This is a genomic window from Vampirovibrio chlorellavorus (assembly GCF_003149375.1).
GTDB lineage: Bacteria > Cyanobacteriota > Vampirovibrionia > Vampirovibrionales > Vampirovibrionaceae > Vampirovibrio > Vampirovibrio chlorellavorus_B.
Genome location: NZ_QFWH01000007.1, coordinates 1 through 113,251, shown reverse-complemented (window position 1 = coordinate 113,251; position 113,251 = coordinate 1). Strand labels below are relative to the sequence as shown.

Here is a 113,251-nt window from a genome sequence, read left to right as displayed (position 1 = left end):
GGTGGTGGAAAATTTCCGCACCGAAGACCGCTTTACCCAGCCTGCCTTACTCAAAAGCCATCAGGTGCTGAGCGGGATGAGCGTTATCATTCAGGGAGAAAATCCGGACAAACCTTTTGGGGTACTCGGTGTTCATTCCACAGAGATTCGCTCCTACACAGCCGACGACGTCATGTTTTTACAGGCGGTGGCCAACGTCATCGGGATTGCGGTAGAACGTAAGCAGACGGAGACCTTGCTCCAGACCTTGAATCTGGAGCTGGAGCAACGGGTGCGGGAGAGAACCCGGCAATTGGAAGCGGCCTCGCAGGTGGCGGAAGAGGCGAATCGCCTGAAAACCAAGGTCATGGCCTTTGTCTCTCATGACTTCAAGAACCCATTGGCGGCCATGGGGCGTTTTATCCAGATTCTGCGGGAAAATACCGGACACTTGAGTGTCCAGCAGCAGGAGATCATTGGGTATATCGGAGACGGGGTCACCCAGTTACAGAACATGGTGTCGGAAATTCTGGATAAGGCGCGTCTGGAAGAGGGTCGGCTCAGCCTCTCTCTGGAGGTGATTAACCTGTCGACGTTTATTGAGAATATGAAGCCTTTGGTGGCCTCACTGGCAATGCATAAGGACGTGCGGATTCATTACGAAATTCAGCCCGACATTGTGGACGTGGAGGCGGACACCCGGTTTTTAAGACAGATAATCCTGAATCTGGTCAGCAACGCCATCAAATACAACCAACCCAACGGGCATGTTTATCTGCGGGCAAAAGAGTGCGGAGATGCCCGATTTGTGGCCATCTCGGTTCAGGATACCGGGAAAGGCATTTCAGCGGAGCAAATTCCTCTGCTTTTCAATGAGTATTTCCGGGTGGGAACCCATACCCACAGCACGGTGGAAGGAACCGGACTGGGTCTGGCCTTTATCAAGAAACTGGTTGAACTCCATGGTGGGGATGTGGCGGTGCGTTCAGAACTGGAAAAAGGCTCCACATTCACCATTCTACTACCCAAGCGGGCTGGTCTGGCCTGGTCTGTGCTGCCTGACAACCGGGAAGCGCTGCTGAACGAGGCGGCGGTGCCACTGGTTGCAAACCCGGAAGCGGCTGTGGAGTCCTGAGCTTTTCTCGTAAAGGTTGGGGAAACTGCATTGAGGTAAGCCTTAGGGTGTGTGCGGCTTCTGGCCGGATAAATCAATGAGGTAGTCGAACGTTATTTTGTCCAGCGGCATGACCGATAGCCGGGATTGCCTGATGAGTGGCATCTCCGCCAAAGCCGGATTGGCTTTGATTTCGGCCAGCGAGATTTTGCGTTGCAATGCCTTGACCGGCTCCAGATCCACTACCACCCAATCCCCCTTGGGATTGTCCGTGGGGTCCGGGTAAAACTCCCGGCTGACTCGGGCGATTCCGGCCAGCGCCTTTTCGGTCACGCTGTGGTAAATCAGCACCTGATCCCCCTGTTTCATGGCTTTCATATTGTTGCGGGCCTGAAAATTACGCACCCCATCCCAGACCGTACGGCCGTCCCGCACCAGATCTTCAAAAGAAAACTCGCCCGGTTCGGTTTTCATCAGCCAGTAGCCCATTGGTTTGTCTCCCCTTTTTAAAAACTGTATTTTGAATTTTTAACACAAAGCCCACCGGCATTTCAGGGGCAAAATCGGCGATGCGAAGTGGGTCAGCCGTGGTATGATGCCTCTGTCGAGTAAAGATACCAGATTCGTGCCAAAGTTATTAACGCTTTGTTTTATCGCGGATGCCACCAATATCCATGTGCAACGGTGGTTGGGTTATTTTGTGGCTCACGGGCACCGGGTCTACTGCCTCAGCGATAAAGGAGGCGCCATTGACGGGGTGACCGTTCATGCCTTGCCCAACCGGGACAGCCTGATTGAGGCAGGCAGAGGCAAGGTCTCCAAAACGGCGGTTATCAAGGCCAGAGCCCGTAAAATCAGGGAACACCTCAAGGATATCCAACCGGATGTGCTGCATGCCATTTTTCTCTACCATCGGGGCTGGTCTGCGGCACTGGCGGGCTTTCATCCGATCGTCATCACCCTGTTGGGCTCCGATATTTACCTGCCGCAGCGCAATTACAGGCATCTGCCCCAACTGTGGCGCGATCATCTGGTCAACGCCCTGGCCATGCGGCAAAGCGATCTGGTCACGGCGGTCTCCTACGATTTGCACCAAACCGCTCAGCGCATGCTGCTGGGCCTGACCCCGGTGGAATTGATCCCCATTGGTACGGATGTGAACACGTTTCGTCCGGATGTGGAAACCACCGCCTTGCGGGAAAAGCTGGCCATCCCGGAAGAGGCCTTTGTGGTGCTGAGTCCCCGGCAGATGACCCCGCATTACAACCAGACCACCATCATTGAGAGCATTCCCAGAGTGCTGGAAGAGGTGCCCACTGCCCTTTTCATTATGAAGGACACCTTCTGCAACACCCCGGAACGTCAGGCCTATGTGCAGTCCTTAAAAACATTGGCCGATACGTTGGGCGTCAGTCAGGCCATTCGCTGGGTGGAAGAGGTGCCTTTTACCGAACTGCCCCAGTATTATGCCCTGTGCGACGTGGTGGTGTCCGTGCCCAGCACCGACGGCATGCCGGTAACCCTGTTTGAGGCCATGGCCTGTCAAAAGCCGGTTATCGTGGGGGATTTATCGTCTTACAACGAGGTCATTATTCATGGGCAAACCGGCTTAAGGGTGCCCATTCGCAACAGTCAGGTTCTGGCCCGTTCTATCATCAAAATTCATAAGAACCCGGCGCTGGCCAGCCGACTGGTGGAAGAGTCCCAGGTGATTCTACACCAGTACGGGATTTTCCAGGAGCAGATGATGCGGATGGAACGCTATTATTACGGTTTGGTCAATGGGGAACTCCAAAGGCCCGGCTACTTCCGAAAACTGCTTAGCCGCTGGATGTTTCAGTGGGTGGTTCAGCTGACTTGAGGATGGCGGGGCACAGCAACGGGTTTGATCAGGCCTGATGCGGAATGGATTGAGAATCAGGCCGGTTTCAGCTATGCTAAAGCCATCGTATCCCCCGCAATTCGTAAAAGGACTTTCCCCATGCAAGAGCTGGAACAAAGCACCAAAGATCGCCTGAAAAGCGAAATTGAAAAAGAGATCAGCGAAAACAAGATTATTTTTTACGGCAAGGGCACCAAAGATATGCCCATGTGCGGCTTCACCGTGGAAACCATCCAGTTCCTGAGCCAGTACGGCTACCCGTTTGAAGTGATTAACGTGCTGCACGATATGGAAAAGCGGGCTGTGCTGAGCGAGATGACCAACTGGCCCACTTTGCCCAAGGTGTTCATCAACGGCAAGTTCTACGGCGATACCGATATTTTGGGGCCCATGGCTGAAAATGGCGAATTGCAGGCCATTTTAAAAGAAGCCTTCCCGGAAGGACCTGCCGCTTAAGCCGGTTTTGACATGAGCGTGCTGTCCACCACTTGCACCCCGGCAGTGCAGACCGAAGCCGAGGTGACCCGCGGCCGGTTTGGAATTGCCCCGTTGTCGCAGTATGCCCTGTTTCAGTTTACCGGGCCCGATGCGATCCGGTTTCTGAATAACCGGCTCAGCAACGACGTGTCGGCCCTACAGCCCGGGCAGGGGCAGCGCAACGCCGTGCTGGATCGTCAAGGCAAAATTCAGGGTATTCTGGATCTGTACCGGATGGAAAATGCTCTCTGGCTGATGGTGGACAAGGCCGAAGCCGACAATGCCATTGCGCAGATTGAAAAATTTCACATTCTGGAAAATTTTCAATGCGCTGAGCAAACGGATTCATATGCCTTGTGGGCCATTCAGGGGCCGGGGAGCGCCGCTTTTCTGGAAACCCTGCTTCCATCTGATTCACGTCTGCCCCTGAATCCTTTTGACAGTCTGCCAGTCGAACTGCTGGGGGCGTCCGTTTTGCTTGTACGGCGGGCGTTTCTGGGGGATGACGGTTTTCTGTGCCGGGTGCCCCGGGAGCAGTCGGAGGCCTTTCAACAGGATTTAATGGCGGCCACTGGGCAGGCCGGGGGCACCTTGATCTCTGAAGCCTGCTGGGAGGCCTTGCGCATTGAGGCCGGACAGCCCCGTTTCGGTCAGGACTACCAGTTTAATACCCTGCTTCCCGAAACCGGACTGGAGCGAGAGGCGGTCAGCTACAGCAAGGGCTGTTACCTGGGGCAGGAGACCATTGCCCGGGTGAAAACCTATGGCATGCTGCAACAGGCCTTGGTCGGCCTGTTGTTTTCGCCGGATTTGACCACCGCACCGCCATCGGGCGCCGCTTGTCGCATTGATGATAACGGGGTGGGCACTCTGGCCAGTGTGGTTTACGCGCCTACTTTCAAGCGAGTCATCGCCATGGCTTACCTCGGTAAAAAGGAACGCATTCCGGGGAAACGCCTGTTACTGGAGATTGACGGGCAATCTTATACGGTGGAAGTATGCTTGCTGCCGTTTTATCACGCCCCACACAGCCAACCAGACGGTCAGGCGCTTTTGACACAGGGCTTATCACTGTTCTCGGAAGGGCAGGACGAGGCGGCCATCGCCAAGTTGCGTCAGGCGTTGACCGTACAACCGGATTTACTGGCCGCTTACGAGGCTCTGGGCGTCATCCTGTCTCGCCATGAGGAGTACGAGGAGGCCATTGCGCTGATGAATCAACTCTTGGCGCTGGATCCCGATCATGTGCTGGCCCACACCAATTTATCCATTTTCTATATGAAGCTGGGTGACAAGGACAAGGCCGAAGATGAGAAGGCCAAAGCCACCACGGCCGCATTTCGGGCCGCGCTGCGTCAGAAGTCCCCCAACGCTGCCCTGACGGTTGATCCGGAAGCGGAGCGGCTGAAAAAGGAACAGGCCCTTCAGGAACGCATCGCCATGTTTGAGGAGGCCCTCAAGTTCAACCCGGAAGACCCGTTGGGCAACTTCGGTCTGGGCTCCGCTTACCTGGAGCTGCAGCAGTACGCTCAGGCCATTGAGCCTTTCCAGAGGACACTGAAGGCCCAGCCCAAGCATTCGGTGGCTTACGCATCGCTGGGCAAATGTCTGGCTGCCACTGGCCAGACTGAGAAGGCCAGAGAGATTTTAGAGCAGGGCATTGAAGTGGCGGCGGCCAAGGGCGATTTGATGCCACTGAAAGCCATGCAGGCCCATCTGGAAACAATCACCAGCCAGCAGGCGGATTGAATCGCCCGTTGCTCCGGCCTTGTCGCCTTCCCGATCGGCAGCCTTTCCCCACAAATCCACGGAATGACTGCCGCTGAGGAGCTACGATTCCTGCGGCGTTTCTGTACTCGATGCGCTGGAGGGTGTGGACAACCCATCCACCAACCATCCCAAACAGGAAACAAAGTTGCCCCGCCCGTCCGGATTGACCAGCCCCTTGCGCACCAGATAATTCACCCGGGAGGAAATATCGGTGAGTTCAACCGCTTCAAAGCCATGACCGCTGGCCGGTTGCGTAATCTGATGATCCACGAGGTACTGCTTAATCTGTTCGGTGGAGGCCTGCCCGCCGTTGAACACAATGGCTCGAAACAGCTCGTAATTCAGGGAGTTCCGTTTCCGTAATACCTGATTGACTTGCTGAAAGGCCATATCCGGAATAAAGGTTCCGGCCTGCTGACGTCCCTGTGGCAAGTGGTAGGCCGGGGTGCGCTGCCAGCCGGTAAAAGGAGAGGGCAGGGCCTTGGGCGTGGCTGCCCCGTAACTCACGTAATTATCCAGTATTGTGTCGTTTTCTGGTGAGACTTTAGAATCACTATAGTTTTCCAGAATTGACTGCAAACTTAACTTCAGGGTAATCAGTTTTTGTTTTTCCAAACGCAACTGACGCAGTTTTTCCACCTGCTTTTCCAGCTTTTCAATTTGTGGGCCCAACCGCTCCAGCTCCTGTTCCGTTTCCTCCAACAGGCTTTCCAGTCGGTTGTGGCTGGATACTTTTGACTTGTTTTTGGAAGATTTTGTCGTCTTGGTGGTCATCGACATCAGAAATAAGTCCGCCTCTAGTCTTAACCAGTCTATTGTAAGTTATGACGTCATCTGCGGCAAGGCAAAAATTTTACTAAAGTACAATGATTGGACTTTATTTTGACGTCACAAATTATCAAGTTCTTTCAATGCTTTCAAGAGTGACAAATACAAAAAAAGCTATGCTTGTAGTAGGAAGTTGCCCTGAATTACAGTTGAACTTTTAGACGTTTCAAACCGGCCTGGGCGTAAAGATACTCGCTCTCAAAATCCTGTTCGCTTTGCTGGGCGGCATTCAGCGCGGCTAGATAATGGTTGTTAGCCTTGTGGGCTTGCATTAATTGCTCATAGGCAAAGGCCAGCTGATTTTCAACATTAATCCATTGCCGAAGCCGGATGTCCTCCGGCAACTGTGACATGATTTGCCGCCCCTGCGTAAAATGCCGCACCGCCTCCTGGTAACGCTCCTGCTCCAGTGCGATATCCCCCAACAGCAGATGCGGGTAGTAGAAGGCCGGATTGATACGTAAGGCGGTCTGGGCGTATTGGCGGGCGGTGGCCAGTTCTCCCAGGGCGTGATGGGTGCTAGCCAGTGCATTATAGGTCCATTCAAAACGGGGACACTCTTGCAGGGCCTTGAGATAAAAGTGTTTGGCCTCCTGATGGTTGTCCGTGTGAGACAGTATATTTCCCGCTTGCAGGTAATAGCGGGCCAGTGGCGTCAAATTTCCGGGATACTTCGGCATTTCCAGATTTTGAAACAGCGCGGTTTCCAAGGCCAAAGCCGGGCTTCCTCCCAGTTTTGTGGCCCGCTCAAGCTCCCGCTGGGCCAAATCCAGCATCAGCGCATGTTTAAATTCCCGGGCCAGCGCCAAATGAAATTCCGGCCGTTCCGGATGCTCCAGCGTGTCCTGCAAGGCTTCTAGCAGCGTTGGATTTTCGGTGGTTTGATGTTCATCTTCCACTTTTTGCAGCGCTTGCAAACTCGCCTTGGGCTTATTCTGTTTGTAGTAAATGAGGGCCAATTGAGCGTAGGCATGACTGGATAGCGAGGCCATGACTTTCTGCGACAACCAGTCGCTTTCAATGATGCGCACGGTGTCTTCATAGAAAAATTGGGCTGCCAAGGTTTTACCCATCATGTCAAACAAATCGGCCAGCAGTAGGCGGGGAATCGGGTTACCGGCTTCCTGCTGATTATGGATGGCCGTTTTGAGGGCCTGTTGGGCCTGAGTGAATTGCGCGGCGCTCTTAAAATCCATCAAGTTAACATTGCCACTGACCCAGGGCTCTTTCCATTGCGCTTCGGCATAGTGCTGGGGAAAGTACACAAAGAGGGCAAAGAAAGTGCAGCTGGCCATACCCCCAAAAAGCATCAGGGCGGATATGGCCACCAGTATCCATGGACCCAAACCCGGACGTTTCGATGATGATTTCACAGGAATCATAAGGCGCTCAAGAGGTTGCTACTTGTAGGGGGTATCGGGGCGGCGCCGCAAAACTTGAACACCCCTCCTGCGTTTGCAGGATAATAAAACCATCCCGCTTACAGTGGGGGGAAGCCGGGACAATTCTATGGGTACCCTGAAAAGCCTCCCCAGTTTTTGACGAGAAACGATAGTTTGCTATGACTTATGAACTGATTCAGACAGCCGATGGTTCGCTTTCCTGCCTGGATGTGGCGGTGGGGCAGTTGTGCCACAACCGGGCCGGCGCTTACACGGAGGCAGTCAACAACTACGTAATGCCCTCCGGGCTGTTGGATAAGGCCCAAAAGACCGGGGAAATCCGCATTCTGGATGCTTGCTACGGCATGGGCTACAATTCCTGGGCCCTCATCAACGAATTGTTGCGTCACCGGGCAGGGGTAGAAACACCCATGGGCCCTGTGGCCCTTTCCCCTGTAACACTCTCTATAGTAGCGGTGGAACAGTCCATTGAGATCATGCGATTTTTGCCTCAGGTTTTAGCACTTCCTTGCTTCGATGCCCTGAACCAAAATTTAACCCCGTCGGAACATAATATATATTATCGGACGTTGATGAACCAACTCGACACTAAGGGTCGGCCTACCGAACCAATGGTTGTAGAGGAGTACGATTTGGACGGCAATAAACGTTATGAGGTAGATCTGCTAGAACTTATGTCTCGTTCGCCATCCCCGTAGATTTTTGGTCTACCGTAGCGGCGGACTGCATGCTATCAGATTTACCGTAAGATTTGAATCCGCAGAATATAGGCGGCTTGATTTTCAGGCCTGAATTTTTGCCGCCCGAATTTAACGCACCCGGAGATTGCCGCAAAAGCCCCGGAAGCTTTTTGCTGCGCAATTTTCCAAAAAATAAGCGCCGCGCCGGTCTATATACTTTCTAGACCATCTAGACCCTTTGCAGGGGTTATTTAGAAGGTATAGATGGCTGATCGGCTACCCACTAGCTAGAAGCCGCTTCTAGAGATTCAGTCAGTATTGTGATTTTAAAAGGATTTTCGTCAATGACAAGCCGAAGAGCAAATGATACACTGGTTCCAGCACGGTACATAATCGATTTAGTCAACCGTGACAGGTCTTTTAAGGCTGCCACGTTGGTTCTCGATTTCGGGCCACAAGGCGCTTTCCGCCTCATCCAAAGCGCGGGAGGTGTTGACCGGATACCGCATATCAAGCGGGTTTGCGACTTTATTGTGTCGATATGGGAAAGCAGTCCCTGGTATTTCCGTACCAGCCAAACGGGCCAATATACCGACGATGAAGCCGCCTGCAAGAAACGGGCCGTGAATATGCTAATCTCAATGGCTCGTGATCCCCGCCGCCCGATACTGGAAAAATACGCGGGCGCTTCCTACTTCCGCAACCACGAAAACCGGTTGCGGGAAGTGGACAGAATCCGGGGTGAAATCGGCATCCGGGAGGCTCAGTAAATGTTTGCCGTTTATATGAACATCCGACAGCCCGGAATCAGCGAGCAATGGTTTCCCATCCGGGAATTTGAGAACAAATACATTGCTGAAGGCTGGGTAAACGGTGCAAACAATAATTACCGGGGCTATAACGCAATGTTGGGCATCCGTTTTGAAGTCCGGGAGGTGCCGTAATGTTCCAGGTGGTCATCAGTGCAATGGTAAAATCCGTACAATCGACCGGGAGTTTTGGCACTAAGGAGCAGGCCGAGGCTTGGATTAGGGCTGCAAAAACGGTATTACCGGAAGATGAGTTCTTCTTTGATGTTCAGGAGGTGCCGAGTGACTGATATTTACCGATGCCCTGAATGTCATACGGAGGTGTTCGCCAAAAGCCTTGCCGCATTTCGGTGCCCGGTATGCGGATATTCCGGAGGGAATCAGCTAACCCTTTTCCGACACGGCAAACCGAACGATGGCACAATCCAGAAATTGAGAGACTTTGACCCTGCCGAAGTAAGCCGAAACGCCCGCATCCACAGGGAAAAACAACGGTTTCCGTAATCACAATACACTTCTGCGGGGGGATATAAAAAGTCCCCCCTTTTCTTTTTTTTAAACTGATCCATAATGCAGGTGGTATTTGATTATGGAGTTTAAAAGTAATATGGTTTCCCGCATTGTTGCCGCCCTGGTTGTGGTCATGCTGTCCGGTTTCGCTTGGGCGGAAACCAGCCTAAAAAATGAAAATATGGTTTTACGTCAAGAGATTGCAGGCTTTCAAACAACTATTGAGCAAGCACAAAACCAGCTTCGAGAAATTCATGAATGTGAAGATAAATACGGGAAAAGCAATTCCAAGTGTCGTTCAGCCTTTGAAAAACTGGAACACATTTTGGTTCCTACCTGTAGCGATTGAATAGGGATATAAGATGCTTGGAATATTGGGACTTGTTACGGAAAGCTCCTGTTACGAAACTATCGGCAATGTTCAGCAAAGCTCTTACCAGTTGGCAGGAGTTGCTCTGGTTATAGGAATAATCATAGGTGCTTTTTTAAACTGGACAATATCACTCAATTCCCAGGTGCAGACTATGCAGGGAAATGACCGGCCAATCGGTTTACGGCAAAAATCACAGGCCCAAGAAGGCCCCTGAAATTGTTTTCAGGGCTTACGATACCTGAAACAAAAAAATGCCCGCATCCGGTAAACGGGGCGGGCAAAATATTTGGTATTTAAATTAAAGGTTTTAAAAGTACTGTAAATCATAACATAAAAGAAAAACCGGCCTGTGGAGGCCGGTATCGTTACATTGCCAGGGTAGGTTAGGAGTCGAACGGAAGCCGGATTCCTTGCTGTACAAATTCATCGTGCCGCACATTGTAAAAGCCAATCCGTTTTTTGGGCGGATTAGCAGCCTCCGTCACGGCATCATCCGCGCCTGCGTTGCTTTGGTCGTTTTTTTTTACAAATTGCCCTGTTTTGGGGTCTCGTGGCATACCGCATCACCTCCTTAATACTGAGTATAACTAATTCCGGTTTTTATCAGCCCACCGGATCCACTATTATTATCGGGGGTGCGGATGTACCCCCACCCAATGGCTTCAGGCCGAAGCGGTGTGGTATTGGTTTGGCCACGCCGCCCCATTAGCACCAGGGCGGCAATAATCAGGCCGACCCCAAGCCATTGTTTATCGACGTTTCGCATTGGCGGCATTGCCCCAGTTGAAAGCCAGAAAATCCACAACTTTCCTCACAAATATCATTGCAGCATCGTCGTGCTTGTTTGGTGTGAACGCAGCCACAGCGGAAGCGGTAGCAACAACGCTTGTAATGATATTGATAACCGCAGGCTCGAACGAAAAAAAATTAATACTCATAGTTTCCTTTCCAGTTCCTCAACTCGTTTTTCCACACGATCCAGGCGCCAAGCCAGCCATTTCAGATCGTTCTTAAGTACTACAACAGTAGCTAGTCCACAGGATAGGCCAGCACTCAAGCCAATCAGAACGTTTTGCCACCAAACCAGCATTACCGGTTCCAGTTGAACCAGCCGGAAATGGTCCCCAGTGTTTGCTGTTGCACTACAAAATTGTGGGTTAAAAAGCCCAAGGCGAAGATTGCCGCGTAAGTCAGATATTTGTCGTTCATTTGAGAGCCTTCTTTCCTTCTACAACCAGAAATAACACGCCACCAATGAGTAAAAGGGTTGTCAGGGTATCCAGGCGATCAAAAAAGCCGCCGTTTTGGCTGGCCTGGGTACCACCGCCGGGGTTGGTCATCCCGCCCACCGCCTGAGAGCCGGTTTGCAGGATGGAAAAGCCGCCAATGGCCGCAAGGCCGGGCACGATAAAAGGGACTAAAGCAGCCATTGTTTTTCTCCTCAGTTGTATCGAATAATGGAACCGGAAACATCCCCAGGGCCATAAGCAGGCGGCGCGGGAGCCGGTGCAAAAACGGGAATAGGGATAAAGGGCAAAGGCCTAGGCTTGGGTGCCGTTGGCACCGCAATGGAGCCCGCCTTGGGTAAAATAGACGCTTTTGCAGTGGTTTTAACAACAGGTTTTTGAGACCCACCTGGCGGAGGAAGAATCTCATTCCATTTGTCGCCGCCCCCGTAACTTCCATTATCAATGAAAGTAAATTGAGGCTTCCCAGCTGGCGATCCAGCTCTAAAACCAATATCAATATGGAGCGAACGATGATTTCTAACTGTAGGAATCCCAATATTGATACCCTGTACGCTTCTAGCAGCTCTCAATAAGGGTCCTGTAATATATTCAAAAGTAAGACTTCCGCCTAGGTCAGCAGCTTTTCCAGAAGTATGGAAACTACTTTTCTGTTGAATACGGATCCAGGAGTTAGCGGTAATTTTGCTTTTAGTGGAACGATCGCAAACAATATCCAAATAGCTAGCCAGTTTTGCCGAATTTTTCAGGGTTTCTAAGGCTACTTGCTTTGCTCTGGAGGCACCAACAGGCGCTAGAAGTGGCTCAATACAGTCTTTCCACTGATAATACCGGCTCATCTTGGCATAGCGAACGTGTGTGGCATATTTGCCTTGCTGGATTAAAGCGTAGGCCGTTTCGGGGTTCATAATGGAGCCAGGGGCAATGGTCACAGGCTTTCCTCCTGTATCGGCAGTGGTGGGCGGTAAAACGTTTTCAATGGCGTCCTGGACGGTATCCAAGGCGCCTTGGAAAAACCCGCCAAAATCCAGGGTGGGCAAGCTTGGTACCCGGATCTCTGGCACGGCAGGCACCGGGGAAGGGGCGGGGTTGGGTGTTCTAGGGGCAGGCGGGCCAGAGACCAAAACAGGGTTAAGGTAAAACCCACCCAGGCCACCCAACATAGAGAGGCCCAGCATCTGAGCAAGCGAAGGGGTTTTGAACACAGAATAAGCGGCAAAAAGACCGAACCCGGCCCCCGCCAATACGGGAACAGAGAGCAATTCCTCTGTGCTTGGTAAGTCGATCGGTTCATCAAGCAGGCTCATTGTCCACCGGCCTTCCCGAAGTATCCCAGGTTCCATTTTTCAGCAGAACATCCGCCCCGTGTTCAGGCGGTGCAGGAATTTCAATAGCGCCAGGTGGATACTCTGATTCGGGCGTATCCCAACCGCCCAGGTACTTTCCACTCTCATCAACAAAAAACTTCGTGGTCATGCGAAAGCCCTCACTACCAATCGCCAATTGCTATTGGTGATATCCGTACCTACACCGGTGCTTTTATTCAGTAACAAAAAAACAGTGGCATTTGAGCCATAACGGATATAAATATTCGTTGCATCAACAACGACTGAAAGCCCGCCATTGATACTATTTTCGCGCCTAACAGAATCAAGATCCACTTCATCCCCAATTGAATAATTGATATTTGCCGCATTGCAAACCAGAGTGAATCTTAATGATTTTGGCCGCTCTCCCAGGCCGTGAGCCAGCGTTAAAGCGCCGCCGGACGTAATGATTTGCTCCGGGCTTGTGTAAGTTTTTGAAAATACAGCTCTTGCGCCTGATCCTCTAATTCCCATTAGTTTTTCAGCTCCAACACTCTGGTATCAATTGTGCCAGATGGCGAAATACCGTAAATAGCCGCCCCTGAATCCAGTGCGATGGACGTTTGCGGCAACACAGGCCGTCCAGTGGCCGTTGTTACAGCAGCTCCACCAATGTACAAAGTTTTTACGGTATCGTTATTGAAAATCTCAACAGAATTTCGGGTTGCGTCCAGGGCCACAATAGCGGTCGCCCCTGTCCCCACGGACACGGCAGCCGGGTTATTCAGGGTATCGCCCGATTTTGTATTCAGGGTAGAACTGACGGTTAAACGGTTGTCAAAAATATCGCCCTCTGAAACGGCAATGGTAAAACTGGCAGCGGCCCCGGCCGTCTCCTGAAAAAACAGTTCTTCAAACCCATCGGGCAACTTGAAAGTCATCCCTGCGCGAATATTCGTGGTTTCGTTGGAATCCACCTGTAATTTTAGGGAGCCGCTCAGGGACAAAATCGCCAGGGACTTTCCGGCCAAAGGCACTTTCTGAATTTGATTGGCCGTCAACGTGCCGGTGTACTCTAAATATGCGATACCCATTAGAATTCCCCCTTAAAGACATATACAGCCGCCAATACGGCTAAACTCACCCAGATAAGCCGCTGATTGTTTTGAGCGGTTGAGGCCTGCGTCTCGTTCAATTGGGCCTGGGTATCCACTGCAACCTGTCCGGCACCGGCAGCCGTTTCCAGGGCCATTTGCGTGAGGTCTAAAAACCCCTGTAAAATCGTGCCAGCTTCAGGCGGCAATTGGGAAATGTTTATAGTACCTGTGGTGTTTGGCCCAATAGCAATCCCGGCATCAGTAGCCGCCACCCGTTGATCCTGTTGTTGGGTGGTGCTGGACGTGCTTGTCGTAGTATTCGACTTGCTAGAGCTTTTTGATCCGCCGCCTGACATTAAAAAACCTCTTTCATAACCAGGTATTCCCAATCCCGGCAACCGTATTGCCGTTTTAAGATTTCAGCCACGCCTTTTCGTGCAACAATGGCCCGAAATACCTTACAATCCTTATTCTTCGCCTCTTGATATAGATAATCGTGAATAGAGGGAAGGCTTTCCACAAATTGTCCGCCGCCGTGGATCACCACTAAATGTTTAGTGCGATCGTACATCTCTTCAATCCGGGTACATACAGTTGCTACGTGTTCATTTCCAGCGCTATTAAGCCTGTAAACATTCCACAATTGAACATTTCCAGAATTTATTTCAAACCAAAGATGATCCAGTTCGGAAGAAGTTAAGTATCCTTCCAAGTGTTGGGCATTTTTGGCGCTCCAACTGGATTTCTGGATATGAATTATCCCGTTTTCTTCTTGCGGAGCAATAGCCACGCTACACCTCCAATCACGAAAATGGGTAAAAGCTGTCCTAGTGTGGTTGAACCAGATGCACCGGTAGCCGTAGCACCGGAAGAATTGCCAGCCAATGAAAGCCCACCGCTCGCACTTTTGCCAAGTGAACCGCCATTTGCGCCCCCACCCACCACATTAAAATCACTTGCCCACGTGTATGACGGCTGAAATGATACGCCACCCTGATAGCTATCAGACTGCGCCGCACTGTAGGAAGGGGCTGGAGCGAACGCTGCACCTAACCCTTGCCCTAACCCCTGGGCGCTAGAGCCAATAGCCGCCAATGTCATTGGATCAACGCCCATTAGCTTTTCCCTTTTTTGTAAAAGTAATAAGCCGCCGCACCAATGGCAGCAATCCACAATAAAGAGCCCATTCCGGGCGCTGGATTTTGGGCGTTTTGAATTTCAAAGCGTTCCTGATCCAGTTGCGCATCATCTTTCAGGCCCCTAGGCGAAATGGCCGGAAAAGCAGGCTGGAATTGTGGCTGATTTCTGGGGTTACTTTGGAAGAATCCAGGCGGGGGCCAGGTCATAGGCAAGCTTTGAGGACTGTTAACGCGTGGAATCACGGGTAAGATGCTTTGAAAGCCGTAATCTAGTTGCGGATCGTATGGGGCAACTCCTGTTTGCTGTGCGTATCCAGTCAAAATCATAAAATCAGTCCTTCATTAAAGCGAAAAGTAGAACGCCGCCAATCAATAACAGAGGAAGCCAATCCGCACCCTGGTTATAGGCAGGTGGGTAGTATGGTATGGGCTGATAGATCGGGGAACGTTGGGCCGGAATGGTGTAATACTGCCCCGAATAGGGATCATACTGATACCCGTTCATGCTTTGATAGCCCAAAGACTGATTCCAGCCCTGAGCAAAGCCGGAAGTCAGGTTAACAAGAGTGTCTTCAACTGTGTCCAAAAACACGATAGCCCTCATTTCCAAACAGTGCCCACCCAAAGCAGGCGGGCACTGTTTCATCATCAATCAAGCAAGCGAAAGGGTATTCTAAGCGGCTACGATGGCCGGTAAGCCGAAAATCCGCTCAGTGACAACCCGGTGATTGCCTGGGGCAACCGTCCAGTTGGTTTTAAGTCGGATGTCTTGCACCTTGCGCCCATTGTTCCGAACCATCGGTAGATAGCCCAAAATCTCGTTTTGAAGGGCAAAATCAAGGTGGAAATAGCCAGTTTGCGGGTTCCGTCCGTGCCATTCTAAACGCTGTTGCTCTACTTTGGGCGGGATTTGGTTGTAGATCAGCACGTTGTCGATGGTCAGGGTGGTGTTCTTCAGGGTGCCAGCCCCTAAACCGATATGCGCCGCCAAGTAGGCAGTGCCGGGATCTCTGGGTAAGTCAGACAGGGTATAATCGCCGGTGCTTGCGAAGTTTGCCGTGGTGGGCAGAATGCGCAAATGGGTAGCCATCGGGCGATCTTCGTCTGTTTGTACCGCGTAAACCTCAATGCTGGCTACGTTGGTCAGAGTGCCGCAGACAAATTGGCACTGAATGGAGTCAACGCCCTTGGTGCCCCAAGCATATTGGGTCTTTTCACCTGGCAGGGTGAGAGCATTGGAACGCACCAGGTCGATCACGGTGATACCTGGCACGATGGCCGCGCCTTTTGAATCCCCGTAAAAGCCTTGCAGCATGTTCAATTCCGAGGTTTTGGCATCTATCACTAGGTCGCCATTAACCCGAATTCGGATATCGGTAACTTCCGCTTCCGCTTGGGCCTGGGTGACTTCCACGCCACCGGCTGTCAAAAAACGAAATCGAAAACCGTAATAGGTGCCAGCCGTCGGGATGGCAAAAAGACCGGTTCCGTTACTAGCGAGGCCTGAGGCGTTCCCTAAAAACGACTCATATTGAAGCGGGATCGCGGCTTCACCTTGCGCCCTGTAAATTCCTTGTGCCGGGTTCGCAGCCATAAGGCTTTTTCTCCTCTATCTCAAAACAAAAAAGGTCTAAAGCGTCCCCACGCCATAGCCCACAGTTACATAGTTGGCCATCTGTTGCAGTTGAGAGCCGAAGCGGCCAGTTCCCGCCGCGTGCAAAAATGCCCCAGTGCCCAGAATTGTCGCAAACACAATTGCCGCTGTTTTCAAGGTTTATCCCCCTAAAATTAAGCGGTAATGCGAAGCGCTTTAGCCAGGTACAAACCGGCTACGGTGCCCAAAGCACCAACCATAATGGTTTTCAGCATATCATTCCCCTTTTTTGGTACGAACAAGAAAAAATCTACTACTACACTCGTTAGGGTTCAGCTTATCATATTTTTTTAAAATTAAAACACTTTCATTTTAAAAGCTGGGGAATCACCAATTTTCACAATGCACACCCCCGGGGGCAAGCTAGGAGCCTCTAAAATCAGCCGGTCAACAAATTGGCCGTACAAAATTTGCGCATCATCCGGGCCTTGCTGGAAAAGAAACAGATTCGTACATTGTTCCCGAATCGTTTTGTCGATCATCTGTTGCCGCTGGGCAATGAAAAACGCTTGGTGCCCGTGGTGCCTGCTTTCCGAAGCTATACGCCACATGCCTTCATCGGATTTTTTACAGTACCGGCCCGCCTCATCGATGACCAGTTGGGCATCGGTAGAATTGAAAGCCAGTTTTAAAAATTCGGCATCATCCTTGGTAACGTGGTCGCAGTGCTTCCAGCCTGCATCCTGCACGTGCGGGGTCAGCACAAAAACCGGGGTATCATCCTCCGTGCTGGCGGCAATGGTCATCCGCTTCACAAGCGACGTTTTGCCGGATAATGTTTTACCCAACACCAAAGAATGACCAATCAACGTTAGGCCGCTGTACTGGCTTCCGCTTCCTGTCTGCTTTTCGGGGCTTGAGCCGTCGGGGTTGGAATCGGCGGTTTTCCCGCTCTTTTGTTTCGGAAGTTTTGCCATTGATAGCTAATCCACATCTTTAATTTTTCAAGCTTAGACAGGGTTTTAGGCTGCTGAAACCGGGGAAGCGCGTACAAACCATAGGCGCACATCAGGCCAGCCCAAGGGGGTAAATTTACTGTCCCCGTCGCCCTGAAATATTCCTCGGTCGCTTCCTGGAGCATTTGCACTTCATTGTGACCCGCTTCTTTCTCTGCCCTGGGCCGCCATTCATCCCCAAAAGTGGAAACGCCAATAGTCAGGAAGCAAGAAACCAGAATGGTAGAACACATTTTAATCTGTGCTTCACTCTGTGCGGCTACCACTGCCTGTTTTTCGTCCACAACTTCCTGAGGGCTTTTTAACTGTACGGCACTGAGTCGAGGCCGTCCAGGACGACATTTCAAATTTCCGTTGCGCGTTGTCACAGGCTCACCAGATGCCGTAGTTTCGTGCAATTCCGGATTGAATTTTCTGCGATATCTGTCTTGTAAATGGGAGTATTTTTCATCGACCGCATAGGCGGGCTGTTTTGGCTCAGGCTCTTTTTGCGCAGATATATAGTCCTGTGTGGCCGGTTTTTTTGATGAAAATAAAACCCCCAATGCTTCCGGGGTCATTTCCTGAATTTCAGGGGTATTCTGAACCTCTGGAGGCACACTTTCCACAACCGCTTGGACGGCTTCATCAGCCGCGATCTTTTCGTTTGCCATAACTACACTTTGTCACCTACAATATGCCTAGAGTTTTATAGTATCAGATTGCCGTAGTTTTTCGGCAAAGATACCGTAAATTTATATTTTCAATTTGGTATTTGAATACGGAGGTTTAGAGAGATGAGTTAAACATGCTTCCCGAAATTGTTAATTTTGCGGAAGAAATCTTATGCTTATTGCCGAATATTATGAATCTGTCCGGCTAGTATGGGATCAATGCTCGAAAATTGCAGGCAGTTGCCAGGAGTCTGGCTCCTGTTTTTATATGCACAAATTCGAGCATGATATATATTATCGGACGTTGATGAACCAGCTCGACACGAAGGGGGGCTCTACCAGTATTGCTCTGCCTGTAGTAGATAATTGCGCCATTCAATTCGAATTTCGGGTGCAAGATCTTCGGAAATGCCTCCCGGAAATTCAGGGTGATTTTGATGCAGTGTTTCACGATCCGTTTTCCCCGCAAAAAATGCCCGAACTATGGACGGTGGATCTGTTCCGGCACTATCAGACCCTGTTGCGGCACCGGCAGGGATTGGTACTGACCTACAGCACTGCGGCTGCCGTGCAAGGCGGTCTGCAGGAAGCCGGTTTTCAGGTACTAAAAACCAGAGGATTGGGTCAAAAGGCCGGGGCCACCCTGGCCCTCTGCGCCAATCTGGATGCGCAGCCATTTTTGGTCCACGCCATCAGCCCTGAGCCTTGGGAGCAACTGTATTTGCAAAGCCGGGCAGGTATTCCCTACCGTGATAAAGGGCTATCACACAGTCGGGATCAGATTCTGGCCACTCGCCTGCAGGAGCAGCAGCAATCCAGTCGGCCCAGTGGCGCTTCGGCCTTGAAACTGAAACCGGGATATGGTCATTCTGACCGCTAAGACAATGCGCATCTCTTGAACCTGATCGGGGGTGTTACTGCTTGCACTCAACTACTACAAGAGTAACTGGTTTTTGTGCTGTATGTTTTAAGTTTTGTTGTGTCATTTTTAAATGTTAAGTACAAACTAGCATAACTAAACAATAAGCATAACTTATTTTTTAGTGTCGAACGACTTAATTAAAACGTCAAAAAAACTGGATTACTCAAAAAATGCCTGAAAAACTTAAAAACAGCCTCCTTGCACCAGTCAGTTTTTAAGCGTGCAATCACGGAGATTATAGCCCCGAACTGAAGCAAGCGGTCATGCCTCTTTCTTGAAAGTGGAGATTTTCAGCTTAGCTAAATCCCACTTAGCACGATTGAGACCCATTTAGCACGCTTGCGACCCTTCAGCGCTGTCAGAAAGCCATAGCCCCGGGTCAGGCCTGCTGGCGACGCTGGAACTAAAAAGCGCTGGGGCGTGCGGGATACCCCCAACGTCCAGCGGGCGGGGGGTAAACCCCGAACCGGGTTTGTTGGGGCAGGTAGAGCGACGGGCGATTTTTCAGGGAGGAGGGGAAGTGGGCACATGTCTGCAGGGGGTGGCTGGTGGGCTGACTCACAGGCTTCTTGGAGGGGCGATGCCCCCAGAAACCCTCATTTTTGACGGATTTCAATCGTCCCTGCGCGTCTCGCTCCAGCTTGTTTTTGCCCAACAGCGGGCGAATGGTCCAGTCCTGAATTTTCAGCATCAGCTTGTCAAAAGGGTGGGCGATCAACGGTACCAGCCCGATGCCAATGCCCACGGGAATGGGCTTTTGGGCCAGCAGCCGAATCATTTTCTGCTCATCAAACTGAAAATCTTTCAAGCCCCGCATGGCGTCCAGATCCTGGGGCAACTCCGCCAGCAACTGCCCAAAAATGGGGATGCGCTTCAGTTTATCCGGATTTTTCTTCAACACCCATCGCTCAACCGGGCCCATTAGTCGGGCAATGCCTTGCCCCCGTTTGGACAAAAAGGGTTGCAGCTGTTGATTGGCCCAGGGCAGGCGCTTTCTGGCAAACTCTTTCAAAAAGGGGCTTTGCTGCACTTTTCGACCGTACCAGGTCTTGTCGGCGGTCATGTATTGGTCCACCCAGTGCGCGCCTTTCCCAATCAACATGGGGGGCACCAGCAAGGTGGCCACCGTGTGAAATACCCCCAAATCCAGCGCCTCGGCCCCTGTTTTTTTCGTCTTTTGCCATCGACTCAACTCGGGTGAGGCGTCATGGTATTTCTTGGGCAGCGTGGTGCCCATGTCGGCCAACACATAGAGCGATGAAACCCCATAGCCCAGCATCTTGCCCAGACCGCCCAGGTAAGGGCCCATAAATTCGCCCACCTCATCGGCGTAACCCAGATAGCGCAGGCTGGTGTCCCGCCAGATGGAGCGATCCTCATTTCCATGCCCGGATGCATGGGGCGGCGCGGAACCCATCGTCTTTTTCAATGGCTGCGGCTGACTGTGTCTGAAAATCCCGGGCCGGGCCGGGGCAGTTCCAACGCGTGGCTCCAGGGCATCGTTCTTGGGCGGGATGGGCAGAACAGTCATGTTGCAGGTCCATTTTGCAAGTCCATTTGGCAAGTTCCCTGGTTTAAGCCGTCGGGCTTAACCGGTTGCCGGGGTCAAATGGACATCCTGACTTAAAAGGGTATAACACAAGGGATTTGGGCCAGCAACGACCTTCCGGGATAGTAATCACTTTGAGCGAGCGGTGCTGGTTGGCTGTAGTGATTAAACCGCAACTGACCGTTTTGTTGACCACTCTGGATGGTCTCATTTCAGGCGGGTTGCTCCATAGTGGCCCAATCCAGATTGTCTTGATAGAGCGGAATGGTAAAGGACACTTCAAAAGCCCCTTCCTGATAGGTCAGTGCGATACTGCCAGCCATGGCCTCCACCAGTCCCCGGGTAATGAACAGGCCCAGCCCGCTGCCCCGGGTCGTGCGTACCAGACTGTCATCCAGCCGCTTGAACTTTTCAAACAGGCTGTTTAACTCGTCCAGATTCTCCATGGGCACCGGATCGCACTGGTTCACCACCCGAATTCGCAAACTGGGTGCGGCAGGGGGCGCGCCGGTCTCGCCCGGTTCCGCTTCCACCGATACCCGAATCGGGGTTTCCGGCAGCGAGTATTTGACGGCGTTATCCATCAGGTTCAGCAGGATTTGCTCCAGCCGATCGGGGTCCGCCAGCACCGAAGGAGCCTGTGCCTCCTCGGCGAACTGGACGACAATTTCCCGTTGCTCCTTGGCCTGAATGAACTGCACACAGTTATCCAGCAGCAGGGCCAAATCCACCCGATCGGGGTAAACCCGCAAGTTGGCGGTTTCCAGATCGGGGATGACCAGTAGATCTTCCACCAGCCGACTGAGGCGATCCGCTTGCTGGCGAATGGCCTTGATATGCTTCTGACGGGTTTCAACGTCCAGCGTGGCGTCATAACGACTCAGCCGGGACACATTGCCCTTGATGATGGTCAGGGGCGTTCGGAACTCGTGGCTGACCGTGTCAATCAAGGTGGACTTGAACTCGTCCATCTGGGCCAGCTTCTGGTTGGCCTCCTGAATGGTCTGCCAGGAATCGGCCGTTTTACGAGCCATGCGGTTAAATTCCAGGGTCAGGTACACAATCTCGTAGGGGGTAAAAAAGTTGCTTAGCAGGCGAATCCGGCGGAAGTAATTGCCATCGCCCATGGCCTTCACCCCTTTGATTAGTTGCCGGAAATTGCGGCTGATGCCCAGAATGTAAGGCAGTACCAGCAGCAACATCACCGCCAGACAGGCCAGCGCCAGCAACAGGGTTTGGGTGGAAGCCCGGTTGATGTACTTCAGTTTTACGTTATAGGGCGATTCGATAATCACCCCCCAGTTGATTTCAGGCATCTTGACGATGACCTTGGCCAGTTTCTGCGGGGCTTCATCGCCCTCCTCTCCGTCCTTTTGCCGGACGGCCTGCGGCTGGGAGGAGAATTCGTGGGTGACCCCCGGACTGATTTTGGCAAACTGCTCATAATCCTTGCCCTGAATGCGCTCCTGATGATCGGCCCCGGTGGGCCCGGCGATGATCACCCCGTTGCTATCAATGATGTAAAAGGCACCATACAGGGAGTTGTTGGAGCGAACCAGCTTTTCCAGATAGGGAAAGTTTTTTTGATGCACATAGTAGCCCCCTGGTTTGGGCAGTGGCATGACCGCCCGCAGGAAATAGGGGCTGTCCTGCGGGTTGCCGGTTTCAAAGTAGATCACCTCAAACGGCTGGAAGTGTAGGGGTGTGGGGCCCTGGGCGGAGGGGAGCAGGGCCTGCCCACTGCCCGGGTTCAGTTGTGACGGCAAGCGCAATTCCGGGCTGATGGACTGAAAGTCCCGGTAGGCGGCCTGTTGTTGCTGCCCCTGTGCGTTATACAGACCCACGGCATAAATATTGGCGTCCAGATCCATCACTTGCTGGGCCGAACGGGTAAAAGGCTGGTCCACGGACAGAGCCTGCGACACCAGACGGGCCAGCATGACCGTTTGTTGCTTTTGCCAGCTCATTTCCGTGTCAAAATCCTGATACAAGGCCCGGGCGGTATGTTCCGTAAAGCGGCCCATTTCCTTGCGCAGCGCTTTTTGATTGATGTTGTTGATCAGCAGCGTGGCCCCCAGCAGAGGGACGCTAACGATCAAGCCAAAGCAAATCAGAATTTGCTGATAAATTCTGAGTTTGGGCATATTGAAGCGAATCATGGAAAGCGGCTTTCAAAGGGTTGGGGAGGGGAGGCGGAGTGGCCTATGGGGTGGTGGCCGCTTCCACAAAGGGGTTTAACCGGTAGCCCACATTGGTCACGGTCTGCAGGTAAACCGGATGCTTGTGATCCCGTTCGATTTTCTGGCGGAGCCCACCGACATGAACCCGCAGCATACGCACGTCCTCATCGGCCTCATAGCCCCAAACTTCCTGCAGCAGGGTGGCGAGAGACACGGCTTCGCCCACGTGCTGCATCAGGCAGTACAGGATTTCAAACTCGGTGGGGGTCAGCTTGATGATCTGCCCCTTCAGCACCACCTCCAGCGAAGAGGGAATCAGGCGCATTTCTCCCGCTGACAGGACTTCATCCTTCTTAGGGGTATTCACTTCTTTGTTCAGGGTGCCGGTACGCCGAAACAGGGCCCGCATACGCACCATCAACTCCTGAAACTCAAAGGGCTTCACCAGATAATCATCGGCCCCGGCGTTAAAGCCCCGGATTTTATCCTCAATGGTCCCTTTGGCCGTTAGTAACACAATGGGGACACTGGCCGAACTCCGGGTGGCCCGGATGCGTTTGCACACTTCAAACCCATCCAGCTTGGGCATCATGACATCCAGCACAATCAGGTCATAGGTCTTGGCTTCCGCTTTTTTCAGGGCGGTGAGCCCGTCACTGGCGGAATCCACGTGAAAGCCCATCAGCTCCAGATCCAGGCGCAGCAGATCAATAATTTCCGGGTCGTCATCCACTACCAGAATATTCACCATGGCCAGCATCTCCGCAACAGTTTGTGTTTGTGAGTTTATTTTGTGAACCAGAGTCGGTGGTTGGCTGCAAACAGGCCACCCCGACGGATCACAGGATGCGACCCCTGAGCTTGGGGCGGCATATACCCGACCATTGTACCAAAAGAAGCCCAAATCCGGGAAAACGAGCCTCAAGCTCCGCTTGCCTACCTGTTTTACCAGACGGCAACGCCAATATTCTTGTAAACAGCCATAACATAAAGCGAAACAGGCACAACATTGATTCAAAATGCTTGCTCTCCTCAAACTACTTGCTTTCCAGGAGCTTTCGTCCTTAGCGCCTTTCTTTTTTTAAAGTTTTCTCCCAGAGCCTCGTTGGGTTGTTTATTTAAGGTCTAGCAAAAAAATCCGGTCAACAGGTTTCATGCAAACAAGTTCACACCACACTTGGGACATTTGGGGACAATCACGCATTATGGGCATGCAACCCGTTGTAATGAATCCGCAGGCACCCGTCTACACCAGTGGACGACCGACAGCCTGGCCCAATGCCGGGCCTAACGCTGCCCTGTACGGTCAGGGGCAACCGGCCATGGGCATGACCCAGCTCCCCGGTATGCCGCGTCCACCGTACTTGCAGAACACGGCTCCCATGACAGCTTCCGGAATAGCCTCCGGGGCAACGCCCGTCATGGATGACTTGCCCAGCCCGGATCAATTACTGCGTGGCCCTGTGCCCATGCGGACGACCACTTATGTGATTCCCAACGTTTTCGGCCCGGGCCCGGCAGAGCCTGCCTTGCCAGCACCTTGTCAGGCGGCCCCTTCCGTGTGCGCCCCGACCCGGCAAGCCTATCAAACGGCCAGCAGTTTTCCTGTCAATTCACTGGACCCTTCGGCGCCCGTACCACCGCCCTATTTACTAGCGCCCTGGCTGTATGGCCTGCACCCCAGTGCGGTTCAGCCAGCGGCACCGGCCAGCATGATGCCACAGCCCATGCAGCCGCAGCAACCCCCTGCCATGCCACCTCAGCAACCGCCGCCGCAAACCCCACCGGCTGCCGAAAACAAGGGCCCCAGCACACCGCTGGATGAGAGCGCCCTGAGCGATCACCAGATTCGCTCCCTGAACGAACGGCTGAACAGTGAAACCGAGGACACCCGGGCGGACGCGGCCATGGAACTCTTCAAAATCCTGGATCAGGACCCCAGCCTCTCGCATCGGGAGCCTTACAGCCGCTACGTGAACGCCTTTATGGAAAAAATCCTGAAAGATCCCAGCGCCGTGGTGCGATCCGCTGGAGAGCTGGCCTTGCAGACCGGGCGGGTTCAACAACCGTCGGAAGGGGTGATGTCCCTACTCAACGAGTTAAGCAACCGTCCCACCGGGCTCAGCGGAGAGTCGGGGATTATCTCCTCCCTGCTGGGGTCCATTCGCAACCAGACCCTGGGGCAAGGCTTTGATAAGACCCCCGGGGCCATGACCATTGATCCGGTCACCCGGGCCCGTTCGACTCCCACGCAGCCCCCCGCTGCGCCTACTGACGGGATGGCTCCGCAAGCGCCCGGGCCCGCATCAGCCCCCATGCCGCAAGCGCCTGTTCAACAGGCTCCCGGAATGGGGTATGGGCCCCCGCTCACCGGCAACGGCCAGCAATTGAATTATGTCAGCCCCAGCCCATCGTTCATGGGTCCAATGGGGCAGAACCCGGCACTTGGACAACGTTTGAACCTACAGGAGGGGTATCCCTAATGCCGACTACAAATGGAGTCAGTAATTCAGTAAACGCCATTGCCAGCAATGGCCTCGGTAAAACCCCGCTGGGTCTGTTCACCCTGGGGGCTCTCGGTTTTGCCGCATGGCGCATGCAGGATGCCTTTGTGGGCAGCAAGCAGGAAGTGGACCAGAAGATCTCCGGCCTCAAAACCACCAACGATTATGATTATGGATCGCATGTCTGGGGGCAATACTCGGGCAATCCGGGCATGGATCGGCTGGATCATAAATTTCAGGGCTTGCTGATATACGGCCCCCTGCGGCTGAAAGAGCATTGGCAGAGCTTTAAAATCAGGGTGGGAAACTTTTTTAGCAATGTGGTGGGACCCAACCTCTTGCCGCTGGGCGTTGGTTTGGCGGGCCTGTACGGCACCATCGGACACCAGACGATGAGCGGCTATGGCCGTAACATTGCCGACTGGTGGAACCGCAGCAACTTCTTTGACAGTACCGCCTGGAAAACCCTGAAAGGGGTGGGCGGCTCGCTGGGTAGCGGACTATGGACGGTCATCAAAAGCCCGGTCAAACTGATGTTCAAATCTCCCCAACACTTTGCGGTGGGTAGCGGCGTCGCCCTGATTGGCGCCTTCTTCCTGAAACGTTTTACGGACACGGTGAACGGCGATGCCCAGCGAGACTTTTTCAGAGATGATCTGTATTCTTCCCAGCACGATGTGCGGTAGTTGCACCGTCCAAGAAAAATACTAAAATCCCTTCCCCTCTTTTTCATGCCGTCTTTTTCCAATAAAAAGACCACTGATTCGAATGATTCAGTGGTCTTTATCAAACGGGTGATTCGAGAATTGCCTAGCTGAAGTTGGGGTTATAGCCCCGACGCTGCAACTCCAGTTTAATCTTGTCTAAACCAGCCTGTACAATACGAGAGGTGCGGGAGGGGGAGATGTTGTAGGTTTCCCCGATTTCACGCATTTTCATGTTCTTGAAGAAGCGGGCTTCAATAATCTGCTTTTCCCGTTCGGGCAGCTTGGAGATGGCTTCCCGAACCACTTTGGCCATTTCCTTCAGCTCGGAATTCTCTTCCGGGGTGTAAGCGTTGTCTTTAATCTCGTGCGGGTTGTCCGATTCCATCATGCTATCCACGGACAGAATGGCTCCGTAGACCGCTTCACGGGCCTTGCCCTTTTCCGCTTCAAAGCCCGCGCTGACTTCATCATCCTCGCCGCTCTCCCCGGAAGCGTCCTGGCTGGAGTCCATGCTTACCTGCTTCAGGGAGTACCACTTGTAGCGGTAGCGCAATTCGTTGCGGATGGCCCATTTAATGGCCGTGGAGAGGTAGGTGACGTTAAAATCCCGATCCGGATTGGAGGTTAACAGCACGTGAATGGCAATCGCCCCGATGTTGACCACTTCACTGAAATCAATCAGGTGGTTGGGAAGCCTGCTGTACTCTACCCGGGCTACGGTTTCGATCAAGTCAACGTAGTCGTTGACTGTCTTACGGGGTTTCTGAGGTGAGTCGGATGATGACTTGGACACCATTAACGCTTGTCGAGCCGCCATAATATTACTCCACATTAACATTCTACACTGAAGAAGGCCAAAAGAGGGAGCCTGTACCTCGAACTCTTTACCTTCAAACATCAAAGCGTTGCAGCCTTGAGTGATACCCATTCCAGTGATTCAAGTGACAAAATGCCTGTCCGGTGCGGTCAATCCCGTCTTTTTTAAGGGATTATCACCAGCCATTCATTTTAAAATCGAATTACCAGCCTCTGTTTACCCATGCCTTTACACGGTTTCGTCCTGAAAGTGCTTACACTCAGGTCGACCGATTCCAAACACACAGTCACTAAAGCCTTTGACCTCCACCTCAGGCTTCCCTTCCCGGATTCGGTTGATGTTCCCGGTTATGAGTCCGAGATTTTATCAACCCTCATTTAAATAAAAACACGGAATGATTCAGGATTGCCCCATTCATAAAAATTCGATCAAAAAAAGCGCCTGAACCCTGAAGCTCAGACGCTTTTTTGATTAAACCGATGAGTTAAGCCAGCAAATTCAGGCTCATGCCATTACCCATCGGAGGCATCATGCCAGGCTGAGGGAAGGGCATGCCGGGCTGGGGCGCGGGGAACGACATGCCGGGCTGGGGCTGTGCCTGTTGGCCCAACATTGCTTGCGGGGGCATGGCCGGGTTAAAGCCGGGAGTCAGCCTCGGTGCGGGCTGGGGTTGACCCATTATGGGCTGAGAAGGCATGGCGCCCGGTGCGCCAAAACTGGCCATGTCGGAAGCGGCAGGCGGGAAAGCCGACTGGGATTGAAAGGGCATTGGAAAGCCGGGTTGCGGAGTCATCTGAAGTTGCGGCGCTGCCGGGGAAAATTGCGGCGCGGCGGGGGGAAAGCCCTGTCCGGGCGCTGGCATCGGGAAACTGGGCGGAAAGGCCGGGGGGAAATTCATGCTCATAACGAGTCCTTTATGATTGACAGAACCAAAGTGCGCCCATGCTACCCCTCACACGGACGCAGGCAAAGGGTACGTTAGCGTTTCTTAATAATTGGAAGGGCTTCACACCTTTAAAAAGGCCTTGAGCTTTTCAAACTTCTTGGGTCCGATGCCTTTAACGTCCATCACCTGTTCCGGGGTGGCAAAGGGGCCATGGCTTTTTCGGTATTCGATGATGCGCAGGGCCATTTTGGGGCCAATGCCCGGCAAGCGTTGTAATTGGGCCAGACTGGCTGTGTTCAGGTTGGTGATCGGGGGATGGTCTGATTTTTTTGGATAGGCCTTGGCCCGGGCCTGCTTTTTTCGGGCGGGTTTGGCAGCGCTGACCGTGTCAGAAGCCGCGCCAGCTTCCGCCTCATTCTCGCCAAGGGCCGTCATTTCTGTCTCAACTTCTTCCCCTATTTCTGCCCCGGGGGCTGAGGTCTCATCGACAGGCTGGGCGTAAACGCCTGTAAAAGCGCTGGCCTGCAAGGGCTTCAATGTAATTTCCGCCCGGGGCTGGGGCCATAAAAGCGAGGCAATCATCCACAGCATCAGGCCCATCAAGCCCGGCAACACCATCAAGTACCAGTTTTGAGCCAGACGAGTGAAGGCCGTGGGAGCCCGCTCCGCACCGGGCCCGTCAAGGCTTCCATTCTCAGAGCCTATGACCGGCGCATCCACCGGAGATGACGAATCGGGACTATGCGTTGGCCAGGATTTGGTCATACAACCGCTTCAAATCGTCATCTTCCACCCGTTTTTGCTCATCAGCCAGTTGCTTGAACCGCTCAAAGAACTGGGGCATTTGGGCGTCCTGTACCGTCAATCCCAGCTTTTCCAGTCGAGACTTGACCGCCGCCCGACCGGAGCGGGGGCCCAGCGGCAGGTAGGATTCGCTCAGCCCAATCCACTCGGGCATCATAATCTCATACGTGGCGCGACCCTTTAAAAAGCCGTCCTGATGAATGCCGGATTCGTGGGCAAAGGCGTTGCGTCCGACAATGGCCTTGTTGAACTGCACCGGCATACTGGTCAACTCGGACACCATTTTGCTGGCCTCGGCAAAGTGAACCGACTCAATATCGGTGTAAGCGCCTTCAAAATATTCCGGACGAACCTTCAGCGCCATGACCACTTCCTCCATGGCGGCGTTACCAGCCCGTTCCCCAATGCCGTTAATGGTGCATTCCACCTGCCGGGCCCCGTTCTGAATCCCGGCGATGCTGTTGGCCGTGGCCAACCCCAGATCGTTGTGACAATGCACAGAGATAATGGCTTTATCAATGTTGGGCACGTTGGTCATAATGCCCTTGATCAGGCGGCCAAACTCATCCGGGATGGTGTAGCCCACCGTATCGGGAATGTTGACCGTTCTGGCCCCGGCGTCAATGACCGCTTCGATGATCTTGTACAGGTAAAACGGATCGGTCCGACCGGCGTCTTCCGCTGAAAACTCCACGTCTGGGCACTTGGCAGCGGCCAGCGCCACCATGTCCCGGGCGATGTTCAGAATTTCCTCACGGGTTTTCTTGAACTTGGCCTGAATATGAATATCACTGGTGCCAATAAAGGTGTGGATACGGGGTTTCTGGGCATGACGCACGGCGTCCCAGGTGGCTTCAATGTCCTGAGGGGTGGCCCGGCTCAGGCCGCAAATGGTGGGGCCCTGAATTTCGGTGGCGATTTGCTTGACCGACTCAAAATCGCCGGGGCTGCTGAAGGGAAAGCCCGCTTCAATGATGTCCACGTTCAGATCGGCCAGTTTACGGGCAATCAGCAGTTTCTCATGATTCTTAAGGGAGGCGCCCGGGCACTGCTCGCCATCCCGCAGGGTGGTATCAAAAATATAAACCTTGTTGTCCGGAGATTTGGACTGGGAAACTCGACGTTCAGCGCTCATGGTCTGGAAGATCCCTCTTTTAAAAACAGTATGCCCGCGTATAAAGCCAGACTTCAATGTTATGATAACAGAAAAGGTCAGGCACCAACAGGCGGGCTATCCCGCCCCGAACTCGCCCCAGTCTCTGTTCAACCCGCAAGGCCATCCGAAAAACTGAAGGGATATTTGCCCGTGATACACGCAGTCCGCTACCCACACCACCTCACCATGAAAACCGTTTTAGCCCATCGCAAGGTTCGCAGGTTGCTCTTACTGATATTGGGCGGCATACTGGGCTTCTTGGGTGGGTTGTCGGCGGGATCTGCCTGGGCCGAAACGCCCACTTTGCCCGACAACTTCAAGCTGAACGCCCAGGGGAAATGGGTGCTGCTGGACTTTTACGCCGATTACTGCGGCACCTGCCAGATGATGGCCCCCAAGCTAAAGGTCATGGAGAAAAAAACACGAAACCAGATCGTCTTTCATCACATCAACGTGGCCGATGACAGCAACCGCAAATACTGGGACGCCTTTCAGCTCAAGGGAACCCCCACTTACGTGCTTTACAACGCCGACGGTCAGGCGGTCTACAAAATGCAGGAGCTGATTACCCCCATTATTCTGGAAAAACAGTTGCTGCGGCATACCAACCAGCTGAAAGCCATTGAATTGCCCACCGACCTGGATATCCCCCGCCTTGGGGACACGGAGCTGCGGCCCCTGAATCAGTTGCTGCTATTATCCTTTGAAAGCGATCACTGTAAGCCCTGTCAGGAAATGCAGCCCTACCTGACGGGGTTTGAAATCAGCGGGAAGCCCAACCTGAACGTCATTCACCTGAACACCCAAAACGCCGCCACCCAAAAAATAATGAGCCAACTAAACATCAAAGGGGCCCCTGCCTACGCTGTACTGGATAACGCCCGGGTTTCCCCGGCCAATTTGGCCAATAACCGCCGAGGCGAATTATTTGTGCTGAACGGCCCTGCCCAACCCCGCCTGCTGTGGGAAGTCATTCGCATGTTTGGGCAATCCGGCGTTTAAAATCCGGTTAGCTTCTGTACGCAAAAGACTTATTGGGCAAAACAAAAGGCCGAATCACTTTGCAAGACCTGAGCCAATCGGGCTTGCAACAAAGCGCTTTCCTCAGCATTGGATACGGCAATGCACACCTGCTTCTGACGGGCCTGATGCCCGCTGAGGAGCCGCAAGCAGCTGATGGGCGTCTGGAGCTGTTTGGACAGCAGGGAAAGCACCGCCGTATTGGCTGCCCCGTCTTCCGGCGGGGCGGTTACTTTCAGCTTCAGCCAGACATCGCCCTCTCTGAAAGGCAGAATCTCATTGCGACGCCCCTTGGGGGTCACCTTGACCGGTACCATCAGGGTGTTTCCTTGTAACCGCAGCTGAATGGCCATTCCAAAGCAACGGTGCTAGCCTAGTAGTTGAAGCCGGACTTGCGCAAATGCACCATGGGGGCTTGCTCGTGGTTCAGGTAGGCCCCGTCAATCACTTCACCCAAAAACAGGTGATGCTCGCTCAGGGTACACTTGCCCACAAAGCGGCAATGCATGACGGCCACCGCCTCAGTCAGCACCAGGCCGTTTTCACTGATTTCGTGGGCCACGTCGTTAAATTGATCGGGAGAGTATCGGGAAAAGGCCTTCATCAGGTTCATATTCTCGTTGCTCAGCACGTTGACGCTGAAACGACCGGTTTCCTCAATCACCTTGTAAATTTCACGCTCCGGGTGGATGGCCACCGAAATCACGGGCGGTTCAAACCCGGCCTGAGCCACCCATGAACCCATCATGCCGATTTTCTGTTCCCCACGCTGGGCGGTAATAATAAACACGCCACTGGGAATCCGCCCAATGGCCTGACCAATGGCCTCTTTGTTCATCAGTTGTTCGCTCATGGGAAAATCTCCACCTCAAAACATCTTTAGCCTATACTTTAGCTGAAATTCCGGTGAAATAAAACGCTCTGGCTTGAACTATAATTGACCTTCAACATTTCATTCTCAACGGCAACATCTCAACTGATACAACTGAATCATTTTTTGGACCTGAGGAAGCGCTCGCCATGAAAACCCAACTGGACCCGACAGAACTGGCCCTGAAAGCCCCCGTGACCAAAGCCAATATCAATACCCACGTGTTTGTGTGTACGGGAACCTCCTGTAGCAAGAACAACAGTGAGGCCACCCTGGCCAAATTCTGGGAAGTGCTGGCGGAAAAAGGGTTACTTTACGGGAAACGGGGTTCCATGGAAGGCACGGTCATCGTCACCACCTGCGGATCGGTGGGCTTGTGCGCCATTGGCCCTGCCGTGCTGATTTATCCGGCTGGGGTGTGGTATTACAACGTGGAACCGGATGACGTGGAAGAGATTGTGGAGCATCACATTATCGGCGGCCACCACGTGGAACGCCTGTTGGCCATGCATTTTTAAGACGAACTCTGCCCCTACCGTGCCCTTTGTCATTCCCCAGGAAGCGGGAATCCAGGCAAAAACGGCCACTATGACCTTTTTATGGTTGATGTAAGTTTTTCATACTCTGAATTCAAAAAGCCTGAAGTCTCACTTCAGGCTTTTTTTAGCTTTTGATAGAGGCTGATTAACCTAGCGCTTGGTGGGCGGCTTTTTCAAGCTACGCTTGGCGGGCCTGCCACCCCGACGACGGTTTTTGGCCGCTTCCGACTGGGCCACAGCCACGGCGGTGCCCCCGGCGCTTTCATCCCCGTCAAACTCATCGTCGCCGTCCTCAAAGTCATCGACCTCATCCGTGTCGTCCAACAAGGAAGGGCGCATGGCCTCCTCGTCACCGCCGTCCGTCTCATCCAGCAGTTCGGAGTCCATCGGTAAAACGGGCAACTCTTCGATGATGTCAGCCACTTCAGCGCTAATTTCGCTGGGACGCTTGATGGCACGCCCCCGACGCGGCTTTTCAACCACTTCAACGGCCAGCTCGGCCTCTTCATCGTCCACAGCGTCAATCAAGGCGTCTACAGGCTCCGGCGCCTCTGTGCCTTCATCGGTGCCTTCTTCCGGCTCCACCTGACTTTCGGCCAAGTCGGAGACAATCTCGTCTCGCAAGGAGCGACCACGGCGGTTTCTGCCCTGGGCTGCCCCTGCCTTCAGGCGCTCATCGCTAGCCTCTTCAACCTCATCCACCGATTCTTCAGCGGCGTCATCGCCACTGTCATCGGTGCCCTCCTCGTCAAAATCAGCCGATTCTTCCAGATCCCGCCGTTGCAGGAAGGGCATATGGGCGGAATTCTCGATGGAATGCACCAGGGTCACGATATCGTTGGCCTTGGGGTTAATGCGGGTCAGTACGCTGTTGATGCCGTTGGGCATAAAGGACAACTTGGCCACCGCGGACAAACGCACCCCGGCCAGCTTGTTCAGCTTTTCCGTGAAATGCTCCAGCCAGCTTTCCTGCTCCACCTGCGGATTTTTCTTGTTGGCCAGATTGTTCAGCAGCACCGTGCCCGGTGTAATGGTGGATTGCGGGCCTTGCGACTCACCCTTCTTCTGAATGGCCACTTCCGCCAGATTGCCCAGGGCCACCCGGGCCTTGTCCTTTTTATTGCTGAGCGAGGCCGCCGGCTTGGGCAACTGCTGCAAGCGGTTGGGCTGACGGGTGGGCAATTTGCTGCGCCCTTGCTGATGACGGCCACCTCGGCCATCTCCTTCGCCGCCGTGCATCCAGCTGAATTCTTCCAGCGCGTGGCCAGTCCCCCCGCAGGAGTGGCAACGGCGAGTGAAAATCTCGCTTAAGGATTGCCCCTGACGGTGGCGGGTCATTTCCACCAGTCCCAAATCAGAAAGCTGGCCGATTTGCGGCTTGGATTTATCCGGGGCCAGTTCGTTCTCAAAGCTCTGCAGCACGGTCAACTGATTGGCCCGGGACTCCATATCGATAAAGTCCACGATGATCATCCCGCCGATGTTGCGCAGGCGCAGCTGACGGGCGATCTCCTTGCAGGCTTCCAGGTTGGTGAGCTTGATGGTTTCCGCCTGCGATTGCAGGCTGGTAAACTTGCCGGAGTTGACATCCACCACGGTCAAGGCCTCGGTGGGTTGAATGTACAGGTAACCGCCACTGGGCAGGGGAACCTTGGTGTTCAGGGCCAGCTTGATTTCCTTGTCCACGCCGGTGCCCACCAAAATGGGCTGATTGCCCTGATAGTGGGTCACTTTAACGCCCTTGTCCATGTTCCAGTTTTGCAAAAGCTGTTGGGCCCGCTGCTGACCGAAAGCGGTGTCCACCACAATCTCGGTAACGTCCTCGGTCACCGCTTCCCGGATGACCCGGTACAGCAAATCCTGATCCCGGTACAACAAAGTGGGCGGGCTGGCCGTGTCGGCCATGGAGACAATGTTCTGCCAGCGCTCCAGCAGGGTTTCAAAGTCCTCGGTGATGTCGGATTCCTTCTGGTTAGAGGCTTCCGTGCGAATGATCACCCCCACGCCCGGCGGCTTGATTAAGCTGACCACGGACTTCAAGCGGGAACGCTCGGCGGTTTCCACAATCTTACGGCTGATGCTGATGCCCTTGGATTCCGGCATCATAACCAGAAAACGGCCCGGCAGGCTGATGTTGGTGCTGACCCGGGGGCCCTTGTGCCCGGTGGGCTCTTTCATAATCTGCACCACCAGTTGCTGCTTGGGCTCCAGGCGATTTTTCAAATCCCCTTTGCCCGGTACGTCGCTGGAGTGCAAAAAGCCCATCTTGTCGCCGCCCACGTTTACAAAGGCCGCGTCAATACTGGGCAAAATGTTTTCCACCGTGGCCAGATACACATCCCCCAGCAGCATGTCGCCCCGGTGGATGATAAATTCCACGGCCCGATCGTCCTCCATTAAGGCGGCGATGTTGTCGTTCTCCGAAATGATAATCTTGCGTTTTGCCATCACTGAAATCCTTAAAATTTAAAAAACTTTTAATAGGTCTAGAAACTTTTATGAAAAATTTTGGATCTGCTTTCTGATTACTTGCCGGATTACCCGCTGCAAACCGTGGACAGCGCCGCTGGCTTGGGTTTGCTCTTGGTGTCCAGGACAATACAGCTTCGGGTCAATGACCACTGTACGTTCGGATTGATTAAATCCAGCACCCAGGAGGGTTTGACAGAACCGGGCCCAGCCTCTAGAGTCGGCTGCAAAGACAGAACATCGCTCTCTTCGATGTTCTGGCCACTTTGCGGCCGTGTGGATGGGCTAATTGAGTCATCATTTCCCGTTTCTACCCCGTTCGTCTGGTCGGCGTTCTCCGGCTGGGATGTTCCCGATTGGATTGGACGCGTGCCTTCGGGCTTTAGCCTGCGAAGGGTGAAGGAAACATCGCCGTTTCCGTCGACCTCAAGCGCTTCAAGGTATGGTACTAAATCTAAAACTTTTTTAGTGGTGCGTTTGCGATGTCCTGACTTTTGGCTCACCTCAACTTCGACTGGCAACGTTGATTGTGATTTCAGAAACGCAATGCGCTCACTCATATTAACCTGTGATTGCGGATCGGTGCAAGTCGTACCGGTGGAGTAACTTGCCCGATACTGCAGGGCTTCAATCCCCATATCGATGCTGGGCACTGAAAGCGGGAGCATGACTTCCTCAGTAATCTGGCTTTGCGGTGGTAAAAAGGCGTTCAGCCTTTCCCGAACGCCCGTGACCGGCGTCACCAGCTCAATATCAAGATACTCGGCCTCGGCCTGGGTGAATAACGGCAAGGCCGGGGAAAATCCGATTTTGGGGCGTGGGTTAAAGCCCTTACTGTAAGCCACCGGCAGTTTGCTACGGGCGATGGCCCGATACACCATACGCAACCAGTCCAGGTGCGAGATAAAGCGCAAATCGCCGAGTTTTTGAAGGGTTACACGCACCTTGCACACCGGATCTTTGCTGTTATTGGGCACTTCCGGCTCTCCCATGGCCTGATCCACGGAATTCTGGATGCGCTTCACGTTCTTGAACGTGGGCGTTTCAATGAACTTGGGCCAGGTGCTGTACGCCCCGCACACCCCGCACACGCTACAAGTCTCAAAGCAGGGGGTGGTACTGCTGGCCTGAGTGGCCTTCTTGTACTCTTCCTGCAACCAGGACTTGGTCAAGCCCACATCAATGGCGTCCCAGGGCAGGGCTTCATCCAGATCGCAGCAGCGATCCCGGGTGTAGGCCTCGTAATGAATGCCCTTTTCCGCTAGCGCTTCAAACCAGCGATCAAAGTTCCGCAAATCATCCCAGGCATCGAGATAGGCGCCCTTGCGATAGGCCGCCTCAATCACGTCGGCCAGTTCCGTTCCGGCCCGGGAAATGACCGCTTCCAGCTTGCTGATTTCCGGATCGGTAAAGTTCAACTTCACGCCCCTGAACGGCTTGAACTTCTCTTTCAGGTATTCAATCTTGTGATACAACTGCTCCATGGTGTCCTGCGGAAACCACTGAAAGGGCGTGTGCGGCTTGGGCACGAAGTTGGAGAGGGTCACGTTGATGTCCAGAAAATGTTTCATAGACAACCCCGGTTCCCGCTTGATGTCCAGGCAAGCCTGCTGCATCCGGCGGATCAAATCCACAATGCCATCCAGATCGTCGTGCGTTTCGGTCGGCAGGCCAATCATAAAGTACAGCTTGACCTTGTTCCACCCGGCCCGGTAAGCGGTGGTCACCGCGTTCATAATCTCGGCATCGCTCAGGTTCTTGTTAATCACGTCCCGCAGGCGGGCCGTCCCCGCTTCCGGGGCGAAAGTCAGGGTGCTTTTGCGAATGCTTTGCACCGCTTCGGCCACGTCCAGGCTGAAACGATCCGCCCGTTGACTGGGCAGGGACAGGGACACGTTCTCCTCGGCCAAGGCTTCCGCCACTTCCAGAATGAGCGGCTTGAAGTAGGAGTAATCGGCAATGGACAGTGACAGCAGCGAACACTCTTCATAGCCGGTCTTTTGAATTTCCTTCAGGGCCGATTGCTTGATGTTCTCAATGCTTTGCTCCCGCACGGGCAGATTGATGAAGCAGGGCTGGCAGAACCGGCACATACGATCGCACCCCCGGCGGGCCTCCACGGTAATGCGGTCATGCACCGCCCCAATCAGGGGAATCAGAGGGGCCACATCCACCGGGTTTTCGGCGATGTCCACAATCCGCTTGTAGGCTTTTTCGGTCACCCCCGGAATGTAAAGCCCTTCCAGTTGCCCCAGACGTTTCAAAAGTTCGGCTTTGGGCAGGCGCTCCTTCTTCCCTTGTCGAATGGTGGCCAGAGCCTCCAGCAGGACTTCCTCCCCATCGCCAATGATGAAGGCATCGAAAAACGGGGCCAGCGGCATGGGGTTGGCGCTGCCCGGCCCCCCGGCAATCAGCAGGGGGTAGTCCGCATTTGCATTGTGCCGGTCGGCACTGCGGAAAGGAATCTGGGCGGTTTCCAGAAGTCCGAAAATGGTGGTGTAGTTCAGCTCATATTGCAGGGAAAAAGCCAGGACATCAAAGTGCTTCAGGGGCACAAAGCTCTCCACGCCATACAGCGGCAGCTGATGGGTCAGAATTTGTTCCTTGAAGTCCGGGGCCGGCGCATACACCCGATCGCACATGTAATCCGGCTGCTGATTCACCAGCGAATAAAGCATTTTTAAGGCGTAGTTGGAAAAGCCAATCTCGTAGAGATCGGGGAAGGCCACGGCCATCCGCACCGCCGCCCGGTCAAAGGACTTGTGGTACGTCCCTTGTTCCAGACCCAGATAGCGGGCCGGCTTGAAAACATGAGGGAGAATTTCTTCCTCAAGAAAGCGTTTATTGATGGCCCGATCAGACGGCTGATTGCCGGACCTGTCAATCGACTCTGGCGTTTGACAAGACTGGGGAGCGTGCTGGGTTGAACTTGCCTTCGATGGCCTGGAGAAAAGACTCATTGAGCGAGCCGATCATTTCAAAAATCTGAGTAACTGGGGACTCGGATACCGCAAAGGGCACGCAGCAGGTCGCTGACAATAAAGGTATCCGCTCCTTCAAAACAGAATAAAGTATAGCCCAAATCCCAAAACTTTGAAAGAATAACGCGCAGCCGGTGCAGCGCAGCCACCCGATATCCCCCCGGCCATCCTTTTGTCCCCGTGCCGGGTTCAGGTGGGGTTGCCGTAGGCGTTTTGGGCCATTTTTTCGGTCAGTTTACCAATGCGGGATTTGGCCGTGTCCACCCAATTCCCCTGCGGGGCCAGGTTGATGTAGGCGTAGTAATGGTCGGCGGCCTGCGCGTACTGCCGGGTTTTCTCGTACAATTGGCCCAACCGGTAATGGGCTTCGGCGTTCTTGATGTTCTGGGTGAGGGCCCGCTCCAGCTTATCGATGGACACTGGCCAGTTCTGCCGATTGCTAAGGTCCAGCGCCTCAGCCATTAACTCCCGGGATTTCATCTGGGCTTCCTTGGCCTTGTAAGTTCCCATCTGGGCCGAGGCGTTGCCCGGTTGGCTGATCAGCACCTTTCGGAAGCACTCCTGGGCCAGCTCCGGCATGCCCATATTCAGGAACAACTCACCGAAAACCATGTCATTGCGGTTGCCCTCTCCCACCCGGCGGGCTTCCCGAAAAGCGGTTTCAGCCTGACTGAACTGGTACCGGGCCAGCCACAGTCGTCCCTGCTCAAACGATTGATAGGGCTGCTGGCTGGGCTGACGCAGAGCCACGTCCACCATGCCCGGCTCCTTGCCCGCAATGGGGGATTTGGCCCCGCCCATGTCCCGATCCAGCTTGGCGTTGAGCATGCGGGCCTCAAAATTGTTGGGTTGATAATTCAGGGCCTGCGCCACGTAGCGCTTGGCTTCCCCCTGACTGATCAAGTCGGAATCCCGCAGTTTCAGCCGGGCCAGCTCCGTTTTGGCCACAGAGATACCGGTTTCCGCCCGCTGCGTGTCGCTTGGATGGTTCTTGATCCAGTCCCGATACTGGGCAATGGCCACGTCGGGCTGCTGATTTTTAATGGAGAGGCGGGCGATGCGCTGGGTCATCTCCCAATCGCCCGGATAGGATTCCTGTAGCCGTTTCCAGTGGAACAGGGCCTGGGTGATGTCTCCCTTGTCCTCCAGGTATTTGGCCAGTTGTTCACGGGCCGGGTACAGTTCCGGCTTCAGATGCAGGGCGGTTTGATAATGCTCGACCGCGGCAGCCCCGTTGCCCTGTTTTTCATAGATTCGCCCCATCTGGTAGTGGGCGGGGGCGTGGTTGGGGTTCAGCCAGATGGTGGTTTGCAGCTGATCCAGGGCCTCGTCCTCACGGTTCAAGGCGGCGTATGCGGTGCCTAAAAAGTAATGGGCCGTGTCTCCCGCCGAATTGAGCTGAATGGATCGCCGAAGGTAGGGAACGGCCTCATCGTAGCGCTCCTTCCGCACCAGCCACTCACCCTGACCGGCAAGGGTTCTGTAATCCCGGGGGCCAAACCACAGGGCTTTCTGCAGCCACTCCCCGGCCTCACTCATGCGGCCCTCTTCCATCAGGACCCGCGCCAGATTGACCTGGGCTTCCACGTAGCCGGGCTGGTAACGCAAGGCGGTTATAAAAGCCTGCCGGGCCTCGGCCCGCAACCGCTCCTGCTCATTCCGCACGTTCTGGTTGGAAGAGGTGGTTTTGTAAAAGGCCACTTTCCCCAACCCGTTCCAGGCTGGCGCCGATCGGGGATTTTGATCCAGAATCTCGTTATATAGACTTTCGGCGGCCTTCAGCTTGTACTGGGCCGCATAGCGATCAGCCCGCTGAATTACGGGGCTGTGTGGATAATAGGGGCGTGTGTAGTAATTGGGCAGCGGAAGTTCCAGGTCATCCTGGGTGTAGGAGGCCCCTCCCCGCAGGGTCGTGCGCTGGGCGGCGGCCTCGGGACTGAAGGTCAGGCCCAGTATAAACAGCAGCAGGCAGGCACTGGTCAGCCCCCACCAGAGAGGACGATTCTTGTGGCTTCCTGTCTCGTGTCCGGCAATAGGCATATAATGGAACCCGTTCGATTGGAATTAACGCGCATTCATTGATTTCATCTTGCGTGATTTCCCTATCGGCCACTTCCCCCAAATTCTTGAGATCAGATTTGCCTGAGATTAGATTTGCCTGAGATCAAATTTAAAAGGCTGCGGCATCGGGTTTGCCTGCGCCCGGTCGCATGGCAAGCCACTCCCCGCGTTCCGCGCCTGCCTCAGGTCTCGGATTCCGCACCCAGATTTTCCAGTTTTTCAGGTTTTCCAGTTTTTAGATTTTATTGTTACGATTTATTACTTTCCAGCTTGGCTACTCAGTCAAGGCTTTTCTACCCTAATTTCCTTGTAGCTTACACAAATAAATGATTACAGGAATTCAGGAATAATTGAGGCCCGGCAGAGCGCTGCTTTAGGCCGCATTTGATAAATGCCGGTCACGTGAAAAGCGCACGGTTTGCTAAGATGGATTACAGAAATTAAGATGGATCACAGGAAATCAGCTGGGTACTGCAAATTCAGATTGAAACTGGAATTACCAATTTCATAAGAAGAGTGAGGGTTGTGGCCGGGATGAATTTTTTGAGCAAGGTTCTCAATTTTTCGGCGGAACGGTATTTAAAAACAGCCGGGGACTTGTTTATTTACGAGGGCGATTACGAGTCGGCCCTGGGCATGGTTGAAAAAACGCTGGAACTGGAGCCTCACGACATGCGGGCGCTGGTGTTGCGGGGCGATATTTTGTACTGCCTCAACCGGGATCAGGAAGCCCTGGAGACCTTTAATCTGGCGCTGTCCATTAACCCGGACAGTGTGGAAGCCCTGATTTCACAGGCCGGTGTGCTGGATGCCCTGGGAAAGTACCGGGAAGCCCTCAGTTGCTGCGTGCGGGCTTTTGAACAGATACGTCCCCACCAGTATTTCCTGCTGCCCAGCCTCTATGACCAGAATATCGTGCTGCTGCTTCGCCTCAAGAAATACCGACAAGCCCAGCTGCTGCTGCGCAGTGGGGAGCATCGCCTTCCCCGGGAAGAGCATGAGTACCTGTTGAGTTGCTATAGCCATATCCTGGCCCGTCTGTCGGAACAACGCCAAAAGGCACGGACCAAAGCCCGGCAGTTGAAGATGGCCTTACTTCCCCTGGCACAGCCGCTGGATTGATTTTTTAACACCTTTTTCCACTGGACACACCTTGTACCGCTAGAGTCACCCTCTGGTGGTTTTTTTTATGTATCTGCCCAGACTATGCACGTCATAAGGAAGATATAGAGTTTCTATGAAAATTGTTAAAGTTTATAAATGGGTCGGCAATCCCCGGATGTTTTTTGTTTTTATTAAATCAAGAGAGGCTTACATCACTTCCAAAAATCTCAAATGATGCAGCAACCCCATCTGGCACTCCTTTCCACATAGAACTTTGGTTGATTCGGAACAGCGACGCTTCGTGTTCTCCATCAATCAGATTTCAACCCAGCCTATGTCCAACCCTGTAGCAGCAATGTTACAGGTTTTTATTTTGTGGAAGTTTTTCAGGGCTCCACCTGCTGCATGGCCAAACGCAGGGTGGCCGTCATCTTGATAGGGGCCTTGCTGCTGGCAAGGAGGGCGCTGCTGCTGGAGCCGCTGGTGCCTGAGGCCGCGTTTGCCTCGTTCTCCAGAGTCACCTGTAGCACTTCCATCAATTCTTTCTGTTGGGTCATGGCTTGCAGGAATTTCTGGATGGTATCGTATGTGCCCCGAACGGCCAGCTCATATCCAAAAGTGCTGAGTGTTGGGGGCGGCGGCGGGGGAGGTTCCTTGCTTTCGCCATTGGTACCGGAAGCATCCGCGCTGGCCTCCGGGGGCGGGGTCTCCTTGCTCGCCCCCTGGGACGGGTCGCCCTGCTGACCTTCACCGGTTGCCGCCTCCGCCGTTCCGGCAAAGGGGGCCACTTCCACCGGGGAGAGGCTGATAAACACGTTGCCGGTTTCTGAGGCCAGTTCCACGGCCTGATCCAGCATTTGTTTAATCGCCTGCTCTCGGGTATCCACGGTAAAGGTTTTCACTTTAATGTCGGAGGGAATATCGGTATTTTGCTCCAAAATCCTGATCTGGGCAGCCAAAGAGGTTTTTTGGGCTTCCAGACTGGTGATTTCATCCTTTAAAGTCGTCAATTCGGTATTGCTGGCATTGTAGGCATCGTACTGAGGCAAGCCCACCGCCACCACCAGGGCAACCCCGGCGGCAATCATGGCAACCCCCACCAACGTTTTCTCAGATTGTTTCAAGGCCATTTTGTCTCAAGCTCCGGACATCTTGGGTTTGGCCTCCGGGGAGGAAGCCGGGGCGGGCTGTGCTGGGGGTAGCATGGACTTGTCCAGGTTGACCCCGCCGCTGATTTTAAAGTCATACACCAGATTGGGCCCCATGGTGCCTTCCATGATAGAGTCAATCAAGACGGCCTTGGTGTAGGGGGCCGCGTCAAAACTTTTGGCAAACTGGATGACCGCTTTGTGATTCAGGGCCTTCCCCTTCAGGGTCAAGCCGTCTTTGACCTCCAGAGACTGAATCCAAATCTGGGCGGGCGTTTTTCGCTTCAAATCCTCGGCCAGGGCCACGTACACAAAGTTGCGGACCTTGGCCGTTTTCAGGATGTCAATCAGGGTCTGATCCAGTTCCGCCTTGCGCTTTAATTCCGCCTGACGACTGGACAGCCCGGAGACTTCCACCTTCAAGCCATCTGCTTTGGATTGCACCCCGGGCACCTGACTGGAAACGCTGACGGCCAGCAACCACAGGGCCGCGCTGATCAAGCCACCCAACACCAGTGAGGCCAGCCCTGCCGGAATCAACCAGCCCGGGCTGCCGCCGTTCGAGTCGGAGGCCACGGCGGCCATTTTAGGGTTTCCAGGGGTTGGACCATTCAGCGATTTGGTCCCTGCCAGAATATTCAAATCAAACGGAAAGGGAACCACAGAACTCATGGCCGCCCCAACCCCTGCCAGCGAGACCGGCTGGGTCATGTTAATGGCGGTGCCCAGAGGGGCGCTGCGCACCGGGCATTCCAGATGTCCGGCAAGGGCCTCGCACAGTTGGGCCGGGATATTCTGGGTCATCCACAACACGGGTTGAAGGGTCTTGGTGGTCCGACGGATTTCTTCCAGCAAGTCCTCCACCAGCATGGGATCGCTGGCCCCACTGGCAAAGTGGCGGGTATCCATGGCCAATTCCCGGAACTCCAGCAACTGATCGCACTGCCACAGGGAAAAACGGACGTGGGTCGGGTCGGCCAGAATCATGCCCCAATGGGCATCGGTTCCCACCTGCTGAACCAGACTGTCCAGAACCCCGGTACCGGCCATGCCCCGAAGTACATTCAGCGGCTCCAGCCCCACACTGTGAATTTTGACCCGGGCCTCGCGGAAGCACTGCTGATAGGTAGCCAGTACATCGCTGCGAATGGCGCCCAGCATCAACTGTTGCATATTGGAAGGCAACTGGGGGTTGTTCACTATAAAAAAGTCAACCACGGCCTCGGTACTGTCAAAGGCCTTGTAGCGTTCGGCCTCACAGGACAAGGAGAGATACAGCCCGGCGGCATCCAGTGTTTTGGGCATTTCAACCAGACGCAACAAGGTGGCGGGCACGGATAAATGCACTTCAGAGACCTTGGGGCGGGCGCTCCTGAAAAGCTGCCTGAGCGCTTCTTTTAAAGCAGCGCTGTCCACCACCCGATCCAGATCCGGGTCAATCACCCCATCCGCCAGGGGCACGACGACGGACTGCTCAATCGACAAACTTTTTGGGGAAAAGACAACCAGTTCAGCAGCTTGATGGGTGATAGACAAAGCCGCATAAACCGGTTTCTTCTTACTGGGGCTCACCGTCATGAATTCGCTGCCACACTCCAACACTCTTTCCAGATTAGATCAATATAGCATAGGTTGCTGGGTGTGGGTTGAGGACGGGGGCGAATGAGGATTTATTTCCTCTATCGGGTATAGAAACTGCCACTTGAAAGCCAGATACAAAGACCGTGTTTGCAATAGACCCGGTTACCGTTCACTCAAAAAGCCGATGACTCCGTAGGCGGCGCTTTTTTGCAGATGCTTGGGAGCGCTTTTGAGCAGTTTGAAGCATTCGGCGATTAACGGGTCATCAGCGTCCGGGTGGGCCCGATTGGCAATGAACATGTAATCAGGGCGCTCGTTGAAAAACCACTCCATGGGTTTTTTATACAACTTGGACAGCATATAAAGTTCCAGCGCGTCCAGTTTGCGACTGCCCGATTCAAAAGAGGACACCGCCGAGGTGGGAATTTGCAGGTAACGGGCCACCACTTCCTGTTTGAGCTTGGCCTCCTGTCGGGCCTGCTTGAGACGGAAACAGAATTGATTGCGATCGTTTATCATAGAGTGTGAGGAGCCTCCTGGCTTTTCCACTTGATCAGGATTATCGGCCCCCTTCGGGAAAACTTTAATTTTCCGCCTGAAAGCTGAACAGATGAGCGATTTGCCCCCCACCACCCTCACCAAAACGGTCCTGCGCAAACAGGCGATGCGCCTGAGAGAACAGTTGCCCATGGCCAGTATTAGCCAACGCATCTGCCAGCGGATTCTGCATTTTGAAGGATTTGGTTCGGCCACACGGATTTTTTTTTACCACCCCATGACTCACGAACTGGATTTGCGCCCCTTGGTCCACCAGTGCCCAGAAAAAACGTGGTTCCTGCCCGTGGTTCAACCGGAACAGACCATTCACTTTGTGGCCTGCCCCAGTCTGGATCAACTGAGGCCCGGGGCTTACGGGATTCTGGAGCCCCTGGCGCAGGAAGATGCCACTGGCTGTGTGCGCCCCCACGATATGCGCCCCGATGATTGCCTGATTTTGCCGGGCTTGCTGTTCGATCGCCAGGGGTATCGGGTGGGGTACGGGAAAGGCTATTTCGATCGGTTTGTGGCAGCAATGAATCAGGCCGGACAACACTGTGTGCTGCTGGGGGCCGTCCCCGCGGATTTACTGCGAGAATGTTTGCCCCGGGATCCCTGGGATCAACCGGCCCGGTGGATCATCACCGAGCGGGAGACCTTTGCCACGGGCCCACAACCGGCAGAGCCCGACAGCGGCGGGTAAATGCCTGCCGCTTACATATTTTCTGTTGACCGGCTGAGTTGCTTTGGGTATAAATAAAGTCCGTCAGCAGACGGGCGCTTAGCTCAGTTGGTAGAGCGTCTCGTTTACACCGAGAGGGTCGGCGGTTCGAGTCCGTCAGCGCCCACCATATTTTTTAAGAAAGCTCTAACCTGGTTGGGGCTTTTTTGGTTTCACAAATGGGCGCGGTTCATAATGCGTCGTTCCGCTTCAATGGAAGCCTGCATTTTCATCAGATCCAGTTGGCTCCATTGCAGGAAGGGGTTCTTGTGCTTGGGGTCATCACTGCTCAGGACTTCTTCCTGATGTTGAAAGCAGTCCATGTAGACTTGTTTCTGGGCTTCCTGCTTTTCCCCCTGAATGCCTCGGGCCAGCAACACAAAACCATCCCGTTTGACCCGGTACATTTCCTGTAAAACGCCATCCGGGTCGGTGTAACTGACCTTGGAGAAATTCTCCTCTTTAAACGCTTTGCTGCACCAGAGCTGCTCGATGTCTCGTAATAATTGTTCATGATCCAGCTTGAACACCCAGGCCATATTGTGCGTATTGGTCACCACTTCGCCATCAATAATCCGTACTTCGGGATGGATGGACCGGGTTGTGTATGCCATAGAGCGAACTCCTTCTTACCATTAAAGCCGGGTGAGTGGGGCGCAGTTCCCAACACCTGGCTGCTGCCTGCCTTCTCAACAAGGGTTCATTCACCTACCTTGAAGGGATGATTTGTATATCGCTCACTCCTCCAAAAACTTTAATTTCAACCCCCTGTGCCCGTCAGGCCGGGATTTGAGGACGGACCAATGTTAAGAAGGGATTCAAGGCGCGTTTTTTCCCCTGCCTGCCATCGGCCATTCAAGTTCCCGGAAATCCGGTCGATAACAGTGCCATGTTCAACGTCCGTCTTCACAATTTGCCACCGGTGTCTTACTTGGGACTGCTGCTGCTGGGCCTGGCTCTGGGCAACCCGGCGGCCCGGGCCGGAGAATATGGCAAGGAATATAAAGACATCTACCTTACGGAAAACCGGGTGTGCAAAGCCTGCCGCTGGGAAGCGGTGGACAACCAAAGCATTCGCCTGACCAACCGGAACGGGGATCGGATTGTGGTGCATCCCGGGGAGGTCTTGGGCATGGATCGTCATCCGGTCTGGCGCAAAATGATTTACAAGAGCCTGGTGGGCGTGGGTTTACCCGGAAAAATTATTGTACCCGGCGCGTTTGAGGATGGTCGGGACTTTGCCTGCAAATACTGCGACCCCTGAGCAGGATCGGTCGTTCTCTCCCTGATGACCCGTTCAAGCCTTGTCCAGTTGCCGCCGGGCCAGCGCAAAGACGTGATCAAACATGGGTTCTGTCAATCGACCGGTGAAGGTGTTTTGCTGACTGGGGTGGTAGGACCCAATCAGGGTCAGGCCATTGCTTAACTCATAGACCAGACCGTGGCCAAAGGCTGGTTTGGCTTCCCGTTTTTGGGCGTTCGCTTTTATTACTTTCCCTGTTGGGGCCTGTGCTTGGGGACCGAACAGGGTCGGTTCCTTTAAAATGGCATCCCAGGCCACTTTCCCCAGTGCAATAATGACTTTGACATTGCTCAGCAGGGCCAGTTCGGTAGAAAGATAAGGACGACACCGGGCCATTTCCGCGGGCAGCAGCTTGTTGTCGGGCGGGGCGCAGTGGGCCACCGCCGTGATGTAGCAATCCTTGAGGTGTAGCCCGTCAGACAGGTTAATGGATTCCGGCTGGTTGGCGAAACCCGCTTTGTGCAAGGCCCGATACAACCAGTCCCCACTGCGATCGCCGGTGAACATGCGCCCGGTGCGATTCCCCCCATGGGCGGCTGGGGCCAGGCCCACCAGCAGCAAGCGGGCATTCGGATCGCCCAGACTGGGCACAGGGCGTCCCCAGTAGAGCTGATCGGCATAGCGCTTGACCTTGCTTTCCGCCACCAGCTCCCGCCAGGCCACCAGCCGGGGGCACTGGTGACAGCGGGTCACCTCCGACATCAGCGTTGCGATATCCGTATGGGGCAGTATACCCGGGGCTTGCCCAGAAGCCAGTTCAGAAGATTCTTCAGAAAATTGCGGTGTGCGTGGCATCATTCATACCGAAGCGTGTCAACAGGACTCAAAACAAAACACCAGTGGTTACTATACTGAAAATCCGGACTGAACACACGAGCCCGGTAAAAGCAGAGCGGACAGGCCCAAAACCTGTCCGCCCAAGAGTGCCTGAAGGAAGGCGCGACTAGCGTTTGTCCAGGTATTGCTTGACGTAGTGGTACCCAGCCCCGCCGCCTGCGCCAATGGCTGCGCCTTTCACCTTGCTTTTACCGGTTACGTAACTGGCCCCTGTCCCAATGACAGCACCCTGAGCAGCGTTGCGTAACAAGGGCTTGTCTCGCAGAAATCTGGACTGGGTCATCAGGCCAGTACCCACGCCCACGGCGGCCCCGGTCACCGCACCTTTCCCGACGGAACTGCGATCAGACAGGGCGCCCACGGCGGCCCCGGCGGCGGCGCCTACCACGCCCTGTTTGACCACCGGTTTTTTCCATAGGTCCTCAGCCAGAGCGCTGGTCGTCATGGTGCTTGCCAGCAGCCCGCCCAGAATGGTCAAGGCGGTAACCGTTTTTTTGGGGGTGTATAAAGCAATCCATTTCATTGGAAATCCCTCCTTCTCTAAAATTGCATCTTTCTTCAAAATTGCATCAACAAAACTTGCATCAACGCATCCACGATGAAATATTTTTCTACACAAAACAGGACGATAAAAACGGCCTACGGTTCCGCTTGCTTCTATTTTAATCGCAGGATTGCCCACGGTAAATCAGCATGGCTGGTTGTTTAACGGACTCATTCCCCAAACCAAGGCCCCCAAAATCAATGCTACAGAAGAACAAGCTTCTTTATAACCACTCATCCCGGCATACGTACTGTGGTAAAATCAGCCTGTAGTAGTGATCGAGTGAAACTTTTTAGTTTTTTGAACGTACTGGTTGAACGTATAAGTTAAGCGTACCAGGTCAGCGCATCCACAGAGACGCGCACTCCAGCCCACCCCTGGTATTGAGAGTGACCCATCTACAGACCTTCGACCCAACCTTTTAAAAAGGGATGCGGAAACAGTTTGCAGATCAGGTCAGTGACAGAACGCGGTACTGATTTGGCAAAACAGTGGCAAAGGGCAAGCATCCCCATTCACAACCCCTGCAAAGCGGGATATCCGGGAGAACCACTTTCGCCTCGTTCGTAAGACCAATCCTTTTCAGACCAGCGGCTGGTATTACAGAATCCGTTACTGTTTGTTGTTATTGAATGATCGAGGAGATTTTCCCCATGAAAACGCAAACCAGAATTTTAACCCTGGCCCTGACCCTGCAAATGGCGGCCATGCCCCTTTCGGCCATGGCGGCTTTTTTCGCCGATAGCCAGTCCCACTGGGCTCAAAACGCCATTCAAAGCCTGTCCAATCAGGGGATTTTAACCGGCTACCCAGACGGCACTTTCCGCCCGGAAGGTCTCATCACCCGTGCCGAGTTCTCGGCCATGATGGTCAAGGCGCTGAGCCTGACCCTGAACGCCTCCGGCAGTCAGACCTTCAACGACGTGCCCCCCGGCCACTGGGCTTACCCCTCCATTGAGACGGTCCGGGCCACCGGGTTGGTCAGTGGCTACCCCAATGGCCAGTTTATGCCCGCCAAAAGCATCAGCCGGGCCGAATCGATGGCTATTTTAAGCAACGCCGCCCGCATTCCCATGCCCAGCGACGCGGCCATTAACCAGACCCTGAGCGCTTACCGGGATTCCGCCAGTATTCCGACCTGGGCGCGTCCCGGTGTGGCTGCGGCCATTATGTCCGGTATTTACGCCAACGATCCCGCCGCTGGCAACCAGATTGAACCCCTGGCCCCCACCACCCGGGCCGAGGTAGCGGCCATGGTGGAAAACCTGCGGGCGCGTCTGAACCTGGCCGGTGGACAAGGCGGCACCATGATGGGCAGCACCACCGGCATGACCACTCAGGGGGGCAATACCTTGCTGCAAGGTCGTGTGGCCACTGTTCCCGCCAACACCAAATTCACGGGCACCCTGAACACCGGCTTGCTCAGTTCCGAACTGAACAAAGTGGGCGATGAAATTCGGCTGAATGTGGATCAACCCCTGCTCAGCTCCGACAATCAGGTCATTATCCCCAGTGGTAGCCAGATTGTCGGTAAGGTCAACCAGGTGGAGTCTGCCGGTCGTACTGGCAAGCCGGGCACCCTGGATATCGCCTTCAATGAGATCGTGACCCCGGATGGACAACGCTACGTCATTCAGGGCTCTGTGGCCACGGAAGACGGAACGCTGCGGGGTGATACCACCAAGGGCCGCATTCTGAAATCCGTAGGAACCACCGCGCTGGGTGCCGGTTTGGGCGCCGCCCTGGGAACAGCCATGGGCCCCCTTTCCGGTGGAAAAGTGGGTAAAGGGGCCATCTACGGTACCGCCGTCGGTGCGGGTGCCGGGGCCATCGCCGCCGCAGCCAAGAAAGGAAAGGAAGTTTCCATTGGTTCCGGCGACAAGCTGGAAATCAAGCTGGATCAACCGATTACCGTGCAGATCAATCAGCCCCAGTAATTCTGGACAAAAGCAAAAACGGGTCAGCCAGCGCTGGCCCGTTTTTTTATGCTGTCTCATTTTTTTAGGATGATTCAGTCCGTTATTCTCGCAGAACAATTCCCGCAGAACCGGGAAGCCAGTACCAAATGGCCCTGACGAAATTTTCTCTGACCGCTAACGCAACGCTCAGAATACGGCCTTTCTTGACAGCTTGAAGCGTGAAGCAATCAGCTTGTAAAAAGTTTTAAAAAGCGCTTCAGGGGGTGATTCATCCGGTATTTCAAAATGGAATTTTCCTGGGAGGTTTCAGCCAGACGAACACTCAGCGTTTTGATCATCGATTGTACGATGGGTGGGGTCTGGGCCAGATAAGCCTCCATTTTCTCCCGGGGGATCACCTCCAGGGTGACAGCCGACTGGGCGACCACGGTGGCCGTGCGGAAACCGGTATCATCAAACAGGTACATTTCCCCGAACACATCACCCGATTTCAAAACGGTGATGGGGATGCGGTTAATGCCGCCGGTTTCCTTGCAGATGAGTACCTGACCTTGCTGGATGAGAAAGGTCTGGGCCCCGCAGGTTCCTTCGGCAATAATGACTTCTCCGGGAGCAAACTGTTTAATGGTCATCTCAGCGTTTACCTTGCCCTACTCAACATCAGCGGACGTGGCCGATCTTGAAAAACTCATCTGCATTCATTGTAACGGCTGTCCGGAATTTTGTGTCAGTTGGGAATCGTTCCGAACAAGCCAAAGCCCTTTTCCATTGGATGAAAAAGGGCTGGAGGCCTGTGTGTGTCGTGTGGGGAGTTACCCGTGCAGGCTCAGGTTTTGCTGCCGGATCACCCGGGTCAGTTCAGGCACAATGGTTAGGGCATCGCCCACGATGCCAAAGTCCGCCGTCTTGAAAATGGGTGCGTTTTCATCCCGGTTGATGGCAATAATCAGTTGACTGGTGTTCATGCCAACCAGATGCTGAATGGCCCCCGAAATGCCCAGGGCAAAGTACACTTTGGGACTGACCGTTTTGCCGGTTTGCCCCACCTGCTCGGAGTGCGGACGCCAGCCAGCGTCCACCACGGCCCGGGAAGCGCCCACTGCCGCCCCCAAGGCTTCAGCCAGCGCTTCCACCACCTGAAAATTACTGGATTCTTTCAGGCCCCGTCCCCCGGAAACGATAATTTCCGCCTCTTCCAGTTTTTTAGCCCCTTTGGCTTCCGACTGCTCAACAGCAATCAGTTTGACCCGCTCCGGTACGCCGCTCAGGTCGGGCGTGACGTTCTCCACTTCGGGCTGAACGGTTTCATTCGGCACCGGCTTGGGGAACGCCTTTTTCTTCACCGTGATCAGTTGCGGAAAGGCCTTGGCCGTCACACTGGACAATAAGCCCTCCGCGTAGCAAGCCCGGGTGACTTCCACCTTGCCCTGCGCGTTCAAATCCAGATCGCTGGCCTGGGTAATCAGGCTGCCGCCGGAACGAACGGCCACCCGGGGCATATAATCCGCCACCCCGGAGGACGCGCCAGCCAGAACCACATTGGGTTTTCGCTCAGCAATCAGGCTGGATAAAGCCGCTGTGTAAGCGTCCACATTGTACTCGCTCAAACGCTCATGATTGAGGCAAATGACCCGGTTGGCGCCCAACTGCCCCAAGGCTTGCTGGGCACTTTGACAACTCTGGCCACCGCAAATCAAAATCCCGGTGACCGGCTGACCCAACTTGTCGCCCAGACGTCGAGCCGGGGTCAAAAGCTCCTGACTGGCCTCGGTCAACTGGCCATCGGCGGTCAATTCGGCAATGACCCAAACGCCCTGGAATTCACTCATTTCACTATCCTCTGTCTCACTGAAATACAGGCTTAAAACGGTTCCTGAACGGAAGAAGATCGAGACTTACAGCACCTTGGCCTCTTTCAGGTAATCCAGCAACTGGTTGACGGCCACAGCCGGATCGCTGCCGTCCACCACTTTTCCGCCCGCTTTGGCCGGACGCTGCCATGTTTTAAGCACCTGGGTGGCGGCTCCGGAAGCCCCTGCCAGGGCTGGCGCCAGCCCCAAATCCGCCAGTGTTTTAATGGGGATGTCGGTTTTGTTGGCCTTCATGACCCCTTTAATGTTGGAGCTGCGCAACTCGTAATCGCACTTCATCATGCAGGCCACGGCAGGCAGTTGCAGGCTCACCGTCTCGGTGCCCCGTTCAGTTTCCCGCAGCACAGTCAAAGTGGCCCCTTCCAGTTTTGCATCCTTGCCACTGGTGACGCTGGGAAGATTCAGCAATTCCGCCACCATGGGGCCTACCTGTCCGGCGGCGTCATCCAGGGCCAACTGCCCAAACACCAGTATCCGGGCATCCGGCACAAAGGCCTGAACCCCCTGGGCCAGGGCCCGGGCTGTGGAAAGACTATCCCCCTCGTTCAGCGCTTCATCGGATAACAGGAAAGCGGCGTCCGCACCGGCGGCAATGGCTTTTTTAATAATTTCTTTGGCGTTGGCACTGCCCAGGGTCAGCACGGTGACGGTGGCCTCGGCCCCGGCCTGTTCTTTCAGGCGCAATGCGGTTTCCAGAGCGTATTCATCGAAAGGGTTCATCATCATGGGAACCCCGTCCAGCACCGGCTTGCCATCACTGAACCTTAACTTGGTGTTGTCCAGAACCTGTTTGATAAAAACCACGATTTTCATGGCGACCCTCTTCCTAACTCAGTCTCGACGCTCAATGAAGCCTCTCGAAAACGGCCCCTTGCCCATCCGATTGGATATACCCTTCACTTTATTGGAAAACGGGGGATTCCGCAAGCGCTTCCCCCGGTCCCGGGGCATACGGGCCTAAAGTAATTTGAACCCGAGGCACAGGACCTCAACCGGCGCACAAAAATTGCTTGTCCATTGTTAATACTAAACACCCCAAAAGCCCCTAAGGCGATACCCAAAGCCAGGCACAGGCATTCATATGAGTATTCGGCAAGCCAGTTTCCATTTTCATTCCGATTCGGGTCAACCCGCGAATCTTACCCCAAGAACCCAGCGGGCCTTGCGGGGTGTGTCCGCAGCGACACCCACCAAAACCGATGCCTTTCAGGGAAAACCCGGCAAAATGTCCGCTTCCGTGCAATTCGCCGGCGCGGTTCGTCCCGGAAAAATTCGGGCCTTCTTTCAAAATCTGGGCCAGGTGTTTGTTTACGGCCTAAAGCGAACCGGGGCCTTTTTCAACTATCTGGGCAGCCAGGTTAAAACGGCACTCTTTCTGTTTTTGGGCGTGTTCGCCTTTTTGCCGCTTAAAAACAGCACCCGCCAATGGGTCGAGCGTCTGGCCGTCTTTCCGCCGGTCAAGGTCAAGGATTTACCGTTCAAACACGCTGACAGCCTGCAACAGAAAATTAAGGATCAGAGCTTTAACCTGTACGAAACGGTTCGTGGCAAGTTAACCGGAATCAAGAACACACTGGGGATTGATGCCAGCACCGATCACATTCGCCTGCGGGCCTGGCACATTCCGGCCAAAGCGGGTAAACCCACGGTGTTGTTTCATCAGCAGCGGGCCAGCAATATCAGCTATCTGGGGCCCATTATGAAAACCCTGGAAGAGCAGGGTTACGGCGTTTTCGTTTACGATTACCCCGGTTATGGCAAAAGTGCCGGACGGGCCAGTGAAGCGGCCATGTACAAGGCCGGGCTGGCCGCCGCCAAAAAGCTGGAAAGCCTTCAGGTGCCGGTGGGGCAGCAGGTGCATATGGGGTACTCATTGGGGGCGCCGGTGGCCTCCCGGGTGGCTTACTGGCTCCAGCAGCAGGGTCAGGGCCCCAAAGCTATCGTGTTAGTGAACGGATTCCCCTCTCTCAAAAAAGTCGTTCAGCACAATCTGGACAAACGCTTCTTCATGCTGAAATCGCTGATTGGGCCAAAGTCTGTGGAGCGGGTGCAAACCCGGCTCAATAGCGAAGACTATCTAACCCGGATAAGCAATGTCCCCACCCTGTTTATTCACGGAGAAAAGGACGGCTCGGCGCCCGTATCGCTGGTGCGGAAACTGAGTGCGGCAATGCCCGGTCACAGCCGCTTCAACCAGATAAGGGTTCTGCCCGGCGTAAAGCATAAACTCAAGGAATCCGACTACAAACAAGTGGGGGAGCAGTTCTTTCAGTTCATGAAAGCAAAAGGACTGGAAGCCCCCACCCCCTGACCGTCAAAACCAACCGACACCCGGTAAGGGAATCGATTGGCTTTGAGGGTTTTCAATCAGTTTAAGGGTTTTCAGTGCAGCCTGCCGATTAAGGGGCGGGCACGGCTTTGGGCAATTTCATCTGTGTGCTTTTGCTGGTTTCCATAACCACTTCCTGAATGTGCTTCAGGGAGTCGGTGAGCAGCTTGTGCGCCTCTTTCGCTTTCCCCTGCTCCAGCAGGGTCTGCGCGCCCAGCACATCCTGCTTGGTTCGAGATACCGGCAGGTTGGCTTCCGCGTAGATTAACTGGCTCTCCACATCCACCAGATGCTCGGTAGCGTGGGCCTTGTTCTTTTCCTGAAGGCTTTGCTTGGCCATGTTTAAGTGCTGCCTGGCCTTGGGAACGGGGGTGACCGTCTCAAACATCATAATGTCCTGCTCCAGCGGAACCAGATCCTTGTCCGTGCTGATCTGCCCGGCCTCAAGCTGTTTGCGGGTGGATTCCACCCGGTTGATGGCGTTGCCGGTGGGCTCCGTTTGCTGAATGTGATCCAGCAAGGTCTGGGCCTCGCTCAGTTGATGCTTGGCTTCGGGTAGCTGGTTATGTTCAATGGAGTTTTGGGCGGCTTCAATTTTATTCACCGCGTCATTGGCCCACTGGGAAACCTGCGGGCTCTGCTCCTTTTTCGCGGCTGGTTTCATAACCGGGCTGATCTCTTTCTGAACAGTCTCCTGCACCTTTTTCATTTCGGTTTCAACGGTCTTTATCACCGGTTTAACCATTTCTCCAGCCTTGGCGGCGGGATTTGCCGGTGCCTTGACCGGAGGACTCGCGGCCATGGCATCCGGGTTTGAGGGCACGCCAAGACACACGCATGTCCCGAGTAGCAAATAGGTTACTTTTCCCAGTGCGTTTTGCCAGTATCCAGACCAGTTCATTGGTATCATTATTGACTCCCCTCCTTCGGTTGTGAACACATCCGATGCTTCCGACTACCCCGAGAGCAACACCATGCCAGTGCCTCTCTTATTGTTTCTCTCTCTCTTTGTAGTTGCCTGATTTTATTTTTTTCTCTCTAGCGACTTCTATGCCCCAAAATTCGCCCCGAAATTTATGAGTCACTGTCCGGCACTGGGCCAGTCCGCTCATCCATAAGTCCGGGTCTACCCGATGGCGACAGTTGTGTTGAATTTTAACACTTCTGTTCACTTCGTAAAGGCTAATTTATGGCATTACCCGGTTGGGCAGGTGGGCCTTGTTGCGGAATTTCCTGAGGTTTGGCTGGTTTGGGACGATACTTCTTGATAAATCTAAATATAATGATATTATGATATTTAGATAAGGAGCCAAGACCATGGATCTGGAAAAAATCGAAAAAGCGAGCCGCTGCCTGAAGGCCTTGTCCAACCCTATCCGTCTGGCCATTTTGTGTGTGCTGAAAGACGGCGAGCAGAGCGTGCAGGCCCTGGAAGCAGCCGTGGGAACCTCGCAATCCAATATGTCCACCCATTTGGCGACCCTAAAAGACAAGGACATTCTGGTGGCCCGCCGGGAAGGAACCCAGGTGTTTTACAGAGTGAAAGATGAACGTTTATTGGAGCTGCTGTTCCTGCTGCAACGTATTTACTGCCCCGAACTCCCCGTTTAACCCGTCCCCCATCAAAATAGAGGACCTGACAATGAACGCCATGCAACGCCTGAAGGCGGATCAAATTTCTGCGAAAGAAAACGGATTCAAAAACGAATTCATTATCGACGTGCGGAGTCCGGATGAATTTGCCCAGGAGCATATTCCCGGCTCCGTCAATATTCCCCTGCCCCTCCTGTCGGCTTCCGTGGACCAGTTAAAGTCCCTGCCAGAACTTATTCTGAGCTGCCGCAGCGGTAACCGGGCCAATCAGGCCTATCAGCAACTACAGGCCATGGGGTTTCATAATGTTCGGCTTTTGGAGGACGGCTTGCAAGGGTGGAAAGCCGCCCGGCGAGAAACCGTTTCCTTCAAAAAAGGCTACAGCATCATGCAACAGGTGCAGATCATTGTGGGCATCATGGTGCTGACAGGCACCCTGTACAAGCCCCTGTGGTTTCTGGCCCTGATGGCCGGGGCGGGCATGCTGATGGCCGGACTGACCAACACCTGCCTGATGGCTGTTCTCCTGGCCAAACTGCCCTGGAATCGAATCGGAAGGGATTCAAAGTCTCCTACGAATTGCAGTTTGCCATAGTGTCTGCATTCCCCCCCAAATTAGCCTTTGAATTCAGGAGTTCTCACCATGTTGCAGAAAAAAATCGAGCGTGGAATCTTGCCAAAACCCAGCATCAGCCCCTACATTCCCCTGCACTATCAGCACTTTGCGGTGGATGTCTTTTTCGAGGAACCGGCGGAAATCTATCCCCTGTGGAGCGGGGAAGGCAACCTGTCTTACTTCATTCTCAACCCGCAAAGCAACGAGGTGGTCCTGATCGACCCGGATCTGGAAATTCTGGGCTCCTACCTGCTCACGCTGGATCAGCACAAGCTGCGCCTGACTGCGGTCATCGACACCCACACCCATGCCGAACACGCCACCGCCGCCCCCACCCTGAGCCAGTTGTTGCAAGTGCCCTACCTGATGCACCAGCAAGCACCCTCTCAATTTGTCACTGAACGGGTAAAAGACGGTGACCAGCGCACCCTGGGCGGGATGGCCTTCCAGTTTTTGCACACCCCCGGCCACACCGTGGATATGACCACCATTCGCCTGGGTAAGCGGTTGTTCACCGGCGATAGCCTGTTCAATAAAAGTTGCGGGCGGGCCGACTTACCGGGCGGTGACGCGGGACAGCAGTTCCAGTCCATTCATCAACTGGCCCAGTTCCCGGCGGATTTCACCATTCACCCCGGGCACGATTACAACAACCACCTGAGCAGTCCGCTTTCTGCCGTCAGTCAACACAATCACCGCCTCCAGATTTCATCTCAAGCTGAATTTGTGGCCTTCATGAACGCGCACTACGCGCAGGAGGAAAAACCCGATCAGCTCGAATACTACGTGGCCTTTAACGCCCAATGATGTGGATTCTGACCCTGTTCTGGGGGCTGTTGATTGGCCTGATTCTCGGATTGCTGGGCGGTGGCGGGGCGTTGGTCAGTATCCCCATTCTGCTGTACGCCTTCCACTTCCCCTTCCGGGAGGCCGTGGGAGCCAGCCTGCTGCTGGTCGTTCTGGGCGCGTTGCCCAGCCTGCTTTTGTACTGGCGCCAAAAAGAAGTGGACTTGCCAGCCGCCCTGTGGATGGGGCTGGGTGGCAGTGTGGGCGCCTTTCTCGGAAGCCAGTTCGCATCCTCCATCCCGCAGGCCTTTTTGATGCAATTACTCATCGGCTTGATTCTGCTGTCTGTGTGGCGCTTGTACTGCCCCGCCCCGATCCGTGTAAGCAGCAACCGCCCGGTGAACGCCCCGGGTCAGATCCTGAAGTTACTGATGGCCGGTTTGGCCATTGGGGTGTTGACCGGACTGGTGGGGGTGGGCGGCGGCTTCCTGATAGTCCCGGCCCTGATCCTGTTTCACAGGTCAGAACCACGGCGAGCCATTGCCACGTCCCTGCTCATTATCTGCCTTAACGCCGCCTCCGGTACGCTGGGCTATTGGACGAGCCTGCCCTGGGGCAACCCCATTTTTTATGGCCTGATGTTTAGCACCGTGATTGGCAGTCTACAGGGTTTTGCCCTGAGTCGAAAAGTGGGATCGCACCGGTTGAAACAAGGCTTTGGCCTGCTGCTGTTGCTGATTGCCATCCTGTTGCTGGTTAAACCGCCCGTTGCCTGATGCGGTCAACCGTTCAGGCCGCAAGCCGTAAAGCCAAATAAAATTCTGAAAAATACACAGCAATCAAAATAGATTGCTAAAAATAGCCATTTGTTCTAAATAATATTCTATGGATGTTATTGATCAGCACATTCTTCGCCAGCTTATGCTGGACGGTCGCCTGAGTAACAACCGGCTGGCCAAAGCCATCGGCCTGTCCGAATCGGCCACACTGGAACGGGTGCGACGGTTGGAGGGAAGCGGCATGATCAGCGGGTACGCCGCCCTGGTGGAACCCGCTCAGGTGGGTCGTCCTCTGGAGTTGTTTATGACTTTCACCCTCAAGAACCAGAATCCCGCGGAAATTGAGCGCTTTGAAGCCATTGTGCGGGATCTGGACGAGGTGCTGAGTTGCGCTCAAACCCTGGGTCAGGCGGATTTTCTGGCCCATGTGGCGGTGGCCGATATTCAGGCCCTCTCCCAATTTATCAACCAAAAACTGTTGCCCTTGGGGTGCATCGATCGCATGGAATCCATGACCGTTTTAAAGATGTTGAAGCGGGCCCATCCGCCGCTGCCCGCCATCCACACCACGACATAGGCGGGTTCCGTTTTTGTAGAACATCGTATAAAGTGAAGGAGGGAAAGCACATGACTGTATTAGCAACCGGGACTGAGGGCAAAGCGATGACTTATTCTGTTCAGGATCTGAACCAAATGGATTATGAGCGCTTTACCAAGCTGGTGGAGCGAGAATTTTTGCAGCACCCCATCGTGGTCAGCAACCGCTTTACCCAATGGTTTGCCTCCGGCGATGTGACCATTCCCCAACTGCGGCACTTTGCCATTCAGTTTTCCGTGTTTTCCAACCTGTTTTTAATCGCCCAGCTCAAAAAAATGCTAAACGCCGACTCGCTGGAATCCATGCACCAAGCCAAAGAGATTCTGGCCAATGAGCTGGGGGTGATTTTCAACCATAAGGGCAAGGCCGCTCCAGCACAATCGGGCGATAACACCGATCAGGAAGGCGACCCGGAATTCGTCAGCACTGAAGGCACCATTGAAGGGGGCACCTTCCGCTTTGGGGCGGCGCATTTTGAATGGCTCCTGAAATTCGGCAAGCCACTGGGTCTGGGCTTCGATGATTTGGGCAAGCGCCGTCACGGCACGGCCTCTACCCTGTTTTTCTGTGATGAACTGTCCCGCCTGTATGGCAGCGAAGACGCCAGCATTGCCGCCGGGGCCAGTTTTGCCATTGAAAACTGGGCCGCCGCCGGGTTCTGGCAGGAACTGGAAGACGGGTTGCTGAAAATTCGCAAAACCCAGGTGCCGGATTTATCGTTGGCCTTTTTTGCCTGGCACAACCGGCTGGAAGCCCAACACGCCGCCCACACCCAGGAGGAACTGAAAGAGATCTTTGAGGATCCCCGCTTTGATCGGGCCAAATTTTTAGCAGGCGGCAAGGAAATGCTGGAAGGCCTGGCCGCCTTCTGGAATGGGCTAGAAGCGGATCGCCTGAACGGCGTGGTGGCTTAACCCAACAAATACTCATAAACGACTGCGGACTCTCTGGCTGGGCACAAGCCCCAAAGGGGAGTCCGTTGTTTTGCTTACCAGCTGAACCAGCTCGGATCAAAGCCCGTATCAGGCCCGGTAGTTCCTGCACAACCACCTTGAATACTACCAGCTCTCATCTTATTTCGGGTGGTCAAAAAGCCATCGGCGTACAGTGCAAAATAGATGGACTTTCCTTGCCCATTGAAGGTATTCACCACATAATCCCCATTGAATGTGCCATCGGGATCATAGAGAAAATCCAGGTAATTCAGGCTGGTGGTTCCCCCAAGCCGACAATTATTCAATAATAACAACACGCCCCCACCATGCAAGTCCATACATGGGTAAAAACTATTACAGGTGTACCACCACGAGTACCGAGGAGTATTATCCACGGTACTGCCAGAGGTCGTATCGTAGGATATGTAGTTCATGTAAGGGGTCAAATCGGTTGCCCGTGTGTTGGCGTTCACCAAGCCATTGATTTTGTGAATATAGAAAGCCTCGGAGATCATGGCCGCCACGGATTTGGCCCTGGCGTTGTTTTGCCCGTTTTGCTGGGCGCTCAACACCTTGGGAATGGTGAACGTGGCAATTTCCGCCAAAATGAGCAGGGAAATCAATAATTCCGACAAACTGAAACCAGCACGGATACCTTTGGGATCACGAATTCGCATCTCAGTCCTCTCAAATCGGTCTGGAAATTTATCTGATATCTTTATCGACCATTGGGTCTAATACTTTAATGTGAGGATTGCATCAATTATAAACGTTCAGGGTAAGCATATCTTCTATAACGTGGGAGGTATCCTCAATTCAGTTCCGGGCAGTTGGCATTCACGATAACGAGCCAAAATGGACCGATGCTCCCCCAGAATCAAAGCCCGGTACAGGTCATCCACAGTACCAGCAATGGCGTCACACAATTCCCGCATCAGGGCTTGCCCCTGCCCTCCATCCAGACGTAGAAACTGCTCAAAGTGATGGGGCGGAATACAGGCTTGCAGGCTAATGGGCTGGTTACCCCGCCCTTCCTCTAAACAAGCCGCAATGATGGAATCCTGTTCAAAGACGTTAATGCCAATGCCCGTAATCAGGGCCTGACACTGATTCTGGCTGATCAGGCTTTCCACCAGAATACCGCCCAGTTTTTGCCCATTCACGCACAAATCGTTAATGGGTTTCAGTTGAAGCTCCAACCCCGTCAGATCCCGAACGCTTTCAGCGCAGGCCACCCCGGCGGCGAGAGTAAACAGGGGGGTAATGGGCACCAGTGCGGGGGGCACCTCCACCCACCCGGCAAAAGGATGCACCACGGAAAAATATAACCCCGCCCCGGCAGGCGAATGCCAGGTGCGCCCCTGAGTGCCTCGACCGGCGGTTTGCTGATGGGCCCGAATGATGGCTGGCCCGCTCAGGGCTTCCGCCTGTAGCAGGCGCCTGGCCTCCTCGTTGGTGGAGTCCAGTTCAGGAGCCTCTATATAGTGAAAGCGCGTCTGTGGGAACATTCGGAGGGGATTGCTTGCGTTTGCGTTATAAGGGACTGGCCGGTGGGTAGGTCACTTGCCCCAGATACTCCAGATTGCCGATATCGGCCACCAAATCATCCGTATTTTTCAGGACCTGCCGAATTAACGCCGATGCCTCGGCCAGTCTGGCTTCATCCACCCCGGTCTGAATGCCTTGTTTGTGCAGAAAATGCACCAGAGCATCAGTGGAGAGATTGCCGGAAGCCCCCGGGGCGTAAGGGCAACCACCCAGCCCCCCGGCGGAGGAATCGAAGATGGAAATACCCAAATCCAGAGAGGCCATCACATTTTCAAGGGCCAGCCCGTTGGTATCGTGGAAGTGCATGGCCAGTTGCTCTAAGGGTAAAAACCGAAGCAGGTGGCTCAGGGTGTTTTGCACATCATCGGGCACGGCCTGCCCGATGGTATCCCCGATGGACAGCTCCTGCACGCCCATGGCCAGCAAGCGCTGACAGACCTCTAGCACCGGCTCTTTCTCAACTTTGCCCTCAAAGGGGCAGTAAAAGGCGGTGGAAATATAGCCCCGCACGAACAGACCTTCCCGGTTGGCCCGCTCCACCACGGGGGCGAAGACGGCCAGGGATTCCTCAATGCTCATATTGATGTTGTTTTTGGTAAAGCTGTTGGAGGCCGCCGTGAACACGGCAATCTCCCGAATTCCCGATTCCAGAGCCCGTTCCAGCCCTTTAATATTGGGCACCAACGCCGAATAATGCACCCCGTCCCGAGGGGGTAGACTGCGCACCAACTCCAGGGCATCGGCCAGTTGGGGCACCGCCTTGGGGCTGACAAAGGAGGTCACCTCAATGAATTTCAATCCGGCATTGGCCAGTTTTTCAATAAACTGCCGCTTGGTGGCCGTATCGATCAGGGCCTTCTCGTTCTGAAGGCCATCCCGAGGGCCCACTTCCACGATTTTGACTGTTTTGGCTTTGCCTGCGTTGTCGGGGTTCACTGCGTTGATCGGATTTCCCATGGCGGCTGTTCTCCCTGGCTGGTGTGCCTATATTGTAAATCGTCCCTACGGCAATACAAGCCAAATCGCCTTTGCTCAAACTCAAGCGGGCTCTTCCGGCGGGGTGAGGGTCACCTGCATCAGCAGGGCACCCATGTCCACCAACTGCCCGGCCTCACAACGCACTGTCTTCACCATGCCCGCCGCTGGCAGTGTTAAGGTCATTTCCATCTTCATGGATTCCATAATAATCAGCGGCTGGTTAGCGGCCACGTTGTCTCCCGGCTGGGCCAGAATTTTAAGCACCGTACCCGGCATGGGCGCTTTAATATCCCCGTCGGCCACCAGCGAGGACTTGGCCCCCGTGGCTCGGGCGTGGGCGTTGTGCCGCTCCAGCGTATAGACCTGCCCTTGCAGCCAAATGCTCAGGCGTTCCACAGGGCCATCCGTTTGCTGGGTCATAAAAAAGGGCAGAATGTTCCCGTTCAGGTTCAGCCAACCTTCTCCCGAACCGCTCAGGACCACGGTGCCGGTTTGGGTTTGCCCCTCTCCCTGAATCGCCCCCTGTATCAAACGCTGAATGGAAAAAGTATTTCCCTGAAGCTGACACTCCAACACCTCTGGCGGCTGGCCCGGTACGGACAGTTTTACTTTTGGCATGACAAAGCCCTCCAGGCGCCCCCTTGCTGCCAAGGGGTAAATAGGGCCTGCCCACTCTCATCGGATTTCGCCGCATTCGAGTGAGAGCCGTTTTGCAACAGGCTGGCGCTGAGCGTGCCCAAAGCCCAAACCGCCTCCGATGGTTCTGGGGTGCGGACGGTAATGCCATGTTCGTCCAGAAAATGGGTGTGCAACTGCCCAGCCACAAAGGCCGGGTGATCCACGATGGCCTTTAGATATTCCACGTTGTTGGGCACCCCCAGCACCACAAAGCGAGACAGGGCCCAGCTCATTTTTTGCAGGGCCGCTGAGCGATCCGGCCCCCACACGATTAACTTGGCCAGCATGGGATCATAATGCACGGTCACTTCCGAACCCTCCCGTACCCCGCTATCCAGGCGGATAAAGGGCCCGCTGGGGGGGCGGTAAAAAGCCAGTTTTCCGATGCCGGGCATAAAATTGCGGGCCGGATCTTCAGCGTAAATGCGGCATTCCAGCGCATGGCCGGTCTGGCGGAGATCGGCCTGCTGAAAGGGTAACGGCAAGCCTGCCGCCACCTGAATTTGCAAACGCACTAAATCCAGTTGGGTGATCATCTCGGTGACCGGATGTTCCACCTGCAAGCGGGTATTCACCTCCAAAAAGTAAAACTCCCCGCTTTCAGAGACGATAAATTCCACCGTCCCGGCGTTGGTGTAGCCCATGGCCTGCGCCGCTTTCACCGCGGCAGAGCCCATCCGCTCCCGCAAATCGGCGTTTAGGGCAGGGGAGGGGCTTTCCTCGATGATCTTCTGGTGGCGGCGCTGAATGGAGCATTCCCGCTCGAACAAATGCACCCCATTCCCCTGGCTATCGCCGAAGATCTGGAACTCCACGTGGCGGGGCTTGGTAATGTACTTCTCCAGAAAGACCCGGGCATCGCCAAAGGCGCTTTGGGCTTCTCGGGCGGCTGCCGCAAAGGCACCCTCCAACTCCTGCGGCGAATGCACCAGACGCATGCCTTTTCCTCCACCCCCGGCGGCGGCTTTTACCAACAGGGGATAGCCAATGCGCTCAGCCTCTTTTTCAATCTGGGAAAAGTCGGTTTCCAAATTCCCGGCCCAACCGGGCACCACGGGCACGCCGGCCTGTTGCATCAGCGTTTTGGCGATGATTTTATCGCCCATATCCCGAATGACCTGCGGACTGGGCCCGATAAAGGTGATGCCAGCGGCTTGGCAGGCTTCGGCAAAATTGGCGTTTTCCGATAAAAACCCGTACCCCGGATGCACGGCATCCACGCCCATGGCTTTGGCCAGTTGCACGATTTTTTCGCCCTGCAGATACGTGTCCGCGGGCTTCTCGCCGGGCAGGTGGATTACCGCGTCAGCCTGTCGCACATGCTCGGCCTGTAAATCCGCGTCGGAGGCCAAGGCCACGGCCTGAATACCCATTTCCTGAACGGTTTTCATGACCCGCACGGCGATTTCTCCCCGGTTGGCCACCAGTATTTTATTAAATAAGCGCTGCTGCACCGTGCCCTCGCTCTGCATTGTTCATTGAAACGATTCCATCAATTGACCTTCTCCCCGACCTGCACCCAGGTCGGGCTGCGTTTTTCCAGAAAGGCCTGCATGCCCTCCTGCCCTTCGGCGGAAATGCGACGCTCTGCAATCAGCTTGGTGGTAATGTCCACGGCCCGTTCCCAGTCAAACCGGCACACCTGCTCGATCAGGATCTTGCTGTGGGCCAGGGCCTCCGGCCCGTTGGCGCACAGGGCGGCAAGCACCGTTTCAAGCTGGTTGTCCAGGGCGGCTTCATCGGGCAGCGCTTCAGAAAGCAGGCCGATGCGATGGGCTTCGGTGGCGCTAAATTTCTCGGCGGTTAAAAAGTAGCGACGGGCATGCGCTTCCCCGATTTTTTTCAGCACAAAGGGAGAAATCACGGCGGGCAGTAAGCCCAGCTTCACTTCGCTCAGGCAAAAACTGGCCGATGCCGTGGCGAAGGCCATATCGCAGGCGGCCACCAAACCCACTCCGCCGCCAAAGGCCGCCCCATGCACCCGGGCGATGACCGGCTTGGGGCACTGCTGAATGGCCCGGAACATGGCGGCCAGTGCATGGGCGTCCTCCACGTTCTGCTCAAAGCTGTAGTCCACCATTTGCCGCATCCAGTTGAGATCGGCCCCGGCACAGAAGGACTTGCCTTCGCCTCGCAGTACAATGGCCCGCACCGGAGAATTTTTACCAAAACCGGTAAATGCGTCTCGCAATTCGGCGATCATGGGGGCGTTAAAGGCATTGTGCAGCTCGGGCCGCCCCAGGGTCACGGTGGCAATGGCCCCGCTTGCTTTTTCTTCTACCGCAATCCGGATAAAATCTCCCACGCCTGTGTCCCTCTCATCTCCCTCTGACGGGTCTCGTCTGCACTAGCGTACCAGCAAGCGACAAACCTGTACAATGCCTGAAGCGCCTAAAAGCGGAATACCCCTTGTTTCCGATCGGGGAAGGGAGCGTTTAAAGATGCCGCTATGCCCAGCCCCAAAACCATACGGGTGTCCACGGGGTCAATAATACCATCATCCCAGAGGCGGGCCGTGCTGTAGTAGGCGCTGCTTTCCCGGGCGTATTTTTCCAGGGTGGGGGCCTTGAAGGCCTCCTCTTCCTCCGGGCTCATGGCCGGTTTGCCCTGGGCGGCCAACTGATCTTTCTTGACCGTGAGCAGCACATTGGCCGCTTGTTCCCCCCCCATGACCGAAATGCGGGCATTGGGCCACATCCACACTTGCCTTGCCCCAAAGGCCCGTCCGCACATGCCGTAGTTCCCGGCCCCGTAAGATCCCCCGATGATCACGGTGAACTTGGGCACCGAGGCGTTCGACACCGCCATGACCATTTTGGCCCCATCCCGGGCGATGCCGCCCGCTTCGTACTGACGGCCCACCATAAAGCCGGTGATGTTTTGCAAAAAGACCAGAGGAACGCCCCGCTGATTACACAATTCCACAAAGTGAGCGGCCTTCAGGGCGCTTTCCGAGAACAGCACCCCGTTGTTGGCGATGATGCCCACCGGGTATCCCAGAATGCGGGCAAAGCCACACACCAAAGTGGTGCCGTACAGGGCCTTGAACTCGTGGAAGCGACTGCCATCCACCAGCCGGGCAATGATTTCCCGTACATCGTAGGGTTTGCGAATGTCCTTGTTGATGATGCCGTACAATTCCGCAGGGTCGTACAAGGGATCTTCCGGTGGGTCCTGATTCAGGCGGGCCTGAGGCCTGCGGTTTAAATTCTGCAGAATGTTGCGGGTAATGCCGATGGCGTCCTCATCATTCAGGGCGTAGTGATCGGTCACCCCCGAGGTGCGGCAATGCACGTCGGCCCCGCCCAAATCCTCGGCGGAGACCTCTTCGCCGGTGGCCGCCTTCACCAAGGGAGGCCCGCCCAGAAAAATGGTGCCTTGCCCTTTGACGATAACGCTTTCATCACACATGGCGGGGATATAGGCCCCACCCGCCGTGCAAGAGCCCATGACCACGGCGATTTGAGGAAGCCCCTGCGCCGACATTTGGGCCTGATTGTAGAAAATGCGCCCAAAGTGGTCTTTATCCGGGAAGACCTCATCCTGCATGGGCAAAAAGGCCCCGCCGGAATCCACCAGATAAATGCAGGGCAGCCCGTTTTGCTGGGCGATTTCCTGGGCCCGCAAGTGCTTTTTGACCGTCATGGGAAAGTAAGTGCCCCCTTTGACAGTGGCGTCATTGGCCACAATCAGGCATTCCTGCCCATGAACCCGGCCAATGCCAGTGACCAGACCAGCACCCGGGGCAGCGTTGTCGTAGAGGTCGTAAGCGGCCAGGGCGCTAAATTCCAGAAAGGGAGTATCGGCGTCCAGCAGGGCCTCAATGCGATCTCGCACGAACCACTTGCCCCGCTGGGTGTGTTTTTCAATCAGGGCTTGCCCGCCGCCCAGCCGGGCCGCCAGAATGCGCTCCCGCAAGCGTTCAACCTGCTCCCGCATGGCCGCCGCGTTCTCCTGATACAACACGGACGTGGTGTTTATGGCTGAGCTTATAACATCCATAGCAAGGACTACCCTCGATTGCCTCAACTTAAACCTGTGTAGTCACCGAAAAATCAGTGTTGACAAAGAAATCAGATTTTCTGAAGGCCAGAACAAGCCGAATATTCCCTCGATCGCCCAACACAGCTCTCTTTATCTTAACCTCTTTGTAACAAAAAGATGACTTCCAGACAAATTGTAACGCATTGTAAAGTTCGATTTTTTTTCATGAAAACGGAAATCCGTTTAAGGGTCACCGCTTCCCCACACCTCATGTGTTTGTGGTGCAATTGCCCAGCTTTGCCACTTTAATTATGGAGGGCTGGAGGCTATAATAAAAATGTCGGTATACATTTTGAACTATAGTGGCAAGACAAGCTATACAGACACATTCCCAAACCCCTCCCGATGCCCTTGGCAGGCCACTTGCCGGACTCGGAAATGACCCAAACTCCCACCTTAAGGAAGTCCTACAACTCATGTATTACGATGGTCACGTCCACATTGAAGAAGAAGACCAATGTTACTCCTGCGAGTACTTTCTCAAAGGGGTCATGTGCCCGCTGCTGGAAGCATTGGCCGTGGGGGTGGCACATTTGGACGGTGATGTTCAGGTGAAGAACTGTGGCTTTTACGTTGAATTTAAACGGCACTTGCAAGTCGTGGACAAGCCGGACACGCTTGACACTCCGCCCGCCAACGACAAGTCCCGACGGTTCAAGTCCACCTGACCCCAGAGTCATCCTGTTGGCGTAAACGTCCGCTGTATGGCCTGTTCCGATTAATTAGGGAACCCCATTGGTGGACGTTTGCCTTTTGAATTCAAAAGAATGGGACCCGCTTGCCCGGCAACACGAGCAGGGGCAATGACTTTTAATCGGTCTTTCCGGTGAAGTGGTACAGGTTGCTGAACACCCGATGCACATCGGCCTCGCCCTTGCTCATCACCTCTTTGTTCAGGCACTTGTAATACTCACCCACGGTAATGCCCGGGTCCAGCTGCTCCAGCAGGCCCAGCCCCTCTTCGTGAACCCCGCTCCCCCGATCCATTAACAACACGGCACCCATGCGGAATAGCGGAATATTGAAAAAGGCGTCCACGCACTCCGGGTCGAAATGCGTGCCGGCGTCCCGTTTCATAATGGTCAGCACCTTGTCGAAGGCCATGCGATTGCGGTAGTGCCTGCGGGAGGTGATGGCGTCAAAGACATCGGAAATAGCCAAAATGCGCCCTGACAGTAAAATTTCCTGTCCCTTTAGCCCCCGATGATAGCCGGTGCCGTCCATTTTCTCGTGGTGAGAAGCGGCGATCTCGGGCACCAGTTGCAGATGGCGTTCAAAGTGGACGTTTTTCAGGATTTCATGGGTGTAGTAGACATGCTTTTGAATATGACGATACTCTCGCTCGGTCAGACGGCCATCTTTTTTGAGAATATCCTCCTGAATGCCAATTTTGCCGATGTCATGCAACAGGGAAGCGTACTTGAGGGCCTCCAACTCATCACGTTGCATTTCCATTTCCTCCCCCAACAGCAGGGAGTATTCGGCCACCCGCTCGGAATGACCGGCAGTGATGGGATCTCGGGCGTCAATGGTGCTGGAGAGAGTTTTCACAAAGCTGTCAAAGGAGATTTTCATCTCCTTGGCCAGGGTGGCGTTTTCCAGGGCCACCCCCGCATTGGTCGAAATGGCCGTTAACAAGTCCTCATCCACCTTGTCAAAGTGGGAGACCCGCTTGTTTAAAACCTGAAAGACGCCGATGATCTCCATTTTACGGTTGCGCATGGGCAAACATAAAATGTTCCGGGTTCGGTAGCCCGTCTTGCGGTCAATATCCTGATTGAAGCGGGGATCTTCGTAGGCGTCCCGGATATTCAGGATTTCCCCGGTTTTCACCACATATCCCGCCAGACCCAAATGGGCCGGAAAGCGGATTTCCTCACTGGTTTCCATACCGGTAGCCACTTTGGACCACAGTTCATTATTCTCCCGATCGTACAAAAAGACGGTGCAGCGCTCGGCGTCCAGGGCCTGCTCCGTTTCATTTCGAATCAGGGTCAGCAGTTTGTCCAGATCCCGCTCGGCGGACATGGCCTGCCCCACCCGCAACAGGGATAGCAGCCGCTGATTGGGGTTTTGGGGGGCCTGCTCCTCTGGCTGCTCGGACACGACCTGCAAGGCATCCATCAGGTTCAGGTCTTTCTCAAACACCCGGTCGTGGTTGGCCCGCTTTTCAACAATTTCTTGCCATTTTCGCTCGTCCAGCCGGAAGATTTCATCTTCAATATGGCTGATAATAAAGCTGAGCCCGTTGCTTTCAGCGATTCGCAATGACTCCAGCATGCTGGCCAAAGCCAGCTTCGGCTCATTGAGCGATAAATAAATCTTGCCCAGTTCAAAGTAGGTCTTGGAGAGTTCCGAAATGCTGCCCTCTTCCTTGAAGATGGCGATCACTTCACTCATCTCTTCAATAGCACGGGCCCCTTGCCCGCTCTGGTAATGCAGACAGGCCAGCAGGCGGCTGGCCATGGCAAAGCCCTTGCGGTATCCCTGCCGCTTGAAAATGGGCAGTACATCCGTCTCGAGCAGTTGCTGGGACTCCCCGAAGCGGAGCTGACTGTAATAAATGTAAGCCTTGTAAAACTGGCTCTTCCCAAAGGGGATGCGCATGGGCTTGTGGGTACACTCGGCTTCCAGCTGGGCAATCAGGGCCTGCGCCTGATCAAAATGCCCCTGATAGATGCTGAGCCGCACCAGATCGTTTTTAATGCGGGCGCAACGGTAGGCGTCCTCAAGCCGGATGGCGATTTGCAGGGCCTGATTCAAAAACCGCTCGGCCTGGGGGTATTCTTCCCGCAGGATGTAAATACGGCCAATAATCTGGCAACTGACGGCCTGCTCGGCCTCGCAACCCAGCCTTGCTTTAATTTCCAGCGCCTTTTGCAGGCACTGTATGGCCCGATAGTAATCGTTGGTATGCTCGTAGTGAACGGCCAAACTGTCCAGAATGCGGGCGGACTCAATGCCCTCCGGGTGGCAGAAGGTGCGGGCGTACATAAAATGCTTGACCGCCTCACCAAAGCGTTTTTCCCGATACCTGACCAGACCCTGATAGTGCAGGAGGCGGGCCCGCACTTCGTTCACGCCCACCTCGTGCATATGCACGTTAATCATCTTCAGGGCCTCGGAAAACAGGCGAGCCGACTTGTTGGCCGCATCCGGGGAATCGGTGTTGTACTTCAGCCAGGCCAGCTCTACCAGACACTCGATGGCCCCCAGGTATTGATGCTCCTGCAAGAAAAGACCATACGCCCTCTCCAGACAGGACAAGGCCTGCTCCGTATCCTTTTTGAAATTGAACAACACCCCCTGTTCATACAGGCTTCGGGCAGGAGAAGTTGAGACGTTTCCCGGAGTGCCCAGCGTGGCAAACGGACTCAGCCCGTCCTGAGGCTCTCCAACAGAGACCAGGCCTTGTATGGAGTCATACACCGGGTACTCTTCAAATGGCTGGGTATCCAAGCTGTCCATGAAAGATAGGGATCCGTTCCTGTCACTGTGCCCCGAAAAGGCTACCAAATCGGTTTGAAACCCTGATTTTGGCCTTGAGGCAATTTGTGCCCGCATCGAAAAATCGTTGATGTCATCATAAAGAATGAGTGCGCTTTAGGGCGTCCATCAGGCAGAGGAGTTTGAGATTGCCCTGACCCAGTGGCCGATCAAAACCACAGCGGCCAATGATTATTTTCCCCGGATTGTGATTGACGATGACCGCTTGATATTTCGATTGCTTGATATTTCGACAAATAAAGCCGCAAAAACAATATATTGGGATACGATAACTAATACGATTTAGAGTTTTCAAACGACGTGAACGTGTTCTCAGAGAGTCATAGTAATCCAGAACAGCTCAATGAGCCCGCCCGGCAAGGCAAGCCACTCATTCTGATTATCCATCAGGATGAACTGGTGGTGAACGCCTGTCGTCTGGCCCTGGAAAAGCATGGTTACGACATTGACTACGCCCAGGACGGCACCGAGGGGATCCAGAAAGTCTATCGACTGATTCCGGATATGATTTTGGCCGGTAGCACCACCCCGGAACTGAACGGCTACCAGATTTGCCGACTGGTCAAGAACGATCCGGTCATGCGCAAGATTCCCATTCTGCTGATTGCCGAGCAAACGCTGAAGATGGATCGCTTTTGGGGCATGAAGGCCGGGGCCGATGACTTTTTGGGAAAAGATGAATTAGAAGCCCGGTTGCTACAAAAGACCCAGATGGTTCTGGAAATTTATGACCGCATGAATATCCAGGAAAAAACACTGCTAAAGGCCAGCAACACCCAACATCCGTTCAATATCCGTACCCGTCTGAACCAGATTTTGGACACCTCGCTGGTTGAGTCCATGCTGATGGTGGAATTTCGCAGTCTGTCCGATCTGGTGCATGACGCCGATTTGATGAACTACATGTTCTTCAGCCTGCTGGAAAGCATTCTGGAATACGACGCGGCGGCCATTTTCTACAACGACACCGACAAAGGGCCCCGCATTCTGACCTTTCATTTGCCGGAAGGAGAAAAGCAGCCCACGGAAAAGATTGAGCAGCTGATGGAAACGTTTTTTGAGCGCTTTAAGACGCAGGGCTTGTCCCCTGCCCTGCTGGAGCTTCAGGAATCGCAAGTCATCGGGCAGCTGGATGACGAAGCGGCCGCCACCCATTACGAAACGGTTTATGTGAAAGATTTTTACCTGGATGCCACCCTGATTGGGGCCGTGGCCTTTTATGCCAAGCAAAAGGTGGATTACAGCAAAATTTTCCCGGTTCATTTGGTGGAAGACGAGATCCGGCTGCTGATGAAACTTCGCCATCTCTACTCACAGGCGCAAATGTGGGCGATTACGGACAGCCTGACGGGTCTGTTCAACCACAAGCACTTTATGAGCGTGCTGCAAAGAGAGTTCAAATCGGCCAAACGCTATGAACAGAGCATGGCCCTGGCCATGATTGGTCTGGATGGCTTTCGGGAAATGAACGAGGAGTGGGGGCATGCGTGCGGGGATCAAGCCTTGCAGCACGTTTCCCGCATTCTGGAAGAGAGTTTTCGGGGCATAGATTTTCTGGCCCGCTACAGTAGTAAAAGTCTGGCCGTTTTACTGCCACAAACCGCCCGGGAGCAAGCCTATGTAGCTTTGGAACGGTTTCGGGCCCGGGTTGAGAAATCATCCATGATCTGGCAGGACAACACCATGCCCCTGAAGGTGTGCGCCGGGGTAGTGCCCCTGAGCGAGCGACACACCTCGGTCTCCGCTCTGGTTCGCACCGCCGAGAATGCCCTCAGTGCCGCACGTCGTCGGGGTGGAAATTGCATTGAGATTTCAACCGACTGATATTAGAATGGGGTGCCTGCCATCCACTTGAGCAGTCGCTAGTTTTGGGCCGTACGAGGATTTTTACTTGGACACCGTTCGCTATTCCGAAGATGTAAAAGACGCCATTCATCTGGCGGGCAAACTGGCCAAAAAGGCAGGACTCTCCAAGCCCAGCGACCGTGTGTACTTTCAGGCTCTGCTGATGACCCATCGTCCGTTTAACCGGCTGGACAGCGTACTGAAAGAACTGCAGGCCTCCCCCCGGGCAATCGGCAAAGTCCTGAAGCAAACCCCGGTATCGGCCTCCCCGCCTTCCTCCGCGGAAAGTTTACTGGCCACCGCCGAGACACTGGCCAAAGCCAGCACCCCCACGGCTGGGTCCAAAACGGCCCTGGTGGATGTGGAGCATTGGCTGAAAGCGGCTTGTATATCCAGCGATGCGGCCCTGATGCAGGTCGTTAAACAATTTCAGATTTCCCCAGAAAAAATTGATGCCAGCTTAATCCGGGTCAAGCAAAAACAGGGACGCAACACGGCCCTCTTTTTAGCCAAAGAGCTGATAGAGGTGGTTGTCTTTGTCCTGTTTTTCCTGATTGTGATTAAAAGTTTTATCGGCGAACTGCGACTGATTCCCTCGGAATCGATGCTGCCGGGCCTGCAGGTGAACGATCGGCTGGTGATTGAGCGGGTCACCCGATGGAAGCGGCCTTACCAACGGGGGGATGTTCTGGTGTTCTACCCGCCCATGAGTCAGCTGAAAAAGGATCCGGTGAGTTTGTTTCTGCGCTGGACGGGGTTTTCCGGTCTGCTTTATAAAAAAGATGACTACATTGACGTGGCCTATATCAAACGCTTGATCGGCTTGCCCGGCGATACGGTGGAAGTGGTTCCCGGACAAGGGGTCTGGGTCAACGGTAAAAAGCTGGACGAACCCTACATCAATGAGGTTGCCGCCACCTGCACCCTGGTCAAACCGGAGCCTTACTGCGGCCCGGTTAAAATCCCCGCCGGACAGTACTACATGATGGGCGACAACCGGAATCAGAGTCTGGATAGTCGCTATTGGGGATTTGCCCGGGATGAACGGGTGATTGGTCGGGCTGTTTTCCGGATTTGGCCGCTGAATCGGGTGGGAACCTTACCGCCTGCCCCCTACCAGGTGGAACCATAGCAGTTTCACCCGCAATGTTTCCGAATTTTAGTAAATATACAGTATAATAAAGCCTATAGACTAAAGGGGCTTTATCGTTTCTGTTGAGGATTAGGATTTGGAGAGTTTACCGCTAGTTGAACTGTATGTGATGGGCATCGCCCTGGATACAAGAACGGGAACACCGATTGTGGTGTTAAACGATCAGGAAAACCGTCGCGCCTTGCCCATCTGGATTGGTACTGCCGAAGCCAGCGCCATTATCCGCCAGCTGGAAGATATCAAGTCTGCCCGACCCATGACCCACGATTTGCTGGGAAACATCGTAGAAACCCTGGGCTTCAGCATCACCAAAATTGAAATCAACGACATCAACTCAGACACTTACTTCGCCAGTGTTTATCTCAGCAACGGGGAAGGGACACAACACATCATCGACGCCCGACCGTCGGACGCCATCGCCCTGGCCTTGAAAGCCAAGGTGCAAATTTTCGCCACGGCCAACGTGATGGCCGAAGGCACCATCTCCACCGATCAGGAACGGGATGAGGCAGAGGCGGAGGCATTTAAAAACTTCTTATCCAATTTAAAAGCATCCGACTTCAAGTTTGAAGGGGAAATTGAGTCCGATCAGTAACCTGTCGGTAAGCGCTTAATTTTCACCGGCATTTATCGTATGCTGATGGTGGATGGCTAACCAGGTCATTCACGATGAGCGAGCGTTGCTTTTCCATCTGAGAAAGTGCGTCTGAGGGGCATCTCCTCGGGTCATGTTCTCAAATTGTCCTCAAAATATTTTGGAAAAGTTATTTTTTAAGAGAGTTGATATGCCTCCCCGAAAGGCCAAAACAGCCAATATCAGTCAGCAGCAACTGGATTTTTCAAACCTGCTGGGGACTGCCGGGCGGGAAACTTCTGCCCCTGAAAAAAGCAGCTATACGGTCACTGAGATTACCGCCCTGCTGGAAGCAGCCATTGAGGAACACCCGGTCATTGGGCAGTCCCTGGTCATTCAGGGGGAAATCTCCAACGTCAAGCGCTCCTCCCGGGGGCATGTCTACTACACACTGAAAGACGAAGGGGCCTCCATCAACGGCATTTTATGGGCCAGCACGGCCAACCGGCTGACTTTCGATCTTAAAGACGGGCTGGAAGTCTACCTCACCGGGCGTCTGGAAATTTACCGCCCCAGTGGCAGCTACTCCATTGTGGGCAGCAAACTGGAACCGGTGGGCGTGGGCGCTTTGCAACTGGCCTTCCAGCAAATTAAAGCCCGGCTGGAAGCCGAGGGGCTTTTTATGGAAGCGTACAAGCAGGAAATTCCTGAATTTCCCCAACGCATCGGCATTGTCACTTCTGCCACCGGGGCGGTCATCCACGACATGCTGCGAGTCATTCGGCGTAAAAACCCCATGGTGGATGTCTTGCTGCATCCGGTCAAAGTGCAGGGGGAGGGGGCTGCTCAGGAAATCGCCGCGGCCATTCGGGAACTGAACCATCCCCATTACCGGCTGGATACCCTGATTGTGGGACGGGGCGGCGGCTCGTTTGAAGATTTATTCTGCTTTAGTGAAGAACCCGTGGTGCGGGCCATTTTTGAAAGCCAGATTCCAGTGGTCACGGGCATCGGGCACGAACCGGACTATTCACTCGCCGACGCCGCCGCGGATTATTCGGCCTCCACCCCCACGGCGGCTGCCGACTGGGCCGTGCCGGACTTGCAGGCCATTCTGGAGCATCAGGCCAGCCTGGCCCGTGAACTGATGGAATCCATGGCCGAGGTCATCTTGTATCACGAGCAAACCCTGGATTTAAACGCCACCCGCATGGTGGAATTGCACCAGAGTTTTCTGGAAACTTGCGGCCACCAGTTGGCGCAAAAGAAAGAACGTCTGTTATCCCGCTTTGATATGCTCTTCCAGAAGAAGGAACAGGGGTTGGCCGAATCGGTCTCGGTGCTGAATGCCTACAATCCCCTGACCACGCTGGCCCGGGGCTATGGGGTGGCCAGCACCGCTCAGGGCTATGTGGTTCGCTCCATTCAGCAGTTAAAAGCCGGTGAAACGTTTGAGCTACGGTTGGCCGATGGCAACATCTCCGCCCAGGTCAAGCAGGTACAAGCCCTGGAGTCGCTCACCGCCCCGGCGCTTCCCTAAATTTTTCAGTCTATTTCAATCACAACGCACAAGGATAAATCCCCATGGCTGCCAAGACTCCCACATTCTCGGAATCCTCCCAGGCACTGGAAGAAATCGTGGAGCGCTTTCGCTCGGAATCGTTGCCTCTGGAAGAGGCCCTGACCTTGTTTAAGGAGGGGGTGGGCCACATTAAAGTGTGCCAGACCCAGTTGAACGAAGCCCGGGGCAAGGTGGAGGAACTGGTTAAAACCTTGCAGGAAGATGGGGAAAGCGTGACCCGTCCTTTTGAGGTCTAGTCCGTTGAACCGCTCTCACGTTTTGGTGTTTGATCACGGCACCACCAGCATTCGGGCTTGTATCATGGATGCCAGCGGCGCCATTATTGCCCGCCACCAGCGGAACTTTGAGCAGATTTATCCCCAACCGGGCTGGGTGGAACATAACCCCGCTGAGCTGTGGGAAATTACGCTGCAAGTGGCCCGGGCCGCCTTGCAGGAAGCCGGGTTAGGATGGGAAAATCTGGCGGTGGCCGGATTGACCAACCAGCGGGAAACGGTCATTTTGTGGGATTCTGAAACCGGAGTGCCGGTCTACAACGCCATTGTGTGGCAATGCCGTCGTACCGCCCCGTTTTGTGAGGCACTCAAGCGCCAGGGTCATGGGCCCATGATTCAGGAAAAGACCGGGCTGGTTATCGACGCCTATTTCTCCGCTTCTAAAATTCGTTGGCTACTGCAAAACGTACCGCAAGCCCAGCACTTGCTGGCCCGCAATCGGCTGCTGTTTGGCACCGTGGACACTTACATTTTATGGAAACTCAGTGGCGGTCAGTGCCATGTGAGCGATGTGACCAACGCCTCCCGCACCATGTTGTTTAATATTCATCAGCGGGACTGGGACAGCGAATTGCTAGAACTGTTTGAAATCCCGGCGGCGATTTTGCCCAAAGTGGTGGGCTCTTGTGAGCAAATCGGCATGATTGATCCGGCCTTCACCAACGGGGTGAGCGTTCCTCTGGCAGGCATCGTGGGCGATCAGCAGGCCGCCTTGCATGGGCAGAAATGCTGGGTGCCCGGTACGGCCAAAAGCACTTACGGCACCGGGGCCTTTTTGGTGATGAACACCGGACAAACCCCGGTGCATTCCAGCCAGGGCTTACTGACCACCTTGGGCACGGATGCTCTCGGTAAACCGGCCTTCGCCCTGGAGGGGGCCATCTTCTTCGCCGGGGCCGCATTGGAATGGCTGAATAAAAAGTTGGACGCTTTTGATCACGTGCGGGAAATCGACACGCTGGCCCACAGTCTTGCCAGCAATGAAGGGGTATATCTGGTGCCTGCATTTGCCGGACTGGGCGCTCCCTACTGGGACAGCGACGCCCGGGGGGCCGTATTCGGGATTACCCAGGACACCGGGAAAGCCCACCTGGTGCGGGCCGCCCTGGAATCCATGGCCTATCAGACCCAGGCCGTTCTGGCGGCCATGCAGTCGGAAGCGGGCCTGACCTTGGAGCGCTTGCGTGTGGATGGCGGGGTGACCCGATCAGACTTTTTAATGCAGTTTTTGGCCGATATTTTAAACGTGCCGGTGGAACGCACCGATGACCCGGAGTTGACGGCCAAGGGGGCCGGGTATCTGGCCGGTCTGGCGGTGGGCTTCTGGGCCAACCCGCAGGCCATTCAGAGTTTACCGGAACCAGTTCAACGCTTTGAGCCCCGCATGTCCGCTCAAGAGCGAGAGCGTTTACTTACGGGCTGGCATCAGGCTGTGAGCCGCGTTTTAAGCAAGCCCTCATTTGAATGAATTGACGATCGGTCGCTAGTGCGAAATGGTCTTAGTCATGCAGCGGTAATGCTGGCCCTCAAAGCCATTGCGCAAATAAACCCGCTGGGCTCGCTGGTTGTGTTGCTCCACGTATAAGCGCAATTCGGGAACATTCTCTACCTGGGCCGCCTGCTCCAGTTCGATGAGCAAGGACTCAAAGCCCCCTTGTCCCCGATAGTCCGGTTCAATGTACAAACTCTGAATCCACCAATAGGTGGCGTTGTTCCAGTCACTCCATTCGGAGGTAATCAGGGTGCAGCCCACCGCCACTTCTCCGAAGCACAGCACCCAGTAAGTGCCCCGAGCGGCCTGCTCAAACACGCCCAACACCCCGGCGGCAAGTGTTTCCGCATGCAGCTGGCGGTTTTCACTTTCCAGAGCCATGGCGCTAATCAGGCGGCACAAGTCGCCCTGATCGCTCACTTGAGCCAGACGCCATTTCAAGATGGATGAGGATTGTGGAACTTTAGACTGATTGGGCGGTCGCATTGACTTACTATAGCCTAAACAAGGGCAGGCAATGACCCGTCGAGACGCCCCTAACGGATGCCGGTGTTTATGATATATTGGGCACATGGTAATACGCCAGAGCGCTCTCCAACCAAGGACTTCGGCATGTCGGCTTTTTCGTCCAATTCATCCAGCAATTCATCAAGCAGTTCTTCTGGCGCCAGCTCGTCACCCGGTCGGGCCATTATTCTGGCCGGTGGGCAGGGCACCCGCCTGAAGCCTTATACTACCCTCTTTCCCAAAGCCCTGGTGCCGTTGGAAGAAATGCCGGTGCTGGAGCTGGTGCTACGGCAGCTGAAAGCGCACGGGTTTACTGAAATTACGCTAGCCGTTGGGCACCTTAGCGAATTGATTGAGGCCTTTTTCGGGGATGGCCGGAAACTGGGTATTTCCATCACCTACGCCCGGGAGGATCAACCCTTGGGCACCGCTGGGCCGCTGCGGGCTTTAGAGGATTTGCCGGAAAATTTTCTGGTGATGAACGCCGATATCGTCTCCGACATCAACTTTCGGACCTTGTTTGATTTCCACTGTCAAGCCCGCCCCGATCAGCCTCCCAATCTGGCCACCATTGCCGTGTATCGACGCACCTCCAAAATTGACTTCGGGGTGTTGGAGTTCGACAGTGTAAGTCACCGCATTCACAACTTTATTGAAAAACCCATGCTGGATCATTCTGTGAGTATGGGCATTTACGTGTTCAATCGGGCCGTGCGGGAATTTATTCCTGAGAATACCTTTTTTGGTTTCGATCAACTGATGAAAACGCTGATTCAACAGCAGCAAGCCATTCAGGCTTATCCGTTTAATAGCTATTGGCTGGACATTGGCCGGGTGGATGATTACGAAACCGCAGTCAACGACTTTAAAACCAAGCGCGCGCAACTACTCCCCACAGAACAGCCCGAGGTCACCAGCTAGTATATGGCGCAGCGGATTCTGGTGACCGGCAGCAATGGCTATATTGGCGGGCATCTGGCCCGGCATCTGTTCACGCTTGAGGATACCGAGGTGTTTGGGTTGAACCAAACCGATGATAGCAAGCTGGCCCCCCATCACAGTCTGGCAGGGAACGTGCTGGAGGCCGATCTTTTAGGCTGGCTGAGACAGGTCCGGCCCCATGTGATTTATCACTGCATTGGCGCCAGCCCGAATGCCCCCTTTGAGCATCAGTTGCGTGTCAATGCCGAAGGCACCCGATGCCTGCTGCAAGCGTTGGTGGACGCAAATTTGCGACCCGGGGTAGTCGTGGTGGGCTCCGCCGCGGAATATGGCTTACGGGATGAGCCAGTGGATGAAAATACCCCCTGTCAACCCGAAGGGGAATACGGCATTGCCAAGCTGGCCCAGACTCAAATCGCCCAAAGCTACGCCCGGCGCTACCATTTGCCGGTAATCATCGGGCGGGTGTTTAACGCTTATGGTCATACGGCAAGGCACTTGGCCATTGCCGCACTGGCCGCCCAAATTGCCCAAGCCGAAGCGATCGCCCCGTCCCCCGCTGAATTGCATGTGTTCAACCTGAAAGGCCACCGGGATTTCATCCACATTGATGACGTGGTTAGCGCCCTGACGACGCTTGGCGGTCGTCTTACCCGGAATGATCTGACTGGAAAGATTTATAATATCGCCTCAGGGCAATCCACCGCCCTGAGTACGATTCTGGATTTGCTACTGGCCCACTCCACCCTGCCCGCTGATCAGCGCCAACAGCTGAACGTCATATTAAACGGGGCACAGCAGGAAGATAAAAGCTGGGCTGATATTAGCAAAATTCAGGAACAGACCGGGTGGCGTCCGCAAGTGGACTTGAACACTGGACTGTGGCAAGAACTTGAATACTGGCGAAACAATATCGCAGAGGATGCGCCGCCGGTAAATGTCCGCCTGTCCTGATTAATGGATATTGATTCGTATTTATTGAGCCTTGGGGGTTTGTTCCAATGGATTTAAGCAATCAAACCGTTTTAGTGACCGGGGCGGGCGGCTTTATTGGCAGCCATTTGGTAGAAGCCCTGTTGGCCAAAGGCTGTCGAGTGCGGGCCTTGGTTAAATACAACTCCCGCAATGACTGGGGAAATCTGGAGCAACTGCCCCCGGAGTCACAGGCCCAACTGGAAATCATCAGCGGGGATATCACCGACCCCTTTCTGGTGCGTCAGGCCGTCAAAGGCTGTGCGGCGGTCTTTCACCTGGCCGCCCTGATTGGAATTCCCTACTCTTATGTGGCCCCGCAGCATTATGTGAACGTCAACGTGCAAGGGACGCTGAACGTGCTGGAAGCCTGCCGCAGTGAGGGTGTGCAAAAACTGGTGCATACCTCCACCAGTGAAACGTATGGGACAGCCTTATACACACCCATTGATGAGGCCCACCCCTTGCAGGGGCAGTCGCCTTATTCGGCCAGTAAAATCGCCGCCGATAAAATGGCGGAAAGCTACTATCTTTCCTTCGATTTGCCGGTGGCCACCATTCGACCCTTTAACACCTTTGGCCCCCGCCAATCGGCCCGGGCCATCATTCCCACTATCATCAGCCAGGCGCTGGCCTATGGCAAAACCCGACAACCTATCAAGGTCGGCTCCCTGGAGCCCCAGAGAGATTTCACCTTTGTCAAAGACACCGCTCAGGGCTTTATCCGGGTGGCTGAATGTGAGGCCAGCGTGGGGCAAGTGATCAACGTGGGCAGCGGACAGACCCAAACCATTGGGGATACCCTGAACCTGATTCTGGATATTCTGGGGCAGCCCGATATTCCGGTCATCACGGAAGCCCAGCGGATTCGCCCCGAAAAAAGCGAGGTGGGCCTGTTATTGGCGGATAACCGCAAAGCGCTGGAATTGCTCAACTGGCAGCCCCATACCCATTTTCGTCAAGGGCTAACTCAGACCATTGAAGCCATTGAGGCCAGCCTGGGGCGCTACAAAACAGGCATCTACAACGTTTAGGCCCTTTTAAAGAACTTGTTTGGATCCGGGCGCATCATTTTGATTTGTCCTGATTTTATAGTATAGATTTCACCATTGGCTGTATTGGCTTGTTTCATCACTGAATCCGCAAACCCAATTCAAAACACATATAAAGGGATGGCATACGATGCCCACCATTGGCTCTGCTTCAAACAACTCTCAGGGATATTTTTCCACCAAAGTGAGCGATAGAGCGCAAAGAGAAAAAAACCTGGCGCTTGCTCAAAATATACAAGGCTTATATGAAGATTCCTCTGTTCATCGAGAACCCCAAAAAGCCCTATTGAATTGGATTTATCAAGATTTAGCTTCGGGGATTGCGCTCCCCAAAAACCTTCCAGAAATGTCATTACTGTACCAGGAGCAATTAATACAGCACTTGGAAGCGTGTGTGCGCAGTCTGCAAGATCACGCTGCGTTGAACCAGACAAATGAGCCCTACAAAGCAACGCTTGAGTCTAAAGAGTTTCTGGAAAAGCATCTGGATAAAAATAGTCACTATGATGTTAAGAGCCTCTGGGAGGATATTAAAAGAACGAAAACGGAAATCGATCCTGAGCTGGTTCAGAGGAAATTTGAACAGCTCCGATCTTCGGTGCAAGCAATATTTAAAAAAAATCCGAAAACACTTTTTGAAAAAGCGGCTGCCTACCCGGAAACGGTACGGCGCCTGGTTGATGTGATCAACTTGCCCGTCCAAAACGAGAAAGGCTGGAATCTGGCCTCCCAGGCGGCCAAAGCAGGGAACCCCAAATTGGTCAAGGCCTTTGAAAAAGCCGGGTTCGGGCCGAACTTGCACACCAAAGCGGTGGTGGATTTCGCCAAGGCTATGACGGAAGGCTCCAATTGCCAAAAGTCGGCTGCCCTGAAAGAACTGATGGGCATTACCCCACTGAGCTAGCTTTAAACAGCCTTGCCAGAAACCCCTCCTCCTGCCTTGGGGAGGGGGTATTCTAGCAGTTTAAAACACCTGAATGCGGGGGGTGCGCATGACTTGGCGAATCGGCTCGCCGTGCAAGTCCAACGATTCCAGCACGGCAGTATGGCCGACCAGCACGGCCAGGTAATCGGCGCCTTCAGCCACCGCTTGCAGCGTGAGTTCAGCGTAATCTTCCAGTAGCGGATCGTAGGTGATCACTTCCACATGGGTTTGCGCCTGCAATAATTCCACCACCCGCATGGCCGGGCTCTCCCGGGTATCGGCCACATCCGGCTTGTAGGACAAGCCCACCAGCACCACCTTGGGACGCTCAATATCGGCCACCGCTTGCAAAATTTTCTGAACGGTGTAATCGGGCATGCGATCGTTGACCAGTCGAGAGGTGGCAATCAGGCGGGTGTTAATGGGGGAGGCCTCCACAAAAAACCAGGGGTCCACGGCGATACAGTGACCACCCACCCCAATGCCCGGCTTCAACAGGTTCACCCGAGGGTGCATGTTAATCAGCTGACGGGCTTCTGTCATATCCACGCCGTATTCATCGGCCAGTATGGACAACTCGTTGGCCAGGGCGATGTTCACATCCCGGTAAGTATTCTCGGCCAGCTTGCAGAACTCGGCAGACACATCGGTAGTGATGAACAACTCACCCTGCATGACCTGCCCCAGCAAGGTGCGCCCGATGATGGCCGCCTCGGGGGTGGTGCCCCCGATGACCCGGTGATTGTGGATCAGCTCGTAGGTGGTATTGCCGGGCAAAACCCGCTCCGGAGAGAAGCACAGGTAAATATCCTGCCCCACCCGTAAGCCGGTCTTTTCTTCAATGAGTGGTTTTAAAACATTGCGGGTAGTGCCGGGTGGCACGGTGGACTCCAGAATCACCAGATTGCCGGGCCGCAGCACGGGCAAAATGGATTCGGTCGCGGCCCGCACCATGGACAAATCACAGGTTTTATCGGCATGATGCACCGGGGTGGGCACGGTGATCAGGAACACGTCGGCGGGTTCTGGCTTACTGGAGGCCTTGAAGTGGCCTTCCGCTCGCACTTCCTGCCACCAGTCGGCCAACTCCGGGTAAACGGAACCAATCCGATCGTGCTGAATATTGTCGAGGACCCGTTCGCTGACATCCACCCCCTGCACGGAAAAATCGTGCAAGGCAAACAACAGGGCGGTGGGCAAGCCCACGTACCCCAGACCCACCACGCAAATATTCCGGTAGGAAAGGGCCAATGCCTCCAGATCTTCCCGAATGGGAGCGTTCATTGGCAGTGTGGCCTTTGTGGAGAGATCCAGGGAGGGGTTCATCATGGGTTGTTTTCCATCTCAAAAGGGCATTGAGGCTTGAAAAAGGGCTATCCGTGGGCTGTCGGCGATTGTCTCAGGCTGCTGGAGAGTTGCTGATATAGCTCGGTGAATTGACGGGCCGTTTGTTGCCAGTTGTACTGCGACATGACCGCCTGAAAACCGCGCAAGGCCATTTCCCGGCGCAAATCGGGACGACTGTACAGCATGCGAATCAATTCGGCCAGCATTGGAGCGTCACCCGACTGAAAGACCAGACCACCGCCGGTACTCTCTATATAACGCTGTAAAGGAACGGCATTGCTTGTGATGATGGGCTTCTTGAATAAATGATACAAATACACTTTGTTCGGAAAAGTGGCGTTGGTGTGATCGTTCACCAGGTGTGGGCACAGGCAGATATCGCTGGCCTCGATGTAAGTTACAAAGTCGGTTTCATCCAGCCAACCGGTGAAATGCACCCGGTCCTGCAAGCCAAACTGCTGAATCAGTGGTTCCAGCTTTTGATAGTAGGGGTCCCGCATGGCCCCGGCCCCGATAAAGCGCAACTCCGGAATTTCATCCCTCAGCAGGCCCATGGCTTCAATGACGGTCTGAATGCCCCGGTGGGTGTCGTTCAAATGCCCCACGTAAGTCAGCACGAAATTAGGCTTAAAGTGGCGAATGACCTCCTGATTGACCGGAGCGGCCAGAAACTTCTCGGTATCCACCGTGTTTTCAACCACCAGCACCTTGGACTCCGGCAGGCCTTTAGCCAGCAAACGCTCCTTGGCCTCCTGAGTGACAGTAATCACGTGGGTGGCCCGCTGGATGGAATTGAGTTCAATCTCTTCCCAGCGCTCCCGCTGTTTTAAGCCATGCTCGGCATTGTGCCGCCCCTTCATCATCTGCATGAGGGCCGGGTAGTTCTCGTGCAAGTCGGCCACCAAGGGCAAGCCATAGCGGGCGGACACGCTCAAGCCGGTATCCACCAGCCGTAAATCGTGGATATGCAGGATCTGGATGTTGTAGTTCTTGCAAAAGCGGTGAATCAGGGTGTGCCAGGCCGTATCGATATTTTTAAAGTGGTGAAAGTAATTTTTCAGGGCACCCTTGTACAAAAAGCGGGACGGCTTTTTGACCAGCGGAATCTCGATGCTCACTTCCTTAGGGTTGACCCGGTGAATATAAAACCCCTGATAGGCTTCATCCCGAAGACGTCCCGGGGTGTTCAGGTCATCGGGATGCACGGCGCACAGCAAATGCACCTCAAACCCGGCGGCCACCAGGGCCATGGCTTCCCGCTCCACCCGGGCGTCCGGGGGAAAGGGTTGATCCAGCACCATGCCCACCCGTATTTTTTGACGGGCAGAGGCGCTTAAAACTGATGACGCATCATCGCCGACTGATAACATGCTCGCAACATCCTGATTTGAGTCTCAATGTTAAACCGTTCGCAAACCATCCGTCTAGCGTTTTGACGAATTGTTTCCAGTTTCCACAAGCTGCCGCTCAAGTCCGCCAACAAGTCGGCCAACGCTTCCACTTGGCCGGTTGGGTACAACCAGCCCGTTTCCTGATCGGTAATAATTTCAGGAATCCCTCCGGCGTTGGCTCCAATGCAGGGAACGCCCTGGGCCATGGCTTCGATGACCACCCGACCAAACGGCTCATTGACCGAAGGCACCACCAGCAGGCCAATGGCCTCATAGAGAGGGGTCAAGTCCTGTTGCTGGCCCAAAAAATGGATGGAGTCCTGCCAGCCGCACTCGACCACGCGATCGAGAATTCGCTGCTCGTAGGCGGCGTCCACAAAGCTACCGGCCACCAGCAGTTCCACCGGCAACTGGCGGTTTTTCAGCAGAATAAAGGCCTCTAGCAACTCGTGAAACCCCTTACCCTCTGACAACCTGCCGATATAGCCCACCCGAAAACCGGGGCCTTCCGGCAGGGAGAGCGTCGCCAAAGCCAGGGCCTTCAGAATCCCCCGTTGGGGGTCGTTCCATCGCAAGATCGGGGGTAACTGCTCCAGGGGCAGGGCGTTATAGATCAATGGATACTTGTCAGGGTCCTGGGCCAAATAAGGACCAAACTGCTCCCGAACCGCCCGGGAGATACAAATGACCTGATCGGAAAAGCGGTCAATGATCCACCGGCTGAACCGACGCCCCAGCACCATGTGGAATTTGGGGCTTTTTTCCATAAACAGTTCCCGGATATGCCAAACGTGGGGAAGCCCGGTCAACGCCGCCGCCAAGGCTCCTTCCAAAGAAACCGTAACATTGGTATGCACCAGGTTTATTTTCTCCCGCCGAATGGTATTGAGCAGATACCAGGTTCTGGGAATGACAGCAACCGCCAGAGACAGGCAATCCCCCAGTCGTTGCCACAGGTTACGGGGATCATGCTTGACCCACTGCAGGCGTTTGTGAGTCAGCACCCGAACGTGGGGATACTGTGCCAACAACTGAGCCAGCGGACCGGTTCTGGCCATGGAGACCAGACACTGATACTCCGACGGCGGAAGATTGGCTACCATCAGGCAAAGGCTGCGCTGAGAGCCGTACAAATCACCATCATGACAAATAAACAAGACCCGGTGAGCCAAGATTCAGTATTCCCAATGCGTATCAACAACCGACCATCATGGAGGAACCAGCGTTCAAAAGATAGCCTGAAAGTACCCACCAAACGGAGGATCTTTACAAATTCTTTAACCTCAAACCCTTCAGGACCGTTTATTTTTGCCGATAGGTTATATATAATGAACCAATAAGGCTATTGTTTGAGCGGTTTGAGACTATTACAGTACCAGTTGATTCAACATTGTTTGCATAGCTCGATTGATTGATTTTCCTGTTACTGCTCACTGATCAAATCGAATTTTGCCACTCTGGAAATTGAGATTGGTTAAGTCCAGGACTATTTTGGCAGTCGCTTAATAATTTTGGGTTAAGCAACTTTTTAAATGGATGGTAGTTAGAGTATTTAACACACGACAGGATGGCACCGTGGCACAGACAAACTTGCTCCAACAGGTCAGGCAAATGACCAAAACCCGCTCTGTTTTTCGTTTTCAGCGTGAGTTTACCCGAATTCGCGGCGCTGTTTCCGATTTCTTCTACCTGTTTTTCCTCTAGCCACCCGAGGGCGGAATTCTTCCGTCATCCCTGCCGGGCCAAGGCCTAAGCTGGTTTTCACGTCGTGCGTCCTAAACGGTTCATTCCCTGAAATAGTAACAGTTGCCTCATCCCTATTGCCGTTTGGGAACTTTTAAGCCCCCCGCACGACATTGAACCTCCAGGCCACACAGGGCAAACGCTGTGCTGTTGGTTTTCATTTGAAGTCAGACCGTAGCTTTGACACGCCAAAGTCGGGGGATCCATCATTATGAGCGGCAACACTGCCAAAACAAAACCGCACGGCCTTTACGCCAAAATACTCACGGTGCAAAAAGCCATTGAATCCGTTCCCAAACGGGGGTTTAACGCCTTTCATAAATACCATTACGCCACGGAAGCAGACATTTTAACCGTTAAGCAAATCCTGAACACCCACGGCCTGATGGTATTGCCCACCACTTTAGACCAGTCCACCGGCACCAAAGCCGATGGCAAGAACTGGGCTTCGGTGACCCTGTTATTTCGGGTGGTGGATGCCGAAACCGGTGAAGCCATTGACTCCCAATTCACCGGCTATGCGGAGGACACCTTTGACAAAGCCATTTACAAGGCCACCACCGGGGCCAACAAGTACTTTTACCTCAAGTTTTTTGGAATTGCCACCGAAGACGACCCGGAACGCGAGGACAGCCAGCCGGTGGGGAGTGCCCTCAAGTCGCAGGTAGCAACGCCCAGAGCCATTCCCGAAGGCAAGGGACGACCGTCGTACGAACGCCGGGTGACAGCGGCCACCGGGGCAAGAGAGCCCCTCAGCGAGAAGTTGAGCGACGGTCTGGATGGAACCTTGAAAGAAGAAGCCAGCGCCGTTCGGAGTCAAGCGCTCAACAAAGCCAACCAGATTCTGGCCTTACAGCGGGAACACCACTTAAGCAACGACGAAGTGTTGCAATGGGCCGAAATCTCCTCGATCAAAGCGCTGGCCGAAGCAGGGCGGCTGGAAGAGCTGGAGACGGCTTATCAGAAACTACTCCTGCGACTTGCCAGCCTTTCCACCCCCTGAGGGAAACAGGCCTTCCCTTGCGGACCGCGCCAAACGCATGGCCCCGTCCGTGGACCGCCGGATACTCACACCCCATCCCATCCTCCTCGGAAATAAACGCAGAATTCACCACCCGGGATTGGGAACATTTCATTGCGTTCAGCATCTTATTGGTTTAATTCACGACAAAAACTGGATTTTCCCGAGGGCTTAATCACATTTGCCAACAAACCCCATGGCGTCGTGTCAGAGGTTTGTTGTTTCCACAAACCACCCAAAAGCCCGGCTTTGTCCCTATACCGTCTAACCGTAGAGTGAGAGAGTTTTATGGAGCGCTTACTGGAAGCGAGTACCAGCCCCCGGATCATTGTTTCGGATACCTTGGGCCCTTCAGCCCGGCGACTGGTGGATGCCGCACGATTTTACGAAACCATTCTGCTGATCTACGAAGACGATTTCAGTGATAGCCTTTTGGGGGCCTGGGCGGAGCGGGATCGGTTGAGACTGAACACCCGGTACATGGGTGAGATTATGGAGGGGATCGAAGTGCGATCCTTTGGCATGCTGGACTTTTCTCCCGGCACCGTGCTGGAAATCCATTTGAGAGAGGCCACGCTCAGTCCGGCAGACGCTTCGGACCATCTGCGGCGCATGGTCTATCGCAGCCTTTTGAATGAAATATGCCAGATCACGGTGAAAGCCTATCCGCAGGAGGATGGGCGCATCCTGCTTTCCTAGTGCGCTGAGGCAAGGCCAGATCAAGGCCCTTATGCCGACAGACAAAGGGAGGATTGGCCTCAAGGGCAGGCAGCGCCTGACGGCTGGCTCCGCGCTTCCTCACTCGGCTGTGCCTTTGTGGTATGTTCATACCCAGTGAGCCAGACTCAAACCGCAAGCATGGAAAGCAGTAACTATGAGTGACATTTCTTTTTTTGAAGGGCAGTATATCCCCACCGAGCAAGCCAATCTGGGCATTAAAAACCACTCTTTCCTCTATGGCACCGCCATTTTTGAAGGCATTCGGGGTTATTGGCTGCCGGAAACCGGCCAGGTCTCCATTTTCAGGATGAAAGAGCATTACGAGCGCATTCTGGCCAATAGCCGCATTTTCTACATGACCCCGGAGGCCTCTCTGGAGCAGCTGATGGCCATGACCGAGGAATTGGCCCGCAAAAACGCCCACCAACAGGATTTCTACATTCGCTTTACCATCTACAAGTCCGGCTCCAGCATTGGCCCGTTTCTGGACAAGGTGAAAACCGACTACTGCGCCTGGACCCAGCCACTGGGCGATTACGTCAACACCCGGGACGGCTTGCATGTGTGCGTATCGGCCTGGCGCCGGGTGGATGACAACGCCATTCCGCCTGCGGCTAAAGCCAGCGGGGCTTACATGAACACGGCCATCATGATTACCGACGCCAAGCGCAAGGGTTTTGATGAGGTCATCTCCCTGACCAACGAAGGGCATGTCTCGGAAGGGAGCGCCATGAACGTCTTTCTGGTGCGCAAAGGCAAGCTGGTCACCCCGCCTTCCACCGAGAACATTCTGGAAGGCGTGACCCGGGATAGCATTATGACCCTGGCCCGGGAGGAACTGGGCCTGGTGGTGGAAGAACGGGTGGTGGATCGTACCGAATTGTACCGGGCCGAGGAGATCTTCTTCACCGGCACGGCTGCCCAGGTGGCCCCGGTGACCATGATCGAGCATCGTCCGGTGGGCCATGGCAAGATTGGCCCCATTACCCAGCGCTTGCAGGATTTGTACTTTGACGTGGTGCGCAACAAGGTGCCCAAGTACAGCCACTGGTGCAGTCTGGTGGATATCAAAAGCCCCTCGCTGAAGTAAACCTTTCACGCCATTATGGCCCGAAAGCTGTTTCGTTGGTGGTAAGTCATAATAATCAGTGCTAACCTGAAATTAGCAACTTGAGATCGCACATGAAGTCAAACCGGTTTTTGGTCATTGTCGTCGCGTTAGCCGCTTGGTTGACCTCACTTTGCCTGTTGACCGGGCCCTCTCATGCCTGTTGCCAACAAGGTGGGCATGCGGTTCAAAAGGAGTTGCCAGCCTGTTGTGTGGTGCAACCCGCCACGCAAACCCAACCGGATCAGACCGGCTTTAGTGGCCCCCTGCCGGATTTGGCCCTTTCAGGTTTACCCTTTGATTATTGGGCGTTCCTGGATTTGCAACCCGTTTTGGGGCAATCTCGAACCGATCTGGCGTTTGTTCCGGATCAATCCCACCGATACCTTGAACTGTGCGTCCTCCTGAACTAGGCAGCGGGGCTCTTTTTACGGTGGAGAAAATGAGCCCGGTGTCCCGTTTTCAGTCTCACCAGACTGTCAATGACCGCCCGTTAAACGTACAGTATTATGATTCAGGAGTACTTGTTAGTATGAAAAAATTATTCGCCACCCTCATTGTGCTGGCCAGCGTGTTTGGCGGTACCATCGCTTTGGCAAACAGCGGCTGCTGCCCGGGGCCCTGCTGTGGTTCCGGCGCTGAGTGCTGCAAATAGTTAGCCCTAATCGCCGCACTAAAAAGTAGCGACATCAAAAAAGCCCCCGTCAACTTCGGTTGGCGGGGGTACTTTTTATAGGCCTGCTAATAGCTATAGAATCCGGGAGAGACTACCCGTGAAAGGCGTGTGTAATGGTAGCCTCACCTTGAATTGTATGAATTTAAGCTCCGAACTGCAGCTTGGTCAGGGTGGCATGGCCGTCAATATTCAGGGTTTTACCACTGACCTTCATGCTGTCGGCGTAAATGACCATACTGTTTTTTCCCAGACGCTTCAGGTCAATCAGCTCGTTGATTTTGTCCTGAAAGGTCTTGGAGACGTCCATGGGCAGGTTCAGGTCATTCCCGCCTGAGGCCATTTGCAGGTTTTGCAGGCTGAGTTGCCCGCCTTGCAGGGCCAGCTTGCCGGTCATTTCCAGCGGCACGGCCAACCCTTGGGCCACCACTCCGGTCAGGTTGAGCTTAACCTTGTTCCCACCCAGCAAACTAAAGTTGGGGTTGGAAAAGGTGATCAGCTTGAGGCCGCCGGTTTGCTTTTGCAGGGATTTTTCAATTTTCCCCAGGGTTTTTGGGTTGGCCAGAAAGCGGTTGATCCCGCTTTCGCTAATGGCCAGACTAACCTGAGCGGTGACGGGCTGGGACAAGACAAAGGCCCGGTTGTTCAACAACTGCATGGTATCGAAGGAAAAGGCCGGAGTGACCAGCGAGAGCTTGTCGACTAGCAGGTTGTCAAAATCCCCCTCCAGAATGTTGGCCTTGAGGCCCTGCAAGGTTCCGTTCCGAAAATCAATGCCGGAGCCGGTGAGGACAATACGCCCCACGGAATAATCGGAGAAGCGGCCTTTGACAATATCCAGAGAAACCGACTGGGCGCTGCTGTCGGGTAAATCCAGGGCCATAATGCCACCAGCCTTGATGGGCGCAGCCATGGTGGGCTGCCCGGGCAGGTTTTGAGCCAGTACCTTGGAGTTAGCGCCCCCCGCCAGCAGGGTCACCAGCAATAAGGCCTGAGCCACAAACCGTTTGGAGTTTCGAAGGGTAGAAATAGTCATAAGCGGGTTCCTTTGCGTGTCCGGTAGGCTGAAAATCATTTGGGCGGGCCAGGGGGTCGAGGGGGTTGTCGCCCATACACCGAAAAGTTTTGTTTATTTTAACGGAAAGACGAGAAAGACTTGGGAAAAGATACTGAAAAGCGGATGGCCGAGCGTGGCCTAATGCTCTGGTGGGGCCAGGCCCAGAGATTTGAGGAAAATTTTATCCTTGCGCCAGTTTTCCTTCAGTTTCACGTTCAGGGCCAGATGCACTTTCTGCTCCAGTAGCGTTTCAATTTCCAAACGGGCTTGCGTGCCGATTTCCTTGATCATGCTGCCCGCCTGTCCAATCAAAATGCCTTTCTGGGACTTTTGATCCACGTACAAGGTGGCTTCAATGTGGGTAATGGCGGGATCATCCTCGTTAAAACTCTCAATCCCCACGGCCACACTGTGCGGGATCTCCTCCCGGGTGTTCAGCAAGACTTTTTCCCGAATGATTTCAGCGGTAATTTCCCGCAACCGCTGATCGGTCACGGCGTCCTCCGGGTAATAGGCAGGGCCTTCCGGCAGTTTACGGATGATGGTCTCAATCAGTTCGCCCATGTGCTTGCCGGTCTTGGCCGAAACGCTGAGAGCTTTCACCTTGGGGTAGCCGGTAAACAGCTCATTGTAGGCCTTGCGATGCGCCAATAGCTTCACCGGCTTGTTTTTCAGTACATCGCTTTTGTTCAGCACCAGCAGCACAAACTTGCCGGTTTCCCGAATCTGGGTGGCCACCCATTCATCCCCTTTGCCCGGCGGTTGAGAGACATCCACCACCATCAGGAACACGTCGGCCTCCGATAAAGCGGCCAGACTCTCATCCGTCAGATAGGTACCCAGCTTGTCCAGCGGCTTGGAAAAGCCCGGGGTGTCCAAAAACACCACCTGTCCTTTTTCCGTGGTCACCACGCCCTTGATGCGGTGACGGGTGGTTTGGGCCACCGGACTGGTGATGGCAATTTTTTGGCCCACCAAACGGTTGAGCAGCGTGGATTTTCCCACATTGGGCCGACCCAGCAGAGCGGCAAAACCGGAACGAAACATAAGAGGGATTCCTGAATTGGGTAAGGGAACTGAAAAAATGAATTAAAGTCGATTAAAAAAGTGCCGAATAAGGAACTTAGAAAACAGCTATGATCACTTTGCCCACTATTATACCCGCAACAGAACCACGATTCTGAAGGAGTTCCTGGCTTGTTGAGGACGCCGCATTCAGCGAGCAACCCGGCGGAGAAAGAGGCCGCCAAAGGCTTCTTGCCCTCATTCCTGAGGCATTTCTTTCTGCTGTTCTACTTTTTTTTGCTGCCCGTATTAACGGTCATTATCGTCAACTGGGCCGTGTACTTCTTTACCCAAAGCAACTTTTACACGGAAAGCTGGATGGCGCCTACCCTGCTCTTGCTAAGCACGTTTATTGCCGGGGTTTTAATCCGGCAAAAAATGGAAGATGAAAGCGGCGGGCTGGGTCTGTTTACCCTGGCCCTGCTGGCGCTGTTGCTGTTTGGCTGGTTTTCCTATCAGGACATTCACACCATTGGCGGCTTGTACTCCCGCTTTATGCCCCGCTTCCTGACCACAGACGTGGACAGTTTCATCTATGCCCTGCCTGCCGTGGGCATTTTCGGGATGATCGCCTACAAACAGTTCACCCTGAAGTACTACAGCTAGGTGGGGCTGCATTCCCAAGCCGCCGACAAGCTGAACCCGGAATCCCCCATACCCGCCCGCAACACGTATAATAGAAACTGGTACAGTTTTGCGGAATGAAGGTGCGGACGATGGAACGGGTCAACTACACGGACTTTGGAGGCGGTTTTGATACGGTGGTTCTGGAGGAGAGCTTTGTGCTGAACCTGAAAACCACCATGAGCTTTGTCGATTTCCAACTGGAATTGGCCATTAACGAAAAGTACCCGCTGTACACCCCACCGGAAGTCCCGGTAAAGCCCCCGGCGGACGATCCGGACGACGAGGAGGGGGAAATCCCCGAAGGCTTTGATATGAGCAAGGAAGGGGAGGAGGAAAGTCCCAAGTTCAGCTACCGCCGAGGCCGCATTTTCTTTCCCAACATGGAACAGGTCAAGTGGCAAAGCCGCATCCAGCCCTACATTGACCCGGCCACGGGCACCGTGGACTACGGGGCCATTGACTATTTCTACAAGCAAGGGGACACCTACTTTTTGGCCGGATACTGGGGAGAACTGGAAGTGACCAGTGGGCCACCCATCCTGGAAATTGACGAGCTGAAAAACCAGCCCCGGCAACCGCAAAATCAGGCCAGCCCTGGGCAGTAGGCAGACCCGACATGCGTGAGACACAATGCCAGGTGCTGGTGGTTGGGGATGAAATTGAAAGCATCCTGACCGCTATTTCGGCCAGCCGGGCCGGAGCCGTTACCGTATTGGCCCGGCGCAGCACCGGCCCCCTGGGTGGACTTTCCGTGCGAGGCGGCTTGTCCTACATGGACATCACCCCCGAGCTGTTGTGCGGGTTGTTTCAGGAGTTCTTAAGTCGCTGTGGTTTTATTCGGGTGGCTTTAAACCCGGATAAAGCCCATGCCGTGCTGCAAGCCATGCTAGCAGAGGCCAAGGTTCGGGTGATCAGCGGGATGACAGTGCAACTCACCCTGAATTCGGCAGGTTTCCCGGAGCAAGCCCTGCTCACAAACCCAAAGGGCAGCTCCGAAGTCCTGAAGCCTGAAGTGCTACATCCCCGGGTGGTGATTGACGCCTCCCCCGATGCGGATGTGGCCCGCTCCCTGGGCTTGCCCTTTGTGGAAGGATTGGGCGGGATTTTGGGGGCCGAGCAGAACTTTCTGGGGGTTTCCCCGGTATTTCGGATTACCGGCCTGTCAGTGGAAGCCTTTCAGGCCTTTGAGGCCCGTCTGCGCCAAAACCCGGAGTTACCACAGATTCTGGCGCAGGCCCTGCCGTATCACCCCTCGGATCTTCGGACTGAGTACCTCACCCGGCCAACCTTCGCTCCCCCGGATCAGGATTACCTGGATATCTTGAACCCTGTGATCGGCATTGATTACCACCTGTGGCGGAATAAATCCGCGGCCAGTTACGCCAGCGCCGATATATTCATTGATGGCGGCAACGTGTCTCGCCTCAGCGATGGCAGTCTGGGATTCAACGGGCTGGTGGCCCAGGTCAAGGCGCTAAATCTGGATTTGGAGGGCTTGATCGCGTTATCCCAGGGCGGGCCGACTCCTGCCATCCTGCAAGCGGAAATGCGTCACTTTGAGCGCTACCTGAGAGAGCAAGGCCCGTTTCCGCAAGTGTCTGTCATTCCCCCCTCCGAGCTTTATGTACGCCAGACCGTGAACCTGTTGTCCCGGGAGACACTGACCGCCCGCCGGGCCATTGAGGGTGGCGTCGCTCCAGAAAAAGCCATCGGCACGTTCTCCTACTGGCTGGATTTGCGGGGCACCCAACTCTGGCAACTGTATCCCAACGAGCATTTGCCCAAGCCCATCTTCAACGTGGGTCTGGAGGTGGCCTTACCTGCCACAACCGCCGTTCAGAATTTCGCCTTCGTCAGCCGTTCCGCCGGCTATTCCCCCATCGGGCAAGGGACGGGGCGCATTGTACAGCACAACGCCCTGCTGGGCGAAGGCGTGGGGGTGGCCGCCGCACTGGCCAGCCTGTCCGGTCAGTCGCTGCTGGATACTGCCACCCAACGCATCGCGGATATACAAGCCTGTTTGGCCCACCGACAAGGCGGTACTTTACGCATTGAGGGGAAGGCCACCTGGAGCCCCGCGCAAATTGAAGCCAATTCGCTACTCAAAGCCGATAAAGCCATTGTAGACGCCCTGCGCAAGAGCAATTTTATTTTAAAGGGTTAAACCGGTAACATGGCCGGTTTGTCAGCAGAGGGCTTGTTTTGCCGATCCACAAAGACCAGCTTGGGTTTCCACAAGGGGCCTTCAGACTGGGGTATGTTGGCATAGGAGGCAATGATGATGAGATCCCCGGTGCGGGCTTTATGGGCCGCCGCCCCATTGACCTGAATAATGCCGGTGTGGGCTTCTCCCACGATGGCGTAGGTGGTAAAACGCTCCCCATTGGTGATGTTGTACACGTCAATCTGCTGATACTCCACCAGTCCGGCCTGTTGCATCAGGTGATGATCAATGGTCAGGCTGCCTTCGTAGTGCAGCTGGGCATCGGTGACGGTGGCTCGGTGGATTTTGGAATACAAAACGGTAATCTGGGTCATGGCAGAGGACCTTTATTGCGTCAGGGCGACGGGTGGAAGGAGGTTGGAATCGGATCTTACACGGGAGAGGGATGCGTTTATTCTGGCACAGTGGTCGGCCATCATCAACCGCTGCCCCGCATGTTTATTTCCGGGGCCAGTCATCCCACTTTCAAACCCGCTTCTGTTAGAATGGACTTAAATTAATATCGAAAGGTTCAATCCCCATGCAGTCCATTATGGAAAAAGCAACTGAGGCCCCCATGACGTCCCAAGCCAGCATTCAACTGAAGCGCCAGGTGACCGTAAAAACCAAGGTCACCGATAATTTCCGCACCCGTGCCAAAAGCGAACTGGACAACGAACTCAAGTTAATCGACACCCAAATGCAGCAACTGGAAGCCCAGTACCAGTATTCCTTGCAACAACTGGAAAAAGTGGCCCAACAAGGTCAAAACGTGCAAGGCCAACTGCAACAGCTCAATCAGGAAGCCCAGCAAAAGCGCAGCCAGATGGCGTCCGTGAAAATGCAGATTTCCTCGGAACTGGGGAATCTGGACAACATTGAAAACGGCCAGTTTATTGTGACCGGCATGCTGGAAAACACCGTGGAATTGCGGGTGGGCGACAATCTGTATGATCGTCTGCAAAACGCCGAAATTCTGGTGGAAGATGGCATGATCACTGCCATCAACGGATAGATGCCGAATAGATGAACGATCAACTGGTTCGGGTCGGTAAAATCATTGGTTGCCACGGAGTGCGTGGTGATATCAAGGTGCGTCCCACGTCGGAAAATCCCGCCTGGGCCAAGGCCAGACAAAAACTGACCCTGAAGCACCACAAAACCGGTGAGCATCTGCACTTTTCCGTGCAATCGGTTCGAGAGCAAGGCCCCCTGCTGGTCATCAGCCTGGAGGGCATCGACAATCGAAACGCGGTGGAGCCACTGGTGGGCAGTACCGTGTTCGCCAACCGGGACGCCTTGCCCAAACCGGATGAAAATGAGTTCTGGGCCGATGATTTGATTGGCTTGACCGTGGTGGACGCCCAGAATGGCCGCTCCCGTGGCAAGGTCAAAGATCTGCTCTCTTCCAGTGGGTCTGATTTTCTGGAGATCCAGATTGAGGACAGCGAGGAAACCGTGGTCATTCCCTTTATCCATCGCTTTTTCCCGGAGGTGAACCTGGAACAGCGGACGGTGTCCATTGACCTCCTCAGCGATTTTCTGGCCCTGTCCACCGATCCGGTAACCGCCGATCGGCTGGAGCAATAAGCGCCGTTGCCCATGAAATTCAGTATCCTGACCCTGTTTCCAGACGTGATTGAAGCCTATGTTTCGGCCAGCATCGTGGGTCGGGCCCGCCAAAAAGGCGTGGTGGAGATTGAGGCCATTAACTTCCGGGACTTCAGCGCGGATGCCCATCGCAAGGTGGATGACTCTCCCTTTGGGGGCGGTAGTGGCATGGTTTTGACCTGCCAACCGCTAGAAAGCGCCTACCAAAGCCTGTTACCACTCCAGCAACCGGCCCGGGTGCTGATGACCACGCCCACCGGGAGGCGATTTGACCATCGTTTCGCCCTGGAATTGAGTGAGGCCCGCCAAGTGGTTCTTTTTTGCGGACACTACGAAGGCTTTGATGAGCGCATCAAGAGCCTGATCCCTGAGATGGAAGAGGTTTCCATGGGAGATTACGTGCTGACCGGCGGCGAATTGCCCGCCTTGAGCATTGTGGATGCTGTGACCCGGCTGCTGCCCGGGGCGGTGCAAAAGTTCACCTCCGTGCAGGCGGATTCTTTCTACGATGGCCTCTTGGATTACCCCCACTACACCCGTCCCGCTGAATATAAGGGCTTACAGGTGCCCGAGGTACTACTTAGCGGCAATCATGCCGCCATCGAGCAATGGCGCAAGGCCCAAGCCTTGGAACGCACTCAGCGATTGCGTCCCGACTTGTTGCAGCGCTGAATGACCCTCTCGTATGCTTCCTACCATCCCCTTGACCAATGACATTGTAGACCAGAGCGAGGCCGCCGTTCTGGTGGATCAAATTCACCCGGGAAAGCCCTTAATCCTCAGCTTTGGGTTTGTGAACTGGGAGCAACGACCTGCTTTCGACTTTTACGGTCGGGTCAAAAAGCTGGAAGTCACCACGGGGCAAGTGTTTAATCGTATTTTGATTCGAGATTGTACCAATAGCTGGTATCACCGGGAAATTCCCGGATTGGGCAGCCATGTGGATGCAGTGGCCGACAGCCTGCGACAGCTCATCGCCCGAATCCAGCCCAGTCATGTCATTACCATCGGGCAGTCCATGGGAGCCTATGCGGCCATAATGTTTGGTATTTTGCTCAAGGTGAAGCGCATCGTGGCCTTTGGGCCCTTGTCCTTTCTGAATGTGGAGCAGGCCCTGACTTATCATGATCGCCGCTGGCTGCGGGTCATGCTGGATTTGCACGACCATCCGCCGCCGTCGCTGTATGCGGATCTCCCCCAATTATCCCGAGAGCGCCAGTCTACTTGTGACTTACGGGTGATTTTCGGCACTCAGCCGGATGCCAATGCCCCGGAGTCGGTCAATCTGGATGTGTTACACGCCCATCGCTACGGTGCATTGCCCAATTGCAGCCTGTATCCGGTGCCCCGCTCCGGGCATGCCGTGGTGCAGCATCTGATCGATCAGGGGCAAATGGATGCGGTGCTGGCAAAGCACTTGCTGGATTTCGACCTGCCCATGGGTACTTCTGAACTCCCGCCTCACTGGCAAGATTGGCTGAATGAAAACATGCGTCAAGGCGCACATGCCCTGGAATTGGCCATCATTCTCAAACAACATGGCTTCAGCGAACAAGCCATCCAGCTTGGCTTCGAGCGCCTTGGCGGATTGAGCTAAAAGCTGAACTTAGCAGACGGCAGCCCAAAATAATTCGATACTATCCCAAGGCCGACTGTCCAAGTTGGATGCACTTGTTTTACTTTGCTTTTCATATCTAGGACGGTCATTCCCGCACTTGAGCTGTCATTCCCGCGGAAAGCGGGAATCCAGGAAAAGAGCATTAGGAGGGATATTTTCTGGCTAATTAAGCACTATAAATCTGGATTCCCGCTTCCGCGGGAATGACAAATAGCACGGTGGAGAATCATTCCGAAATGGTTGAAGTCAGGGGCGTTTGCGCCTTGACCTCGGGCAGTTCAGAGACAATGCGCCGCTTGAAGGCCACAAAGCGATCAATCAGCTCCTGCGGGGATTCCCGCACCATCAGTTTCTCCCCGGTGGTCAGGGTGATCACCGTATCCGGGGTGGCCTCCAGAGTCAGGATCAAATCCGGATTGAGAAAATAAATACTGCCGTTTAATCGAGAGACTTCAATCATGGACGCTGGCTCCCCGCTGCGGTTTCCGTGGCTTGATGACTGCTTTGCGCTGAGGCCGGTTTCCGGCTGAATAACAGCTTGTCGTTCAGCGGATCCACTTCGGCAAGAACCCGATCCCCATCCTTGAAACGCCCTTCCAGCAACAGACTGGCCAGGGGATTTTCCAGGTACTTGCGAATGACCCGCTTCAGCGGACGGGCCCCGTAAATGGGGTCATAGCCCAGATTGCCCAAATGATCTTTGGCCTCCTCGCTCAGTTCGATGGCGATGTGACGGTTGGCCAACAGCTTGTGCAAGCGCTTTAACTGAATATCCACAATCCGCCGCAGGTCTTGGGGCTTCAGCGCTTCAAAGAACACGATGTCATCCAGCCGGTTAATGAATTCGGGGCGGAAGCTGGCCCGCACTTCTTCCATGACCCGCTCCCGCATGGCTTCATCGCTACCCGGCTGGGCCAGACTACCCTTCAGTCGAGCTTCCAGAATGATGGGACTGCCGATGTTACTGGTCAGGATGATCAGCGTGTTGCGGAAGTCCACGGTGCGGCCCTTGCTGTCGGTCAGACGCCCCTCATCCATCACTTGCAGCAGGACGTTAAAGACATCCGGGTGGGCTTTTTCCACCTCATCAAACAGCACCACGGAATAGGGCTTGCGGCGAACGGCCTCGGTCAACTGTCCACCCTCATCGTAGCCCACATAGCCGGGAGGGGCCCCAATCAGCCGGGCCACGGCGTGTTTCTCCATGTACTCGCTCATATCAATGCGCACCACGGCGCTGTCATCGTTAAACAGGTATTCGGCCAGGGCTTTGGTCAGCTCCGTTTTACCCACCCCGGTGGGCCCCAGGAACAGAAACGCCCCAATGGGACGGCTTTCGTCCTTCAGTCCAGCCCTTGCCCGGCGCACCGCTTCGGAAACGACCTGCACGGCCTGTTCCTGTCCCACCACCCGTTGGTGCAGAAATTCTTCCATCTTCAGCAGCTTTTCCACCTCGCCTTCCATCAGCTTGGCCACCGGAATGCCCGTCCAGCGGCTGATGACCTCGGCGATGTCCTCTTCGTCGATTTCTTCTTTCAGCATGGGCTTGCCATCGGCTTTTGTCCCGGCATTCAGCTTGCGTTCTTCCGCTTCCAGCTGGGTTTGCAATTCCCGCAGGCGGCCATATTTCAGCTCAGCGGCCCGGGCCAGATCGGTTTCCCGTTCGGCCTGCTCAATTTCCACCCGGGTTTGCTCCATGGCCTCCTTAATGCGTTGAACGGCCTGAATGTCTTCTTTCTCCGCTTTCCAGGCCGATTCAAAGGCGTCTTTTTGCTGGCGCAATGTGGCGATTTCCTGCTCCAGCCGTTTCAAACGGTCCTGAGAAGCGCTGTCCTGCTCCTTCTTCAGCGCTTCGGCCTCAATTTCCAGTTGCATGAGATGCCGGGAAATCTCGTCCAGTTCCTGAGGCAGGCTGTCAATTTCCATGCGAATCTTGGAAGAGGCCTCGTCGATCAAATCAATGGCCTTGTCCGGCAAAAACCGATCGCTGATGTAACGGTGCGATAACGTGGCGGCGGCGATAATGGCGGAATCCTTGATGCGCACCCCGTGATGCACTTCGTAGCGGTCTTTCAAGCCCCGCAAAATGCTAATGGTATCTTCCACGCTGGGCTCATTGACCATGACCGGCTGAAAACGGCGCTCCAGGGCGGCGTCTTTCTCAATGTACTTTCGGTACTCATTAATGGTGGTGGCCCCAATGCAATGCAGCTCCCCCCGGGCCAGCATGGGCTTCAGCAGGTTGCTGGCATCCATGGCCCCATCGGTCGCCCCAGCCCCCACCACGGTGTGCAATTCATCGATGAACAGGATGATATCGCCTTCCGCCGATTGCACTTCTTTCAAGACGGATTTCAGGCGCTCCTCGAACTCGCCCCGGTACTTGGCCCCGGCGATTAACGCGCCCATATCCAGCGAAATCAGCTTGCGGTTTTTCAGGCTCTCCGGCACATCCCCGTTGATAATGCGCAGGGCCAAGCCCTCCACAATGGCCGTTTTCCCCACGCCGGGCTCCCCGATTAAGACCGGGTTGTTCTTGGTGCGGCGGCTGAGGACCTGAATGACCCGGCGAATCTCTTCCTGCCGCCCGATGACCGGGTCCAGCTTGCCGCTGCGGGCCACGGCGGTGAGATCCTTGCCGTACTTTTCCAGGGACTGATAGTTGCCCTCGGCATTCTGAGAATCCGCTTTGCGCCCGCCCCGGATGTCCTTGAGGATGGCGTAAATATTGTTCTTGCTCAGGTTCCGCTTGCGCAGCAAATCGCTGACTTCCCCGCCGGTTTCCAGCATGGCCAGCAAAATATGCTCGGTGCTGACATAGGAATCCTTGAGCCGCTCGGCTTCACCCGCCGCTTCATCCAGCAGTTTTTTCAACCGGGGGGTGATAAATACCTGACCCGATTCCAGAGCATGCACGGTGGCCCGGGTGCGCTTGGCCAAGGCGGCTTCCAGCTCCTGGCGCAAGTCTCGGGGCTCAATATTGAGTTGTTGAAAGATACGGGCCACCAGTCCCTTGTCGTTCTCCAGCAGGGCCAGCAAAATATGCTCGGCATCCAGCTGGTTCTGCTCAAAACGCTTCAGGATACTCTGGGCGTCCACAAACGCGTCCTGGGCCTGAGTGGTCAGTTTATCCATATCAATCATGGTGTGCATCCCCTAGTTGCAATTAGTTGCAATTGACCGGGAGTAACCGCAAAGCCGGGCATTGTGACCGGGCCGGGTAGCCCCCTTACTAATGGTATTATCCCCCCGGACTCAACCAATGGCCGGAAAGTTTAGGATGATTTAATGATTGGTCCGAAACGACAGCCCTCACAACCAGCCCTCGTTCTCCAGATGTTCTTCCCCCTTGGGCAGGGCCGGAATGGGCAGATGCTGCTCCAAGGCCTGAATCAGCACTTTCATGGCTTCGCGATCCCACACGAACAGCAGGTGCTTTAAATTGGTATCCGGCTTGACGGACAGGGAAAAGGAGGAAATTTCCCGCAGATCCACCACATTGCCCCGGGTGGTGCGAATCCAGATGGGTTCCCGGCAATCCGGCGGCTGGTACATGGGCTTGGAATGCACCACGGTTTCCTCAAAGCAAAACTCCATGGACAGGCCCCGTTTTTCGTAGTGGGCCTGCAAAGCAGCGTATACGGGTTCTAATTCCTGCACGCTGGCTCCGCCAAAACCGTACTTGGCCAGGTCCACAAACTTCAGCAGGTTATGGCGCAGCATGCGGTTAGCCAAATCGCTGAGCAGTTGATCCTCGCTATGGCTGGCCCACTGGTTGATCTTCTCCCACAGGTAGCAATCATCCATACGCAGGTACTGCTCGGTACTCAGGGCCTTGCCGTCGGTCATGAGTTGATACAGTTCATCAGCCGGAGCCCCGGTGGAAATGCCCTGCTGGCGTGCCCACTGAAAGCGCATCAGCACCTTCTTCAACAGGGCCTCGGAGGCTTTATCCAAAGAGTGCAAGGCCATTTTGTAAGCCTGATGCCGCCCGAACAGGTAATGCTCAATGGCCGGAACGGCCTCTTCCCGAACCGCCACCACGTCCTTGCCGTTGGGCAGCTTGGCCAATTCCAGGTTGGCGATGATGCGGGCTGCCTCGATGCGTCCGTACTGCACGCCTAAAAAGTGGCTGTCCCGCTGTAAATAATCCAGACGGTCCATGTCCAGCTGACTGGAGATCAGTTGGGCTAAAAAGTGCTTGGGGGCCCCATCGCCCATAAAGTTCAGCATGGCCTGGGGCAGTTCCGGGCCAAAGCGCTTCCAGATCTTTTGCAACTCTGGATCTTCGGTCAGGATTTTCCGGTTCCAGTGCTTGTCGTGCAGCAAACCCTGCTCTTCCAGCCCCAGAATGTCTTCCAGGGTGTGGGAGAGCGGGGTATGGCCAATGTCATGCACCAGAATGCCCAGCAACAGCAAGCGACTGAGAGGAATATTGGTATTGGGGTAATGGCTGTCCAGCAAGACTTTGGTCTTGGGATGCCGGTTCAACTGCTCCAATGCCTGCATCATCAGGGAGGCCGACCCAATGCTATGCACAAAGCGGGAGTGGGTGGCCCCGGGAAAGACAAATTCGGCCAGACCCATTTGCTTGACCCGCCGCAAGCGCTGGAAGGCCTTGCTGTTCATCACGCTGAGCAGCAGGTTTTGGGAGGGATCGTTGCGGTCGAACTGAATCAGCCCGTGAATGGGATCGGCCACGCTGGTGCGGCGATGCACGGTTTGCTCGTTCACCGCCCTGGTCGGCCCGGGCTTTCCATCCGGCACCGGGTGGGCCGTGGCCGCAGGTTGCTGAAGCGATTGATTGCTGTCCGTCTCAGGCGTTACCGGATTGGTCATGAACGCTGGGCCCCTCTTTGGTCAACATCACAGATTTCCCCAATCACTATTATCCCGCTTTTTAGCGGAGTTGACCATTGAAAGTTCAGCTTGCCAGAAATGAAGGCCTGAGCCGGAGGCGTGTCCCCCCCTAAAAACCGGAACGGCTGAATCCAAATTTACGGGGCTGGGTCTTACTGGGCTGATTTTTCTTGAGCAATTGCAATTGCTCCTGCCGACGTCGTTCGGCTTCCTCTTCTTTCTGGATGGTTTGCATGTATTTGACCTCCACCCCGGCTTTGTTGGCGGTTTCCTCGCTACAGGTGACGCAAAAGCGGCCTTTCCGCTGAATTTCCCGGATAATGGCCCCGCATCCCTGACAGGCGGTTTTCAGGAACATTACCCCGGTGGTCAACTTGCCTTCCAGATAGTAGCGTTCAATGGTTTCCACCGAAATTTCCAATTCCACGGACAGTTCATCAATGGTGATGCCGCCATCGGCGGAACTTTTTTGCAACCGTCGGTACAGTTTGGTCACTTCCTCTTCCTCCAGCCGAATACAGGCCGGGCAATGCTCATTGGCGGTTACTTTCTGAAAAATCTTGTTACAACGCTTGCAATTAATGACTGATCCAACCATATCTCGTTCCTCGTGCTATCACGCTGCTTGGGGAAACCCCTATCTCACGCCGGGGACTTTATCCATTAACTACACCTTTTGTATTACCTCCTTATCGAACCATGCGTCTAAAAACTTGAGGCTATTCGTAAAAATCGAAAACTTTTGTAATACTTTGTGATAATCGGAGTCAACAAAGTGCATTTTTCGGTTTTATAGCCTCAGTCAACGCAAGCGCTCGTCGAGCGTCAGGAAGTCCGTGTCGGGCCAGAAGGATTCTCGTGAACGTCAATTCCCACTCAATGTCATCGTTACCGCTGCAACAGCCCCGACAATTGGCGGGGGCGGTCGTTCGCAGTCAGGTCAACAGGCCTGCTTCGGTTCAGTTTGGCGGGGGAAGCACCACCGGCATCTCCCTGGGAACCGCCTGGCAGACCTTGCGCAGCCATTTTAGCAATAAAAACAACCCGCAAGTGGCCAAGGCTTTCGTTAAAAAATACGGCACCGATGTCGTTTTCCCGGCGCTGTTTACCATTCCGGTTGTGGGCTGGGCGCTGGGCATTCTGGGGATGCCCGTTGCTGGCTACCTGAGCAAAAAAGGCGACAAGGCCCTGGAAACTTATACCAAGGACCCCAGCCTGCAGAATCATCCGGCGGTGCGGGCGGAGGAAATCGCCAACCACTGGAACAAAGATACCGTCAGTTTCAATGAGTTGTCCACACGCTGGAACAACTTCATCGGTTCCCTGTTTCCTGCCAAACCCGGTAGCGCTGACTTTGAGAATAACCAGAAAATCCAGAAGAAGTTACAAATCAGTGAGAAAACCAAAGGTAGCTGGTTATATAGAAACTTAGCTAAGTTAGTAAACGCTAAAAACGCCTTGACCAAAAGCTGGGTTCGCTTTCTGGCCGCTCCGTTCACTCTTATTCATAAAGGTCTGCAGAAAATCAACTGCCCCAGCGCCTTGCGCAAGGTCTTTTTGCTGCCCCGCTTTGCCTTACTGGCCCTGTTTTTCCTGTTGGAGAAGGCGCCAAAGTAACCCGCAAAAGGGATATCCCGGATTGACTTGCGGAACCGCAGCGCTTCCCCTAGAATGCCACTATGTTGATCGCGATTTCCACACTGGCAGTCCTACTAATTTTGGTTGGCTGGAAGTTCAAGAAGCAACGGGCTGTACATATCCCGGCCATGAGTCTGGCCTTCCTGATTGACCTGGGCCTGTTGCTGTACATTGAACTGAACCGGCACGCCATCGCCACCTTGCAGAAAACCATGAGCAGCGGGGCGGATGAAGGCCTTCTTTATTTTCACGTCTCGGTGTCGGCCTTTATGCTGGTTTTATACTTTGTGCAAATCGGCACCGGTATCCGTCTGGCCAAGGGGCGGGAAGTCAGTCGGGTCTTTCACCGCAATGCGGCGGGGTTATTTCTGGCGTGCCGCTTGCTTAACTACGTCACCAGCTTTTTTGTGGTCTCAAATCTGTAAACAGCATCGTCTAAACCGAATGAGCTAAGGCGCTTCAGCCTATTCGCCTTCCTGCATTTGGCTGCTGGCGGCTTCTTCCACTTTAACCACTTCTCCCAACAAACCCACCCCGAAGGCGTCATTGAGCTGTCGGTTCAACTGCTCTTCCTCACTGGGTTTCTGCTTGCGGTTCCCGTTAAAAAAGCTCATAATTTGCCCGGCCAGCTTTTCCATATTGGCATTGACCAGTTGAGCCAAATTGGCAGGCAGTAAGCCCAACGGGGTCACCCGGGTTTGCGTGGATTGCGGTAAATTGGGATTGGGCGGGGCCAGCGGCTCTTTAAAACGAAAAGTCGAGGCGTCTTGTTGCAGGGGTTGATACAACTGAAATGGATTCACCGCTGAAGCCTGCCCGGCACTCACCGCAGGCCGGTTCATAAACGGGGAAGCCCCGTCGGCCTTCACCGCCTCTGCTTTTCTTTTCTCGGCAGTATCGGCAACCGGGTAGAGTGAAACTCCCGTGTAATCCATCATCTCAAAAGTTCCCGTCTAAACTTTAGGACCCATCAAACCAAAAAATAAAAGTGACGAACCAAACTTTAATACGCTAATTCAAAATCACAGAATGTGCAATTGTTTTTAGAGACTAGCCGAAAAGTTTTGAGAGCGGTGTGGCTACAAAGCCAGGCGGGCAGCCGGGATATCCAGCAGGCGCTCCAGAGCGGTCAGGTTTTTTCGGGATTTTTGCTGAAAGGGTTTCAGATCAACCTTGGGGTACTGCTCCAGGGCCGTCTTGATGGCGTCGGGGCTAATGGCTTTCAGCCCGGCAATGGTGGTGCCTTGCAGATTAAACATACTCAGCAGGGAAGCGACCTTGGGATCGTAGACCAGCCCGTAAACCGGAATGTTAAAGAGCAAGCCCAAAATCAGGCTGTGGAAACGCATGCCCAAAATGACATCACATCCGGCCAGACTGTCCAGCACGCCCTCTGGCGGCACAAGAGACACGGAAATCCGGCTGGTGGACTTTAACTGTTTGGCAAAACCCTCTAATAGCTCCGTATCTTCTTTCTTCTGAAAGGGCAGCAGCCTGAAGCAAACCGGCCCTTCATGCTGCTGGGCCAGGGCGTTTAAACAGTCAGCCAAAGCGTTTAATCGTTGGGCGTTCAGCTCATGCCACGGACGCAAAGACACACCCACCGTCCATGCCTCGGACGGGGTGGCATCGCAGGAGCGGGACGCCCTTGCGGCTTCCGCCGATGCCCGTTTGGATGGGGCGGCAGCCTTTTCTGCAAGCGGATTTCTCAGCAACCACACCGGATCGGCGGTGATCTCCGGCTTTTCACCAGTGAGTTCTTGCACCAGCAAAGCGCTTTTTTCATCGCGCACCATAATTTTCTCGCACTTGCGCAAGGCGGCGGCGGTCATTTTTCGAGAGAGTGCCTTTCGCAGCGGGCCCACCCCCTGCGCCCAGAACACCACCGGCACGTCGAAAAAACGGGCCAAATGAATCAGGCCGCCATAGTACAACGCGCTCATGGGGCCGGTGGCATCCTGAAACAAGCCGCCGCCCCCACTGATGAACAGATTGGCCGAGGCCAGGGCGTCCACAATATCAATAAAGCTGGTGCGCTTGATGGCATTCACCCCGTATTGGGCGGTGGTTTTTTTGGGATTTTGGGAAAGCACGGTGATTTTAACGCCCCGATCCTTCAGTTCGTCCACCAGCACCTTCAGGATCAACTCGTCCCCCAGATTGTCAAAGCCGTAATACCCCGAAATCAGCACGCTGGGGGTTAAGCCCGACTTACTTTTAGGGGTTTTTCCGGCTTTTCCTTTACCGGCCCCTTTAGGCGACACCGCTTTGGCTGGTTTTCCCGCGCTTTTTTTCTTTTTGGAGGAAGCGCTGGCGGATTTACCGACGGATTTGCCGGATGTTTTGGACTGATCGGAGGGGCGTTTTTTCATAGCGAGATTCACAATACCGTTGATTGTTGCTGATACTGGGTGAAGTAAGCCTGAAAGCCGGTTTCCCAGGAGGGAACAGCCAGATTGGGACAGGCCAGCGGGGTGAACTGGGGACGGTTGGCTGGCAAGCCCAGGTCACTGCTGTGAACCCGGTGAATACCCTCGGTGGACAGGCCCGCCATCTGGCAAATGCGGATCGCTTGCTCGTACCGGGATATGGCACCGGCATCAGCGGCATGATGTACCCCAAACTGTCCTGAGTTTATGATGTTTTCAATGGCCACGGCCAGATTCCCCGTCCAGGTGGGGGTTCCCACCCAGTCTTCAGCGGCCTTCACCGCTTTCCCCTGACGGGCCTGATCCAGTATCCATTGAGCAAAATTATTCCGATGGATGCCAAACAGCCAGCTGGTGCGAATAATGTAATAAGCCTCCAATTGCTCAGTGGTCAACAGCTCGCCGTAATACTTGGACAGGCCGTAGGTATTGATAGGGTTGGGACGATCCTCGGGCAGGTACGGCTCTGACTTCAGGCCGTCAAACACGTAATCGGTGCTAATGTAGGCAAAAACAGCGCCCAGTTTCTGGCTGGCCAAGCCCAATTTATGGGTGCCATCCTTATTAATGGCCATCGCCATGTCCGGATCCCGTTCGCAAGCATCCACATTGGTGAAGGCGGCACACTGAATGACCACTTCCGGCTGGAAAGGCTCCAGTTTTTCCGTCATCTCATCTTCGGTGACCAACAGGTTCAAGGTCTCGCTGGTGGTGGGAAACACCGAATAGCCTTTCCCACGAAAGTGGGTGACCAACTCCTGGCCCAGCATCCCGGCAGCACCAACCACCACAATGTTCTTAAAACCCATAACGCATCACTTCCTTTACAGAATGGTCATCGGCTACTGAGCAGCTGCGCTGGCCAAGGGGCTTTGTGGTTCCCGCTGGCGCACATTGGCCACCCATTGGGGATTATCCAGATACCATCGCACCGTTTCGGCCATGCCTTGCTCAAAGGGAATTTGGGCCTTCCAGCCCAGCGCCCGTTCAATTTTTCCGGAATCCAGCGCATAACGGCGATCGTGTCCGGGCCGATCGGTGACAAAACGAATCAGGCTCTCATCCTTGCCCAGGGCTTTGAGGATAAGCCCGGTGATTTGCAGGTTGTTCAGCTCATTCCCGGAGCCGATGTTGTAGACTTCACCGGGAGCCCCGTCCCATATCACCCGGGCCACCCCGGCGCTGTGATCCTGAACGTGAATCCAGTCCCGCACATTCAGGCCATCCCCATAAACCGGCACCGGCTTGTTCTCCGAGGCGTTCAGGATGAACAGGGGAATCAGCTTTTCCGGGTACTGGTTGGGGCCGTAGTTGTTGGTGCACCGGGTCACGCACACCGGCATCCCGTAGGTTTTCCAATAGCTGAGGGCGATCAAATCGGCGGCGGCTTTGCTGGAGGAGTAGGGACTGCTGGGCTCCAGCGGCGATGCTTCGGTAAATTTGGCCGTCCCTTCGATGCTGCCATACACCTCATCAGTGGACACCTGCACAAACTTCCGCACGCCCCGCTGTCTGGCCGCCTCTAACAAAACCTGGGTGCCCCATACATTGGTGCGAATAAACTCGCTGGGACCGCTGATACTGCGATCCACGTGGGTTTGGGCCGCCACGTTCACGCAAACATCGGCCTCTGCCATCAGGCGGGATACCAGCGCCTCATCGCAAATATCCCCCTGCACAAAGCGATAGCGCTCATCGGACGCCACGGACTTCAGATTCTCCGGATTGCCCGCATAGGTGAGTAGATCCAGGTTGGTGATGTGGATATCGGTGTGTTGTTGCAGCAAATGACGAATCAGCCAGCTGCCAATAAAGCCACAGCCGCCGGTAATCAATAACCTGATTTTCTCAGACATCGGGGGAACTCTCTGCGCACGGCATAACAATCACAATCAATAGCTCTATGCTACGGAAAAATCGGGATTTTGTTAAGTCCCGCCGGTTTGGCCTGCCGCAATCAGGGTAAAATAAAACTATGGATTTGACTTTGCTGAATGCCTTGTCTCATTTGGAAAAGCCGGACGGACTGATTGCCTTGCCCGGCCCGGAAGGCTATATTCTTGCGGTCAGGCCGGATCGACCGACGGCCCTCGAACGTCTGGCCCGGCTGAAAGGACGAACAGAACCCTTGCTGCTTCTGGGTTGGGATCTGCCAGCCTTTACCCCGTTTATTGGACCGCTTCCGCCCAAGGCCACAGCACTCATCAAGCGCCACTGGCCCGCCCCCCTGATACTGCTACTGGATCAACCCCAGCCGTCCCCAGAAACTTTCAGCGCCTGGGGGCCTCTCAAAATCTTGCAGCCTGATAGCGCCCTGCTGATGGATTTGCTGTCCCTGAACCCCACCGGATTGCTGGTGACCCTGGGAGCGGGCCGTGGCACCGATCTTCCGGCGCGGGAAGCCGCCGCGGTTTACAATACCTTTGGGGATGACGTTGATTTTGTGGTGCATGGGGACGCTGAGGTTCTGGAAAGCGTTGCCCCTACCGTGGTTCGGGTCAAGTCCAATGATGAGATACAACTTTTAAGAAGTGGGGCCATTGTGTTAGACTAACGGCGTTTCAGGTTTCCCCAAGCCATTGCTGGCCGAACGTATAAAAAATGTTCAAAAATCGCTTGCAATTTTCCTGCAACAGCAAGCAATAAAGAACATTGCACAATTTACACAAACTGTAAAAAAGATAGCTGGATAAAAAGGTCGCTGGATTTCGATGAAAAAACTGGTTCTAGGCTCCGATCACGCTGGCTTTCCCCTCAAGGAAAAAATCGCTGAACATTTGCGCCACAAAGGGTTTGAGATTATTGATATCGGCTGCCACAACGGGGATTCGGTTGATTACCCGAGCATATCCGCCCAGCTGGCCCAGGCCGTGCAAGGCATCCAGCAAGAAGCTCCCGAGCAAACGCATTACGGAATTTTATGCTGCGGCAGTGGCATTGGGGTTTGCATTGCCGCCAATCGCTACCCCTGGATTCGGGCCATTGAAGCCCACGATCACAACACGGCCATTCTCAGCCGTCGCCACAACGACAGCAACGTGCTTTGTCTGGGCGGGCGGGTTCTGGCCCCTGAATTGGCTTTTACACTCATCGACGAATGGCTGGAAACGCCCTTTGACGGCGGCCGTCATCAAAAGCGGGTGGATATGATGAGTGATCCCCGGATTGATATTACGAAACAAAGCGCTGAAACCTGCGCCGCAAAGGAGATGCCATCATGCTGAACCTCGATCTGCTCCAACAGACCGACCCCCAGATTTACCAAACCGTTGTGGATGAGCTGCACCGGGAGCAGAACACCCTGGAGATGATTGCCAGCGAAAACTTTACCAGTTTGGCCGTCATGCAGGCCATGGGCAGCGTGCTGACCAATAAATACGCGGAAGGCTTGCCCGGCAAACGCTACTATGGCGGCTGCGAGCATGTGGATACCGCTGAAGAAATCGCCATTGCCCGGGCCAAGGAGTTATTTGGAGCCGATCACGCCAACGTACAGCCCCACAGTGGCGCTCAGGCCAATATGGCCGTATTTCTGGCCACGGGGTTAAAATCCGGCGATACCATCATGGGGATGGACCTCTCCCATGGCGGGCACTTGACCCACGGTTCGCCCGTCAACTTCTCCGGGCTGTTTTTCCGGGTGGTGGCGTACGGCGTCAACCCCGACACCGGAATGATTGATTATGATGCGGTTCGGGAAATCGCCTTGCGGGAAAAACCCAAGCTGATCATCTGCGGGGCCAGCGCTTATTCCCGCGTCATCGATTTCGCCAAATTCCGAGCCATCGCCGATGAAGTGGGCGCTTTGTTGCTGGCCGATATTGCCCATATCGCCGGTCTGGTGGTCAGTGGCTTGCACCCCAGCCCCATTCCGCACTGCCAGTTTGTGACCACCACCACCCACAAAACCCTGCGGGGACCTCGTGGCGGACTCATTTTATGCCAGGCCGATTACGCTAAGGCCGTGGACAAGGCCGTTTTCCCCGGTATTCAAGGCGGTCCACTCATGCACGTCATCGCCGCCAAGGCGGTAGCCTTCAAAGAGGCCCTGTCCCCCGAGTTTAAGACCTACTCAAAGCAGGTCATCGCCAATGCCAAGGCGCTGTCTGAATCCCTGATGGAGAACGGCATCAATATTGTGAGCGGCGGTACCGACAATCACTTGATGATGCTGGACTTGCGCAATGTTAATCTGACTGGCAAGGCCGCCCAAAACCTGCTGGAAGAGATTCATATTACCGCCAATAAGAACACCATCCCCAACGATCCTCAATCGCCTTTCATCACCAGCGGCATTCGTCTGGGTACGCCTGCCCTGACCAGCCGGGGCTTTGATGAAGCGGCCATGCGCAAATTGGGACAAATTATTGCCGAAGCGCTCAAAAAGGGTGAAAATATAGAGACTCTGGTAAAGGAAGTACAGGCTTTGAGTCAACAGTTTCCCCTCTATCCGGAACTGGGAACAAGCCTGAAACGGGAGGCGCTCAGCCATCATTAAGCTGGAATATGCCAATTCACCCTTCTTGATCGATGCGATTGGTTTTATCGTGGCCTTAATGGTCAGTTTCATTCTGGTTCCTATCGTTCGGAAGCAGGCCATTGCCGCCGGTTATTACGATGCGCCCGGGGCCAGAAAAATCCACAAGTACCCTATCCCCCGCCTGGGCGGTGTGGCCATCTGGCTGGCTTTCATGTTGTCGCTGGGGGTGATTGTGTTTCTGGGCTGGCGTCCGGAGCTACACAACGCCCTGCCCGGTATTCTGGCGGGAGGCACCATCGTTTTTTTACTGGGCTTACTGGATGATCTCTTCAATCTGTCGCCCTACCTGAAGTTGAGTATCCAGTTCATTGCCGCCCTGACCGCTTTCTTTCTGGGCATTCAAATCAACAATCTGGATTTACCGGGCGCCCAACTGCTGGTTCTCAATGCGCTCAGTCTCCCGGTGACTGTGATTTGGCTGGTCGGCCTGATGAACGCCATGAATTTCATTGATGGCATTGATGGGCTGGCCGCCGGGGTCACGACCTTATCGGCGCTGACCCTCACCATCGTCGCGTTGTTTACCAATCAGCCTTCCTCGGCGTTGTTGGCCGCGCTATTGGCCGGCTCCAGTCTGGGTTTTCTGGTTTACAATTTTCATCCGGCCCGCATTTTTATGGGAGACAGTGGGGCTTTGTTTTGCGGATTTTTACTGGCCTGTATTGCGGTGACCGGGGTTTTAAAGACCAAGGTGGCCGTCATGTTACTGCCCATTTTCGTGTTGAGTGTACCCATTCTGGATATTACCTACTCGGTGTTTCGGCGACTCCTGCGGGGTAAAAACCCCTTCCTGCCGGATGCGGATCACATCCATCACCAGTTTTTAAAGGCGGGTATGGGTCAAATACGCACAGTCACTTACCTTTACAGCTTATGCGTGGTGGGTGGATTGATTTCCGTGTGGTACGTGAACTACCTGCCCATTTATATCGCCTCTTTGGCGGTGATGTTCCTGCTCGCTTTCTTATTAATCATGCTGGTACGAAAGATTTTCCCCTTACCCAGCCCCCAAAATCAGGACCCTGCCGATCCGTCTGCATAGACCTGCTTTATTAACGGCTTTTAGAAACCGCATGGCGTAGGTCAGAGAAGATGCCTGATGGCTCAGTGTTTCCGCCTATAAAGCTTACAGCTTTTTCACCCGAAAATCCGCACTGATCCCGTTCCGTGACCCTCTTGGGCTTATTGCTGCTTGCCTGTGTCCTATGCGGGGGATAGTTGATATTTTCGGTGTCCCCACGGGAAGATGGCCCAAGCCAGCGCCATCAACCAGCCCGCCAAGCTCCATCCAGCCAGCAGGTTTACTGTAAAAATGCCCGGCAACTGTCGATGCCTGAAACGCAGGGCCACCCAGGTTGGCAAGAAATACAAGAAAATCAGCGGCAAGCCCAGCAGAATCATCACTTCCATTATGTTCCCCTCAATTTTTACCCATCACAATCGTACCATACCGCAGGGCGGGTTATCCTTTGACAAGTGTGATTACTGGCTCCCTTGCTTCAAGATTTCTCAAGTAAAGATGAGATGTCCATCGGGCGGGAACTCAGCTGCGATGTCTTGACAGCGCTTTGTCTTTGGAGGTTAATAGCAATGTTGTCGATTGCAAGCCACCTTAGCTCAGTTGGTAGAGCAGCGGACTGAAAATCCGCGTGTCCGCAGTTCAATTCTGCGAGGTGGCACCACCTTCTTTTAAACCCTGGACAGTGTTTCGGGGTTTTTGAGTTTTTAGGGGATGAGGGTCATCTTAGGCCAAGGTGTCGCTTTGGTGCAGTCTTGCCGGGAAGTGCCGGGAAACAGTGGGATTTCAGGGGTAAGCGATATACAAAGAACGACTGGGACGTGCCGGGATTTACCGGGAAGCTGAACCTTAAGTAAAGATGAACCTCTCTATATGTTTTAATATTATTATGGGTTTATATAAATGGGATTTTTTATTCAATGAAAGCTAATATTATTTCTGCTTTAGAGTACAGTACTGTTATTGAGGGACAGATTAAGAAATACGAAACACAATTAGAAGAAATTGTAATCGCAATAAACCAAGGCCAGAAACCTAAAGTCAGTCAAAGTTTTAATACGATTAGAACTGAAATTAGGAGATTAACACGACTTCTTGAAGAGTTTAGAAATCAAGTCTCTGATTAACTCAGGTTATAGCGACTCTGCAACTTGTCCATTGCCGCCTGAATGTGTTGGCCGTTCTGGTGGGCGTAGCGCTCAACCATCTGTAAGGTCTTGTGGCCGGAGATCCGTTTCACCGTCACCAAATCGACACCTGCTTGTACTAAATGCGTAATGGCTGTGTGGCGCAGGGAATGGAAGACAATTTCCTCGGGATCAAGGCCAGCAGCCTTTACGACCCGTTTAAAAGGTTTGAAAAGTTCTACCATATGGCCGGTCTTGGACTTGGGCTGCGGGAAGAGGAACGGCTGATCGTGGGGAATCCCCAGCATGAATTGGCTCAGGAATTGAGCTAGATGCTCGGTGATGGGTTGCTCCCGGCTGCCAGCCTTGGCTTCGGGGATATAAATCATACGCCGGTTCAGATCGATGTGCTTCAAGAGGATGGACAGGACTTCCGAGCGCCGCATGGCGGTTTCCAGCGCAATCAGGATAATGGCGTAAATGTAAGGGTGAACATCCGCCTTAGCCGCCTCAACCAGCCGATTGGCTTGCTCTACGGTGAGATAAGTAATCCGTCCACTGTCCTCTTTCAGTTTCTTGAGCTTACAGGAACGCTTCTCAATCCAGCCCCATTCAATCGCTTTATTGAGGATATGGGATAGAATAGCCAACTCCCGGTTGATGGTACCGGATGCAGCGCCTGCCTCTAATCGTTGGCGTTTATACTGCTCGCCGTCGAACGTGGTGATTTGGGTTAGCGCCTTATCTTTAAAAAACGGAAGCAGATGATCCCGCACTCGCTGGACTTTATCATGGTGACTGCGAGTGTGATCGCACCGTTCCAGGTAGAGTTTGGC

The 113,251-nt window shown here is 54.3% G+C and carries 118 protein-coding genes, 2 tRNA genes and 1 pseudogene (1 of these 121 cut by a window edge); 57 read left to right on the top strand and 64 right to left on the bottom strand.

Annotated features, from left to right (window positions below):
- A protein-coding gene (locus DF283_RS10190; protein WP_303674728.1) for a PAS domain S-box protein crosses the window boundary here: on the top strand, positions 1-1,114 show its end. The gene continues 1,775 nt to the left of window position 1, outside the view; 1,114 of the gene's 2,889 nt are visible here — the last part of the coding sequence; the start codon falls outside the window, past its left edge; the stop codon is at positions 1,112-1,114.
- 42 nt (positions 1,115-1,156) lie between these two features.
- On the opposite strand, the gene DF283_RS10185 is transcribed toward DF283_RS10190, so the two are convergent.
- On the bottom strand, positions 1,157-1,582 hold the full coding sequence (locus DF283_RS10185; protein ID WP_303674727.1) for an EVE domain-containing protein: 426 nt from the start codon (positions 1,580-1,582) through the stop codon (positions 1,157-1,159).
- Between the two features lie 136 nt (positions 1,583-1,718).
- On the opposite strand from DF283_RS10185, the gene DF283_RS10180 reads away from it, so the two are divergent.
- The 3 genes from DF283_RS10180 (at position 1,719) to ygfZ (ending at position 5,201) form a co-directional block, all read left to right on the top strand.
- A complete protein-coding gene (locus DF283_RS10180; RefSeq protein ID WP_303674726.1) occupies positions 1,719-2,954 on the top strand; it encodes a glycosyltransferase in 1,236 nt (411 codons plus the stop codon).
- A gap of 120 nt (positions 2,955-3,074) precedes the next feature.
- Positions 3,075-3,431 carry a glutaredoxin family protein gene (locus DF283_RS10175; protein WP_303674725.1) on the top strand — a complete coding sequence of 119 codons (357 nt, stop codon included), beginning with the start codon at positions 3,075-3,077 and terminating at the stop codon, positions 3,429-3,431.
- 12 nt (positions 3,432-3,443) lie between these two features.
- Positions 3,444-5,201 (top strand): CAF17-like 4Fe-4S cluster assembly/insertion protein YgfZ, encoded by a 1,758-nt coding sequence (gene ygfZ, locus DF283_RS10170; protein ID WP_303674724.1) that lies wholly within the window; start codon positions 3,444-3,446, stop codon positions 5,199-5,201.
- Positions 5,202-5,282: 81 nt separating this feature from the next.
- Here the strand turns inward: ygfZ and DF283_RS10165 are convergent, their stop codons facing one another.
- Complete coding sequence (locus tag DF283_RS10165) at positions 5,283-6,002, bottom strand: hypothetical protein (protein ID WP_303674723.1); 720 nt, start codon at positions 6,000-6,002, stop codon at positions 5,283-5,285.
- A 191-nt stretch (positions 6,003-6,193) separates the two neighbouring features.
- The gene (locus DF283_RS10160; protein ID WP_303674722.1) at positions 6,194-7,345 is read right to left on the bottom strand and encodes a tetratricopeptide repeat protein; all 1,152 of its coding nucleotides are present in this window, start codon (positions 7,343-7,345) and stop codon (positions 6,194-6,196) included.
- Positions 7,346-7,611: 266 nt separating this feature from the next.
- On the opposite strand from DF283_RS10160, the gene DF283_RS10155 reads away from it, so the two are divergent.
- The 5 genes from DF283_RS10155 to DF283_RS10135 all read left to right on the top strand — a co-directional run bounded on the left by DF283_RS10155 (position 7,612) and on the right by DF283_RS10135 (position 9,801).
- Positions 7,612-8,151, top strand: a complete 540-nt coding sequence (locus DF283_RS10155) for a hypothetical protein (RefSeq protein ID WP_303674721.1) — start codon at positions 7,612-7,614, stop codon at positions 8,149-8,151.
- 416 nt (positions 8,152-8,567) lie between these two features.
- Positions 8,568-8,903, top strand: a complete 336-nt coding sequence (locus DF283_RS10150) for a hypothetical protein (RefSeq protein WP_303674720.1) — start codon at positions 8,568-8,570, stop codon at positions 8,901-8,903.
- Positions 8,904-9,077, top strand: coding sequence for a hypothetical protein (locus DF283_RS10145; protein WP_303674719.1), 174 nt, complete (start codon positions 8,904-8,906; stop codon positions 9,075-9,077).
- Positions 9,077-9,232 (top strand): hypothetical protein, encoded by a 156-nt coding sequence (locus tag DF283_RS10140; protein ID WP_303674718.1) that lies wholly within the window; start codon positions 9,077-9,079, stop codon positions 9,230-9,232. The genes DF283_RS10145 and DF283_RS10140 overlap by 1 nt, the downstream gene beginning before the upstream one ends.
- A 299-nt stretch (positions 9,233-9,531) precedes the next feature.
- Positions 9,532-9,801 carry a hypothetical protein gene (locus DF283_RS10135; protein WP_303674717.1) on the top strand — a complete coding sequence of 90 codons (270 nt, stop codon included), beginning with the start codon at positions 9,532-9,534 and terminating at the stop codon, positions 9,799-9,801.
- Positions 9,802-10,208: 407 nt separating this feature from the next.
- Here DF283_RS10135 and DF283_RS10130 read toward each other — a convergent pair whose 3' ends face one another.
- The 14 genes from DF283_RS10130 to DF283_RS10065 form a co-directional block, all read right to left on the bottom strand.
- A complete protein-coding gene (locus DF283_RS10130; protein WP_303674716.1) occupies positions 10,209-10,382 on the bottom strand; it encodes a hypothetical protein in 174 nt (57 codons plus the stop codon).
- Between the two features lie 192 nt (positions 10,383-10,574).
- A complete protein-coding gene (locus DF283_RS10125) occupies positions 10,575-10,763 on the bottom strand; it encodes a hypothetical protein (RefSeq protein ID WP_303674715.1) in 189 nt (62 codons plus the stop codon).
- A gap of 267 nt (positions 10,764-11,030) precedes the next feature.
- Positions 11,031-11,255 (bottom strand): hypothetical protein, encoded by a 225-nt coding sequence (locus tag DF283_RS10120; RefSeq protein WP_303674714.1) that lies wholly within the window; start codon positions 11,253-11,255, stop codon positions 11,031-11,033.
- 11 nt (positions 11,256-11,266) lie between these two features.
- Positions 11,267-12,379: a hypothetical protein gene (locus DF283_RS10115; protein WP_303674713.1), complete on the bottom strand. Its 1,113-nt coding sequence runs from the start codon at positions 12,377-12,379 to the stop codon at positions 11,267-11,269.
- Positions 12,366-12,548, bottom strand: a complete 183-nt coding sequence (locus tag DF283_RS10110; protein ID WP_303674712.1) for a hypothetical protein — start codon at positions 12,546-12,548, stop codon at positions 12,366-12,368. Before DF283_RS10110 ends, DF283_RS10115 begins: the two co-directional genes overlap by 14 nt.
- A complete protein-coding gene (locus DF283_RS10105) occupies positions 12,545-12,913 on the bottom strand; it encodes a hypothetical protein (protein ID WP_303674711.1) in 369 nt (122 codons plus the stop codon). The genes DF283_RS10110 and DF283_RS10105 overlap by 4 nt, the downstream gene beginning before the upstream one ends.
- Positions 12,913-13,473, bottom strand: coding sequence for a hypothetical protein (locus DF283_RS10100; protein WP_303674710.1), 561 nt, complete (start codon positions 13,471-13,473; stop codon positions 12,913-12,915). Before DF283_RS10100 ends, DF283_RS10105 begins: the two co-directional genes overlap by 1 nt.
- Complete coding sequence (locus tag DF283_RS10095) at positions 13,473-13,832, bottom strand: hypothetical protein (RefSeq protein ID WP_303674709.1); 360 nt, start codon at positions 13,830-13,832, stop codon at positions 13,473-13,475. Before DF283_RS10095 ends, DF283_RS10100 begins: the two co-directional genes overlap by 1 nt.
- Entirely contained in the window at positions 13,832-14,266 is a 435-nt protein-coding gene (locus DF283_RS10090; protein ID WP_303674708.1) for a hypothetical protein, read from the bottom strand. The genes DF283_RS10095 and DF283_RS10090 overlap by 1 nt, the downstream gene beginning before the upstream one ends.
- Positions 14,267-14,591: 325 nt before the next feature.
- The gene (locus DF283_RS10085) at positions 14,592-14,822 is read right to left on the bottom strand and encodes a hypothetical protein (RefSeq protein ID WP_303674706.1); all 231 of its coding nucleotides are present in this window, start codon (positions 14,820-14,822) and stop codon (positions 14,592-14,594) included.
- Positions 14,823-14,946: 124 nt separating this feature from the next.
- Entirely contained in the window at positions 14,947-15,207 is a 261-nt protein-coding gene (locus tag DF283_RS10080; protein WP_303674704.1) for a hypothetical protein, read from the bottom strand.
- Positions 15,208-15,288: 81 nt separating this feature from the next.
- Complete coding sequence (locus tag DF283_RS10075) at positions 15,289-16,209, bottom strand: major capsid protein P2 (RefSeq protein WP_303674703.1); 921 nt, start codon at positions 16,207-16,209, stop codon at positions 15,289-15,291.
- Between the two features lie 356 nt (positions 16,210-16,565).
- On the bottom strand, positions 16,566-17,078 hold the full coding sequence (locus DF283_RS10070) for a hypothetical protein (RefSeq protein WP_303674702.1): 513 nt from the start codon (positions 17,076-17,078) through the stop codon (positions 16,566-16,568).
- A 2-nt stretch (positions 17,079-17,080) separates the two neighbouring features.
- On the bottom strand, positions 17,081-17,878 hold the full coding sequence (locus DF283_RS10065) for a hypothetical protein (RefSeq protein ID WP_303674700.1): 798 nt from the start codon (positions 17,876-17,878) through the stop codon (positions 17,081-17,083).
- A gap of 172 nt (positions 17,879-18,050) precedes the next feature.
- Here DF283_RS10065 and DF283_RS10060 point away from each other — a divergent pair, with 172 nt between their 5' ends.
- Complete coding sequence (locus tag DF283_RS10060) at positions 18,051-18,758, top strand: MnmC family methyltransferase (protein WP_333782283.1); 708 nt, start codon at positions 18,051-18,053, stop codon at positions 18,756-18,758.
- A 445-nt stretch (positions 18,759-19,203) separates the two neighbouring features.
- Here DF283_RS10060 and DF283_RS10055 read toward each other — a convergent pair whose 3' ends face one another.
- The 3 genes from DF283_RS10055 to DF283_RS10045 form a co-directional block, all read right to left on the bottom strand.
- Positions 19,204-20,331, bottom strand: coding sequence for a hypothetical protein (locus DF283_RS10055; RefSeq protein ID WP_303674698.1), 1,128 nt, complete (start codon positions 20,329-20,331; stop codon positions 19,204-19,206).
- A gap of 230 nt (positions 20,332-20,561) precedes the next feature.
- Positions 20,562-22,493, bottom strand: coding sequence for a sensor histidine kinase (locus DF283_RS10050; RefSeq protein ID WP_303674697.1), 1,932 nt, complete (start codon positions 22,491-22,493; stop codon positions 20,562-20,564).
- A 58-nt stretch (positions 22,494-22,551) separates the two neighbouring features.
- Positions 22,552-23,280: a response regulator transcription factor gene (locus tag DF283_RS10045; RefSeq protein ID WP_303674695.1), complete on the bottom strand. Its 729-nt coding sequence runs from the start codon at positions 23,278-23,280 to the stop codon at positions 22,552-22,554.
- 460 nt (positions 23,281-23,740) lie between these two features.
- On the opposite strand from DF283_RS10045, the gene DF283_RS10040 reads away from it, so the two are divergent.
- A complete protein-coding gene (locus DF283_RS10040) occupies positions 23,741-25,012 on the top strand; it encodes a hypothetical protein (RefSeq protein WP_303674694.1) in 1,272 nt (423 codons plus the stop codon).
- On the top strand, positions 25,012-25,719 hold the full coding sequence (locus DF283_RS10035; RefSeq protein WP_303674693.1) for a hypothetical protein: 708 nt from the start codon (positions 25,012-25,014) through the stop codon (positions 25,717-25,719). Before DF283_RS10040 ends, DF283_RS10035 begins: the two co-directional genes overlap by 1 nt.
- A gap of 124 nt (positions 25,720-25,843) precedes the next feature.
- On the opposite strand, the gene DF283_RS10030 is transcribed toward DF283_RS10035, so the two are convergent.
- The 4 genes and pseudogenes from DF283_RS10030 to DF283_RS10015 all read right to left on the bottom strand — a co-directional run.
- Positions 25,844-26,557: a sigma-70 family RNA polymerase sigma factor gene (locus DF283_RS10030; RefSeq protein WP_303674692.1), complete on the bottom strand. Its 714-nt coding sequence runs from the start codon at positions 26,555-26,557 to the stop codon at positions 25,844-25,846.
- A gap of 484 nt (positions 26,558-27,041) precedes the next feature.
- On the bottom strand, positions 27,042-27,455 hold the full coding sequence (locus tag DF283_RS10025) for a hypothetical protein (RefSeq protein WP_303674690.1): 414 nt from the start codon (positions 27,453-27,455) through the stop codon (positions 27,042-27,044).
- Positions 27,456-27,563: 108 nt separating this feature from the next.
- Positions 27,564-28,208, bottom strand: a complete 645-nt coding sequence (locus DF283_RS10020; RefSeq protein ID WP_303674689.1) for a ComEA family DNA-binding protein — start codon at positions 28,206-28,208, stop codon at positions 27,564-27,566.
- 1 nt (position 28,209) lies between these two features.
- Positions 28,210-29,382, bottom strand: a pseudogene (locus tag DF283_RS10015) (2-isopropylmalate synthase); the annotation flags it as partial.
- Between the two features lie 171 nt (positions 29,383-29,553).
- Here DF283_RS10015 and DF283_RS10010 point away from each other — a divergent pair.
- On the top strand, positions 29,554-30,405 hold the full coding sequence (locus DF283_RS10010) for a thioredoxin family protein (protein WP_303674687.1): 852 nt from the start codon (positions 29,554-29,556) through the stop codon (positions 30,403-30,405).
- 29 nt (positions 30,406-30,434) lie between these two features.
- Here DF283_RS10010 and DF283_RS10005 read toward each other — a convergent pair whose 3' ends face one another.
- Together DF283_RS10005 and DF283_RS10000 are read right to left on the bottom strand one after the other, a co-directional pair.
- Entirely contained in the window at positions 30,435-30,776 is a 342-nt protein-coding gene (locus tag DF283_RS10005) for a DUF167 domain-containing protein (RefSeq protein WP_303674685.1), read from the bottom strand.
- 20 nt (positions 30,777-30,796) lie between these two features.
- Entirely contained in the window at positions 30,797-31,276 is a 480-nt protein-coding gene (locus DF283_RS10000) for a flavin reductase family protein (protein ID WP_303674683.1), read from the bottom strand.
- Between the two features lie 167 nt (positions 31,277-31,443).
- Between DF283_RS10000 and DF283_RS09995 the strand changes: the two genes are divergently transcribed.
- Positions 31,444-31,812, top strand: a complete 369-nt coding sequence (locus tag DF283_RS09995) for a (2Fe-2S) ferredoxin domain-containing protein (protein WP_303674682.1) — start codon at positions 31,444-31,446, stop codon at positions 31,810-31,812.
- Positions 31,813-31,983: 171 nt separating this feature from the next.
- On the opposite strand, the gene DF283_RS09990 is transcribed toward DF283_RS09995, so the two are convergent.
- The 3 genes from DF283_RS09990 to DF283_RS09980 form a co-directional block, all read right to left on the bottom strand.
- The gene (locus tag DF283_RS09990; protein ID WP_303674681.1) at positions 31,984-34,281 is read right to left on the bottom strand and encodes an Rne/Rng family ribonuclease; all 2,298 of its coding nucleotides are present in this window, start codon (positions 34,279-34,281) and stop codon (positions 31,984-31,986) included.
- 89 nt (positions 34,282-34,370) lie between these two features.
- Positions 34,371-37,262: a TIGR03960 family B12-binding radical SAM protein gene (locus DF283_RS09985; protein WP_303674680.1), complete on the bottom strand. Its 2,892-nt coding sequence runs from the start codon at positions 37,260-37,262 to the stop codon at positions 34,371-34,373.
- Positions 37,263-37,472: 210 nt separating this feature from the next.
- A complete protein-coding gene (locus DF283_RS09980; protein WP_303674679.1) occupies positions 37,473-39,323 on the bottom strand; it encodes a tetratricopeptide repeat protein in 1,851 nt (616 codons plus the stop codon).
- Positions 39,324-39,878: 555 nt separating this feature from the next.
- On the opposite strand from DF283_RS09980, the gene DF283_RS09975 reads away from it, so the two are divergent.
- The gene (locus DF283_RS09975; RefSeq protein WP_303674678.1) at positions 39,879-40,466 is read left to right on the top strand and encodes a tetratricopeptide repeat protein; all 588 of its coding nucleotides are present in this window, start codon (positions 39,879-39,881) and stop codon (positions 40,464-40,466) included.
- Positions 40,467-40,834: 368 nt separating this feature from the next.
- Here the strand turns inward: DF283_RS09975 and DF283_RS09970 are convergent, their stop codons facing one another.
- From DF283_RS09970 to DF283_RS09960, 3 genes are all read right to left on the bottom strand, one after another.
- Positions 40,835-41,578 carry a hypothetical protein gene (locus DF283_RS09970; protein ID WP_303674677.1) on the bottom strand — a complete coding sequence of 248 codons (744 nt, stop codon included), beginning with the start codon at positions 41,576-41,578 and terminating at the stop codon, positions 40,835-40,837.
- A 6-nt stretch (positions 41,579-41,584) separates the two neighbouring features.
- Positions 41,585-43,168: a pilus assembly protein PilM gene (gene pilM / locus DF283_RS09965; protein WP_303674676.1), complete on the bottom strand. Its 1,584-nt coding sequence runs from the start codon at positions 43,166-43,168 to the stop codon at positions 41,585-41,587.
- A 171-nt stretch (positions 43,169-43,339) separates the two neighbouring features.
- Entirely contained in the window at positions 43,340-43,696 is a 357-nt protein-coding gene (locus DF283_RS09960; RefSeq protein WP_303674675.1) for a helix-turn-helix domain-containing protein, read from the bottom strand.
- A 91-nt stretch (positions 43,697-43,787) separates the two neighbouring features.
- Here DF283_RS09960 and DF283_RS09955 point away from each other — a divergent pair, with 91 nt between their 5' ends.
- Together DF283_RS09955 and DF283_RS09950 are read left to right on the top strand one after the other, a co-directional pair.
- On the top strand, positions 43,788-44,417 hold the full coding sequence (locus DF283_RS09955) for a 5-formyltetrahydrofolate cyclo-ligase (RefSeq protein WP_303674673.1): 630 nt from the start codon (positions 43,788-43,790) through the stop codon (positions 44,415-44,417).
- Between the two features lie 72 nt (positions 44,418-44,489).
- A tRNA-Val gene (locus DF283_RS09950) sits at positions 44,490-44,565 on the top strand.
- 43 nt (positions 44,566-44,608) lie between these two features.
- Here DF283_RS09950 and DF283_RS09945 read toward each other — a convergent pair.
- Positions 44,609-45,049, bottom strand: a complete 441-nt coding sequence (locus DF283_RS09945; protein ID WP_303674671.1) for a Rha family transcriptional regulator — start codon at positions 45,047-45,049, stop codon at positions 44,609-44,611.
- A 275-nt stretch (positions 45,050-45,324) separates the two neighbouring features.
- Between DF283_RS09945 and DF283_RS09940 the strand changes: the two genes are divergently transcribed.
- Positions 45,325-45,699 carry a hypothetical protein gene (locus tag DF283_RS09940; protein WP_303674670.1) on the top strand — a complete coding sequence of 125 codons (375 nt, stop codon included), beginning with the start codon at positions 45,325-45,327 and terminating at the stop codon, positions 45,697-45,699.
- Between the two features lie 33 nt (positions 45,700-45,732).
- Here the strand turns inward: DF283_RS09940 and DF283_RS09935 are convergent, their stop codons facing one another.
- Together DF283_RS09935 and DF283_RS09930 are read right to left on the bottom strand one after the other, a co-directional pair.
- Positions 45,733-46,440 carry a uracil-DNA glycosylase gene (locus tag DF283_RS09935; protein ID WP_303674669.1) on the bottom strand — a complete coding sequence of 236 codons (708 nt, stop codon included), beginning with the start codon at positions 46,438-46,440 and terminating at the stop codon, positions 45,733-45,735.
- 241 nt (positions 46,441-46,681) lie between these two features.
- Entirely contained in the window at positions 46,682-47,098 is a 417-nt protein-coding gene (locus DF283_RS09930; protein WP_303674668.1) for a YMGG-like glycine zipper-containing protein, read from the bottom strand.
- A 674-nt stretch (positions 47,099-47,772) separates the two neighbouring features.
- Between DF283_RS09930 and DF283_RS09925 the strand changes: the two genes are divergently transcribed.
- Positions 47,773-49,056: an S-layer homology domain-containing protein gene (locus DF283_RS09925; protein ID WP_303674666.1), complete on the top strand. Its 1,284-nt coding sequence runs from the start codon at positions 47,773-47,775 to the stop codon at positions 49,054-49,056.
- 209 nt (positions 49,057-49,265) lie between these two features.
- On the opposite strand, the gene DF283_RS09920 is transcribed toward DF283_RS09925, so the two are convergent.
- The 3 genes from DF283_RS09920 to DF283_RS09910 form a co-directional block, all read right to left on the bottom strand.
- Positions 49,266-49,670: a Crp/Fnr family transcriptional regulator gene (locus tag DF283_RS09920; RefSeq protein WP_303674664.1), complete on the bottom strand. Its 405-nt coding sequence runs from the start codon at positions 49,668-49,670 to the stop codon at positions 49,266-49,268.
- A 180-nt stretch (positions 49,671-49,850) separates the two neighbouring features.
- A complete protein-coding gene (locus tag DF283_RS09915) occupies positions 49,851-50,867 on the bottom strand; it encodes an electron transfer flavoprotein subunit alpha/FixB family protein (RefSeq protein WP_303674663.1) in 1,017 nt (338 codons plus the stop codon).
- A gap of 66 nt (positions 50,868-50,933) precedes the next feature.
- Positions 50,934-51,722, bottom strand: coding sequence for an electron transfer flavoprotein subunit beta/FixA family protein (locus tag DF283_RS09910; RefSeq protein WP_303674661.1), 789 nt, complete (start codon positions 51,720-51,722; stop codon positions 50,934-50,936).
- A 268-nt stretch (positions 51,723-51,990) separates the two neighbouring features.
- Between DF283_RS09910 and DF283_RS09905 the strand changes: the two genes are divergently transcribed.
- Positions 51,991-53,220, top strand: a complete 1,230-nt coding sequence (locus DF283_RS09905; protein ID WP_303674660.1) for an alpha/beta hydrolase — start codon at positions 51,991-51,993, stop codon at positions 53,218-53,220.
- Positions 53,221-53,308: 88 nt separating this feature from the next.
- Here the strand turns inward: DF283_RS09905 and DF283_RS09900 are convergent, their stop codons facing one another.
- Positions 53,309-54,139, bottom strand: a complete 831-nt coding sequence (locus DF283_RS09900; RefSeq protein ID WP_303674659.1) for a YfdX family protein — start codon at positions 54,137-54,139, stop codon at positions 53,309-53,311.
- Positions 54,140-54,555: 416 nt separating this feature from the next.
- Here DF283_RS09900 and DF283_RS09895 point away from each other — a divergent pair, with 416 nt between their 5' ends.
- The 6 genes from DF283_RS09895 (at position 54,556) to DF283_RS09870 (ending at position 58,524) form a co-directional block, all read left to right on the top strand.
- Complete coding sequence (locus DF283_RS09895) at positions 54,556-54,849, top strand: ArsR/SmtB family transcription factor (RefSeq protein ID WP_303674658.1); 294 nt, start codon at positions 54,556-54,558, stop codon at positions 54,847-54,849.
- Between the two features lie 31 nt (positions 54,850-54,880).
- Positions 54,881-55,426, top strand: coding sequence for a rhodanese-like domain-containing protein (locus tag DF283_RS09890; protein WP_303674657.1), 546 nt, complete (start codon positions 54,881-54,883; stop codon positions 55,424-55,426).
- A 48-nt stretch (positions 55,427-55,474) separates the two neighbouring features.
- Positions 55,475-56,254: an MBL fold metallo-hydrolase gene (locus DF283_RS09885; protein ID WP_303674656.1), complete on the top strand. Its 780-nt coding sequence runs from the start codon at positions 55,475-55,477 to the stop codon at positions 56,252-56,254.
- Complete coding sequence (locus DF283_RS09880) at positions 56,251-57,009, top strand: sulfite exporter TauE/SafE family protein (RefSeq protein WP_303674655.1); 759 nt, start codon at positions 56,251-56,253, stop codon at positions 57,007-57,009. Before DF283_RS09885 ends, DF283_RS09880 begins: the two co-directional genes overlap by 4 nt.
- A gap of 109 nt (positions 57,010-57,118) precedes the next feature.
- Positions 57,119-57,589 (top strand): Lrp/AsnC family transcriptional regulator, encoded by a 471-nt coding sequence (locus tag DF283_RS09875; RefSeq protein ID WP_303674654.1) that lies wholly within the window; start codon positions 57,119-57,121, stop codon positions 57,587-57,589.
- 50 nt (positions 57,590-57,639) lie between these two features.
- A complete protein-coding gene (locus DF283_RS09870) occupies positions 57,640-58,524 on the top strand; it encodes a hypothetical protein (RefSeq protein ID WP_303674653.1) in 885 nt (294 codons plus the stop codon).
- 74 nt (positions 58,525-58,598) lie between these two features.
- On the opposite strand, the gene DF283_RS09865 is transcribed toward DF283_RS09870, so the two are convergent.
- The 7 genes from DF283_RS09865 to DF283_RS09835 form a co-directional block, all read right to left on the bottom strand.
- Positions 58,599-59,222: a hypothetical protein gene (locus tag DF283_RS09865; RefSeq protein WP_303674651.1), complete on the bottom strand. Its 624-nt coding sequence runs from the start codon at positions 59,220-59,222 to the stop codon at positions 58,599-58,601.
- 114 nt (positions 59,223-59,336) lie between these two features.
- Positions 59,337-60,053, bottom strand: coding sequence for a biotin--[acetyl-CoA-carboxylase] ligase (locus tag DF283_RS09860; protein ID WP_303674649.1), 717 nt, complete (start codon positions 60,051-60,053; stop codon positions 59,337-59,339).
- Positions 60,054-60,078: 25 nt separating this feature from the next.
- The gene (locus tag DF283_RS09855; protein ID WP_303674648.1) at positions 60,079-61,050 is read right to left on the bottom strand and encodes a hydroxymethylglutaryl-CoA lyase; all 972 of its coding nucleotides are present in this window, start codon (positions 61,048-61,050) and stop codon (positions 60,079-60,081) included.
- An 81-nt stretch (positions 61,051-61,131) separates the two neighbouring features.
- On the bottom strand, positions 61,132-61,689 hold the full coding sequence (locus DF283_RS09850) for an acyl-CoA carboxylase biotin carboxyl carrier protein subunit (RefSeq protein WP_303674647.1): 558 nt from the start codon (positions 61,687-61,689) through the stop codon (positions 61,132-61,134).
- Complete coding sequence (locus DF283_RS09845) at positions 61,677-63,221, bottom strand: acetyl-CoA carboxylase biotin carboxylase subunit (RefSeq protein WP_303674646.1); 1,545 nt, start codon at positions 63,219-63,221, stop codon at positions 61,677-61,679. Before DF283_RS09845 ends, DF283_RS09850 begins: the two co-directional genes overlap by 13 nt.
- A 20-nt stretch (positions 63,222-63,241) precedes the next feature.
- On the bottom strand, positions 63,242-64,054 hold the full coding sequence (locus DF283_RS09840) for an enoyl-CoA hydratase/isomerase family protein (protein WP_303674645.1): 813 nt from the start codon (positions 64,052-64,054) through the stop codon (positions 63,242-63,244).
- Between the two features lie 86 nt (positions 64,055-64,140).
- A complete protein-coding gene (locus DF283_RS09835) occupies positions 64,141-65,751 on the bottom strand; it encodes a carboxyl transferase domain-containing protein (RefSeq protein WP_303674644.1) in 1,611 nt (536 codons plus the stop codon).
- A 458-nt stretch (positions 65,752-66,209) separates the two neighbouring features.
- Between DF283_RS09835 and DF283_RS09830 the strand changes: the two genes are divergently transcribed.
- On the top strand, positions 66,210-66,461 hold the full coding sequence (locus tag DF283_RS09830) for a hypothetical protein (RefSeq protein WP_303674642.1): 252 nt from the start codon (positions 66,210-66,212) through the stop codon (positions 66,459-66,461).
- A 142-nt stretch (positions 66,462-66,603) separates the two neighbouring features.
- Here DF283_RS09830 and DF283_RS09825 read toward each other — a convergent pair whose 3' ends face one another.
- The gene (locus tag DF283_RS09825) at positions 66,604-69,261 is read right to left on the bottom strand and encodes an HD domain-containing phosphohydrolase (protein ID WP_303674641.1); all 2,658 of its coding nucleotides are present in this window, start codon (positions 69,259-69,261) and stop codon (positions 66,604-66,606) included.
- A 339-nt stretch (positions 69,262-69,600) separates the two neighbouring features.
- Here DF283_RS09825 and DF283_RS09820 point away from each other — a divergent pair, with 339 nt between their 5' ends.
- The 6 genes from DF283_RS09820 to glpK all read left to right on the top strand — a co-directional run bounded on the left by DF283_RS09820 (position 69,601) and on the right by glpK (position 76,197).
- Positions 69,601-71,124, top strand: coding sequence for a GGDEF domain-containing response regulator (locus DF283_RS09820; RefSeq protein ID WP_303674639.1), 1,524 nt, complete (start codon positions 69,601-69,603; stop codon positions 71,122-71,124).
- Between the two features lie 67 nt (positions 71,125-71,191).
- Positions 71,192-72,277: a signal peptidase I gene (gene lepB, locus DF283_RS09815; RefSeq protein ID WP_303674637.1), complete on the top strand. Its 1,086-nt coding sequence runs from the start codon at positions 71,192-71,194 to the stop codon at positions 72,275-72,277.
- A 97-nt stretch (positions 72,278-72,374) separates the two neighbouring features.
- The gene (locus DF283_RS09810) at positions 72,375-72,893 is read left to right on the top strand and encodes a bifunctional nuclease family protein (protein WP_303674636.1); all 519 of its coding nucleotides are present in this window, start codon (positions 72,375-72,377) and stop codon (positions 72,891-72,893) included.
- Positions 72,894-73,083: 190 nt separating this feature from the next.
- On the top strand, positions 73,084-74,412 hold the full coding sequence (xseA, locus tag DF283_RS09805) for an exodeoxyribonuclease VII large subunit (protein ID WP_303674635.1): 1,329 nt from the start codon (positions 73,084-73,086) through the stop codon (positions 74,410-74,412).
- Positions 74,413-74,456: 44 nt separating this feature from the next.
- A complete protein-coding gene (gene xseB / locus DF283_RS09800; protein ID WP_303674634.1) occupies positions 74,457-74,690 on the top strand; it encodes an exodeoxyribonuclease VII small subunit in 234 nt (77 codons plus the stop codon).
- Entirely contained in the window at positions 74,680-76,197 is a 1,518-nt protein-coding gene (gene glpK, locus DF283_RS09795; RefSeq protein WP_303674633.1) for a glycerol kinase GlpK, read from the top strand. The genes xseB and glpK overlap by 11 nt, the downstream gene beginning before the upstream one ends.
- Positions 76,198-76,212: 15 nt before the next feature.
- Here glpK and DF283_RS09790 read toward each other — a convergent pair whose 3' ends face one another.
- Positions 76,213-76,707, bottom strand: coding sequence for a GNAT family N-acetyltransferase (locus DF283_RS09790; RefSeq protein ID WP_303674632.1), 495 nt, complete (start codon positions 76,705-76,707; stop codon positions 76,213-76,215).
- A gap of 126 nt (positions 76,708-76,833) precedes the next feature.
- Between DF283_RS09790 and DF283_RS09785 the strand changes: the two genes are divergently transcribed.
- The 4 genes from DF283_RS09785 to DF283_RS09770 all read left to right on the top strand — a co-directional run bounded on the left by DF283_RS09785 (position 76,834) and on the right by DF283_RS09770 (position 80,598).
- A complete protein-coding gene (locus DF283_RS09785; protein WP_303674631.1) occupies positions 76,834-77,649 on the top strand; it encodes a nucleotidyltransferase family protein in 816 nt (271 codons plus the stop codon).
- Between the two features lie 3 nt (positions 77,650-77,652).
- Positions 77,653-78,624 (top strand): NAD-dependent epimerase/dehydratase family protein, encoded by a 972-nt coding sequence (locus tag DF283_RS09780; protein WP_303674630.1) that lies wholly within the window; start codon positions 77,653-77,655, stop codon positions 78,622-78,624.
- A gap of 47 nt (positions 78,625-78,671) precedes the next feature.
- Positions 78,672-79,676 (top strand): SDR family NAD(P)-dependent oxidoreductase, encoded by a 1,005-nt coding sequence (locus tag DF283_RS09775; protein WP_303674628.1) that lies wholly within the window; start codon positions 78,672-78,674, stop codon positions 79,674-79,676.
- Between the two features lie 148 nt (positions 79,677-79,824).
- Complete coding sequence (locus DF283_RS09770; protein WP_303674627.1) at positions 79,825-80,598, top strand: hypothetical protein; 774 nt, start codon at positions 79,825-79,827, stop codon at positions 80,596-80,598.
- 60 nt (positions 80,599-80,658) lie between these two features.
- Here the strand turns inward: DF283_RS09770 and DF283_RS09765 are convergent, their stop codons facing one another.
- Genes DF283_RS09765 through DF283_RS09755 form a run of 3 tightly spaced genes read right to left on the bottom strand, consistent with a single transcriptional unit; the run spans position 80,659 to position 84,529 of the window.
- Positions 80,659-81,948 (bottom strand): nucleotide sugar dehydrogenase, encoded by a 1,290-nt coding sequence (locus DF283_RS09765; RefSeq protein WP_303674625.1) that lies wholly within the window; start codon positions 81,946-81,948, stop codon positions 80,659-80,661.
- A 44-nt stretch (positions 81,949-81,992) separates the two neighbouring features.
- Positions 81,993-83,336: a glycosyltransferase family 4 protein gene (locus tag DF283_RS09760; protein WP_303674623.1), complete on the bottom strand. Its 1,344-nt coding sequence runs from the start codon at positions 83,334-83,336 to the stop codon at positions 81,993-81,995.
- A complete protein-coding gene (locus DF283_RS09755) occupies positions 83,300-84,529 on the bottom strand; it encodes a glycosyltransferase family 4 protein (protein WP_303674622.1) in 1,230 nt (409 codons plus the stop codon). Before DF283_RS09755 ends, DF283_RS09760 begins: the two co-directional genes overlap by 37 nt.
- Before the next feature lie 782 nt (positions 84,530-85,311).
- On the opposite strand from DF283_RS09755, the gene DF283_RS09750 reads away from it, so the two are divergent.
- From DF283_RS09750 to DF283_RS09730, 5 genes are all read left to right on the top strand, one after another.
- The gene (locus tag DF283_RS09750) at positions 85,312-86,103 is read left to right on the top strand and encodes an ERF family protein (RefSeq protein ID WP_303674621.1); all 792 of its coding nucleotides are present in this window, start codon (positions 85,312-85,314) and stop codon (positions 86,101-86,103) included.
- A gap of 306 nt (positions 86,104-86,409) precedes the next feature.
- A complete protein-coding gene (locus DF283_RS09745) occupies positions 86,410-86,820 on the top strand; it encodes a hypothetical protein (protein WP_303674620.1) in 411 nt (136 codons plus the stop codon).
- 175 nt (positions 86,821-86,995) lie between these two features.
- Entirely contained in the window at positions 86,996-87,931 is a 936-nt protein-coding gene (locus DF283_RS09740; RefSeq protein ID WP_303674618.1) for a branched-chain amino acid transaminase, read from the top strand.
- 215 nt (positions 87,932-88,146) lie between these two features.
- Positions 88,147-88,362 (top strand): hypothetical protein, encoded by a 216-nt coding sequence (locus DF283_RS09735; protein WP_303674617.1) that lies wholly within the window; start codon positions 88,147-88,149, stop codon positions 88,360-88,362.
- A gap of 119 nt (positions 88,363-88,481) precedes the next feature.
- Positions 88,482-88,604 (top strand): hypothetical protein, encoded by a 123-nt coding sequence (locus DF283_RS09730; protein ID WP_303674615.1) that lies wholly within the window; start codon positions 88,482-88,484, stop codon positions 88,602-88,604.
- Positions 88,605-88,767: 163 nt separating this feature from the next.
- Here the strand turns inward: DF283_RS09730 and DF283_RS09725 are convergent, their stop codons facing one another.
- Together DF283_RS09725 and era are read right to left on the bottom strand one after the other, a co-directional pair.
- Positions 88,768-89,658: an LmeA family phospholipid-binding protein gene (locus DF283_RS09725; protein ID WP_303674614.1), complete on the bottom strand. Its 891-nt coding sequence runs from the start codon at positions 89,656-89,658 to the stop codon at positions 88,768-88,770.
- A gap of 159 nt (positions 89,659-89,817) precedes the next feature.
- Complete coding sequence (gene era, locus DF283_RS09720; protein WP_303674612.1) at positions 89,818-90,726, bottom strand: GTPase Era; 909 nt, start codon at positions 90,724-90,726, stop codon at positions 89,818-89,820.
- Positions 90,727-90,876: 150 nt separating this feature from the next.
- Between era and DF283_RS09715 the strand changes: the two genes are divergently transcribed.
- The 3 genes from DF283_RS09715 to DF283_RS09705 all read left to right on the top strand — a co-directional run bounded on the left by DF283_RS09715 (position 90,877) and on the right by DF283_RS09705 (position 93,535).
- A complete protein-coding gene (locus tag DF283_RS09715; protein ID WP_303674610.1) occupies positions 90,877-91,350 on the top strand; it encodes a hypothetical protein in 474 nt (157 codons plus the stop codon).
- Positions 91,351-91,460: 110 nt separating this feature from the next.
- Entirely contained in the window at positions 91,461-91,976 is a 516-nt protein-coding gene (locus tag DF283_RS09710; RefSeq protein ID WP_303674608.1) for a hypothetical protein, read from the top strand.
- A gap of 11 nt (positions 91,977-91,987) precedes the next feature.
- Positions 91,988-93,535 carry an FAD-dependent oxidoreductase gene (locus DF283_RS09705; RefSeq protein ID WP_303674607.1) on the top strand — a complete coding sequence of 516 codons (1,548 nt, stop codon included), beginning with the start codon at positions 91,988-91,990 and terminating at the stop codon, positions 93,533-93,535.
- Here the strand turns inward: DF283_RS09705 and panD are convergent.
- Positions 93,532-93,909: an aspartate 1-decarboxylase gene (panD, locus tag DF283_RS09700; protein ID WP_303674606.1), complete on the bottom strand. Its 378-nt coding sequence runs from the start codon at positions 93,907-93,909 to the stop codon at positions 93,532-93,534. The two genes, DF283_RS09705 and panD, sit on opposite strands and share 4 nt — an antisense overlap.
- Before the next feature lie 206 nt (positions 93,910-94,115).
- Between panD and DF283_RS09695 the strand changes: the two genes are divergently transcribed.
- From DF283_RS09695 to DF283_RS09680, 4 genes are read left to right on the top strand one after another with little or no spacing between them, the layout of a single operon-like run.
- Positions 94,116-94,589 (top strand): YlqD family protein, encoded by a 474-nt coding sequence (locus tag DF283_RS09695; protein ID WP_303674605.1) that lies wholly within the window; start codon positions 94,116-94,118, stop codon positions 94,587-94,589.
- Between the two features lie 11 nt (positions 94,590-94,600).
- Positions 94,601-95,164 carry a ribosome maturation factor RimM gene (gene rimM, locus DF283_RS09690; protein ID WP_303674604.1) on the top strand — a complete coding sequence of 188 codons (564 nt, stop codon included), beginning with the start codon at positions 94,601-94,603 and terminating at the stop codon, positions 95,162-95,164.
- A gap of 12 nt (positions 95,165-95,176) precedes the next feature.
- A complete protein-coding gene (gene trmD / locus DF283_RS09685; RefSeq protein WP_303674603.1) occupies positions 95,177-95,857 on the top strand; it encodes a tRNA (guanosine(37)-N1)-methyltransferase TrmD in 681 nt (226 codons plus the stop codon).
- A 13-nt stretch (positions 95,858-95,870) separates the two neighbouring features.
- A complete protein-coding gene (locus DF283_RS09680) occupies positions 95,871-96,782 on the top strand; it encodes an alpha/beta fold hydrolase (RefSeq protein ID WP_303674602.1) in 912 nt (303 codons plus the stop codon).
- A gap of 247 nt (positions 96,783-97,029) precedes the next feature.
- Here the strand turns inward: DF283_RS09680 and DF283_RS09675 are convergent, their stop codons facing one another.
- The 4 genes from DF283_RS09675 to DF283_RS09660 form a co-directional block, all read right to left on the bottom strand.
- Positions 97,030-97,263, bottom strand: coding sequence for a flagellar FlbD family protein (locus tag DF283_RS09675; RefSeq protein WP_303674601.1), 234 nt, complete (start codon positions 97,261-97,263; stop codon positions 97,030-97,032).
- Positions 97,260-99,947 (bottom strand): ATP-dependent chaperone ClpB, encoded by a 2,688-nt coding sequence (clpB, locus tag DF283_RS09670; protein WP_303674599.1) that lies wholly within the window; start codon positions 99,945-99,947, stop codon positions 97,260-97,262. The genes DF283_RS09675 and clpB overlap by 4 nt, the downstream gene beginning before the upstream one ends.
- Positions 99,948-100,115: 168 nt before the next feature.
- The gene (locus tag DF283_RS09665; RefSeq protein WP_303674597.1) at positions 100,116-101,642 is read right to left on the bottom strand and encodes an HD domain-containing protein; all 1,527 of its coding nucleotides are present in this window, start codon (positions 101,640-101,642) and stop codon (positions 100,116-100,118) included.
- Between the two features lie 130 nt (positions 101,643-101,772).
- Positions 101,773-102,261, bottom strand: a complete 489-nt coding sequence (locus DF283_RS09660; RefSeq protein WP_303674596.1) for a hypothetical protein — start codon at positions 102,259-102,261, stop codon at positions 101,773-101,775.
- A gap of 260 nt (positions 102,262-102,521) precedes the next feature.
- On the opposite strand from DF283_RS09660, the gene DF283_RS09655 reads away from it, so the two are divergent.
- Positions 102,522-103,280: a hypothetical protein gene (locus DF283_RS09655; protein ID WP_303674594.1), complete on the top strand. Its 759-nt coding sequence runs from the start codon at positions 102,522-102,524 to the stop codon at positions 103,278-103,280.
- 62 nt (positions 103,281-103,342) lie between these two features.
- On the top strand, positions 103,343-103,726 hold the full coding sequence (locus DF283_RS09650) for a hypothetical protein (protein ID WP_303674593.1): 384 nt from the start codon (positions 103,343-103,345) through the stop codon (positions 103,724-103,726).
- Positions 103,727-103,765: 39 nt separating this feature from the next.
- On the opposite strand, the gene DF283_RS09645 is transcribed toward DF283_RS09650, so the two are convergent.
- From DF283_RS09645 to rfbB, 4 genes are all read right to left on the bottom strand, one after another.
- Entirely contained in the window at positions 103,766-104,239 is a 474-nt protein-coding gene (locus DF283_RS09645) for a hypothetical protein (protein ID WP_303674592.1), read from the bottom strand.
- Positions 104,240-104,380: 141 nt separating this feature from the next.
- Positions 104,381-105,673 carry a polysaccharide pyruvyl transferase CsaB gene (gene csaB / locus DF283_RS09640; RefSeq protein ID WP_303674591.1) on the bottom strand — a complete coding sequence of 431 codons (1,293 nt, stop codon included), beginning with the start codon at positions 105,671-105,673 and terminating at the stop codon, positions 104,381-104,383.
- A gap of 8 nt (positions 105,674-105,681) precedes the next feature.
- Complete coding sequence (gene rfbD, locus DF283_RS09635) at positions 105,682-106,539, bottom strand: dTDP-4-dehydrorhamnose reductase (protein ID WP_303674590.1); 858 nt, start codon at positions 106,537-106,539, stop codon at positions 105,682-105,684.
- Positions 106,540-106,572: 33 nt separating this feature from the next.
- A complete protein-coding gene (gene rfbB / locus DF283_RS09630) occupies positions 106,573-107,586 on the bottom strand; it encodes a dTDP-glucose 4,6-dehydratase (protein ID WP_303674589.1) in 1,014 nt (337 codons plus the stop codon).
- A 119-nt stretch (positions 107,587-107,705) separates the two neighbouring features.
- Here rfbB and DF283_RS09625 point away from each other — a divergent pair, with 119 nt between their 5' ends.
- The 4 genes from DF283_RS09625 to DF283_RS09610 all read left to right on the top strand — a co-directional run bounded on the left by DF283_RS09625 (position 107,706) and on the right by DF283_RS09610 (position 111,312).
- A complete protein-coding gene (locus tag DF283_RS09625) occupies positions 107,706-108,284 on the top strand; it encodes an L-threonylcarbamoyladenylate synthase (RefSeq protein ID WP_303674588.1) in 579 nt (192 codons plus the stop codon).
- A 157-nt stretch (positions 108,285-108,441) separates the two neighbouring features.
- Entirely contained in the window at positions 108,442-108,954 is a 513-nt protein-coding gene (gene rpiB, locus DF283_RS09620) for a ribose 5-phosphate isomerase B (RefSeq protein WP_303674586.1), read from the top strand.
- A complete protein-coding gene (locus DF283_RS09615; RefSeq protein ID WP_303674585.1) occupies positions 108,948-110,228 on the top strand; it encodes a serine hydroxymethyltransferase in 1,281 nt (426 codons plus the stop codon). The genes rpiB and DF283_RS09615 overlap by 7 nt, the downstream gene beginning before the upstream one ends.
- Positions 110,229-110,253: 25 nt before the next feature.
- On the top strand, positions 110,254-111,312 hold the full coding sequence (locus DF283_RS09610; RefSeq protein ID WP_303674583.1) for a glycosyltransferase family 4 protein: 1,059 nt from the start codon (positions 110,254-110,256) through the stop codon (positions 111,310-111,312).
- 161 nt (positions 111,313-111,473) lie between these two features.
- Here DF283_RS09610 and DF283_RS09605 read toward each other — a convergent pair whose 3' ends face one another.
- Entirely contained in the window at positions 111,474-111,680 is a 207-nt protein-coding gene (locus DF283_RS09605; RefSeq protein WP_303674581.1) for a superinfection immunity protein, read from the bottom strand.
- 196 nt (positions 111,681-111,876) lie between these two features.
- Between DF283_RS09605 and DF283_RS09600 the strand changes: the two genes are divergently transcribed.
- Positions 111,877-111,952: transfer RNA gene (locus tag DF283_RS09600), tRNA-Phe, on the top strand.
- A gap of 256 nt (positions 111,953-112,208) precedes the next feature.
- Positions 112,209-112,415 carry a hypothetical protein gene (locus DF283_RS09595; protein ID WP_303674580.1) on the top strand — a complete coding sequence of 69 codons (207 nt, stop codon included), beginning with the start codon at positions 112,209-112,211 and terminating at the stop codon, positions 112,413-112,415.
- Here the strand turns inward: DF283_RS09595 and DF283_RS09590 are convergent.
- On the bottom strand, positions 112,412-113,251 hold an 840-nt coding region (locus tag DF283_RS09590; RefSeq protein ID WP_303674578.1), incomplete at its 5' end, for a tyrosine-type recombinase/integrase. The genes DF283_RS09595 and DF283_RS09590 overlap by 4 nt on opposite strands.

Coding starts and splice junctions, on each gene's coding strand:
- DF283_RS10185 (WP_303674727.1), bottom strand. CDS start 1,582: ATGGGCTACTGGCTGATGAAAACCGAACCGGGCGAGTTTTCTTTTGAA.
- DF283_RS10175 (WP_303674725.1), top strand. CDS start 3,075: ATGCAAGAGCTGGAACAAAGCACCAAAGATCGCCTGAAAAGCGAAATT.
- ygfZ (WP_303674724.1), top strand. CDS start 3,444: ATGAGCGTGCTGTCCACCACTTGCACCCCGGCAGTGCAGACCGAAGCC.
- DF283_RS10165 (WP_303674723.1), bottom strand. CDS start 6,002: ATGTCGATGACCACCAAGACGACAAAATCTTCCAAAAACAAGTCAAAA.
- DF283_RS10160 (WP_303674722.1), bottom strand. CDS start 7,345: ATGGCCAGCTGCACTTTCTTTGCCCTCTTTGTGTACTTTCCCCAGCAC.
- DF283_RS10155 (WP_303674721.1), top strand. CDS start 7,612: ATGACTTATGAACTGATTCAGACAGCCGATGGTTCGCTTTCCTGCCTG.
- DF283_RS10145 (WP_303674719.1), top strand. CDS start 8,904: ATGTTTGCCGTTTATATGAACATCCGACAGCCCGGAATCAGCGAGCAA.
- DF283_RS10140 (WP_303674718.1), top strand. CDS start 9,077: ATGTTCCAGGTGGTCATCAGTGCAATGGTAAAATCCGTACAATCGACC.
- DF283_RS10135 (WP_303674717.1), top strand. CDS start 9,532: ATGGAGTTTAAAAGTAATATGGTTTCCCGCATTGTTGCCGCCCTGGTT.
- DF283_RS10130 (WP_303674716.1), bottom strand. CDS start 10,382: ATGCCACGAGACCCCAAAACAGGGCAATTTGTAAAAAAAAACGACCAA.
- DF283_RS10125 (WP_303674715.1), bottom strand. CDS start 10,763: ATGAGTATTAATTTTTTTTCGTTCGAGCCTGCGGTTATCAATATCATT.
- DF283_RS10120 (WP_303674714.1), bottom strand. CDS start 11,255: ATGGCTGCTTTAGTCCCTTTTATCGTGCCCGGCCTTGCGGCCATTGGC.
- DF283_RS10115 (WP_303674713.1), bottom strand. CDS start 12,379: ATGAGCCTGCTTGATGAACCGATCGACTTACCAAGCACAGAGGAATTG.
- DF283_RS10110 (WP_303674712.1), bottom strand. CDS start 12,548: ATGACCACGAAGTTTTTTGTTGATGAGAGTGGAAAGTACCTGGGCGGT.
- DF283_RS10105 (WP_303674711.1), bottom strand. CDS start 12,913: ATGGGAATTAGAGGATCAGGCGCAAGAGCTGTATTTTCAAAAACTTAC.
- DF283_RS10100 (WP_303674710.1), bottom strand. CDS start 13,473: ATGGGTATCGCATATTTAGAGTACACCGGCACGTTGACGGCCAATCAA.
- DF283_RS10095 (WP_303674709.1), bottom strand. CDS start 13,832: ATGTCAGGCGGCGGATCAAAAAGCTCTAGCAAGTCGAATACTACGACA.
- DF283_RS10085 (WP_303674706.1), bottom strand. CDS start 14,822: ATGACCTGGCCCCCGCCTGGATTCTTCCAAAGTAACCCCAGAAATCAG.
- DF283_RS10075 (WP_303674703.1), bottom strand. CDS start 16,209: ATGGCTGCGAACCCGGCACAAGGAATTTACAGGGCGCAAGGTGAAGCC.
- DF283_RS10065 (WP_303674700.1), bottom strand. CDS start 17,878: ATGGCAAACGAAAAGATCGCGGCTGATGAAGCCGTCCAAGCGGTTGTG.
- DF283_RS10060 (WP_333782283.1), top strand. CDS start 18,051: ATGCTTATTGCCGAATATTATGAATCTGTCCGGCTAGTATGGGATCAA.
- DF283_RS10055 (WP_303674698.1), bottom strand. CDS start 20,331: ATGACTGTTCTGCCCATCCCGCCCAAGAACGATGCCCTGGAGCCACGC.
- DF283_RS10050 (WP_303674697.1), bottom strand. CDS start 22,493: ATGCCCAAACTCAGAATTTATCAGCAAATTCTGATTTGCTTTGGCTTG.
- DF283_RS10045 (WP_303674695.1), bottom strand. CDS start 23,280: ATGGTGAATATTCTGGTAGTGGATGACGACCCGGAAATTATTGATCTG.
- DF283_RS10040 (WP_303674694.1), top strand. CDS start 23,741: ATGCAACCCGTTGTAATGAATCCGCAGGCACCCGTCTACACCAGTGGA.
- DF283_RS10035 (WP_303674693.1), top strand. CDS start 25,012: ATGCCGACTACAAATGGAGTCAGTAATTCAGTAAACGCCATTGCCAGC.
- DF283_RS10030 (WP_303674692.1), bottom strand. CDS start 26,557: ATGGCGGCTCGACAAGCGTTAATGGTGTCCAAGTCATCATCCGACTCA.
- DF283_RS10025 (WP_303674690.1), bottom strand. CDS start 27,455: ATGAATTTCCCCCCGGCCTTTCCGCCCAGTTTCCCGATGCCAGCGCCC.
- DF283_RS10020 (WP_303674689.1), bottom strand. CDS start 28,208: ATGACCAAATCCTGGCCAACGCATAGTCCCGATTCGTCATCTCCGGTG.
- DF283_RS10005 (WP_303674685.1), bottom strand. CDS start 30,776: ATGGCCATTCAGCTGCGGTTACAAGGAAACACCCTGATGGTACCGGTC.
- DF283_RS10000 (WP_303674683.1), bottom strand. CDS start 31,276: ATGAGCGAACAACTGATGAACAAAGAGGCCATTGGTCAGGCCATTGGG.
- DF283_RS09995 (WP_303674682.1), top strand. CDS start 31,444: ATGAAAACCCAACTGGACCCGACAGAACTGGCCCTGAAAGCCCCCGTG.
- DF283_RS09990 (WP_303674681.1), bottom strand. CDS start 34,281: ATGGCAAAACGCAAGATTATCATTTCGGAGAACGACAACATCGCCGCC.
- DF283_RS09985 (WP_303674680.1), bottom strand. CDS start 37,262: ATGAGTCTTTTCTCCAGGCCATCGAAGGCAAGTTCAACCCAGCACGCT.
- DF283_RS09980 (WP_303674679.1), bottom strand. CDS start 39,323: ATGCCTATTGCCGGACACGAGACAGGAAGCCACAAGAATCGTCCTCTC.
- DF283_RS09975 (WP_303674678.1), top strand. CDS start 39,879: ATGAATTTTTTGAGCAAGGTTCTCAATTTTTCGGCGGAACGGTATTTA.
- DF283_RS09970 (WP_303674677.1), bottom strand. CDS start 41,578: ATGGCCTTGAAACAATCTGAGAAAACGTTGGTGGGGGTTGCCATGATT.
- DF283_RS09960 (WP_303674675.1), bottom strand. CDS start 43,696: ATGATAAACGATCGCAATCAATTCTGTTTCCGTCTCAAGCAGGCCCGA.
- DF283_RS09955 (WP_303674673.1), top strand. CDS start 43,788: ATGAGCGATTTGCCCCCCACCACCCTCACCAAAACGGTCCTGCGCAAA.
- DF283_RS09945 (WP_303674671.1), bottom strand. CDS start 45,049: ATGGCATACACAACCCGGTCCATCCATCCCGAAGTACGGATTATTGAT.
- DF283_RS09940 (WP_303674670.1), top strand. CDS start 45,325: ATGTTCAACGTCCGTCTTCACAATTTGCCACCGGTGTCTTACTTGGGA.
- DF283_RS09935 (WP_303674669.1), bottom strand. CDS start 46,440: ATGTCGGAGGTGACCCGCTGTCACCAGTGCCCCCGGCTGGTGGCCTGG.
- DF283_RS09930 (WP_303674668.1), bottom strand. CDS start 47,098: ATGAAATGGATTGCTTTATACACCCCCAAAAAAACGGTTACCGCCTTG.
- DF283_RS09925 (WP_303674666.1), top strand. CDS start 47,773: ATGAAAACGCAAACCAGAATTTTAACCCTGGCCCTGACCCTGCAAATG.
- DF283_RS09920 (WP_303674664.1), bottom strand. CDS start 49,670: ATGACCATTAAACAGTTTGCTCCCGGAGAAGTCATTATTGCCGAAGGA.
- DF283_RS09915 (WP_303674663.1), bottom strand. CDS start 50,867: ATGAGTGAATTCCAGGGCGTTTGGGTCATTGCCGAATTGACCGCCGAT.
- DF283_RS09910 (WP_303674661.1), bottom strand. CDS start 51,722: ATGAAAATCGTGGTTTTTATCAAACAGGTTCTGGACAACACCAAGTTA.
- DF283_RS09905 (WP_303674660.1), top strand. CDS start 51,991: ATGAGTATTCGGCAAGCCAGTTTCCATTTTCATTCCGATTCGGGTCAA.
- DF283_RS09900 (WP_303674659.1), bottom strand. CDS start 54,139: ATGAACTGGTCTGGATACTGGCAAAACGCACTGGGAAAAGTAACCTAT.
- DF283_RS09895 (WP_303674658.1), top strand. CDS start 54,556: ATGGATCTGGAAAAAATCGAAAAAGCGAGCCGCTGCCTGAAGGCCTTG.
- DF283_RS09890 (WP_303674657.1), top strand. CDS start 54,881: ATGAACGCCATGCAACGCCTGAAGGCGGATCAAATTTCTGCGAAAGAA.
- DF283_RS09885 (WP_303674656.1), top strand. CDS start 55,475: ATGTTGCAGAAAAAAATCGAGCGTGGAATCTTGCCAAAACCCAGCATC.
- DF283_RS09880 (WP_303674655.1), top strand. CDS start 56,251: ATGATGTGGATTCTGACCCTGTTCTGGGGGCTGTTGATTGGCCTGATT.
- DF283_RS09875 (WP_303674654.1), top strand. CDS start 57,119: ATGGATGTTATTGATCAGCACATTCTTCGCCAGCTTATGCTGGACGGT.
- DF283_RS09870 (WP_303674653.1), top strand. CDS start 57,640: ATGACTGTATTAGCAACCGGGACTGAGGGCAAAGCGATGACTTATTCT.
- DF283_RS09865 (WP_303674651.1), bottom strand. CDS start 59,222: ATGCGAATTCGTGATCCCAAAGGTATCCGTGCTGGTTTCAGTTTGTCG.
- DF283_RS09860 (WP_303674649.1), bottom strand. CDS start 60,053: ATGTTCCCACAGACGCGCTTTCACTATATAGAGGCTCCTGAACTGGAC.
- DF283_RS09855 (WP_303674648.1), bottom strand. CDS start 61,050: ATGGGAAATCCGATCAACGCAGTGAACCCCGACAACGCAGGCAAAGCC.
- DF283_RS09850 (WP_303674647.1), bottom strand. CDS start 61,689: ATGCCAAAAGTAAAACTGTCCGTACCGGGCCAGCCGCCAGAGGTGTTG.
- DF283_RS09845 (WP_303674646.1), bottom strand. CDS start 63,221: ATGCAGAGCGAGGGCACGGTGCAGCAGCGCTTATTTAATAAAATACTG.
- DF283_RS09835 (WP_303674644.1), bottom strand. CDS start 65,751: ATGGATGTTATAAGCTCAGCCATAAACACCACGTCCGTGTTGTATCAG.
- DF283_RS09830 (WP_303674642.1), top strand. CDS start 66,210: ATGTATTACGATGGTCACGTCCACATTGAAGAAGAAGACCAATGTTAC.
- DF283_RS09825 (WP_303674641.1), bottom strand. CDS start 69,261: ATGGACAGCTTGGATACCCAGCCATTTGAAGAGTACCCGGTGTATGAC.
- xseA (WP_303674635.1), top strand. CDS start 73,084: ATGCCTCCCCGAAAGGCCAAAACAGCCAATATCAGTCAGCAGCAACTG.
- xseB (WP_303674634.1), top strand. CDS start 74,457: ATGGCTGCCAAGACTCCCACATTCTCGGAATCCTCCCAGGCACTGGAA.
- DF283_RS09790 (WP_303674632.1), bottom strand. CDS start 76,707: ATGCGACCGCCCAATCAGTCTAAAGTTCCACAATCCTCATCCATCTTG.
- DF283_RS09785 (WP_303674631.1), top strand. CDS start 76,834: ATGTCGGCTTTTTCGTCCAATTCATCCAGCAATTCATCAAGCAGTTCT.
- DF283_RS09780 (WP_303674630.1), top strand. CDS start 77,653: ATGGCGCAGCGGATTCTGGTGACCGGCAGCAATGGCTATATTGGCGGG.
- DF283_RS09775 (WP_303674628.1), top strand. CDS start 78,672: ATGGATTTAAGCAATCAAACCGTTTTAGTGACCGGGGCGGGCGGCTTT.
- DF283_RS09770 (WP_303674627.1), top strand. CDS start 79,825: ATGCCCACCATTGGCTCTGCTTCAAACAACTCTCAGGGATATTTTTCC.
- DF283_RS09765 (WP_303674625.1), bottom strand. CDS start 81,948: ATGATGAACCCCTCCCTGGATCTCTCCACAAAGGCCACACTGCCAATG.
- DF283_RS09760 (WP_303674623.1), bottom strand. CDS start 83,336: ATGTTATCAGTCGGCGATGATGCGTCATCAGTTTTAAGCGCCTCTGCC.
- DF283_RS09750 (WP_303674621.1), top strand. CDS start 85,312: ATGAGCGGCAACACTGCCAAAACAAAACCGCACGGCCTTTACGCCAAA.
- DF283_RS09745 (WP_303674620.1), top strand. CDS start 86,410: ATGGAGCGCTTACTGGAAGCGAGTACCAGCCCCCGGATCATTGTTTCG.
- DF283_RS09740 (WP_303674618.1), top strand. CDS start 86,996: ATGAGTGACATTTCTTTTTTTGAAGGGCAGTATATCCCCACCGAGCAA.
- DF283_RS09730 (WP_303674615.1), top strand. CDS start 88,482: ATGAAAAAATTATTCGCCACCCTCATTGTGCTGGCCAGCGTGTTTGGC.
- DF283_RS09725 (WP_303674614.1), bottom strand. CDS start 89,658: ATGACTATTTCTACCCTTCGAAACTCCAAACGGTTTGTGGCTCAGGCC.
- era (WP_303674612.1), bottom strand. CDS start 90,726: ATGTTTCGTTCCGGTTTTGCCGCTCTGCTGGGTCGGCCCAATGTGGGA.
- DF283_RS09710 (WP_303674608.1), top strand. CDS start 91,461: ATGGAACGGGTCAACTACACGGACTTTGGAGGCGGTTTTGATACGGTG.
- DF283_RS09705 (WP_303674607.1), top strand. CDS start 91,988: ATGCGTGAGACACAATGCCAGGTGCTGGTGGTTGGGGATGAAATTGAA.
- panD (WP_303674606.1), bottom strand. CDS start 93,909: ATGACCCAGATTACCGTTTTGTATTCCAAAATCCACCGAGCCACCGTC.
- DF283_RS09695 (WP_303674605.1), top strand. CDS start 94,116: ATGCAGTCCATTATGGAAAAAGCAACTGAGGCCCCCATGACGTCCCAA.
- rimM (WP_303674604.1), top strand. CDS start 94,601: ATGAACGATCAACTGGTTCGGGTCGGTAAAATCATTGGTTGCCACGGA.
- trmD (WP_303674603.1), top strand. CDS start 95,177: ATGAAATTCAGTATCCTGACCCTGTTTCCAGACGTGATTGAAGCCTAT.
- DF283_RS09680 (WP_303674602.1), top strand. CDS start 95,871: ATGCTTCCTACCATCCCCTTGACCAATGACATTGTAGACCAGAGCGAG.
- DF283_RS09675 (WP_303674601.1), bottom strand. CDS start 97,263: ATGATTGAAGTCTCTCGATTAAACGGCAGTATTTATTTTCTCAATCCG.
- clpB (WP_303674599.1), bottom strand. CDS start 99,947: ATGATTGATATGGATAAACTGACCACTCAGGCCCAGGACGCGTTTGTG.
- DF283_RS09665 (WP_303674597.1), bottom strand. CDS start 101,642: ATGACCAATCCGGTAACGCCTGAGACGGACAGCAATCAATCGCTTCAG.
- DF283_RS09660 (WP_303674596.1), bottom strand. CDS start 102,261: ATGGTTGGATCAGTCATTAATTGCAAGCGTTGTAACAAGATTTTTCAG.
- DF283_RS09650 (WP_303674593.1), top strand. CDS start 103,343: ATGTTGATCGCGATTTCCACACTGGCAGTCCTACTAATTTTGGTTGGC.
- DF283_RS09645 (WP_303674592.1), bottom strand. CDS start 104,239: ATGATGGATTACACGGGAGTTTCACTCTACCCGGTTGCCGATACTGCC.
- csaB (WP_303674591.1), bottom strand. CDS start 105,673: ATGAAAAAACGCCCCTCCGATCAGTCCAAAACATCCGGCAAATCCGTC.
- rfbD (WP_303674590.1), bottom strand. CDS start 106,539: ATGGGTTTTAAGAACATTGTGGTGGTTGGTGCTGCCGGGATGCTGGGC.
- rfbB (WP_303674589.1), bottom strand. CDS start 107,586: ATGTCTGAGAAAATCAGGTTATTGATTACCGGCGGCTGTGGCTTTATT.
- DF283_RS09625 (WP_303674588.1), top strand. CDS start 107,706: ATGGATTTGACTTTGCTGAATGCCTTGTCTCATTTGGAAAAGCCGGAC.
- rpiB (WP_303674586.1), top strand. CDS start 108,442: ATGAAAAAACTGGTTCTAGGCTCCGATCACGCTGGCTTTCCCCTCAAG.
- DF283_RS09615 (WP_303674585.1), top strand. CDS start 108,948: ATGCTGAACCTCGATCTGCTCCAACAGACCGACCCCCAGATTTACCAA.
- DF283_RS09605 (WP_303674581.1), bottom strand. CDS start 111,680: ATGGAAGTGATGATTCTGCTGGGCTTGCCGCTGATTTTCTTGTATTTC.
- DF283_RS09595 (WP_303674580.1), top strand. CDS start 112,209: ATGAAAGCTAATATTATTTCTGCTTTAGAGTACAGTACTGTTATTGAG.